Annotated in this window: 101 protein-coding genes, 2 tRNA genes, 1 other RNA gene and 1 riboswitch (1 of these 105 running past the window's edge); of the genes, 66 read left to right on the top strand and 38 right to left on the bottom strand. The window is 64.4% G+C overall.

Going from position 1 to position 114,170, the window contains the following annotated elements:
• Positions 1 to 1,025, top strand: partial view of an ATP-binding protein gene (locus tag BM031_RS08505; protein WP_177207688.1) — the 3' portion only. 3,175 nt of this gene lie to the left of the window's left edge; only the last 1,025 of its 4,200 coding nucleotides appear in the window; its start codon lies beyond the left edge, outside the window; it ends in the stop codon at positions 1,023 to 1,025.
• Positions 1,026 to 1,115: 90 nt separating this feature from the next.
• On the opposite strand, the gene BM031_RS08500 is transcribed toward BM031_RS08505, so the two are convergent.
• The 4 genes from BM031_RS08500 to BM031_RS08485 all read right to left on the bottom strand — a co-directional run bounded on the left by BM031_RS08500 (position 1,116) and on the right by BM031_RS08485 (position 5,030).
• The gene (locus BM031_RS08500; RefSeq protein WP_091873797.1) at positions 1,116 to 1,487 is read right to left on the bottom strand and encodes a hypothetical protein; all 372 of its coding nucleotides are present in this window, start codon (positions 1,485 to 1,487) and stop codon (positions 1,116 to 1,118) included.
• A 262-nt stretch (positions 1,488 to 1,749) separates the two neighbouring features.
• Positions 1,750 to 2,736: an NAD(P)H-hydrate dehydratase gene (locus BM031_RS08495; protein ID WP_091873794.1), complete on the bottom strand. Its 987-nt coding sequence runs from the start codon at positions 2,734 to 2,736 to the stop codon at positions 1,750 to 1,752.
• A gap of 8 nt (positions 2,737 to 2,744) precedes the next feature.
• Complete coding sequence (locus BM031_RS08490) at positions 2,745 to 3,506, bottom strand: histidine phosphatase family protein (protein ID WP_091873792.1); 762 nt, start codon at positions 3,504 to 3,506, stop codon at positions 2,745 to 2,747.
• Positions 3,507 to 3,629: 123 nt separating this feature from the next.
• On the bottom strand, positions 3,630 to 5,030 hold the full coding sequence (locus BM031_RS08485) for an L-cystine transporter (protein WP_091873790.1): 1,401 nt from the start codon (positions 5,028 to 5,030) through the stop codon (positions 3,630 to 3,632).
• Between the two features lie 284 nt (positions 5,031 to 5,314).
• Here BM031_RS08485 and BM031_RS08480 point away from each other — a divergent pair, with 284 nt between their 5' ends.
• On the top strand, positions 5,315 to 7,018 hold the full coding sequence (locus BM031_RS08480; RefSeq protein ID WP_091873787.1) for a methyl-accepting chemotaxis protein: 1,704 nt from the start codon (positions 5,315 to 5,317) through the stop codon (positions 7,016 to 7,018).
• A gap of 82 nt (positions 7,019 to 7,100) precedes the next feature.
• Here the strand turns inward: BM031_RS08480 and BM031_RS08475 are convergent, their stop codons facing one another.
• Positions 7,101 to 7,283: a hypothetical protein gene (locus tag BM031_RS08475; RefSeq protein ID WP_091873784.1), complete on the bottom strand. Its 183-nt coding sequence runs from the start codon at positions 7,281 to 7,283 to the stop codon at positions 7,101 to 7,103.
• 633 nt (positions 7,284 to 7,916) lie between these two features.
• Here BM031_RS08475 and BM031_RS08470 point away from each other — a divergent pair.
• From BM031_RS08470 to BM031_RS08455, 4 genes are all read left to right on the top strand, one after another.
• Positions 7,917 to 8,342 (top strand): hypothetical protein, encoded by a 426-nt coding sequence (locus BM031_RS08470; protein ID WP_091873782.1) that lies wholly within the window; start codon positions 7,917 to 7,919, stop codon positions 8,340 to 8,342.
• Positions 8,343 to 8,628: 286 nt separating this feature from the next.
• On the top strand, positions 8,629 to 9,912 hold the full coding sequence (locus BM031_RS08465) for a CmpA/NrtA family ABC transporter substrate-binding protein (protein ID WP_091873779.1): 1,284 nt from the start codon (positions 8,629 to 8,631) through the stop codon (positions 9,910 to 9,912).
• Positions 9,913 to 9,940: 28 nt separating this feature from the next.
• Complete coding sequence (gene ntrB / locus BM031_RS08460) at positions 9,941 to 10,849, top strand: nitrate ABC transporter permease (RefSeq protein WP_091873776.1); 909 nt, start codon at positions 9,941 to 9,943, stop codon at positions 10,847 to 10,849.
• Between the two features lie 12 nt (positions 10,850 to 10,861).
• Positions 10,862 to 11,674, top strand: coding sequence for an ABC transporter ATP-binding protein (locus BM031_RS08455; protein WP_091873774.1), 813 nt, complete (start codon positions 10,862 to 10,864; stop codon positions 11,672 to 11,674).
• A gap of 347 nt (positions 11,675 to 12,021) precedes the next feature.
• On the opposite strand, the gene BM031_RS08450 is transcribed toward BM031_RS08455, so the two are convergent.
• The 15 genes from BM031_RS08450 to BM031_RS08385 form a co-directional block, all read right to left on the bottom strand.
• Complete coding sequence (locus BM031_RS08450; RefSeq protein WP_091873771.1) at positions 12,022 to 12,300, bottom strand: PAAR domain-containing protein; 279 nt, start codon at positions 12,298 to 12,300, stop codon at positions 12,022 to 12,024.
• A 92-nt stretch (positions 12,301 to 12,392) separates the two neighbouring features.
• The gene (locus BM031_RS08445) at positions 12,393 to 12,827 is read right to left on the bottom strand and encodes a hypothetical protein (protein WP_091873768.1); all 435 of its coding nucleotides are present in this window, start codon (positions 12,825 to 12,827) and stop codon (positions 12,393 to 12,395) included.
• Positions 12,824 to 13,141, bottom strand: coding sequence for a hypothetical protein (locus tag BM031_RS24995; RefSeq protein WP_177207687.1), 318 nt, complete (start codon positions 13,139 to 13,141; stop codon positions 12,824 to 12,826). Before BM031_RS24995 ends, BM031_RS08445 begins: the two co-directional genes overlap by 4 nt.
• On the bottom strand, positions 13,138 to 13,374 hold the full coding sequence (locus BM031_RS08440; protein WP_091873766.1) for a hypothetical protein: 237 nt from the start codon (positions 13,372 to 13,374) through the stop codon (positions 13,138 to 13,140). The genes BM031_RS24995 and BM031_RS08440 overlap by 4 nt, the downstream gene beginning before the upstream one ends.
• A gap of 8 nt (positions 13,375 to 13,382) precedes the next feature.
• Positions 13,383 to 18,311: an RHS repeat-associated core domain-containing protein gene (locus tag BM031_RS08435; protein ID WP_177207686.1), complete on the bottom strand. Its 4,929-nt coding sequence runs from the start codon at positions 18,309 to 18,311 to the stop codon at positions 13,383 to 13,385.
• Between the two features lie 16 nt (positions 18,312 to 18,327).
• The gene (locus BM031_RS08430; protein WP_229408720.1) at positions 18,328 to 21,351 is read right to left on the bottom strand and encodes a type VI secretion system Vgr family protein; all 3,024 of its coding nucleotides are present in this window, start codon (positions 21,349 to 21,351) and stop codon (positions 18,328 to 18,330) included.
• A gap of 370 nt (positions 21,352 to 21,721) precedes the next feature.
• Positions 21,722 to 21,797, bottom strand: a tRNA-Lys gene (locus BM031_RS08425).
• A 62-nt stretch (positions 21,798 to 21,859) separates the two neighbouring features.
• Entirely contained in the window at positions 21,860 to 22,615 is a 756-nt protein-coding gene (ybgF, locus tag BM031_RS08420) for a tol-pal system protein YbgF (protein WP_091873763.1), read from the bottom strand.
• A 103-nt stretch (positions 22,616 to 22,718) separates the two neighbouring features.
• Positions 22,719 to 23,243, bottom strand: coding sequence for a peptidoglycan-associated lipoprotein Pal (pal, locus tag BM031_RS08415; RefSeq protein WP_091873761.1), 525 nt, complete (start codon positions 23,241 to 23,243; stop codon positions 22,719 to 22,721).
• A gap of 46 nt (positions 23,244 to 23,289) precedes the next feature.
• On the bottom strand, positions 23,290 to 24,555 hold the full coding sequence (gene tolB, locus BM031_RS08410) for a Tol-Pal system beta propeller repeat protein TolB (protein ID WP_091873758.1): 1,266 nt from the start codon (positions 24,553 to 24,555) through the stop codon (positions 23,290 to 23,292).
• A gap of 7 nt (positions 24,556 to 24,562) precedes the next feature.
• Positions 24,563 to 25,507, bottom strand: coding sequence for a cell envelope integrity protein TolA (gene tolA, locus BM031_RS08405; protein WP_091873755.1), 945 nt, complete (start codon positions 25,505 to 25,507; stop codon positions 24,563 to 24,565).
• A 31-nt stretch (positions 25,508 to 25,538) separates the two neighbouring features.
• Positions 25,539 to 25,970 carry a biopolymer transporter ExbD gene (locus BM031_RS08400; RefSeq protein ID WP_091873753.1) on the bottom strand — a complete coding sequence of 144 codons (432 nt, stop codon included), beginning with the start codon at positions 25,968 to 25,970 and terminating at the stop codon, positions 25,539 to 25,541.
• Positions 25,971 to 25,985: 15 nt separating this feature from the next.
• Complete coding sequence (gene tolQ, locus BM031_RS08395) at positions 25,986 to 26,669, bottom strand: protein TolQ (protein ID WP_091873750.1); 684 nt, start codon at positions 26,667 to 26,669, stop codon at positions 25,986 to 25,988.
• Positions 26,670 to 26,703: 34 nt separating this feature from the next.
• Positions 26,704 to 27,108 carry a tol-pal system-associated acyl-CoA thioesterase gene (ybgC, locus tag BM031_RS08390; protein ID WP_091873748.1) on the bottom strand — a complete coding sequence of 135 codons (405 nt, stop codon included), beginning with the start codon at positions 27,106 to 27,108 and terminating at the stop codon, positions 26,704 to 26,706.
• A 329-nt stretch (positions 27,109 to 27,437) separates the two neighbouring features.
• Positions 27,438 to 28,184 (bottom strand): SDR family oxidoreductase, encoded by a 747-nt coding sequence (locus tag BM031_RS08385; protein WP_091873983.1) that lies wholly within the window; start codon positions 28,182 to 28,184, stop codon positions 27,438 to 27,440.
• Between the two features lie 136 nt (positions 28,185 to 28,320).
• Positions 28,321 to 28,435: riboswitch (ZMP/ZTP riboswitch) on the top strand.
• A 108-nt stretch (positions 28,436 to 28,543) separates the two neighbouring features.
• On the opposite strand from BM031_RS08385, the gene glyA reads away from it, so the two are divergent.
• The 10 genes from glyA (at position 28,544) to BM031_RS08335 (ending at position 36,448) form a co-directional block, all read left to right on the top strand.
• Positions 28,544 to 29,791 (top strand): serine hydroxymethyltransferase, encoded by a 1,248-nt coding sequence (gene glyA, locus BM031_RS08380; protein WP_091873745.1) that lies wholly within the window; start codon positions 28,544 to 28,546, stop codon positions 29,789 to 29,791.
• A gap of 48 nt (positions 29,792 to 29,839) precedes the next feature.
• Positions 29,840 to 30,298, top strand: coding sequence for a transcriptional regulator NrdR (gene nrdR / locus BM031_RS08375; protein ID WP_091873742.1), 459 nt, complete (start codon positions 29,840 to 29,842; stop codon positions 30,296 to 30,298).
• Between the two features lie 119 nt (positions 30,299 to 30,417).
• Positions 30,418 to 30,936: a type IV pilus modification protein PilV gene (gene pilV, locus BM031_RS08370; protein WP_229408718.1), complete on the top strand. Its 519-nt coding sequence runs from the start codon at positions 30,418 to 30,420 to the stop codon at positions 30,934 to 30,936.
• Positions 30,937 to 30,950: 14 nt separating this feature from the next.
• Positions 30,951 to 31,856: a PilW family protein gene (locus BM031_RS08365; protein ID WP_229408711.1), complete on the top strand. Its 906-nt coding sequence runs from the start codon at positions 30,951 to 30,953 to the stop codon at positions 31,854 to 31,856.
• Between the two features lie 7 nt (positions 31,857 to 31,863).
• Positions 31,864 to 32,547, top strand: a complete 684-nt coding sequence (locus tag BM031_RS08360; RefSeq protein WP_229408709.1) for a pilus assembly PilX family protein — start codon at positions 31,864 to 31,866, stop codon at positions 32,545 to 32,547.
• Complete coding sequence (locus BM031_RS08355) at positions 32,544 to 32,993, top strand: type IV pilin protein (RefSeq protein WP_091873736.1); 450 nt, start codon at positions 32,544 to 32,546, stop codon at positions 32,991 to 32,993. Before BM031_RS08360 ends, BM031_RS08355 begins: the two co-directional genes overlap by 4 nt.
• A gap of 5 nt (positions 32,994 to 32,998) precedes the next feature.
• Positions 32,999 to 33,547 (top strand): GspH/FimT family pseudopilin, encoded by a 549-nt coding sequence (locus BM031_RS08350; protein ID WP_307186214.1) that lies wholly within the window; start codon positions 32,999 to 33,001, stop codon positions 33,545 to 33,547.
• Positions 33,548 to 33,611: 64 nt separating this feature from the next.
• Positions 33,612 to 34,676 (top strand): bifunctional diaminohydroxyphosphoribosylaminopyrimidine deaminase/5-amino-6-(5-phosphoribosylamino)uracil reductase RibD, encoded by a 1,065-nt coding sequence (gene ribD / locus BM031_RS08345; protein ID WP_091873731.1) that lies wholly within the window; start codon positions 33,612 to 33,614, stop codon positions 34,674 to 34,676.
• Positions 34,677 to 34,703: 27 nt separating this feature from the next.
• Positions 34,704 to 35,318, top strand: coding sequence for a riboflavin synthase (locus BM031_RS08340; protein ID WP_091873729.1), 615 nt, complete (start codon positions 34,704 to 34,706; stop codon positions 35,316 to 35,318).
• Between the two features lie 131 nt (positions 35,319 to 35,449).
• Positions 35,450 to 36,448, top strand: a complete 999-nt coding sequence (locus BM031_RS08335) for a DUF4268 domain-containing protein (protein WP_091873726.1) — start codon at positions 35,450 to 35,452, stop codon at positions 36,446 to 36,448.
• Positions 36,449 to 36,508: 60 nt separating this feature from the next.
• Here BM031_RS08335 and BM031_RS08330 read toward each other — a convergent pair whose 3' ends face one another.
• Together BM031_RS08330 and BM031_RS08325 are read right to left on the bottom strand one after the other, a co-directional pair.
• Positions 36,509 to 39,379: a M16 family metallopeptidase gene (locus BM031_RS08330; protein WP_091873723.1), complete on the bottom strand. Its 2,871-nt coding sequence runs from the start codon at positions 39,377 to 39,379 to the stop codon at positions 36,509 to 36,511.
• 181 nt (positions 39,380 to 39,560) lie between these two features.
• Entirely contained in the window at positions 39,561 to 42,233 is a 2,673-nt protein-coding gene (locus tag BM031_RS08325; protein WP_091873722.1) for a two-component system response regulator, read from the bottom strand.
• Between the two features lie 364 nt (positions 42,234 to 42,597).
• On the opposite strand from BM031_RS08325, the gene ribBA reads away from it, so the two are divergent.
• The 5 genes from ribBA to BM031_RS08300 all read left to right on the top strand — a co-directional run bounded on the left by ribBA (position 42,598) and on the right by BM031_RS08300 (position 47,596).
• Positions 42,598 to 43,710, top strand: a complete 1,113-nt coding sequence (gene ribBA, locus BM031_RS08320) for a bifunctional 3,4-dihydroxy-2-butanone-4-phosphate synthase/GTP cyclohydrolase II (RefSeq protein ID WP_091873719.1) — start codon at positions 42,598 to 42,600, stop codon at positions 43,708 to 43,710.
• A gap of 61 nt (positions 43,711 to 43,771) precedes the next feature.
• Positions 43,772 to 44,251: a 6,7-dimethyl-8-ribityllumazine synthase gene (ribH, locus tag BM031_RS08315; protein WP_091873717.1), complete on the top strand. Its 480-nt coding sequence runs from the start codon at positions 43,772 to 43,774 to the stop codon at positions 44,249 to 44,251.
• 12 nt (positions 44,252 to 44,263) lie between these two features.
• Positions 44,264 to 44,734, top strand: a complete 471-nt coding sequence (gene nusB, locus BM031_RS08310) for a transcription antitermination factor NusB (protein ID WP_091873714.1) — start codon at positions 44,264 to 44,266, stop codon at positions 44,732 to 44,734.
• A gap of 529 nt (positions 44,735 to 45,263) precedes the next feature.
• On the top strand, positions 45,264 to 46,001 hold the full coding sequence (locus BM031_RS08305) for a hypothetical protein (RefSeq protein ID WP_091873711.1): 738 nt from the start codon (positions 45,264 to 45,266) through the stop codon (positions 45,999 to 46,001).
• Positions 46,002 to 46,093: 92 nt separating this feature from the next.
• Entirely contained in the window at positions 46,094 to 47,596 is a 1,503-nt protein-coding gene (locus BM031_RS08300; RefSeq protein ID WP_091873708.1) for a sigma-54-dependent transcriptional regulator, read from the top strand.
• Positions 47,597 to 47,604: 8 nt separating this feature from the next.
• On the opposite strand, the gene BM031_RS08295 is transcribed toward BM031_RS08300, so the two are convergent.
• On the bottom strand, positions 47,605 to 47,967 hold the full coding sequence (locus BM031_RS08295) for a hypothetical protein (protein WP_091873704.1): 363 nt from the start codon (positions 47,965 to 47,967) through the stop codon (positions 47,605 to 47,607).
• 57 nt (positions 47,968 to 48,024) lie between these two features.
• Entirely contained in the window at positions 48,025 to 50,190 is a 2,166-nt protein-coding gene (locus BM031_RS08290; RefSeq protein WP_091873698.1) for a serine/threonine-protein kinase, read from the bottom strand.
• Positions 50,191 to 50,352: 162 nt separating this feature from the next.
• Between BM031_RS08290 and BM031_RS08285 the strand changes: the two genes are divergently transcribed.
• Positions 50,353 to 50,892: a hypothetical protein gene (locus BM031_RS08285; RefSeq protein WP_091873695.1), complete on the top strand. Its 540-nt coding sequence runs from the start codon at positions 50,353 to 50,355 to the stop codon at positions 50,890 to 50,892.
• Between the two features lie 344 nt (positions 50,893 to 51,236).
• Here BM031_RS08285 and BM031_RS08280 read toward each other — a convergent pair whose 3' ends face one another.
• Entirely contained in the window at positions 51,237 to 51,989 is a 753-nt protein-coding gene (locus BM031_RS08280; RefSeq protein WP_229408707.1) for a transglycosylase SLT domain-containing protein, read from the bottom strand.
• A 628-nt stretch (positions 51,990 to 52,617) separates the two neighbouring features.
• On the opposite strand from BM031_RS08280, the gene ubiD reads away from it, so the two are divergent.
• The 9 genes from ubiD (at position 52,618) to BM031_RS08230 (ending at position 64,128) form a co-directional block, all read left to right on the top strand.
• Positions 52,618 to 54,102, top strand: coding sequence for a 4-hydroxy-3-polyprenylbenzoate decarboxylase (gene ubiD, locus BM031_RS08275; protein ID WP_091873690.1), 1,485 nt, complete (start codon positions 52,618 to 52,620; stop codon positions 54,100 to 54,102).
• Between the two features lie 201 nt (positions 54,103 to 54,303).
• Positions 54,304 to 54,402, top strand: an RNA gene (gene ffs / locus BM031_RS08270) — signal recognition particle sRNA small type.
• Positions 54,403 to 54,576: 174 nt separating this feature from the next.
• Positions 54,577 to 56,031: a methyl-accepting chemotaxis protein gene (locus BM031_RS08265; protein WP_091873687.1), complete on the top strand. Its 1,455-nt coding sequence runs from the start codon at positions 54,577 to 54,579 to the stop codon at positions 56,029 to 56,031.
• A 62-nt stretch (positions 56,032 to 56,093) separates the two neighbouring features.
• Positions 56,094 to 58,244 (top strand): DNA polymerase III subunit gamma/tau, encoded by a 2,151-nt coding sequence (locus tag BM031_RS08260; RefSeq protein WP_091873683.1) that lies wholly within the window; start codon positions 56,094 to 56,096, stop codon positions 58,242 to 58,244.
• Positions 58,245 to 58,274: 30 nt separating this feature from the next.
• Entirely contained in the window at positions 58,275 to 58,601 is a 327-nt protein-coding gene (locus BM031_RS08255) for a YbaB/EbfC family nucleoid-associated protein (RefSeq protein WP_091873680.1), read from the top strand.
• Positions 58,602 to 58,619: 18 nt separating this feature from the next.
• Complete coding sequence (gene recR / locus BM031_RS08250) at positions 58,620 to 59,210, top strand: recombination mediator RecR (RefSeq protein ID WP_091873677.1); 591 nt, start codon at positions 58,620 to 58,622, stop codon at positions 59,208 to 59,210.
• A gap of 121 nt (positions 59,211 to 59,331) precedes the next feature.
• The gene (locus tag BM031_RS08245; RefSeq protein WP_091873674.1) at positions 59,332 to 60,471 is read left to right on the top strand and encodes a glycosyltransferase; all 1,140 of its coding nucleotides are present in this window, start codon (positions 59,332 to 59,334) and stop codon (positions 60,469 to 60,471) included.
• Positions 60,458 to 61,387, top strand: coding sequence for a DUF2334 domain-containing protein (locus tag BM031_RS08240; RefSeq protein WP_229408706.1), 930 nt, complete (start codon positions 60,458 to 60,460; stop codon positions 61,385 to 61,387). Before BM031_RS08245 ends, BM031_RS08240 begins: the two co-directional genes overlap by 14 nt.
• 350 nt (positions 61,388 to 61,737) lie before the next feature.
• Complete coding sequence (locus tag BM031_RS08230; RefSeq protein ID WP_091873669.1) at positions 61,738 to 64,128, top strand: penicillin acylase family protein; 2,391 nt, start codon at positions 61,738 to 61,740, stop codon at positions 64,126 to 64,128.
• 135 nt (positions 64,129 to 64,263) lie between these two features.
• Here the strand turns inward: BM031_RS08230 and BM031_RS08225 are convergent, their stop codons facing one another.
• From BM031_RS08225 to BM031_RS08210, 4 genes are all read right to left on the bottom strand, one after another.
• Positions 64,264 to 66,402 (bottom strand): putative bifunctional diguanylate cyclase/phosphodiesterase, encoded by a 2,139-nt coding sequence (locus BM031_RS08225; RefSeq protein ID WP_091873666.1) that lies wholly within the window; start codon positions 66,400 to 66,402, stop codon positions 64,264 to 64,266.
• 1 nt (position 66,403) lies between these two features.
• Positions 66,404 to 69,262 (bottom strand): response regulator, encoded by a 2,859-nt coding sequence (locus BM031_RS08220; protein WP_091873598.1) that lies wholly within the window; start codon positions 69,260 to 69,262, stop codon positions 66,404 to 66,406.
• A 459-nt stretch (positions 69,263 to 69,721) separates the two neighbouring features.
• Entirely contained in the window at positions 69,722 to 69,928 is a 207-nt protein-coding gene (locus BM031_RS08215; protein ID WP_091873595.1) for a YbdD/YjiX family protein, read from the bottom strand.
• A complete protein-coding gene (locus BM031_RS08210) occupies positions 69,928 to 71,994 on the bottom strand; it encodes a carbon starvation CstA family protein (protein ID WP_091873593.1) in 2,067 nt (688 codons plus the stop codon). The genes BM031_RS08215 and BM031_RS08210 overlap by 1 nt, the downstream gene beginning before the upstream one ends.
• A gap of 294 nt (positions 71,995 to 72,288) precedes the next feature.
• Here BM031_RS08210 and BM031_RS08205 point away from each other — a divergent pair, with 294 nt between their 5' ends.
• The 6 genes from BM031_RS08205 (at position 72,289) to BM031_RS08180 (ending at position 79,271) form a co-directional block, all read left to right on the top strand.
• A complete protein-coding gene (locus BM031_RS08205) occupies positions 72,289 to 73,653 on the top strand; it encodes a cache domain-containing protein (RefSeq protein WP_091873589.1) in 1,365 nt (454 codons plus the stop codon).
• A complete protein-coding gene (locus BM031_RS08200) occupies positions 73,650 to 74,285 on the top strand; it encodes a response regulator (RefSeq protein WP_091873586.1) in 636 nt (211 codons plus the stop codon). Before BM031_RS08205 ends, BM031_RS08200 begins: the two co-directional genes overlap by 4 nt.
• A 105-nt stretch (positions 74,286 to 74,390) precedes the next feature.
• Positions 74,391 to 75,563 (top strand): HDOD domain-containing protein, encoded by a 1,173-nt coding sequence (locus BM031_RS08195; protein ID WP_091873583.1) that lies wholly within the window; start codon positions 74,391 to 74,393, stop codon positions 75,561 to 75,563.
• Between the two features lies 1 nt (position 75,564).
• Entirely contained in the window at positions 75,565 to 77,616 is a 2,052-nt protein-coding gene (locus BM031_RS08190; RefSeq protein ID WP_091873581.1) for a putative bifunctional diguanylate cyclase/phosphodiesterase, read from the top strand.
• 161 nt (positions 77,617 to 77,777) lie between these two features.
• A tRNA-Ser gene (locus tag BM031_RS08185) sits at positions 77,778 to 77,867 on the top strand.
• 177 nt (positions 77,868 to 78,044) lie between these two features.
• Positions 78,045 to 79,271 (top strand): tyrosine-type recombinase/integrase, encoded by a 1,227-nt coding sequence (locus tag BM031_RS08180; RefSeq protein WP_091873578.1) that lies wholly within the window; start codon positions 78,045 to 78,047, stop codon positions 79,269 to 79,271.
• 60 nt (positions 79,272 to 79,331) lie between these two features.
• On the opposite strand, the gene BM031_RS08175 is transcribed toward BM031_RS08180, so the two are convergent.
• Positions 79,332 to 81,068 (bottom strand): class I SAM-dependent methyltransferase, encoded by a 1,737-nt coding sequence (locus BM031_RS08175; protein WP_177207685.1) that lies wholly within the window; start codon positions 81,066 to 81,068, stop codon positions 79,332 to 79,334.
• A 203-nt stretch (positions 81,069 to 81,271) separates the two neighbouring features.
• Here BM031_RS08175 and BM031_RS08170 point away from each other — a divergent pair, with 203 nt between their 5' ends.
• Together BM031_RS08170 and BM031_RS08165 are read left to right on the top strand one after the other, a co-directional pair.
• Positions 81,272 to 81,877 carry a type IV toxin-antitoxin system AbiEi family antitoxin domain-containing protein gene (locus BM031_RS08170; RefSeq protein ID WP_091873572.1) on the top strand — a complete coding sequence of 202 codons (606 nt, stop codon included), beginning with the start codon at positions 81,272 to 81,274 and terminating at the stop codon, positions 81,875 to 81,877.
• Positions 81,874 to 82,731: a nucleotidyl transferase AbiEii/AbiGii toxin family protein gene (locus BM031_RS08165; RefSeq protein ID WP_091873569.1), complete on the top strand. Its 858-nt coding sequence runs from the start codon at positions 81,874 to 81,876 to the stop codon at positions 82,729 to 82,731. Before BM031_RS08170 ends, BM031_RS08165 begins: the two co-directional genes overlap by 4 nt.
• Here the strand turns inward: BM031_RS08165 and BM031_RS08160 are convergent.
• The gene (locus BM031_RS08160) at positions 82,728 to 82,982 is read right to left on the bottom strand and encodes a helix-turn-helix transcriptional regulator (protein ID WP_091873567.1); all 255 of its coding nucleotides are present in this window, start codon (positions 82,980 to 82,982) and stop codon (positions 82,728 to 82,730) included. The genes BM031_RS08165 and BM031_RS08160 overlap by 4 nt on opposite strands.
• Before the next feature lie 505 nt (positions 82,983 to 83,487).
• On the opposite strand from BM031_RS08160, the gene BM031_RS08155 reads away from it, so the two are divergent.
• From BM031_RS08155 to BM031_RS08075, 17 genes are all read left to right on the top strand, one after another.
• Positions 83,488 to 84,147 (top strand): tyrosine-type recombinase/integrase, encoded by a 660-nt coding sequence (locus BM031_RS08155; RefSeq protein WP_091873564.1) that lies wholly within the window; start codon positions 83,488 to 83,490, stop codon positions 84,145 to 84,147.
• 90 nt (positions 84,148 to 84,237) lie between these two features.
• A complete protein-coding gene (locus BM031_RS08150) occupies positions 84,238 to 84,966 on the top strand; it encodes a hypothetical protein (RefSeq protein ID WP_091873560.1) in 729 nt (242 codons plus the stop codon).
• Positions 84,967 to 85,419: 453 nt separating this feature from the next.
• Entirely contained in the window at positions 85,420 to 86,025 is a 606-nt protein-coding gene (locus tag BM031_RS24990; RefSeq protein ID WP_143084534.1) for a hypothetical protein, read from the top strand.
• A gap of 313 nt (positions 86,026 to 86,338) precedes the next feature.
• Positions 86,339 to 86,536 (top strand): hypothetical protein, encoded by a 198-nt coding sequence (locus BM031_RS24985; RefSeq protein ID WP_143084533.1) that lies wholly within the window; start codon positions 86,339 to 86,341, stop codon positions 86,534 to 86,536.
• Positions 86,518 to 87,141 (top strand): toll/interleukin-1 receptor domain-containing protein, encoded by a 624-nt coding sequence (locus BM031_RS08140; RefSeq protein WP_091873555.1) that lies wholly within the window; start codon positions 86,518 to 86,520, stop codon positions 87,139 to 87,141. The genes BM031_RS24985 and BM031_RS08140 overlap by 19 nt, the downstream gene beginning before the upstream one ends.
• 196 nt (positions 87,142 to 87,337) lie before the next feature.
• Positions 87,338 to 87,703 (top strand): hypothetical protein, encoded by a 366-nt coding sequence (locus BM031_RS08135; protein ID WP_091873552.1) that lies wholly within the window; start codon positions 87,338 to 87,340, stop codon positions 87,701 to 87,703.
• A gap of 43 nt (positions 87,704 to 87,746) precedes the next feature.
• Entirely contained in the window at positions 87,747 to 88,013 is a 267-nt protein-coding gene (locus BM031_RS08130; RefSeq protein ID WP_091873550.1) for a hypothetical protein, read from the top strand.
• Between the two features lie 200 nt (positions 88,014 to 88,213).
• On the top strand, positions 88,214 to 88,462 hold the full coding sequence (locus tag BM031_RS24980) for a hypothetical protein (RefSeq protein ID WP_143084532.1): 249 nt from the start codon (positions 88,214 to 88,216) through the stop codon (positions 88,460 to 88,462).
• A 79-nt stretch (positions 88,463 to 88,541) separates the two neighbouring features.
• Positions 88,542 to 88,970, top strand: a complete 429-nt coding sequence (locus BM031_RS08120) for a hypothetical protein (protein ID WP_091873545.1) — start codon at positions 88,542 to 88,544, stop codon at positions 88,968 to 88,970.
• A 24-nt stretch (positions 88,971 to 88,994) separates the two neighbouring features.
• A complete protein-coding gene (locus BM031_RS08115) occupies positions 88,995 to 89,432 on the top strand; it encodes a hypothetical protein (RefSeq protein WP_091873542.1) in 438 nt (145 codons plus the stop codon).
• A gap of 987 nt (positions 89,433 to 90,419) precedes the next feature.
• Positions 90,420 to 90,713, top strand: coding sequence for a hypothetical protein (locus BM031_RS08100; protein WP_091873534.1), 294 nt, complete (start codon positions 90,420 to 90,422; stop codon positions 90,711 to 90,713).
• Positions 90,714 to 90,728: 15 nt separating this feature from the next.
• The gene (locus BM031_RS24975) at positions 90,729 to 91,142 is read left to right on the top strand and encodes a hypothetical protein (protein ID WP_143084531.1); all 414 of its coding nucleotides are present in this window, start codon (positions 90,729 to 90,731) and stop codon (positions 91,140 to 91,142) included.
• Positions 91,143 to 91,192: 50 nt separating this feature from the next.
• A complete protein-coding gene (locus BM031_RS08095; protein WP_091873531.1) occupies positions 91,193 to 91,435 on the top strand; it encodes a hypothetical protein in 243 nt (80 codons plus the stop codon).
• Between the two features lie 64 nt (positions 91,436 to 91,499).
• Positions 91,500 to 91,763, top strand: a complete 264-nt coding sequence (locus BM031_RS08090; RefSeq protein ID WP_143084530.1) for a hypothetical protein — start codon at positions 91,500 to 91,502, stop codon at positions 91,761 to 91,763.
• 60 nt (positions 91,764 to 91,823) lie between these two features.
• Positions 91,824 to 92,072, top strand: coding sequence for a hypothetical protein (locus BM031_RS08085; protein ID WP_177207684.1), 249 nt, complete (start codon positions 91,824 to 91,826; stop codon positions 92,070 to 92,072).
• Between the two features lie 94 nt (positions 92,073 to 92,166).
• Positions 92,167 to 92,649: a GNAT family protein gene (locus BM031_RS08080; protein WP_091873523.1), complete on the top strand. Its 483-nt coding sequence runs from the start codon at positions 92,167 to 92,169 to the stop codon at positions 92,647 to 92,649.
• A gap of 9 nt (positions 92,650 to 92,658) precedes the next feature.
• Complete coding sequence (locus tag BM031_RS08075; protein WP_143084529.1) at positions 92,659 to 93,012, top strand: hypothetical protein; 354 nt, start codon at positions 92,659 to 92,661, stop codon at positions 93,010 to 93,012.
• 234 nt (positions 93,013 to 93,246) lie between these two features.
• On the opposite strand, the gene BM031_RS08070 is transcribed toward BM031_RS08075, so the two are convergent.
• Positions 93,247 to 94,397, bottom strand: a protein-coding gene (locus BM031_RS08070) for an IS3 family transposase (protein ID WP_091873978.1) whose coding sequence is annotated in 2 segments (ribosomal slippage) — positions 93,247 to 94,157 and positions 94,157 to 94,397 — 1,152 coding nt in all. Because the reading frame shifts where the segments join, the coding sequence is not laid out codon by codon here.
• 9 nt (positions 94,398 to 94,406) lie between these two features.
• Here BM031_RS08070 and BM031_RS08065 point away from each other — a divergent pair.
• A complete protein-coding gene (locus BM031_RS08065) occupies positions 94,407 to 95,174 on the top strand; it encodes an alpha/beta fold hydrolase (protein WP_370660044.1) in 768 nt (255 codons plus the stop codon).
• A 188-nt stretch (positions 95,175 to 95,362) separates the two neighbouring features.
• Complete coding sequence (locus BM031_RS08060) at positions 95,363 to 96,805, top strand: HD domain-containing phosphohydrolase (protein ID WP_091873518.1); 1,443 nt, start codon at positions 95,363 to 95,365, stop codon at positions 96,803 to 96,805.
• Positions 96,806 to 96,932: 127 nt separating this feature from the next.
• Here the strand turns inward: BM031_RS08060 and BM031_RS08055 are convergent, their stop codons facing one another.
• The 3 genes from BM031_RS08055 to BM031_RS08045 are packed head-to-tail and all read right to left on the bottom strand — an operon-like array spanning position 96,933 to position 100,554.
• A complete protein-coding gene (locus BM031_RS08055) occupies positions 96,933 to 98,540 on the bottom strand; it encodes a CHASE2 domain-containing protein (protein WP_091873516.1) in 1,608 nt (535 codons plus the stop codon).
• A complete protein-coding gene (locus BM031_RS08050) occupies positions 98,513 to 100,171 on the bottom strand; it encodes a M48 family metalloprotease (protein ID WP_091873513.1) in 1,659 nt (552 codons plus the stop codon). Before BM031_RS08050 ends, BM031_RS08055 begins: the two co-directional genes overlap by 28 nt.
• Positions 100,168 to 100,554, bottom strand: a complete 387-nt coding sequence (locus BM031_RS08045) for a hypothetical protein (RefSeq protein ID WP_091873511.1) — start codon at positions 100,552 to 100,554, stop codon at positions 100,168 to 100,170. The genes BM031_RS08050 and BM031_RS08045 overlap by 4 nt, the downstream gene beginning before the upstream one ends.
• Positions 100,555 to 100,898: 344 nt before the next feature.
• On the opposite strand from BM031_RS08045, the gene BM031_RS08040 reads away from it, so the two are divergent.
• From BM031_RS08040 to BM031_RS08025, 4 genes are all read left to right on the top strand, one after another.
• Positions 100,899 to 102,053 (top strand): TRAP transporter substrate-binding protein, encoded by a 1,155-nt coding sequence (locus BM031_RS08040; RefSeq protein ID WP_091873508.1) that lies wholly within the window; start codon positions 100,899 to 100,901, stop codon positions 102,051 to 102,053.
• Positions 102,054 to 102,382: 329 nt separating this feature from the next.
• Positions 102,383 to 102,967 (top strand): TRAP transporter small permease subunit, encoded by a 585-nt coding sequence (locus tag BM031_RS08035; RefSeq protein WP_091873506.1) that lies wholly within the window; start codon positions 102,383 to 102,385, stop codon positions 102,965 to 102,967.
• Positions 102,964 to 104,889 carry a TRAP transporter large permease gene (locus tag BM031_RS08030; RefSeq protein ID WP_091873503.1) on the top strand — a complete coding sequence of 642 codons (1,926 nt, stop codon included), beginning with the start codon at positions 102,964 to 102,966 and terminating at the stop codon, positions 104,887 to 104,889. The genes BM031_RS08035 and BM031_RS08030 overlap by 4 nt, the downstream gene beginning before the upstream one ends.
• 428 nt (positions 104,890 to 105,317) lie before the next feature.
• A complete protein-coding gene (locus tag BM031_RS08025) occupies positions 105,318 to 105,965 on the top strand; it encodes a YitT family protein (RefSeq protein ID WP_091873500.1) in 648 nt (215 codons plus the stop codon).
• A gap of 3 nt (positions 105,966 to 105,968) precedes the next feature.
• On the opposite strand, the gene BM031_RS08020 is transcribed toward BM031_RS08025, so the two are convergent.
• On the bottom strand, positions 105,969 to 107,096 hold the full coding sequence (locus BM031_RS08020; RefSeq protein ID WP_091873497.1) for a serine hydrolase domain-containing protein: 1,128 nt from the start codon (positions 107,094 to 107,096) through the stop codon (positions 105,969 to 105,971).
• A 179-nt stretch (positions 107,097 to 107,275) separates the two neighbouring features.
• Between BM031_RS08020 and BM031_RS08015 the strand changes: the two genes are divergently transcribed.
• Positions 107,276 to 108,970 carry a sensor domain-containing diguanylate cyclase gene (locus BM031_RS08015; RefSeq protein ID WP_091873495.1) on the top strand — a complete coding sequence of 565 codons (1,695 nt, stop codon included), beginning with the start codon at positions 107,276 to 107,278 and terminating at the stop codon, positions 108,968 to 108,970.
• Positions 108,971 to 109,007: 37 nt separating this feature from the next.
• Complete coding sequence (locus tag BM031_RS08010) at positions 109,008 to 109,739, top strand: helix-turn-helix domain-containing protein (RefSeq protein WP_091873974.1); 732 nt, start codon at positions 109,008 to 109,010, stop codon at positions 109,737 to 109,739.
• Between the two features lie 80 nt (positions 109,740 to 109,819).
• Here the strand turns inward: BM031_RS08010 and BM031_RS08005 are convergent, their stop codons facing one another.
• The gene (locus tag BM031_RS08005; protein ID WP_091873492.1) at positions 109,820 to 111,148 is read right to left on the bottom strand and encodes an alpha-amylase family glycosyl hydrolase; all 1,329 of its coding nucleotides are present in this window, start codon (positions 111,146 to 111,148) and stop codon (positions 109,820 to 109,822) included.
• 207 nt (positions 111,149 to 111,355) lie between these two features.
• On the opposite strand from BM031_RS08005, the gene BM031_RS08000 reads away from it, so the two are divergent.
• Complete coding sequence (locus tag BM031_RS08000; protein WP_091873489.1) at positions 111,356 to 112,357, top strand: porin; 1,002 nt, start codon at positions 111,356 to 111,358, stop codon at positions 112,355 to 112,357.
• Positions 112,358 to 112,442: 85 nt separating this feature from the next.
• Positions 112,443 to 112,880, top strand: coding sequence for a hypothetical protein (locus tag BM031_RS07995; protein ID WP_091873486.1), 438 nt, complete (start codon positions 112,443 to 112,445; stop codon positions 112,878 to 112,880).
• On the opposite strand, the gene BM031_RS07990 is transcribed toward BM031_RS07995, so the two are convergent.
• The gene (locus BM031_RS07990; RefSeq protein ID WP_091873483.1) at positions 112,839 to 113,861 is read right to left on the bottom strand and encodes an SDR family oxidoreductase; all 1,023 of its coding nucleotides are present in this window, start codon (positions 113,859 to 113,861) and stop codon (positions 112,839 to 112,841) included. The two genes, BM031_RS07995 and BM031_RS07990, sit on opposite strands and share 42 nt — an antisense overlap.
• Between the last annotated feature and the right edge of the window lie 309 nt (positions 113,862 to 114,170).

Genomic DNA, 114,170 nt, shown 5'->3' with positions numbered 1-114,170 from the left:
CCGGGGCGCGCGACGTGCAGGGCATGATGCGGCGCCAGGTGGACCACATGGTGCACCTGGTCGACGACCTGCTCGACATGGCGCGGCTGTCGGAAGGCAAGCTGACGCTGCGCCTTGAGGCGGTGCTGCTGGGCGACGTGGTCCACGATGCGGTGGAGATGGCCATGCCGCTGGTGAGCGCGCGCGGGCACCGGCTGGCGCTGCGCCTGCCGGAGGCGCCGGTGGCGCTGCACGTCGACCGCCACCGCGTGTCGCAGGTGATCAGCAACCTGGTCAACAATGCGGCGAAATACACGCCCGCCGGCGGCGACATCGCCGTCGATGCCTGGCTGGAAGGCGGCGACATCGCGATCGCGGTCTCCGACACCGGCATCGGCATCGGTTCCAGCGCCTTGCTGCAGGTCTTCGACATGTACGCCCAGGGACAGGCCAGCGACAGCATGGGAGATGGCGGCCTGGGCGTCGGCCTGAACCTGGTGCAGCGCCTGGTGCAGCTGCACGGCGGCAGCGTCGTCGCTGAAAGCCCTGGCGAAGGCAGGGGCAGCCGCTTCACGGTCCGGCTGCCCTTGCCGACAGTGCCTGTCGCGCCCGCGCCGGTGGAATCGCCGGACCCGGTCGTTGGAACGGCGCGAGCCATGCAGCCCGCACCGCTGCACATCCTGGTGGTCGACGACAACGTCGACGCCGCGGAGATCCTCGCGACCCTGCTCGAGATCGGCGGACACCGGGTGCAGGTTGCGCACGACGGCGCCGGCGCCCTGCGCGCCGCCGCCGAATGCGCGCCAGATGTGGTCTTCCTCGACATCGGACTGCCGGACATGACGGGTTACGAGGCCGCGGGCTTGCTGCGCGGGATCGAGCACATGGCCGGGGCAACGCTGGTGGCGCTCACGGGCTGGGGAACGGAACAGGATCGCCAGCGCGCGCGCGCCGCGGGCTTCGACCACCACCTGACCAAGCCGGCGGAGTTCGACGTCGTCAACGCATTGCTTGCGAAAGTGGTCGCGCGCGACACCGGGGCCTGAACCGGCCACAAAAAGCAAAGCCAGCCCTGGGGGCTGGCATTTGCGGATGACGCCGATACGCAACAGGCCGGTTTCCCGGCCGCTGCCGGATTACTGGGTGGTCGGGGTGTTGGCTGCTGGCGGGGTGCCGCTGCCGCTGCCAGCCTGGCCTGCCGGCGGTGGGGTGGTGGCTGGATCCGTGGTTGGCGGCGTGGTCATGGTCGGATCGGTCGTGGTGCCGGTTGGCGGGGTGGTCATGGTCGGATCGGTCGTGGTGCCGGTCGCGCCCGTGCCCGTTGCGCCGGTGCCGGTATCACCCGTGGTGCCGGTGGTGCCCGAGGTGCTGCTTGGCGTGGTCGCCGACGTATCCGGAGTGGTGGTGGTTGCGTCCGCAGCAGGTTCGTTCTTGCGGCATGCGCCCAGCAGGGAGGCCAACACGGCAGCAGTCAGCAGGATTTTTGGTGCTTGAGTCAGTGCTTTCATTGTGTAACTCCTCGTTTACGTCTATCTTGTGCCGCCGGCTCCAGGGGTGAGGCCCGGGAGGCCGGACAGCGCCAGGGTTAGGTCCTCCGAGGGTCCGTGAACCCAGCAGTGGAACCATCAGGGAACCGACGCAATACGCGGCCCCGGTCAGTGCACGATCTGGTGAATGTAGACAGCCAGCTGGGCCGCCGGTTCGCCGGATCGTATCCTGTCGTACTTGTTTCCGCGCTACCGCCTGCGGAGTTGCCGGAGACCGGACACGCTACCCGTCCATTCCCCAGCCCACCGGTGTTGGCCGGATGGTTTCGGTGTCGCCGCCACGTATGCCGGCGACTTGTTCGAGCAGCGCGGGGATTTCCTGCGATATTTCCCGCGCCAGATAACCCAGTGTGCCCATGCGTTCGGCCAGGCGTTCCCCGGCGCGCGCATGCAGCGCCACGCCCCAGCAGGCGGCCTGGTCGAGCGGGGCGCCGCGCGCCGCCAGCCCGGCGATGATGCCGGCCAATACGTCCCCGGAACCGGAGATGGCCAGGCCCACATTGCCGCCTTCATGTTGATACAACGTTCCATCCGGCGTTGCGATGACAGTGCGCGCACCTTTTAATGCGATCACCGCATTCCACGCGCGAGCCGCCTCGACCGCCCTGGGGTCGGGCAGGGCGCAGATGTCTTGCTTGGCGATGCCGGTGAGGTGCGCCATCTCGCCCGCATGCGGGGTAAGGATGAGTGGGCGCTCGAAGCGCATCGGCTGCCCGGCCGGCCAGGCGGCGGGCGGATGCAGCAGCGCGCCCATGGCGCAGGCGTCGAGCACCACGCTGGTGCCGGCCTGCATGAAGCGCGGCAGCAGGGCATGGACCAGTTCGGCGGTGGCCGGCTCGTCGCACATGCCGGGACCGATGAGCACCGCATCGACGCGCTCGGCCAGCCGGTCGAGGCAGGCAAAAGCGGCCATGCTGAAGCCGTCGGTGGCGTGTTCGGCCAGGCCGATGACGCGCGCCTCGGGCATGGCCAGCGCCACCAGCTGGGCCACGCTCTGGCCGGTGGCGATGGTGAGCTTGCCGGCGCCGGCGCGCAGCGCGGCGGTGGCGGCCAGGATGACAGCGCCCGGCATCTCGGCCGAGCCGCCGACGACCAGCACGTGGCCGCGGATTTCCTTGTCGCCTTCGACGGCCGGCATCGCCACCGGCCAGCTGCGCAGCAGGGCGGTGTCGACGTCATGCACGGCATTGGCGTGGAAGGGCGTATCCATGGCGGGATTCAAGCCTTCGGTGCTGCAGGCAGGTCCTTGCTGGCGGTGACAGGGGTGCCGGTCGCTTCGAGCGGCGCCACGAAGTTGACCAGGCGCAGCGCCAGGTGGCCGCCCTTGCCCAGCAGGGGATCGAACTCGTAGGACGTGACCGAGCAGTTGGGCACGTCGCCGGCGCGGTCGAAGTCGAGGATGGACTTTTCGCTGAGGCGCTCAAACAGATAGCGGAAGCAATTGACCGTGACCTGGTGCGCGACGATCAGGACGCGTTCCTGGCAGAACTCGCGGTTCAGGGTGTCGATCACGCTGCGCAGGCGCAGGATGACATCGCACCAGCTTTCGCCGCCGGGTGGGCGGAAATAGAACTTGCCGACGTGCTGGCGCTGCTCGTACAGGTCCGGATACAGGTGGGCGATGCCGTGGGTGGTGAGGCGGTCGAGGATGCCGAATTCTTTTTCGCGCAGCCGCTCGTCGGACTCGACCACGAGCCGGCTGCGGTCGAGCCGCTGCATCATGATGCTGGCGGTGTCAGTGGCGCGGATGTAGGGCGAGTGCAGCACCACAGTGGGCTGCTGCTCCGGCGGCAGCGAGGCGAACCAGGAACCGAGTGCCTGGGCCTGGCGTTCGCCCAGCTCGGAAAGCGGCACGTCGACGTCGCGGTCGGCGATGTCGATGTGGTGGCCGGCGGCGGCTTCGGCAAGGTCACGCGCGACGTTGCCGGCGCTCTGCCCATGCCTGACCAGCCAGACTTCTTGAGGCCACTTTTGTTCCATCACCAGCCCGTCCCTGATATTGACATGACGTCATCATAGACGGATTCGACCGCCGCAACGCGCACGATTGCGGGGCTTCCGGACTCGCTTGCCGCGGCGTCGGAAGCGTCTTACAACGGGCGTTTACACGGCCTGGGTTTCGCTGTCCAGGTTCACTTCCGCGTCGCTCTGGAACACGCGCACATCGGTCTGTCCGAGGATGCGGCTGGTCACGGTGCCGGCGGTAATGGAGCCGCTGACATTCAGGGCCGTGCGCCCCATGTCGATCAAGGGTTCCACCGAAATCAGCAAGCCCGCCAGCGCCACCGGCAAGTCCATCGCCGACAGCACGATCAGCGCCGCGAAGGTGGCGCCGCCACCGACGCCGGCCACGCCGATCGAGCCAAACGCGACGATGGCCAGCAGCGGCAGCAGGAAGCTGGCGCTGTACGGGTCGATGCCGACGGTGGGCGCGATCATCACCGCCAGCATGGCCGGATAGATGCCGGCGCAGCCGTTCTGGCCGATGGTGGCGCCGAACGAAGCGGCGAAATTGGCGATGCCTTCCGGCGTGCCGAGGCGGGCGGTCTGGGTCGCCACGCTCATCGGGATCGAGCCGGCGCTGGTGCGCGAGGTGAAGGCGAAGGCCAGCACCGGGAAGATCTTGGCCACGAAACGCAGCGGGTTCAGGCCGCTGCCGGCCACCAGCAGCAGGTGCACGCAGAACATCAGCGCCAGCGCGCAGTAGGAGGCGGCCACGAAGCTGGCCAGGCTCAGGATGTCCTGCAGGCTCGAGCCGGCCACCATCTTGGTCATCAGCGCGAACACGCCGAACGGGGTCAGGCGCAGCACCAGGGTCACCATGCGCATCACGATCACGTGCGCCACGTGGACGAAGCCGCTGAAGGACTGGAACACTTCCGGCTTCTTGCCGGCGATGCCGGTGGCCGAGATGCCGATGAAGATCGCGAACACCACCACCGCGATGGTCGAGGTCTTGCGCGCGCCCGTCATGTCGAGGAAGGGATTGGCGGGAATGAAGGACAGCAGCATGGCGGGCAGCGAAATCTCCTTGGCTGCCGCCAGGTTGCCCTGCAGGTATTCGCCGCGCGCCACTTCGGCCGCCGACGAGGTCAGGCCTACCGCGCTCAGGCCGAACAGCTTGGCCATCAGGATGCCGATCGCCGCCGCCACGATGGTGGTGGCGATCAGGATGCCGATGGTGAGCGTGCTGATGGTGCCGAGCGAACTGGCGTTGCGCAGCTTGAGGATGGCCTGGACGATCGAGACCATGATCAGGGGAATGACGATCATCTGCAGCAATTTCACGTAGCCGCTGCCGACCACGTCCAGCCAGGCATTGGTGGCCGCGATCTCGGGGGAAGTCGCCCCATAGAAGGCCTGCAGCGCGGCGCCGAGCACGATCCCCAGGCCAAGGCCGGTGAACACGCGCTTGGTGAACGACACGTGGTGTGCCTGCAGGCGATAGAGCAGCACGCAGATGGCGAGGGCGACGAGCAGATTGATCAGGACGGGAAAGTTCATTGGAGCCTTATCAGGGCAGCTAGTGCGCTGCGGAAATCATCGCAGCATTCTATAGCCAAACCGCTAACGCTGCGCGCCGCGCGGGCATCCGCCGCTTGTTCAATATCTTATCGGGGCGACCACGACCGATGCCGGGTTGGCAAGACAGTGTGGCGAAGGGGCGACGAAGCGCTGGGAATATCTCTAAGCTGCTGGTCAATATGCGTGCTGGATGCGAAGCTATTTCTACAATTCAATATATAAACGAGACAACGGCCCGCCCTTCATCTTCTTTCGAGTCCACCATGTTTAAACATCTCACCATCAAGAGTCGCCTGGTCTTCGTCATCGCTTTCCTTGCCGCGGAACTGGTCGCCGGCGCCGTCATCGGCATCTACAACCTGGGCGCAGCCAACGCCGAACTGAAGAATTTGTATGACAACCGGCTCGTCGCGCTGGGCCAGCTCAGCCGCGTCATGCAGCTGATCACCACCAACCAGCTGCTCGTCGCCAAGGCCTCGCACGTCACCGACAGTGCCCAGCGCGTCGCCCTGGTGCAGGAAGTGGACACCAATATCGCTGCGGCCACCGCCACCTGGAAAGCCTACGAACAGACCGAGCTGACCGCCGAGGAAGCCGCGCTGGCCAAGCAGTTCGTGGAAGCGCGCAAGGCCTTCCTGGCCAAGGGCCTGCTGCCGGCACTGGCGGCGCTGCGCACCGGCGACAACGCGCTGGCCGCCCAGCTGGTCACGGGCGAGGCGTCGCGCCTGTTCCAGCCGGTGGGGGCGTCCGGCGCGCAGCTGGTGGAGTTGCAGACGCGGGTCGCGAAAGCCGACTATGAACGCTCGCAGGCCAACTATGAATTCGTGCGCCTGGTCTGCCTGGCGGGCCTGGCCTTCGGCCTGCTGATGGCGGCGGTGATCGGCTGGCTGCTGGTGCGCGCCATCGTGAACCCGATCGAAGCGGCCGTGAAGATCGCCCGCGCCGTCGCGGCCGGCGACCTGACCCAGAAGATCGAGGTCCGTACGCAGGATGAAACCGGGCGCCTGCTGCAGGCGCTGCAGGACATGAACGCCGCGCTGGTGGGCATCGTCACCCGGGTGCGCGGCGGCACCGACACCATCGCCACCGCCTCCGGCCAGATCGCCGCGGGCAACCTCGACCTGTCGGCGCGCACCGAGCAGCAGGCCGGCTCGCTGGAAGAAACCGCCTCGTCGATGGAAGAATTGACCTCGACCGTGCGCCAGAACGCCGACAACGCGCGCCAGGCCAATGTGCTGGCGGCATCGGCCCAGCAGGTGGCAGGCAAGGGTGGCGAAGTGGTGGAGCAGGTGGTGCGCACCATGGGCGCCATCAATACCTCGGCCACGCGCATCGTGGACATCATTTCCGTCATCGACGGCATCGCCTTCCAGACCAATATCCTGGCCCTGAACGCGGCGGTGGAAGCGGCCCGCGCGGGCGAGCAGGGCCGCGGTTTCGCGGTGGTGGCGGGCGAAGTGCGCAACCTGGCCCAGCGCAGCGCCGCGGCGGCCAAGGAAATCAAGGAACTGATCGACGACTCGGTGGACAACGTGCACCGCGGCTCGGAACTGGTGGACCAGGCCGGCGCCACGATGGCGGAGATCGTCCAGAGCGTGGGCCGGGTGACCGACATCATGGCCGAGATCACCGCCGCCAGCCAGGAGCAGACCGCCGGCATCGAACAGATCAACAGCGCAGTGACCCAGATGGACCAGGTGACGCAGCAGAACGCGGCGCTGGTGGAAGAAGCCTCGGCCGCGGCGCAGTCGCTGCAGCAGGAAGCGGCGTCGCTGGCGGAGGCGGTGGGGACGTTCAGGCTGGATGAAGCGGCGGCGGCGGCGGCACCGAAACGCGCGCCGGCATCGGCAGCGCGCCCGGCCAAGGCGCCGGTGCGGATCGCCCCGAAGGCCGCCGCCCCCGCGCCTGCGCGCAAGGCAGGCAAGTCACGGGCGAGCGAGACGACCGAGGGCTGGGAAGAGTTCTGAGTGATGCAGGGTGGACGGCTGCGCCGTCCAGCCAGTGCACGACGGGCTCGGGCCGCGTCGTGCACCAGCCGGCAATTCCTGTTTATTCCAGCGCGATGACCAGCGCTGCCAGGCCCAGGCACAATCCTACAGCCACGCCGACGCGCTGGCGCAGGCGGCGGCCGTTCGACACGATACCCTTTGCGAAGGTGCGCTTCGGCGCCGCCGGATTGCTGCGGTCGACCGTCGCTGGGTGGATGCTTGCGTGCGAGTGTTCGGTGTTCATGATGTCTTCCTTGTGCCGTCTCCGCCGGAGACAGGCGTTTAATAGATAAATGGCGCTGGATTGCTGGCAGCTTGGCCCGGCGGAAATCGCGTTGCCGCGCGCGCCGAGCTCAGGCAAGCAGGGCGGGGCTGGCAGGTTCCGGGGTGTGCAGGCGAGGGCTCGTGGACATGCGTTGCAAGCTCAGCTTAACTTCAGGATTCCGGTCCGTGCGACGCTCCCTTGCCGGGCAAGCTGCACTGATGTTATTTATTCTACATGTCCGGGTAACGAATTCAAGGCTGCACACAATTGGTTACCACCTCAAACAATTTCCCTCACACAACAATATCCTGCCGTAGCGCGCGAATGTCAAGCAATTGCGGTAGTGCGTAGGCAGGAACCAACACTCGTTCCGTTCTGCCCCCTCTGCGCGCGTTTTGGCAACGAGAAGGTTTGATCAAAATCATGATACAAAAGCAGCCATATGCATGTTGTTTTTGTATCATGTCGTCCGGGTCTGATTTTTGCCGGATCGAGACCGTTTCGTGATGTGGAGAAGGGATGCCTTGCAGGCGGCGAACGCTGCCCTAGACTGGTTGGATCACCCCTGGCGCGACCCGGGGTGCCCATCCCCCGTCTTGCGAAGGAACGATCATGCGTACCCTCCCACTGGCAGTCGCCGCCTCCCTATTGCTGCTGGCCGCCGATGCTGCCGCGCAGTCCCAGAAGTATCCGTCCACCAGCAACGACGCCATCTCGAGCGTGCAGGTGACCGCGCCATCGCGCACCACGCGCATCTACCAGGACGACCTCGACGCCGTCAAAGGCCAGTACGCCTTGTCGAATGGCTGGCGCCTGAAAGTGGAGGCTGCCGGCGGCGGCATCAGCGCCCGCATCGACCGCCAGCGTCCGATTCACCTGGTGGCGGTCACGCCCGACCGATATGTGTCGCGGGACGGCAAGGTTGACATGGAATTCAATCGCGGCGAGTACCGCGAGGACATGGTGATGAGTTATGTGCCGGACGACCCGCGCATTGCCGAGCGCATCGTCGTACGGGCAACCTTGGCCCAGCGCTGACACCGGCGCGCACTACAGAAGCTTTTCTCGTCCAGAATGACGCACTGCACAATCGCAGTGCGTCACCTGCGCCTTTGCATAGTGCACCGGCCTCGCTGCCGGCTGCCTCTCCACTCTCACAGCCCAGCTGGCACGATCATTGCATATTGACCAATAGCGCAATGGAGCGCCGCGTGCCCTGCCAACGCCGGTAGAGCCCACCCGAGACAACGACGTCTATCCAGCCATGACTCCCGTCATGGCCGGATATGCGTCATTTTTTTTGCCTGACTACATTGAGGATGCGATGAATCATCAACACCCCGAAGCGAAGAGCACCGTACCGATGGCGGCCGGCGAGCTGGATGTCACGCGCAGGAAACTCATCCATGGCGCAGGCCTGGCGGCCGGAGGCAGCCTGCTGGGGCTGGCCACCGGTGGGGCGTGGGCGGCAGGGTCGGACAAGCCGGAAAAAGAAGAGATCAAGATCGGCTTCATCCCGCTGACCGACTGCGCGTCGGTGGTGATGGCTTCGGTGCTGGGTCTGGACAAGAAGTACGGCGTCAAGTTTGTGCTGAGCAAGGAAGCCTCCTGGGCCGGCGTGCGCGACAAGCTGGCCAACGGCGACCTGGACGCCGCGCACGTGCTCTACGGCCTGCTGTATGGCGTGCAGATGGGCATTGGTGGCCAGAAGAAGGACATGGCGGTGCTGATGGGCCTGAACAACAATGGCCAGGCCATCACCCTGTCAAAACAGCTGTCCGACAAGGGCGCAGTCGACGGCGCCTCGCTGGCCAAGCTGATGCGCACGGAAAAGCGCGAATTCACCTTCGCCCAGACCTTCCCGACCGGCACCCACGCGATGTGGCTCTACTACTGGCTGGCCGCGCACGGCATCAACCCGATGAAGGACGCCAAGGTCATCACCGTGCCGCCGCCGCAGATGGTGGCGAACATGCGCGTGGGGAATATGGATGGCTTCTGCGTGGGCGAGCCCTGGGGCCACCGCGCGATCATGGACGGTGTCGGTATCACCGCCATCACCACCCAGGACATCTGGCGCGACCACCCGGAGAAGGTGCTGGGCAGCACGCTCGACTTCGCGCGCAAGCACCCGAATACCTGCCGCGCCATGATGGCCGCCATCCTCGAGGCCGGCAAATGGATCGATTCCTCGCTGGCCAACAAGAACAAGATGGCCGAGGTCATCGCCGCCAAGTCCTATGTGAACACCAGCAAGGACGCGATCGACCAGCGCATCATGGGCCGCTACCAGAACGGCCTGGGCAAGACTTGGGACGACGCCAACCACATGAAGTTCTACAACGACGGCCTGGTCAATTTCCCTTACCTGTCGGACGGCATGTGGTTCATGAGCCAGCACCGCCGCTGGGGCCTGCTCAAGGAAGACCCGGACTACCTGGCCGTGGCGAGCGCGGTCAACCAGGTCGCCCTGTACAAGGAAGCGGCGACCCTGAGCAAGACGCCAATCCCGAAAAGCCCGCTGCGCACGTCGAAGCTGATGGACGGCGCCGTGTGGGACGGCAAGAACCCGAAAGCCTATGCGGCCTCGTTCAAGATCAAGGCCTGATTTTCACCTCGTCACCCAAGGAGACGCCATGAGCGCCATGTTGAAAACCGAACGCCACGCGCCGCGCACCGCCGTCCTGGCGTTGGCCGCCGCCGTGCCCCTGGCCGCAGGGCGCGCCGCCAGCAAGCCGGCGCCGCCGGCCGCGCGCGGCACCCGTCCGTTTGCGGCGGCAGTGAAGCTGGTCTTGCCGCCGCTGGTGGGCATCGCCCTGGTGGTGCTGGTCTGGCAGCTCATCGCCGCCCGGAACACCGCCTTCCCGACCCCGTGGGCGACGCTGCAGGAAGCGCTGGTGCTGTTCGCCGACCCGTTCTACCGCAACAGCCCGAACGACCAGGGCATCGGCTGGAACGTGCTGGCTTCGCTGCAGCGGGTGGCGATCGGCTTCGGGCTGGCTGCGCTGGTGGGCATCCCGCTGGGCTTCATGATCGGCCGCGTGCGCTTTGTCGGCAGCATGTTCGGTCCGATCATCAGCCTGCTCAAACCGGTGTCGCCGCTGGCCTGGCTGCCGATCGGCCTGCTGGTGTTCAAGTCGGCCGACCCGGCCGCGATCTGGTCAATCTTCATCTGCTCGATCTGGCCGATGGTGATCAACACCGCCGTCGGCGTGCAGCGCGTGCCGCAGGACTACATGAACGTGGCGCGGGTGCTCAACCTGTCGGAGTGGAAGGTGCTCACCAAGATCCTGCTGCCCTCGGCGCTGCCCTACATTCTCACCGGCGTGCGCCTGGCCATCGGCACGGCCTGGCTGGTGATCGTGGCGGCTGAAATGCTGACCGGCGGCGTGGGCATCGGCTTCTGGGTGTGGGACGAATGGAACAACCTGAACGTCTCGCACATCATCATCGCCATCGTCATCATCGGCGTGGTCGGGCTGCTGCTGGAACAGGCGCTGGTGGCGCTGGCCCGTGCGCTGACCCATGAACAAGTAGCCAACTGAAAGGACACGAGCATGGACCAGCCACATCCGAAATTCATCGACATCACCGGCGTGGAGATGGCCTTCCATACCAAGAAAGGCATGTTCCAGGCGCTGCAGGGCATCGACCTGTCCGTGCGCAAGGGCGAGTTCATCACCCTGATCGGCCACTCCGGCTGCGGCAAGTCGACCCTGCTCAATCTGATCGCGGGGCTATTGAAACCGACCGAGGGCGTGCTGCTGTGCGCCAACCGCGAAATCGCCGGGCCATCGCCGGAGCGGGCGGTGGTGTTCCAGAATCACTCGCTACTGCCATGGCTGACCTGCTACGAGAACATCCACCTGGGCGTGGAGCGGGTGTTCGGCGGCGCTGAAACCCGCGCTCAGCTGCGCGAGCGGACCATGGATGCGCTGGCGCTGGTGGGGCTTACCAGCGCCGAGGGCAAGCGGCCGCATGAAATCTCGGGCGGGATGAAGCAGCGCGTGGGCATCGCGCGGGCGCTGGCGATGCAGCCAAAGGTGCTGTTGATGGACGAGCCGTTCGGCGCGCTCGATGCGCTGACGCGGGCGCATTTGCAGGATGAGCTGCTCAAGATCGTGGCGGCCACCAGGTCGACCGTGGTGATGGTGACGCACGATGTGGACGAGGCGGTGCTGCTGTCGGACCGGATCGTGATGCTGACCAACGGGCCGGCGGCGACTATCGGCGAGATCGTGGACGTGGGGCTGGAACGGCCGCGCGACCGGGTGACGCTGGCGCAGGATGCGCGCTATACGGAGCATCGCAAGGCGGTGCTGGAGTTCTTGTATCGGAAGCAGGCGCATCCGGTGGGGGAGGCGGCTTGAGCCTTTGCGACGCTGCCGATCATTCGAAGTCTTTCGAGGGCGACGGCTGCCCGGTCGTTGCCCGACAGGTGGCGGGATCATCGTGACACATCGCCGACAGGGCGAAACGGCAGCACAAAGCAAAAAGCCCACGAAACGGGCTGCGTGGGCTTTCTGTTGAAACTTGGCAGGCCGTGCGGGATTCGGACCTGCGCCCAACGGATTGAAAGTCGCTGGGTCGCAATGAGCATTCTTTATGAATCAGTGACTCGCAACGCTTGCCAGATGCGATAACCAGTCAGGTCAAAGAGGAGGAATGGGAGCCTATCGGGAGTCACGTCTCAAGTATTTCACATGGCGTTCCGGGCTCAACTAACCGTCGCAGGCACGCTGCCGATCAGCTTGCACCCGCATTCCGTCGTGCATCCTTCGACCGCAACGGGCACACCGTCCACTGTTAGTGTGTTGTGGGCGGTGATGATCTTGTTCACACCGTGCGGTTTGCCACCAGGGTAGGGCAGCGGACAATCAACTTGATCACCCAGTCGAGCGATTGCTCTTCCCCTAATTTTGTGGTTGCGCGAGCCGCTGGTAACTGTGCCGCCATGATCGGTTTTGTCTCGGACTGTGATGATTTTCAATGACATTTTCCTCTCCAGTGGAATCGGTGACCTGAATAAACCGGTGGGCCGCTTGCTGCAAAAACTAATGCCTATAACATCCTTTTTGTCGAGCGGCCTCACCGGGGTTTCATAAAAATGGCTACATCAAAGGAGCGTACTTCATAGCTCAAGTTAAGTTGCCCCCACTTGAAGCGCCACGTACGCGTCCCGATTCTTGTATTATTAGGTGGGGTTCCGACCTGCTTCTTTACGAAATTCGATAGTAGACGGTATTCATCTGTCATCGCCTTTTCACTTACGTCATCCCAACTTTTCATAGGACGGTCTAACCAGCGTAATAGTAGCCACTCAATCGTCTTGTCTCGCAACGAGATAAAAACACTAAACCGCATGCCGTCCGCCTCCGCTTCGACATAGTAGTACATGCCTCCAGCGTCTTCTCGTTTCTCAATTAGACCTTCTTCGGCGAGGAAGCTTAAGTCGTCATAATCAGACGCAACGGAGATATTTTTCCCGCCGAGATTGATTTTTCCTTCGTTGAAATTAATCATCGACCTGTCAACTCCATAAGTGGGCCTTTTTCCATACTCATCCGATCTTTTGCGGTGATGTAATACTGCGTTCCGCCACCGGGACCGTATTGATCATTGACCAGGGAAGCACTGATCAATTGACGATTTTCAGCGCGCACCCAGTCTTTGGCGGCAAGGCCGCCTTGGCATGTTGAGATGCGCCTTTTATCGGTCCGAACGCGGAGCGGCTGCTGGATTTCCTCCTTATTCAGCAGTAAATCCAATGCGCGCCTTGTGGCGCGTCTGCTAAATGATGCCACCGTCTTCAATGCCTTATTAATCGCCGGACTCAATATTTTCCACTAGCTGACTCTTCAACAGCATGCAATAGATAATCACAAGCATCATCTTCGTTATCGAAATAACGGATACCTGTTCTTATACCGCGCTCGGAGTAATACACAATCCATTTGCCGTTTTCGTAGTCAAGACAAAGTTTTTCATTAGGCAACCCGCCTTCTAGTGAATAGTAGGACCGCGATATGCCTTTATTAATTAAAATCGAACGCAATGTTTCTTTATTCATCTTTTGAGTTAAATAATTTTTGTTAAGATGCCAGCTTTTTCTAAATCTATTACTCGTCCCGGGAGCTCATATTGAATTCCATTTCCTTCATAGCCAAACCATGGGGCTGCTCCTCCAGCTTTTACTGTCAATGGTTCATTAACTTCATAAACACAGTGCGGTTTTAAATCAGTGCCTGGTTTTGGTGCTCTTGCACGATATGGTGTGCCTGTTGGTGATGTAAAAGTTCCATACGGACTACCATAGCGATCAATTTTTGAGCCTGGCAGAAGTGTAAAATCTGCTGGATCTTCTTTAAATCCTCTGTTCGGAGGCCATTCACGGTTTCCGTGCTCTTGGAAGTTTGATGTCTTTCTCGCTGCTTGGCTCTTGGCGATATTGCTAAGTACACGATGTTTAGTAGATGCTCTGTCGCCGCAGTTTTTATTACTTAATCCTAATGGATCAACCCAAGCTGTGGGATTAGGCGCATATCGGTAAAGGTTTGTTCCACCTCTTAGTCCAACAGGGTCCTGCGTCAAATACCGAGCAGTGTCCGGGTCATAATACCTATGATGGTTGTAATGCAGCCCCGTCTCTTCGTCAACGTACTGCCCCTGGAACCGAATCGGATTGCGCATCCCGGCCTTGCGCGCCGCCTCGCTGATCGCTTCCTTCGCTTGCCCCCATGCCTTGTACTGCGCCGACCACGCAACCTTGCCTTCATGGTCGGTCAATTCCTGCGGTGTACCTAGATGATCGCATTGATAGAAGGCGATCTCATCCTTACCGAACGGCTCGGCTTCGTGTTCGTACTCACCGTTCCACAGCGGATCAAGTGCGATATCGTACTTGCCGTCGTTGCCGGCCATAAGCGCCTTGACATCGGTGGTGGGCGCCAGTCGAAGCGCCTGGCTTCGGGTGGCCTGCACCAGCGGCACGAAGCTGTCGCGCTCATACACATAATGCACCGTCCGTTCGCCCGCCGCATGGCCCCGGTGCACGCTGCTCTCCAGCGCCAGCGTGTCGCCGTCCCAGCCGTACATGGTCCGGGCCGTCTCCCGAAAGCCAGCGCCTTCCATCGCCCCGCTGTGCTTGGCGATGCGCCGTCCCAGCGGATCGTAGGCAAAGGTGGCGACGCCATGCCAGGTCGTGGCACGGGTCATCCGGTTGAACGCATCCCATTCATACTTGGACTGAAGGCCGTCCTGGGTACGTTCCACGACGTTGCCGCGTTCGTCATAGCGGTAGCGGACGCCGGCATATTCCTTGAGAAGGTTGTCCAGCAGCTTGGGCAATGCGACACGGCGGATAAGGGGCTCCTGCTGCGCGGTATCGGGTGCCTGGATGTTGCCGGCCGGGTCGAAGGCGAAGGTTTCGTGGCCCAATGCACTGCTTGCCGCCAGCAGCCGCCCGACCGGGTCGTAGCGGTATTCGACGCGGCCACGCCGGTTGTCCTCCAAGCTCGTCAGCTGGCCGGATAGGTCGTAGCGGTAGCGCCGCAGGATCGCGGCTTGCATGCCGACCTGGAGGTCGGGACGGTATGGGTTGGGGACGAAAAGCCGGTCCTTCTGGCTGGCTTGTGCGATGGCGCCGAGTTGCTGTTCGATCAGGCGTCCAAGCGGATCGTACTTCATCGTTTGCTGCAGGCCGTTGGCCTGGGTGCGGCCGGTTTCCTGGTATAGCGCGTCGCGCTCGAACGAGACGAGGTCCTGCCCGTCGAGCAGCAGACCATGCACGTGGCCGGCGCCGTAGGTCAGCCAATCGATGCGGTGGCCGTCGGGGCGGGTAGTGCCGGTGCGCTGGTTGAGTTCGTCGTGGTAGTGGTGCCAGACCGCGGTACGCTTCTCTAGATGGAACGGGCCTTGGTAGTGCTGGTGCTCGCGCACCAGGTTACCGGCCGCGTCGTAGAACCATTGCAGCCTGGCGTGCTCGTTCTCCGCTTCGGCTAGTTGGCCGTTGGCGTTGTAGGCGAAGGTTTCGATCTGCTCCGCCTGACCGAGGAGTGCGGCGCGGCGTCGCACGAGTCGGCCCATGGGGTCGAAGTCGAGCCGCGTGCTTACGCCGGCTTCGACGGTTTCCGCCAGCACGCCGCTGGCTTCGTCGTAGCGGTATTCGGTGGCCTTGCCGTCGAAGCCCTTTTCCTGCAGGAGGCGCCCAACGGGGTCGTACTGGAAACGGTAGACGCTGTCGTTTTCGTTTTCCAGTGCGGACAAGCGGCCGAGCGCATCCCACCGGTACTGCAGGCTGTGTCCCAGCGCGTCGGTGCGCTTGGCGATTAGTCCGGCCGCGGTGTAGCGGTAGGCGGTGGTGCGCTGCAGTGCGTCGATGTGCGCCAGCAGCCGGCCTTCGGCGTCGTGGCGAAACTGCTCCTGGCTGCCGTCGGGGTGGATGACGGCTTCGAGCTGGCCGGGATGATTGCCGTGGGCCTCGCTGTGTGCTTGCGCCAGCGTTTCGCTACTTAACGACGTATAGCGGTAGCGGGTCACATTGCCTGCGGCGTCGATGCTCTTGACCAAGCGCTTGCGCTCGTCGTATTCCCACTGGCTGCTGTGCCCGGAACAGTCGGTGTAGCCGGCGAGCTGGCCGTCCGGGGTATAGGCGACTTTTTTAATACCGCCCTTGGCATCAAGGACTTCGATCGGCCGGCCAAGCTTGTCGTATGCGTACTGGGTCTTGTTGCCGAGCGGGTCGGTTTCCTCGACCAAGTGGCTCTGGGCATTGTAGTCACGCTTCCAGGTGCCGCCTTCGCCGTCGCGGATGCCGATGACGCGGTGCTGGCCGTCATACTCGAAGTGGACCTGGCTGCCGTCGGCGCGGGTGTGGGTGAGCAGGTTGCCGTGGTCGTCGTAACGGTGATGCTCGCTGCTGCCGTCGGCATGGATGTGGCGGACCACGTTCTTGGCGTCGTCGCGGAACAGCCATTCCTCGCCCCCGTCCGGATACACGACGCGGTAGGTATAGCCGGCGATGTCGTAGTAAAAGCGGGTCTCATGCCCGAGCGCATCTAGGACGTAGGTCAGGCGAATGTTCTTGTCCCATTCAAGCCGGGTGTCGTAGCTGCCATCGTCGGCCCACTCGCGAACCGCTTTGGCGTGGGCGCCACTATCGACGCTGGTGTCATAGGCGAGGTTCATGCCGCGCCCAGTGCGGTCGGTGTAGCGGGTGACGAGGTGGCGGTCGTACTGGTAATGCCAGGCGGCCGCATTCTCGTCCTGGGCGCGGACAAGGTCGCCGCGATCGTCGTAGTCGTAGGCGGCCAGCTGGCGCAACAGCTTGCCGTCCCGGATTTCCCATAGCGCCAGGATGCGGCCGCTATCAGGGTCGATCTGGGTGCCGGCATGAGCGACGATGGTTTCGCCCTGCTTGCTGACGATGTCGCTGAGCACCTCCTCGCCGGCGTAGGGACCAGTGGCGACGATGTGGTCGTAGCGCAGACCGAGGGCAGCGCCGTCGCGGGCATGCAGCGCGATCAGCCGGAAATGCTCCTTGCCCAGCTCGCCCGCCTTGGCGCGCACGGTGTCGACCAGCTCGTAGGTTTCGCGCCAGGGGCTGGATTCGCCTTCCGGCAGCGGCTTGCCGAAGTCGAGCGTGAGCAGGGTAGGGCTCAGGCGGGTGAGCGTGATCTGCTCGACCGGGTCGTGGTGCCGCTGGCCGATGCTAAGGTAGGGAAAGCGGTGGCTGCGGCCGTCGGCGGCATGATAGAGCAGGGCGGCGGGCTTGCCCTGGCCAACGACGTCGATGCGGGTGCTGTACGGGGTGAGCCAGCGTGCGCCGAGATTGCCGCGGTTATAGGCGACCAGCTGGCTGCGGTAGGTGCGGCTCCATGCGATGGGGAGCGGCGCTTCCAGCACAAAGTCGGTATGAGTGAAGGTTTCGGCGCCGGTAGCGAAGCTGATCGAGTGCGCGGTGCCGCCCTTTGCGGGACACAGCTTGCAGGCATTGGCGTCGCCCTTGGCCGGGCTTTGCTGCCTGCTGGAGCCCAGCTCGTGCTCGGGCTTGTTCTTCCTGTGGTCCGCGCCTTTGCTGGATGGGACCAGCGCAGGATAGCGCCGCTTGTGTTTGGTGACCGCGTCGCGCAGCCGCGCCAGTATCCACCGGATGCTCATCTGCTTCTGTTCGTCGGCCAGGGCGGCGAGCTTGCCGCGAAACGCCGGCTTGAAGTTGGTCAGGTGGCCGATGATGCCGGTCACGCCTGCTATGGCGCTCTCCGGCAGGTGGCGGGCTGCCGCCGCGACAGCGTAGTTCGCGCTCATCTTGTACTGCCGGCCGAGGGCGCCAATCATGCGGCGCCAGCTGCTTTGCGCTTTTGGGTCGTGCAGCTTGGTCTCCACTTCCGCCGGGGTGGCCACGTCGAACAGCGGTTCCTGGCCGATGCAGCGCTTGAGGGTCTTGACAAGATCGTCGGCGATGCCGTCGGCAGTATTGGCGCAGTCGTCCAGGATACCGGCCAGCTTGCCCATCGCGCTGTCGACAAAGGTGTCGATCTCGCCGGCCAGCCTGGCGTTGAGGTGCACGACCAGCACCTCGACCAGCGCGGCGCCGAGATCCTTGGCACCCAAAGCCAGCTTTTGCCGGACCAGGTGCAGGGCAGGTCGCAGGCTCATGCGCGCCGCATTGCCTGCTCCCGGGGCTATGCCGATCAGGTTGATGCCAAGGCTGACCCATAGCAGGAAATCGACTTCCTTGGCACCCTTGGCGAGGCCCTTCTGGATGATCGCCACGATATCCATGATGGCGTCGATCAGCGCCATGATGTTGCCGATCACCGGCAGGCTGCCGGCTACAGTGCTCAGGCGCTCCAACGACACGTAGTCATGGCTAATGTTGCGCAGCCATTTGTCGAAGGCGGCGGCGCCGGCGCCAACGTCCTGCTGGTCGATGGTGTCGAGCGGGGCGACTGCGACTTCCGGCGCGCGTTCGGCGGGCTTGGACGGGGCCTGCGTAGGTTCGGTCATGGTGCTTTTTATCTTTTTATATGACGGATTTTTTCGGGATCGAGGGCGGTACGTCAGCGCTGCGCGGCAGCGCTCCGGGCAAACCGACGATCGACGCGACGGCGGCGACAGGCTTGCCGGCACTTGACGCACCGGCCGTCGCGCCGTCCGGGAGCTTGGTCGCAACGCTGGCCAGGGCGGCCTGTCCGGCAGCAGCCAGTAATGCTTGCGCGCCGCCCTTGGGCAGAGACTGCACCGCACTTGCCGCTTGCTGCGCGGTTTGCGCAATCGCGCCGAGCTTGCCGGCTGCCCCATTGAGGCTGCCTGACGCAGCTTTGGCGCCGGCGAGCAATCCGGGATTCTGTGACGTCGGCGCCGGCACTGGCCGCCCAGGCGTTGCCGCAGCATCTGCGCCAGCCTCGGGCAGCGCCGTGGTCGGCCATTCGGTCCCCGGTCCGAGGTAGCTGGCTTCATCCCACGGATCGCGCGGGTCCTTGCCATAGCTAATTGTGGCCATTCCCATCGGCAGGCCGGCCACGCTGGCAAAGCCATCGGCGTCGAGTACTCCCTGGTGGGACCGGCCCTCGGCATCGACGACCGTGTATTCGCCTTGCTTGATCCCTTGGCGCTGAGCGCCTTCCAGATTCACATACCGGTGATACAGGTTGAGCTGCCCCGGCGCCAACTGCACGGGCTGCGGCAAGCTAGGGGTGCCTTCGCTCTTGGCGGGGGCGAAGCTGTGATGCGCCGCGTGTTGGACCCAGTTGCCGCTGGTGCCATGGACGATTCCCGATGCGTTCCAGCGGCTGAAGCTGGTGCCGCCGTTGATCACCACCTCTTCCTTTGCCGTGATCGTGATCCGGTTGGCGGTATGGGTGATGTTGAGCTTGGCCAGGATGTTGACGCTGTCCTTCAAGGCGGTGATGTCGATGTCGGCGCTGGCCGCCACCAGCTTCATGCCGGCCTTGTAGGCAAACATGCGGACCGCTTCCTTCACGCTGACGAGCAGGCTCTTGCCCGCGCTCAGGCTGGCATGGCCGCCGCTGGTCAAGGCGGTGTGCTCCACGCTCATCAGGTGGGTGGAACCCTGCGTGCTGGCTTCGATGCCGGCGGGACTGGCGAGGAGCACGTGGGGAGCCTGGAATTCCGGGAATTCGCCTTGCGCGGGTGTACCGCCCTGGCCTTTGATGGCATCGACCTGCGCCTGCAGCGCGGCGACAACCTGGTCCTGGTCGCCCGACTGGTGAGCCTGCGCCTGCTGCGCGACCTGCGACAGGCTGTCGTGCAACTCCTGGGCCTGCGTCATGCGCGCCAGCGTCTCCGTCACGTCGGTGATATGGGCGCGGGCGTTCGGCCGTGCTTCCGTACTGAGCAGCAGGCCCTGCTGGGCGCGGAGCGCGCCAATGCCGTCGGTGCGCAGCTCGAATCCCTGGCCGCGCGCATCCTTGCGCCCGGCATTGTCTTCGATGCGGCTGATATGGCCGAGGCTGAGCTGGCTGGCGAGGTGGTCGCTCTTGAGCTGCGCCTGGATCTGCCCCTGGGTGTCATCCAGCACCAGATGATTGCTGCGACCGCCGGGCGTGTTGCCGCCCCCAGTGCTCAGCTCCCGGCTTCGGAGCCCCGTCAGCGCCTGCTGTTCAGGCAGCTTCCACGGCGGCATATAGCTCTGGTTGTACACGGAGCCGGTCACGATCGGATGGTCGGGATTGCCGTCGAGCCATTGAACAATCACTTCCGATCCGACCCGCGGATGGCTGGTCAAACCCTTCTCGCCGCCGGCCCAGTTGCTGCTTACCCGTACCCAGCAGCTACCGCTTTCGTCCCGGTCCCAGTGAAACTTGACCTGGATGCGCCCGAACTGGTCGACGTTCAGGCTTCCCTGGCTTTCCTGGCCGACCACGGTTGCAGTTTGCAGGGCCAGCAGTCTGGTTTCTGTGCTGTTGAAGCCGCGTCCCGGGCGCCAGGGCACCTCCTTGCCTTGGCAGAGCAAGGAGTTCTTGTACTCGGCGACCGTGTCCTTGCCTTGCAGGTAATTGTTGCTGGCTTCGTGATGTACTTCCAGGATCAGGAATTCGCTGTCTTCGCTTTCGCTGAAATGGTCTAGTAGCTTGAACCATCTGCCTGCGGCGGCGCGCCGGTTGTTGCCTTGCGCTTCGTACAGTTTGCCGCGGGCTTCGATTTCTTCCATGCGCAATTGCACAAGTTGATCGGCGCCCGACTGGTGCTTGAAGCCGTAATGCCCCTCGTAGCTGTGAACCTCCAGCTGCGGAATATCGCCTTGCTGGTTGATGGTGATGGTATTCGCATGTACCGGGCGCGGATTCTTGAAGTCGAAGCCGCTCACCGCCGCTTGACCGGACGCCCACCGGCGCAGCGGGCTCCAGTGGGCGATTGCATCTTCTTCGGCCGCGCCGCCGGCGCCATGGAAGCGGATGCCGGGGGACGGCCCGTCGATCGGTGCCGAGATGCGCGTGTCGTCGCAGACCTTCAAAGTGTGACCTGCGTCGGTATGCTCGTACCAGTAGCTGTAGCCAGCCGCTTCCCAGCGCCGGCACAGGTAATTGTGGTCGGTCTCGTCCCACTGCGTGGCCATCGTGAACTGCGGCTGTTCGCCGGCGACTTTCCAATCCCACGCAGGCAGGCTGCCGTAGCCGGCGAAAATCGCCTCGGTCTGTTCGCCCAGGCTTTGCGCATGGAACAAGCGGTTGTTCCGGCGCAGGCGCGTGTACGCCAGCCATGGTTTCAGGACGGCTTCATAGAAGGCCACGCCGCCATCGGTCTTGACCAGCTTGAAGGAAGCGACATAACCGGTGAATGGCCGCAGGCTGCCGTCAGCCTGTACCAACGAAACGCACAGCAGCTTGCCGTGCATCGCCTCGAGCTCTAGCCAGGCGTCGTCGCTCAGGATTTCCACTTTGAATTCGAAGTCGCGCGACAGGTATTCCGTGCCTTCGAACCGGTTCACCATCAGCTTGGCTGGTGGGCCGTCATTCGCCGGGAACGACAAGCGCAATATGCGAGTGCTTTGGTGGGCTTCCAGCAATGCTTGCAGGTCAGTCATCGTTTTGCTCATCAGTTGAGCTGGGCACAGTTGAATTCGAGATCTTCGAAGTGGCTATGAACGCGCGTCTGGACGGGAGGCGAATCTCGTGACTGTAGTCATTAAATTGCGGTCAGTCAGTGACAAGGCTCAAGTTTTTGCGAGGTCATGCCCGGCAGCCGTTTCTGGGGTGATTTTGGGTCAGCTGGCTGATCCAGAATTGCAGCGTAGGACCTGCAGGAATGCGTGGCCGCAAGCCGGCGGCGGTGACGTGGCGATGGGCTAATGCGCGTCACACGAACGGCAAAGGAGGTGATGGAGCGTCTGCTGCGGACACAAAAAAAGGCGTCACGATTGCTCGTAACGCCTTCATTTGATACTGCAAATTCTTTGGTAGGCCGTGCGGGATTCGAACCTGCGACCAACGGATTAAAAGTCCGCTGCTCTACCAGCTGAGCTAACGACCCGAAGAAGCGAGATTATAGGATGCGGGAACTTTCCTGTCAATTCCCGCACACCAACCACATACTTACTTCAGCGACGCCAGGCGGTCCTTGGCGGTCTTGGCCGCGCTCGACTCCGGGTACTTGGAGACCAGCTGCTGCAGCGCCTTCTTGGCGTTCTTGCTGTCCTTGAGCAAAGCGTAGCTGCTGCCGATGTTGAGCATCGCGTCCGGCACCTTGTTGCTGCCGGCGTAAGTGGTGGTAACGATTTCCTGGGCCGCGATGGCCTTCTTGTAGTCGCCCAGTGCGAAGTGGGCGTTGCCCAGCCAGTATTGTGCGTTGGCGGCGTAGGCCGAATCCGGGAAGCGGCGCACGAAGTCCTGCAGCGCGGTGGCGGCGCCCTTGTAGTCGCCTGACTGGAACATGGCGGTGGCGGCTTCATACGAGGTTTTTTCAGCAGGCAGCACTTCGGCGACCTGGCCGTCGACGGTGGCCTGCTGCGGCTCGAGGCGCTTGATGCGCGAATCGAGGTCGGCGTAGAGCTGCTTCTGGCTGTTCTGGGCCTTGCTGATTTCGTTGGCCAGCACTTCGATCTGGCCGCGCAGGCGCGAGATCTCCTGCATGGTCTGCTCGTGCTGGTTCAGCAGGTCGAGCTGGGCGGTCTTGTCCGATTTGCTGTCGATGCGGGTGTTCAGCTCGCGGGCGATGGCGTCGACCTTGGCGCGCAGGTCGAGGATGGCCTTGCGTGCTTCGTCGTCGTCGAGCAGGCCGGCGGACGCTTGCAGCGGCATCCAGGCCGCCAGGAACAGGCAGGCAAGGCGGGACGTGGTCAATTTCATCATGTCTGGGATTCTTTCCGGTTGCAGAGTAAAACGGGGCGGATGCAGTCTGCACTGCCGTCCGCCCCGCTGTCAATCCTGAACGTCTGGCGACGTCTGGAACTTATTACTGATAAACGATGTCCGCGCGACGGTTTTCAGCCCATGCAGCTTCGTCGCTGCCGGTGGCTTTTGGCTTCTCTTCGCCCAGCGACACGGCTTCCAGCTGGTTGTCCGACACGCCCAGCGAGGTCATCGCGCGGCGCACGGCTTCAGCACGCTTCTGGCCCAGGGCCAGGTTGTACTCGGTGCCGCCGCGTTCGTCGGTGTTGCCCTGGATCAGGACCTTGCGGCCGGTGTTCTTGGTCAGGTAGCCCGAGTGCTTGGCGACGACCGGCTTGCCGTCTTCGCGCACGACGAAGCTGTCGTAGTCGAAGTAGACGCTGCGGTTGGCCAGTTCGCCGCGTGGATCGTTCAGCGGGTCGACGCTGCCGGTTTCGACAGGGCGGATTTCGCGGGTCGGCTCACCTTGTGCGACCGGGGTAGGGGTCTTTTCGACCACTGGGGTTTCGGTCAGTTTCGGGGTCGACGAGCAAGCGGTCAGCAGGACGGCGGCGGAAGCGATGAGGGCAACTTTCGGGAAGTGGCGCATGGTTTTTCTCCTTGTCTAATAAAAGGGTACTGCTTGTTTTACTTCTTTACTTCATGAAGGGACCCCAGCTGGGCTCCCGAATGTTTCCCGCTTTGGTGGTCAAGCGCTGCTTCACCCGTCCATCCACCGAGACCACGGCCAGCGAGACACGCCCGCCGCCCTTGGTCGCATACATGATGTACTTGCCGTTAGGCGAAAAACTCGGTTCGGTGGCCCCGTCGGCCAGGCGCAGTTCCTGGCCGCTGGCCAGGTCCATCGCGTAAAGGGAATAGCCGCCGCTGCGCTGGGAAATCCAGGCCAGGGTCTTGCCGTCGGACGACACGCGCGGGCTGATGTTGTAGTTGCCGTTGAAGGTCACGCGGGTCGGATTGCCGCCCGAGACGCTCATCTTGTAGACCTGCGGACCGCCGCTGCGGTCGCTGGTGAAGTAAATGGTCTGGCCGTCGGCCGAGAATTGCGGTTCGGTGTCGATCGACGGGCTGTTGGTCAGGCGGCGGTGGCCGGTGCCGTCTGAATTGACGGTGTATACCTCGGTATTGCCGTCCTTCGACAGCGCGACGGCCAGGGTGCGGCCGTCCGGCGACCACGAGGGCGCCGAGTTGTTGCCCTTCACATTCGAGATCACGTTGCGGCGGCCGGTCATCAGGTCTTGCAGGTAGACCACGGGTTTACGGTCTTCCATCGAGACGTAGGCCACCTTGGTGCCGTCCGGCGACCAGGCCGGCGAGATGATCGGTTCGCGGCCGCGGGCGGCGATGATTTCGTTCTCGCCGTCGGCGTCGGCCACGGCCAGCGTGTAGTTGCGCGCGGCGCGGTCTTCCTTGACGTAGGCGATGCGGGTCGAGAAGATGCCGCGGGTGCCGGTCAGCTTTTCATAGACATCGTCGGCGATGCGGTGGGCCTGCAGGCGGGTGTACTTGGGCTGGACTTCGCCGCCCATTTGCGAGATTTCCGCGTTCTTGACAGTGTCGTGCAATTTGTAGCGCACGGCGAAGCGGCCGTCCGGCTGCCTGGTGACGCTGCCGACCACCAGCGCATCGGCGCCGCGCGCCCTGAAGGCGGCCAGGTCGGGGCTGGCGCTGTCGCTGATCACCTGGCCGGCGTCGATGACCTTGAATACGCCGCTGCGTTCCAGGTCGGCGCGGATGATGGCCGATACCTGGTCGGGGGCGATCGATTCGTCGGCGAAGGCGGCGACCGCGACTGGGATCTGGTTGCTGCCGACACCGGCGATTTCAACCTTGATCTGGGCCTGGGCCGCGCTGCCTGCCAGCAGGGTGGCGCTGAACAGCAAGTAATGGATTTTTTTCATAAGCGAATCAGTCGTAGTCTTTCATCGAGAAATTGACGTCGAGCGTGCGTTCCACCGTGCCGTCCTTCTTTTTCGGTAGCGGCGATGCCTTTTTAATACCATTTTCCACTGCTCTGTCAAACTCAGGCACACCGCTGCTTTTCACCAGGCGCACCGACATGATTTCGCCGGTCGGGAGCTGGTCGACCTTGAACACGGCCTTCGGGTTGCCCGGCATCGTGGTGCTGCCGCCATAGGCGGTGGCGCTCTTGATGGCGGCAGTGATGGCGGCGACATAGCCGGCGTCGGCGCGCGGACCGGTCGATTTCTCGGCGGTGCCGCTGGTGCCCATGGCGCCAGTCATTTGCTTGAGGGCGTCGGCGCGAATCTTGGCCAGCTTGGCGTCTTCGGCCTTCGCGGCCTTGTCCTTGGCAGCCTTGTCGGCGGCGACCTTTTTCTCGGCCGCGAGCTTGTCGGCCTTCTTCTTGTCGTCGGCTTCCTTCTTGGCCAGTTCCTTGGCCTTCAGTTCGTCGTCTTTCTTTTTCTTCTCGGCGAGCTCTTTTTTCTTGGCTTCGTCGCGCTCGCGTTTTTCCACGATCTCGCGCTTGCGCTCTTCTTCCTTGAGCAGCTTTTCCTTGCGCTCTTTTTCGCGCTGCAGGTTGATGTCCGGCGCCTTTGGAACAGGGCGCTCCACCGGTGGCGGTTCGACCACGCGCTGCGGCGGCGTCGGGGCCGGTTCAGGCTCCGGTTCCGGGGCGGGCGGTGGCGGCAGTGGCGGGGCGGCGGCGGTTTGCACCGACATGTCCCACACTTCGGCTTCCACAGCCACCGGCTCGGTGTTGTTCCAGCTTACGCCAAACCACAGGAAGCCCAGCAACACGGCGTGCGCAGCCACTGCCAGCAAGAAAGCTGGCAGGCGGCTCGGTTCTGGCGGCACGCTGTAGGGCGCGCCACTGGCAGTGGCTGGCGTCATGGCTGGCATGGGGTCAATCTCACAGGGCGCGTCACTTGGTGGCCAGTCCCACCCGGTTGATGCCCATTTTCTTCGCTTCCGAAATCAGCTGGATCACATCGTCGTATTTGCTGTCGCGGTCGCCCGCAATCAAGACCGGGTAGTCCGGGTTTTCCTCGTGCAGGGCGCGCAGGCGCGCCAGCAGGGCGGTGCGGTCGGCCACGTCTTCCGAGGCGACCTTCTGCTTGCCGCCGACGCCGATCGACAGCTTGTTTTCGGGCTGGATCGAAATCTGGATATAGGTGTCCGGCGGCAGCGTCGACTTCTCGGCGCTCGGCAGGTTGACCACGCTCGGCGCTTCGTTGGCCGGCACCGCCATGAAGATGATGAGCAGCACCAGCATCACGTCGATGTAGGGCACGACGTTGATCTCGGCTTTGAAACTGCGTTTGCGTCCGCTGCGCAGGCTGCTGGAAAAGGCCATCTCGGTCTCCGTCGCTTAGCGCGCCTGGCGCTGCAGGATGTTCGAGAATTCCTCGACGAAGCTCTCGAAGCGGATCGCCAGGCGGTCGATGTCGTGGGTGAAGCGGTTGTACGCGACCACCGCGGGAATCGCGGCGAACAGGCCGATCGCGGTGGCGATCAGCGCTTCGGCGATGCCGGGAGCGACCACGGCCAGGGTGGCCTGCTGCACGTTGGCCAGGCCCAGGAAGGCGTTCATGATGCCCCACACGGTGCCCAGCAGGCCGATGTAGGGCGAGACCGAGCCGACCGAGGCCAGGAAGTTCAGGTGGATGTCGAGGGCGTCGAGTTCGCGCTGGAAGGCGGCGCGCATGGCGCGGCGGGCGCCGTCGAGGGTGGGCGCCATGTCGGCGGCATCGCGCGCGGCCTGCTTGCCCTTGATGAATTCGCCCATGCCGGCTTCGAAGATGCGGGCCAGGGGGCCGTTCTGTTCGCGCTGGCTGCTGGCGCTCTGGTGCAGGGTGTGCAGGTTGCCGCCAGCCCAGAAGCTGCGTTCGAACTGCTCGGTCTGGGCACGCGCATTGCGCAGGGCGAACACCTTGCGGAAGATATAGGTCCAGCTCGTCAACGACAGGATCAGCAGCAAGGCCATGATCAGCTTGACCAGGATGTGCGCATTGCTGATGAGGGTAATAAACGAAAGGTCGTGGGTGACGGTCATCGGTAGCTGTCTATTGTCTAATTATTCAGTTGCACTATGCGGCGCGCATTTTATCAGCAGCGTCCTCGGGGAGCGAACGTGGGCGCATCGTCGCGATATCGACGCAGCCGACCTTCACGCTGGCGCTGGTCAGCAGCAGCTCATCCTTCCACGCCTGCTGGGAGAATTGGACCGACGCGCGGCCGAGTTTTTCGACCGTGGTGCGAATGGTCAGCACGTCGTCGAGACGGGCCGGCGCGTGGTAATCGAGGGAAGCGCTCTTGACGACGAAGGCGGCGCCGTCGGCGTCGAGCAGTTCCTGCTGGCCCACGCCGGCCGCGCGCAGCCATTCGGTACGCGCACGTTCAAAGAATTTCAGGTAATTGGCGTAAAACACGATGCCACCGGCGTCGGTATCTTCGTAATAGACCCTGACTGTCCAGTCAAAAGCTGAAGGCATTTCCCCTGCCATTAAATGTAAATAGGAAACATTTTACGCGATTTTTACCGCCCTTATGTACGCTTGCGAACATAAGGGGCGGAAAAGGGCGGACGTGCCTCTCGACAAGGCACTACGATGTGGCCGTAGTAGACGTGAAACATGGCCGAAAGGCCAATAACTGTAACACTTTCTAACAATTGCCGAGCGTCCGATACAAATAGTCAACTTGGCTGTTGCGTAGGGTGGCCGGCTCTGCCGGCCGCGCGTTCAACAGGTTGCTGAATATGTACCGCCGTTCAGCACGCACTGGTTGAACGCGCGGACGGCGAAGCCGTCCACCCTACGATTCACGACCGTTTGATGGTAAACGGGCTGAAGCCCTGGCAGGTCGGCATCAGCTCGATACTGTTCACGTTGATGTGCGCCGGCAGCGTCGCGATCCAGTAGGCCGTGTTGGCGATATCTTCCGCCGTCAGCGGCACCGTGCCTTCGTATACCTTGGCTGCCGCGGCATCGTCGCCATGGAAGCGCACGTTCGAGAATTCCGTCCCGCCGCACAGCCCCGGCGCCAGGTTGGTGGCGCGCACCCCGGTGCCGACCAGGTCGGCGCGCAGGTTGAGCGTGAACTGCTCCACGAATGCCTTGGTGGCGCCGTACACATTGCCACCCGGGTAAGGGTAGTGGCCGGCCACCGAGCCCAGGTTGATCACCAGCCCGCTGCCGCGCGCCACCATGCCCGGCAGGACGGCGCGGGTCATCGTCACCAGGCCCTGGCAATTGGTGGCGATCATGGTGTCCCAATCGTCCAGCGGCACTTCGTGGGCCGGCAGGGTGTTCAGCGCCAGGCCGGCGTTATTGACCAGCACGTCGATGTCGCGCCAGCCTTCCGGCAGGCCGGCCAGGGCCGCGTCGATGGAGGCGCGGCTGGTGACGTCCAGCGTCACGGCAAGCGCGGAATCGCCCAGTTCCTTGGCGAGGTCGGCGATGCGGTCGGTGCGGCGGGCGGCGAGGATGGCCTTGTGGCCGTTGCGGACGAAGGTGCGCGCCATCGCGGCGCCGAAGCCGGCGGATGCGCCAGTGATGAAGACGATCATGGATGTGTCCTGGTGGCGGAGGAACTCAAAATTGTAGCCGAAATGACCATCCTCCTGCAGGGACGGCCAGGCTTGCAAGGAAGACAGCAGTTTCCTTGCCCTAAAAGGGGCAGATCACATACAATCTGGAGTCAATTACGTCTCACGTGACTGGCGAAACACCGTGCGCGCACTTTGTGCCTGCGCCCGGTAAAGGTGGGGTCCCACCGGGGAACGTGAGATGTCACTCGCCGTTCGCCTGGGCAGCCATCGACTGGTACGCGTTGTCTCGCGTGGCCGTGCTGCTGCCTTGTGCCCGCCGGCCCTGCCCGAATTCAACGCTGCCCGTTGCCTGGTATTTCTCTCGATTGGAGTTTTACATGTTTGCAAAAGATCACACGCTCGCCAATGTCGACCCGGAATTGTGGGATGCGATTCAGAAGGAAAACGTTCGCCAGCAAGACCACATCGAACTGATCGCATCCGAGAACTACACCTCGCCGGCCGTCATGGAAGCGCAGGGCTCGCAGCTGACCAACAAGTATGCTGAAGGCTATCCAGGCAAGCGCTACTACGGCGGCTGCGAATACGTCGACGTCGCCGAGCAGCTGGCGATCGACCGCCTCAAGCAACTGTTCGGCGCGGAAGCGGCCAACGTGCAGCCGAACTCCGGCTCGCAAGCGAACCAGGGCGTGTTCTTCGCCATGCTCAAACCCGGCGACACCATCATGGGCATGTCGCTGGCCGAAGGCGGCCACCTGACCCACGGCATGGCACTGAACATGTCGGGCAAATGGTTCAACGTCGTGTCCTATGGCCTGACCGAGCAGGAAGACATCGACTACGAGGCGATGGAACGCCTGGCCCGCGAACACAAGCCGAAGATGATCATCGCCGGCGCATCGGCGTTTGCACTGCGCATCGATTTCGAGCGCTTCGCCAAGATCGCCAAGGAAGTCGGCGCCTACTTCATGGTCGACATGGCCCACTACGCCGGCCTGATCGCCGCGGGCGAATACCCGAACCCGGTGCCGCACGCCGACTTCGTCACCTCGACCACCCACAAATCGCTGCGCGGCCCGCGCGGCGGCATCATCCTGATGAAGGCCGAGTTCGAGAAGCAGATCAATTCGGCGATCTTCCCGGGCATCCAGGGCGGTCCGCTGATGCACGTCATCGCCGGCAAGGCCGTGGCGTTTAAAGAAGCGCTGGCGCCGGAGTTCAAGGCCTACCAGCAGCAGGTCGTGAAAAACGCCGCGGCGCTGGCCAATACCCTCACCGAGCGCGGCCTGCGCATCGTGTCGGGCCGTACCGAATCGCACGTGATGCTGGTTGACCTGCGCGCGAAAAACCTGACCGGCAAGGAAGCGGAAGCCATCCTCGGCCTGGCGCACATGACCTGCAACAAGAACGGCATCCCGAACGATCCGCAGAAACCGTTCGTCACCTCGGGCATCCGCCTGGGCAGCCCGGCCTTCACCACCCGCGGCTTCAAGGAAGAAGACGCTGTCAAGGTCGGCCACCTGATCGCCGACGTGCTGGATAACCCGCACGACGCTGCCACCATCGAGCGCGTGAAGGCGGAAGTCAAGGTCCTGACCGACAAGTACCCGGTCTACGCCAAGTAAGCCAACCCGGGGCCGCGTTGTTGCGGCCCCATTCGAGCACCCGGCGCCATGAAATGTCCGTTCTGCCAGAATGAAGATACCCAGGTCCTCGACACGCGCGTGTCCGAGGAAGGGGACGCCATTCGCCGGCGCCGGCGCTGCTCGAAGTGCGACAAGCGTTTTACTACCTACGAACGCATCGAGCTGTCGATGCCGATCATCGTCAAGAAGAACGGCAGCCGCACCGAGTTCGCGTCCAGCAAACTGCGCGGCAGCCTGATGCTGGCCTTGCGCAAGCGCCCGGTCGCGGCCGAGGCGATCGACACCGCCGTCGCCACCATCGAAGAAAAGCTCCTCACCAGCGGCCGCCGCGAGGTCGACACCGGCTATGTGGGCGAGCTGGTGATGCAGGAACTTAAGCGCCTCGACAAGATCGCCTACATCCGCTTCGCCTCCGTCTACAAGAACTTCGAAGACCTGGCCGAGTTCCAGGAAGCGCTGGCCGAAGTCGGCCATCCGCGCAAGTAATCCGCACGTAATTTCCTCCCGTTAGCTCCCAGAACACGATTGCGCCAGCTCATGGCAGGCAGATGCGCGCCTGATAACTTCGCAGCTCGCTGTCTGAACGCTGTCGAAAGGAGTCCCCGGTGCGCGCGCGAATGCATGGCTTCACCCTGGTCGAAGTGCTGGTCGCCCTGTTCGTGCTGGCCGTCGGCGTGGTCGGCGCCGGAGCCACGCAGCTGACGGCAGAGCGCACGCGCCAGCAGTCGGCGCTGATCTCCGAAGCGGCCCAGCTGGCGGCCTCGCTGGCCGCGCGCATGCAGGTCAACCCCTCGGTGTCGCGGCTGCCCGATGCCAGCAACCCCTACCTTACCTTCAGCTACGACGCCGCCGGCGGCATGCCGTCCGCACCGGCGCTGTGCTTCGGCGGCACGTCCTGCACGCCGGCCCAGCTGGCCGAATTCGATCTGTACGAAATGCGCCAGGCGCTGCACGCGCAGTTCCCGCGCGGGCGCATCGAAGTGTGCCGCGACGGCTCGCCCTGGGACAGCGCGGTCCGGCGCTACCGCTGGAGCTGCGATGGCGCGGCCGGCGCGCTGCCGGTCGTGAAACTCGGCTGGCAGGGAGAAGGCGACGCGCCCGCCTATGTCGGGGTGCTCCAATGAGGCGGCAGCGCGGCATGACGATCGCCGAGCTGCTGGTCGCCATGACCATCGGCCTGGGCGTGCTGCTGGCGGCGGGCAGCCTGTTCATCTGGGCCAACCGGGCCTTTGCCGCGCAGGTCGAAACCGCCGCCATGGACGACGCCGGACGCTACGCCTTGGAAGTCATCGCGCGCGCCGTACGCCAATCGGCGTCGGTCGATTGGGAGCGCAACAGCGGCGGGCCCGATCCGGCCGCGCCGGCCCAGCTGGCCGGGCTGGACGCGCGCGGCGTGGACCGCACCGGCTTTGCCATCGACAATGCGCCCGCCAACGCCATCCACGGCAGCGACGTGCTGGCGGTGCGCTTTCCCGGCACCGGCATGCCGCCGTCCGGCGACGGCACCACGCTCGATTGCGCCGGCTTTACCGTCCACCGCGACGAAGAGGGCTGGAGCATTTTCTATGTCGCCCGCAACCCGCAGGGCGAGGTCGAACTGCGTTGCAAGTACCGCGGCACGGGCGCCTGGTCGGCCGACGCGGTGATCGGCGCGGTCGACGGCTTCCAGGTGCTGTACGGCCTGGACGCCGACACCGACGGCACGCCCGAGCGCTACGTCAACGCTTCCGCGCTGGCCGGGCTGGACGCCGGGCTGGCGCTGGCCGGCGCTACGGCGGCCGAACGCGACGCCGACCTGCGGCGCCGCACGCACTGGAAGAAGGTCGCCAGCGTGCGCGTGGCGCTGCTGCTGCACGGGCCGGCCAGCCGGCTGCAAACCGCGCAGGACGCCAGCTACGACCTGTTCGGGCGCGACTACGGCGACATGGCCGGCGAGGACGACGCCGGCACGCGCCTGGACGAAGCCGACCTGTCCGGCAGCGAGCTGCCGCGCTACCGCAAGGTGTTCGGCACCACCATCGCGCTGCCGGCGCGCAGCCACTGAGGCCGGCATGGCAGCTGCTCCCTATCGCCGCCAGCAGGCAGGCGTGGCCCTGCTGGCCGCGCTGGTGCTGATGCTGGCCGTGCTCATGACCGGGATCGCCGCTGCGCGCAGCGCCATCGGCGGCGCCAGGGCCGCCGGGCACGAACGCGACCGGATGCTCGCCTTGCATGGCGCCATGGCCGCGCTGGCCGACGCCGAGCACGACATCGAAGGCGGCGCCGACCCGGCGTCCGCGCGCGCCGCGGCGCTGGCCAGCGCCAGCCCGGCCGCGTTTGCCGACGGCTGCGCGGGCGGTGCGCCCTACGACGGCCTGTGTGTCCAGGCGCCCGGCTTCGGGGATATCGCCGCCGCGCTGGCCGACGACGAGGGGCCGGGTGTCGCGCTCGGCGCCTTCACCGGCGCGCAGGTACCGGCCGGGGAGGGCGCGCTGGCGGCGCAGGCGCCGCGCTACCTGATCGAGCTGATGCCGTCGCCGGCGGGCGCGCTGCTGTACCGCGTCACCGCGCTGGGCTTCGGCAGCGCGGGCACGACGCAGGTGGGTGTGCAGGCCTACTACCGCAAGCTGCTCCCGGCCGGGGCGGCGCCGGGCACGCCGGGCGGCCCGGGTGTGCGCGTCGGCTGGCGCGAGATCGGCAACTGGCATGACACCGTGGCGTCCAGCAGCGTGTCGGCCGGAACGGGGCGGCAATGACACCGCGCCGTGGATTCACCCTGGTCGAAGTGCTGGTGGTGCTGGCGATCATCTCGATCCTGGCAGCCATCGCCTACCCGGGCTACGCGGGCCATGTGACCCGGATCCGGCGCGTCGAAGCGCAGCTGGCGCTGGTCGATGCGATGCAGCGGCAGGAACAGTACCGCGCCCGCCACCACACCTATGTCGCCTTCTCGTCAAGCTCGACCGACGCCGACAGCCGCCAGTTCCGCTGGTGGCTGGGTTCCGAGGCCGGCGGCAGCGCCTACGAGCTCGACGGCCGCGCCTGCGAGGGCCAGGACATCAGCCAGTGCATCGAACTGCGCGCCCAGCCGGGCACCGCGAATGTCGACGCCGGCTTCAGCGACCCCGACTGCGGCGTGCTGAGCTTCGACAGCACCGGTGCGCAGGGCGCCAGCGGCAGGGCGCCGCGCTGCTGGCCATGAGGCGCATGCGCCACCACGGCGCCACCCTGGCCGAGCTGGTCGTGGTGCTCGGCATTGCGGCGGTGGCCTTGTCGGTGGCGGCGCCGGACCTGCACGCCCTGGTCAGCGCCCAGCAGCTCAGGACCGCATCGAGCGAGCTGCTGGGCGCCATCGCCCACACCCGGGCCCAGGCGATCGCGCGGGGCGAACGGGTCAAGCTGATGCCGGCCGAGCCGGGCCGGGCCGACTGGACCCGTGGCTGGACCGTATTCGTCGACCGCGATGGCGACCGCGTGCCCGGCCCCGGCGACGAGGTACTGGCCGTCCATGGCCCGCTGCCGGACGGCGTGCGGATCGACTTTTCCTTTACCCAGTCTGCACCGCCCCAGTACATCGCCTACAATGGCGCCGGGCGCAGCTGCAGCGACACCAGCAGCAATGCGTCCCGGCTCGGCACGCTGTCGCTGTTTCACGGCGCCGGTATCCGGCGTATTAAAATCAACATGCTCGGGCGCGTCCGGCTGTGCAATCCGGCGCGCGACGAGGGCTGCGACGGCGCCGAGGCGCCGCCCTAGGAACCAATAGCGGAAGCACACGGTGGCAAACGACAGGGTAACAATCCTTAACGATACCGACGGCATGGCGCTGGCCCTCGCATGGGCCGCAAAGGGCATGTACATCACCGCGCCGAACCCGCGCATCGGCTGCGTGATCGTGCGCGATGGCGTCGTGATCGGTGCCGGCCACACGCAGCCGGCCGGCCAGGACCACGCCGAGATCCAGGCGCTGCGCGATGCGCAGACGCGCGGCATCGACGTGCGCGGCGCCACCGCCTACGTCACGCTGGAACCCTGCAGCCATTATGGGCGAACGCCGCCGTGCTCCAACGCGCTGGTGCAGGCCGGCCTGGGGCGCGTGGTGGCGGCCATGACCGACCCCAATCCCCTGGTCGCCGGGCGCGGCCTGGCGCAGCTGGAGGCGGCCGGCATCGCGGTCAGTTCCGGCCTGCTGGCCGAGGCGGCGCGCGAACTCAATATCGGCTTTTTCTCGCGCATGCGGCGCGGCTTGCCGTGGGTGCGGCTGAAGCTCGCGGCCAGCCTTGACGGCGCCACGGCGCTGGAGAACGGCGAGAGCCAGTGGATCACGGGGCCGGACGCGCGCGCCGACGGCCACGCCTGGCGCGCCCGCGCCCAGGCCATCGTCACCGGCATCGGCACCGTCAAGGCCGACGACCCGCAACTGAACGTGCGCGGCATCGACACCCCGCTGCAACCGCGCCGCGTCATCGTCGACAGCCGGCTGGAGATTGCGCTCGATGCGCGCATCCTGCAGGGCGAACCATGCTGGATCGTCGCCGCCGCCGAGCATCCTGAAAAGGCGCAAGCCTTGCGCGCCGCCGGCCACGAGGTGATGGTGCTGCCGAATGCGCACGGCAAGGTCGACCTGCCGGCGCTGATGCGGGAACTCGGCCGGCGCGAAATCAACGAAGTGCACGTGGAAGCCGGCGCCAAGCTGAACGCGTCGATGCTGCGCGAAGGCTGCGTCGACGAATTGCTCGTCTACCTGGCGCCCAGCCTGGTCGGGCCGGGGCAGGGCATGTTCGCGCTGCCGCCGCTGGCCCGGCTCGCGGACAAGCGCCTGCTCCGCTTCCATGACGTGGCGCGGGTCGGCGACGACATCCGCATCCTCGCAAGACTCAATTGACACCGAACTCAATACTCAAGGAATAGCATGTTTACTGGAATCGTCGCCGCCGTCGGCAACATCACTTCGATCACCCCACTGGAGGGCGGCTCGTTCGCGGGCGTGCGCCTGGATATCGATGCCGGCCCGCTGCCGCTGGCCGACGTCGGCCTGGGCGACTCGATCGCCATCAACGGCGCCTGCATGACCGTGGTGGCCAAGACCGAGCGCTCGTTCGCGGTGGACGTGTCGCGCGAAAGCCTGAGCAAGACCGTGGGGCTCGATGCGACCGGGGAAGTGAACCTGGAGAAGGCGCTGACCCTGGCCGAACGCCTGGGCGGCCATTTGGTGTCCGGCCACGTGGATGGCCTGGGCGAGGTGCACCGCTTCGTGCCGGTGGGCGAATCCTTCGAGCTGGTGGTGGACGCGCCGCGCGAGCTGGCGAAGTTCCTGGCCTACAAGGGATCGATCGTCGTCAACGGCGTGTCGCTGACCGTGAACCGGGTCGAGGACCTGGACGGGGTGTGCCGCTTCTCGATCAACCTGATCCCGCACACGATCGAGGTGACGACGCTCAAGCACCTGAAGGCGGGATCGAAAGTGAACCTGGAGATCGACCTGATTGCGCGCTACGTCGAGCGCATGCTGTCGGCCAAGAACTGATTGCGCGCGCGTTCAAACTCCGACTGCGGGCCACCTCCGTTCCACCTGGCTCTAACGCCATCCGATGGTGCGAACTCCGTCACTGCGTCGGCCTCCACATGCAACACGATCTATAAACAATAAAGTACTACATGGATATCGCACTTGGAAAGCTCGAACATGTCAACGCGCGCACCGTATGGCAGTCGGAGGCGCGCGATTTTACGCCGTGGCTTGCACAGAATTTGGGCTTGCTAGGTGAGGCGCTCGGTTTGGATTTAGAGCTGGTGCAAATGGAGGCACCCGTCGGAAATTACGCTTGCGATATCGAAGCCAAGGAAAATGGCAGCGGACGGCGCGTCATCATTGAGAACCAGCTTGAGTCAACAGACCATACCCATCTGGGGCAACTGGTGACCTATGCGGCTGGGCTGGATGCCGCCGTCATTGTCTGGATTTCCACCGGCGTGAGGGAAGAGCACCGCGAAGCGATCGATTTCCTGAATCGACACAGTCGTGAAACAGTTGACTTCTTCGCTATCGCTCTTGAATTGGTACGAATCGGTAGCTCTCCGCCGGCCGTGGTCTTCCGCCTTGCCGCCTCTCCCAATGCATGGGCTAAGAACGCCGCGGCGCGACCTGAGGTATCAAGCCGCATGAACGCCTATCGCGCGTTCTTCCAGCCCTTGATGGACGAACTTCGTGACAAGCACTATTTTACAAACGCCCGTATCGCGCAGGCACAATCGTGGTACGCGTTCAGCAGTGGCGTTACTGGTTTTACCTACGGACTTGCATTTACAGCCAAGGGCGAATTGCGCGCTGAACTCTACATTGACGTCGAAGATGCGTCGCGCAACAAGGCCATATTTAGAATCCTTGATGAGCAACGCATCCAGATCGAGCAGCAGCTCGGAGAAGCTGCGGCGTGGGAACCTTTGCCGGAGCGGCGGGCAGTTCGTATTGGCTTGGTTAGACCTGGGACTACTATCGAATACGCTCAAGCAAATAGTGAGGTCGCGCATACTTGGGCAATACAGCGATTGCTGAAGCTGAAGGAAGTATTTGGCCCGAGATTGCGGCCCGCGCTCGCCGCGATTGCGACCGTCGCTGATGCTCCCGCAGGCCAGGATCGAACAACGTTCGACTAGCGACCAAATTTTCAAAGACGGTTTGAACGCGTGGGCGGGAGACCCGCCCACGCTACGACATCAACCCCCTGGAACAGCTGCTTTGGCGTTCGATGCCGCCACGGTCTGCGCCGCCTGCGCTTCCGGGTTCAACACCACCTGCACGTAGTTCTGCTCGTTGAAATAACGCCGCGCCGCGGTGCGGATATCGTCGGCGCTCAGGGCCTGCACCTGCTTTTCCACCGCCAGGATCGACGCCGGGTCGGTGCCTTCGCTCAGCGCCGTCTGCAGGTGCCCCAGCCAGTAACCGTTCTCGCGCAGCGAGCGGCGGTGGTTCTGGATCCAGTTGCTCTTGACTTTCTCCAGGTCGGCCGCTTCCGGCCCGTTGGCCTGCAGGCGGTGGATTTCCTCGAAGGTGGCGGCAATTACCTTGTCCACGTGCTCCGGCCCGGTCGGCAGGGTCACGCCGATCGAGTAGTTCCCGTAGGGGATCTTGCTCAGCACGCCTGACGCGCCGCCGCCATAAATCAGCGCCATCTTCTCGCGCAGCACGTCGATCAGGCGCAGGTTGACCACTTCCAGCAAGGCCGAGAGGCGCAGCTGCTCGGCTTCGGTGAATTCGGCCAGGCCGGTGAAGGTCAGCGAGATCGTGCTCTTCGGCTCCGAGCCGCTGCGCACTTCACGCTTGACCACGCCCGTGGCCGGGCGCAGGCCGACGTCGCGGAAGGCCACCGGCAGGTCCGGGGTCGGCAGGGTGCCGAGGTAGGTCGCCAGCAGCGGCTTGATGGCGGCCAGGTCGAAGCTGCCGACCAGCACGAAGGTCAGGTCCTTGGCGCTGGAGAAGCGCTGGCGGAAGATGTCGATGCTGCGGTCGAGGTCGATCTGTTCGTACTCTTCCGGGCGCAAGGTGCGCGGTGCGCGCGGGTGGTTGTTGTACAGGGCCGCCATCACGGCGTCGCCGAAGCGCGCCCCGGGCTGGGCGGCCTGGTTGCGGGCCTGTTCAGCCTGCTTGCCGACATAGGAGCGGAACAGGTCTTCGTCGCGGCGCACGCCGGTGAACTTCAGCCAGGTCAGCTGCAGCATGGTCTCCAGGTCGGTCGCGCCGGAGGCGCCCACCACCACGTCGGTGTAGTTGGCCAGGCCGACGTTCACCTGCGCGGCCTTGCCGGCCAGGATCTTGCGCATGTCGAGGGGCGTGAAGTCCTTCACGCCCATGCTGGCCACGATCGCGTTGGCGAAACGGGCATTGAGGATGTCCTGATCGCTGAACAGGCTCTGGCCGCCGAAGCGGGCGGCGCTCATCATCACCTGGTCGTTGCGGAAGTCGGTCGGCTTCAGGATCACCTTGATGCCGTTCGAGAGCAGCAGGTGGGTAAGGCCAAGCGCCTTGTCGTGCGACTCGTGCACGATCGTGCCCGGCTTGGCCGGGCGCTCCATCAGGCGGGCGGCCACGGCTTTCTCGTCGCGCGGCTGCAGTTCGGCGCGCTGGGCAGCGGCCACGGCGGCGAGCAGCGCCTCGCCCTTGGGCGTCTCGGGACGGGTCACGCCCGTGTACAGCACCAGCTTGCCCGAGTCCGCAGGAATGGTGCGGCGCGCGTAGGCGTTCATTTCGTCCAGGGTAATGCCCGGCACCAGTTCCTTGACGTATTTAAATTCGGTATCGATACCCGGAATGGTTTCCTGCTGCAGGAAGTTACGGATGTATTCAGCGGCGTAGGTGCCGGAATCGCTCTTGGCGCGCTCGTTCCAGGCCTGCTCGTAGTTGCGCATCAGGCTTTTCTTCACGCGTTCCAGTTCCGCCGCGCCAAAGCCGAAGCGGCGCGCGCGCTCGTTTTCCTCGACCAGGGCGGTCAGGGCGGCCTCTGCGCCGCGCGGGCCGAGGGCGGCCGACGCGTTGTACGAACGGTAACGCGGAGTCAGCTTGCCGAGCGAGCTGCTGGCGCCCATGAAGGGCGGTTCCGGCAGCTGCGACAGTTCCTGCAGGCGCTGGTTCAGCATGGCGGAGAACAGCGACTGCACCAGGTCGTCGCGGTAGGCGCGGATGGTGCCGGCTTCGACCACCGGCTGCACCGGGTAGCGCACCAGCACGCCGTTGCCGGTCGCTTCCTGGTCGGTGACGACCAGCGCCTCGGTTGCCTGGCGCGCCGGGATCTCGGCATAGGCGCGCGGGCGCACCGGCTTCGGGTTCTTGAGGTGGGCGAAATGCGCCTTCACCAGTTGTTCGGCGCGTTTCGGGTCGATGTCGCCCACCACCACCACCGCCATCAGGTCGGGACGGTACCAGTCGCGGTAGAAGCGCTGCAGCGCTTCCGGCTTGAAGTTCTTCAGCACCTCTTCCGTGCCGATCGGCAGGCGCTCGGCGTATTTCGAGCCGTTGAAGATCGCCGGCATGATCTGCTTGCTCATGCGGTCCGATGCACCTTTGCCAAGACGCAGCTCTTCGAGCACGATGCCGCGTTCCTTGTCGATCGCTTCCGCATCGAAGCTCAGGCCGTGGGCCCAGTCTTCCAGCACCTGGAAGGCCTTGGCCACGTGTTCCTGCTTGTCGGTCGGGATCGGCAGGATGTAGACGGTTTCGTCGAACGCGGTATACGCGTTCAGGTCGGCGCCAAAGCCGACGCCGATGGTCTGCAGGTAGGACACCAGCTCGTGCTTGCGGAAATTGGTCGAGCCGTTGAAGGCCATGTGCTCGACGAAGTGGGCCAGGCCGCGCTGGTCCTCGTCCTCGAGGATGGAGCCGGCCTTGACCACCAGGCGCAGCTCGAGCTTGCGTTCCGGGCGGGCGTTGCGCTGGATGTAATAGGTCAGGCCGTTGGCCAGCTTGCCGACCTTGACCTGCGGGCCGACCGGGATCGGCGCGTCCAGCGGCAGGGCGGCCGTTGCCACCTGCGCCAGCGATTGCGCGAGCAGTACTGCGGCCAGGCACAGGCCGCGTACGAAATTGTTACTCATGGTGATCCATTTCTGTGGACGAGCACGCATTCTACCGCGCGTGCCGGCCGAGGTCTGTTGCGTTTAGGAAGTCAGGCAACCGTAGGGTGGCCGGCTTCGCCGGCCGCGCGTTCAAATGTAATACGAACGAACGCGACCGATCATGTGCTGGCTGAACGCGCGGCCAGCAGAGCTGGCCACCCTACAATGCGACGCGTCCTTTTGCCAACAGAAGCGCCATCTCATGCGCCGGTACCGGCCGGCTGTACAGGTAGCCCTGCATGACGTCGCAGCCGATCAGCCCGAGAAAGTCGCGCTGGCCGATGGTTTCCACGCCTTCGGCCACCACCGACAGCGACAGGCCCTGGGCCAGCGCGATGGTGGCCTGGGCGATCGCCGCGCTGCGCTGCTCGGTGGTGATGTTGCGCACAAAAGTCTGGTCGATCTTCAGCTTGTCGAGCGGGAAGCGCGACAGGTAGCCGAGCGACGAGTAGCCGGTGCCGAAGTCGTCCAGCGACAGCGACACGCCCATGGCGCGCAGCTCGGCCATTTGCGCCTCGGCCGCGGCGCTGTCGCCCAGCATCACGCTTTCGGTCAGTTCCACTTCCAGGTAGCGCGGCGCCAAGCCGCTGTCGGCCAGCGCCTTGCGTACGATCGCGCTCACCGCGCCGGCCTTGAACTGGTTGGCCGAGACGTTGACGGCGACCCGCACCGGCGGCAGGCCGGCGTTTTGCCAGGCCTTGTTCTGGAAGCAAGCCCGGCGGATCACCCATTCGCCGATCGGATGGATCAGGCCGGTATCCTCGGCCAGCGGGATGAAATCGCCCGGCGGCACCGCGCCGATCTCTTCGCTGTGCCAGCGCAGCAGCGCTTCCATGCCGACCACGGCGCCGTCGATGCGCGAGACCTGCGGCTGGTAATGCAGGGCCAGCTCGTCGCGTTCGATGGCGCGGCGCAGGCGCGTTTCCAGCGCCAGCCAGCGCAGCGCCTGGGCGTTCATTTCGCCCTTGAAGAAGCGGAAGCCGTTGCGGCCGGATTTCTTCATGTCGGTCAGGGCGGCGTCGGCCGACTTGAGCAGGTCGCCCGGCGCATTGCCGTCGCGCGGGAAGATGCTGATGCCGACGCTGCCGGTCACCACCAGGTCGTGCCCGCCCACTTCGTGCGGCTGGGCGATGGCGTCGATCAGGCGGCGCGCGGCCAGGATGATGTCTTCGTTGTCGCGGCAAGAGGTCAGCAGCAGCACGAATTCGTCGCCGGACAGGCGCGCCAGCGTGTCGGTGGGGCCGGCGATTTCGCCGACCCGGCGCGCCACCTCGCGCAGCACTGCGTCGCCGGCGCCGTGGCCCAGGCTGTCGTTGATGCGCGACAGGCGGTCCACGTTGAACAGCAGCAGCGCGAGCTGGCCATCGCCCTGGCGCGCCGCCGCCATTGCCTGCTGCAGGCGGTCGTTGAACAGCGAACGATTCGGCAGCAGGGTGAGGGCGTCGTGGTTGGACAAGAAATCCAGCTGGTGGTGCGCGGCTTTCAGCGCCGACATGTCGGTGGACACCGACACGTAGGCGGTGAGGCGCCCGCCCTCGTCGCGCACCGCGCTGATGCTCAGGCGCTCCGGATAGACTTCGCCGTTCTTGCGGCGGTTCCAGATCTCGCCGCGCCACTGGCCGTCTTTTTCCAGGCAATGCCACATGTCGCGGTAGAAGGTGGCGTCGTGGCGGCCGGAGCGCAGCACGCGCGGGCTCAGGCCGATGACTTCCGATTCGCGGTAGCCGGTAATTTGCTCGAAGGCCGGGTTGACCGCGACGATATTGGCGTCGGCATCGGTCATCATGATGCCTTCCTGGGTGCTGTCGAAGACCTGGCGCGCCAGTTCCAGCCGGTGTTCGCTTTCGCGCAGCGCGGCGTCGGCGTCGGCCCGGGCCAGCGCCTCGAGCTGCAGCTGGGAAGCATGGCGCTGCACCACGTCGTACAGGTTCAGGTTTTCATAGGCGACCGCCAGCTGGGCGGCCAGCGCGGTGGCCCAGCGCTCTTCCTCGTCGGTGAAGGCGGGGGCGCCCGGGTGGCGCGCGCAGTACAGCCAGCCGTGCGGGTGCTGCAGGTCGTGCACCTGCAGGCCGAGGAAGCTGCCCAGACCTGGGTGGCGGGGCGGCAGATGGTCGAGCAGGGCGTCGCCCCCGGCCAGTCGCAGCGGCGCGCGGGCGCGCAGCAGCATGCCGGGCAGGCGCGCTTCGTCGCGCGCATAGGGCGCCAGCAGCGCCGGGTCGAGCGCCCAGGCGTCGAGGTGGCGCACACTGCGCTCGCCCCGGTCGATCAGGCAAACCGCGGCGCAGTCGGCGCGCAGGACGCGGCGCGCGGCATCGAGGAAGGACGCGGCCAGGGTCTCGACGCGGCGTTCGCCGATCAGGGCCAGGCACATGCGTTCCAGTTCGCCCAGGCGGGTGCACAGGTCGAAGGGCAGGGCGCGGTCGCATTCCTGCGCGGTCGGGCCGGGCTGGGGCGCGGCGCCCTCGGCGCCGCCCAGTTCGGCGTTGACCGCGTCCATGATCTGCTGGGCGTCGGCCGGTTTCGGCAGCACGGTGGCGACGCCGCAGCGCGCCGCCATGGCCTGGGTCTCGCGCTCGGCATACACGGCCGAGAAGAAGATGATGCGGGTGCTGCGCAGGTCGGGGTCGTGGCGCACCTGCTGCACCAGCTCGTAGCCGTCCATGACGGGCATCAGGATGTCGGTGATGATCAGGTCGGGCCGGTGGGTACGCGCCAGCGCCAGCGCCTGGGCGCCGTCTTCCGCTTCCAGCAGCAGGTGGCCGGTGAAACCGAGGAGGGCATTGAGGAAGGCACGGTTGCTCGGCCGATCGTCGACGATCAGGATCGTGGCCATCAGCACCGGCTTCCATGGAAGGGCGCAGGGTGGCTGCCAGGGTGGGGAACTACCGTCATGGCAACTCCGGAGAATAGCCAGGTGTCGCCGGGGAAAAGCCTCGGCGGCATCACCGGCCGCAATGTCTTCATCATAATCGAGTCAAGCGTGGGCACGCCGTACTGTTGCGTGCGGAAAGCTGAGCTTAACAATTCCGGGCGCATAGATATACGCGAATTGTTGCATGTTGCTATGAGGCAACGGCCATTGACGGATTGGCAGGGGCGTGCTGTGGAAGGATCCTGCGGCCTCAGTCGGTTGAAAGGCGGTAAATCCTTTAAAATAACGGATTACGCCAAAACCCCTCCCGTTTCAAGGAATTCGTATGTCTATCTCAAGCACCGAGGAAATCGTTGCCGAACTGCGCGCAGGGCGCATGGTCATTCTTGTCGACGAAGAAGATCGCGAGAACGAAGGCGACCTGGTGCTTGCCGCCGACTTCGTTACCCCGGAAGCGATCAACTTCATGATCCGCCACGCGCGCGGCCTGGTCTGCCTGACGCTCACCGAAGAGCGCTGCGACGAGCTGGCGCTGCCGATGATGACGTCCAAGAATGGCACCTCGTTCGGCACCAACTTCACGGTGTCGATCGAAGCGGCCGAGGGTGTGACCACCGGCATTTCGGCGGCCGACCGCGCGCGCACCATCCAGGTGGCCGTGAACAAGGGCACCACCCCGGACGACCTGGTGCAGCCGGGCCACATCTTCCCGCTGCGCGCCCAGAACGGCGGCGTGCTGATGCGCGCCGGCCATACCGAAGCCGGTTGCGACCTGACCGCGATGGCGGGCCTGACCCCGGCCTCGGTGATCTGCGAGATCATCAAGGAAGACGGCACCATGGCGCGCCTGCCGGACCTGATCGAATTCGCCAAGGAACATAATCTCAAGATCGGCACCATCGCCGACCTGATCCACTACCGCAGCCAGAACGAAAGCCTGGTCGAGCGCGTGGCCGAGCGTCAGTTGTCCACGCCTTACGGCGAGTTCAAGCTGGTCGCCTTCCGCGACAAGCCGAGCGGCGCGGCCCACCTGGCGCTGGTGCACGGCGCCCTGGCGCGCGAGCGGGAAGCGCTGGTGCGGGTGCACCAGCCGGTCTCGCTCCTCGACGTGCTGGGCAACTGCGCCTCGACCCACTCCTGGGACCTGGCTTCGGCCATGAAGGCGATCCAGGCCGGCGACAGTGGCGTGATCGTGCTGCTGAACTGCGGCGAGACGGCCGATCAGCTGTTCGCCCAGTTCGCCCCGCGCGACACCAGCCCAAGGAGCGCCCGCGCCGCCTCGATGGACCTGCGCACCTACGGCATCGGCGCCCAGATCCTGCGCGAACTCGGCGTGGGCAAGATGCAGCTGCTGGCCAACCCGCGCAAGATGCCGTCGATGACCGGTTTCGACCTCGAAGTCACGGGTTACCTGCCGCAGCCGGCCGCACAAGCTTGACGCGCTGCCTGTCGCGAATTCCCACTACTATATACACACACGAAAAAAGAAGAGGCCAGCCATGACGGTAGGAACATTTGAAAGCAATCTGGCGGGTGAAGGCCTGCGTATCGGTATCGTGCAGGCACGATTCAACGCCGACGTGGGCCACGGCCTGCTGTCGTCCTGCCTGGCCGAGCTCAAGCGCCTGGGCGTGGCCGACGAGGACATCCTCCACATCACGGTGCCGGGCGCGCTCGAAGTGCCGCTGGCGCTGCAGAAAATGGCTGAAACCCAGCAGTTCGACGCGCTGGTCGCACTGGGCGCGGTGATCCGCGGCGAGACCTACCACTTCGAGCTGGTGGCCAACGAATCGGGCGCCGGCATCACCCGCATCGGCCTGGACTACGGCATCCCGGTCGCCAACGCCATTCTCACCACCGAGAACGACGAGCAGGCCGAAGCCCGCATGGCCGAAAAGGGCCTGGACGCGGCGCGCGTGGCGGTCGAGATGTCGAACCTGCTGTTCGCGCTGGAAGAACTGCAGGCTGAAGAAGAATAAGGAAACAAGCACATGAACGACAAGACCACGCACGCCAACCCGAGCAAGAACCGCACGCCGCGCCACCGCGCACGCGAGTTCGCGCTGCAGGGCCTGTACCAATGGCTGCTGAACAATGAGCCGGCCCGCACTGTCGTGGCCAACATCCGCGGCGCCCACGGCTTCGAGAAGGCCGATGGCGAATTCTTCGGCGACCTGCTCAACGGCACCATCAGCACCTCGGTCGAGCTGCGCGAGACCATCGCGCCGCTGATCGACCGCAATGTGGCCGAGCTGTCGCCGATCGAGCACGCCGTGCTGCTGCTCGGCGCGTACGAGCTGAAGAACCACCCGGAAGTGCCGTACCGCGTCGTCATCAACGAAGCGGTCGAGCTGACCAAGTCCTTCGGCGGTATCGACGGCCACAAGTACGTCAACGGCGTACTGGACAAGCTGGCGTCCAGGCTGCGCCCGGACGAATTCGGCGCCGACGCGCGACGCTGATCGACAGCCGTTTTAGTCAAGACAAAAAGCCACCGCGGCGCTGCCGCGGTGGCTTTTTTTAATGCGTCATTCAAATGAGCGGTTAATTAAAATATATTATAAGTAATAATAATATTTATATGATTAAATTGGCCCGTTAAATTGTATTTTACACGTCATTTTACATGTAAAAAAATAGTGGCAATATTATGTTGACGGTATTTCCGAAAAGTCTCATATTACGTTCCGGGAACAAGCGGTAATGCATAAAGAATAGATTGATCCGGAGTGGGACCTTGAATAGCGGTGCTTGTAATGACTGACCTGGCAATACACCAAGCTGCATGCGCAGCGAATCACGCCCGGCGCGGGCCTGTGACCAGGGGAGCGGGAGGCGATACACTGCTCCCCGATGTGGAACACGCCGGCCAGTGCAGCCTTGGCATTATCCGGGACGTATTATGTAGAACATTGATGTCCTCGGTTTTATATTGCATGCGCCCAGGCGGGCGCCGCAATACAGTGTCGGCATTGAATAGCGAGGCTTATCATGCGTAAGGTAAATGAGCTGCCTTCGTCTTATGGCCTGATCTTCCGGGTCTCGTTCGGCCACGCGTTTTTCGCCGACGGTACACTGCGCGCCTTGCGCATCGTCCCGGTTCCCGCCTGCCACGACATGCTGCGCAGGGCAGGCTTGCTGCTGCGGGCCCAGGAAGACGGCATTGCGGCCTACGGCGACGCAAAAGCGGTGCAACGCCTGCGCCTCCATATTGCCGAGGCCGGCGCGTCGCTCCGGATGGGCTTCCAGGTCTTCCTGACCGATCCGCTGTTTTTCGAATACACGGCGCCGGCCTGGCCGAAGGGGAAATTGCTGTTCCTCGACACCAGCCGCGCGTTTCCCGACGCCGCAGGACGCCAGCGCCTGCATGCGACGTCCAGCGTTCCGGTATCGGCCTTCCTCGACCGCGACCACGCCGACCTCGCGCCCATCTTCGGCAAGCACGTGCTGGCGCCGGCGCCGGCCATGGCGCTCCAAGTCGTCGTCTCGTCCGCCTTGCTGGAGGCGAGCGAGCCGGGGCAGCGCCATTTCCATGCCCACTTCGACGCCGCCGGCGTGGCCCTTGCCGGCGACGGGGACTTCCAGCACTTCGGCGCCGCGAACATCGCCGACGACCGGCGCGCCCACGTCTTCCCATCGAAGCGCGCCATTGCCAAGCGCGAGGTAGGGCCGCTGCGTTTCCATCTCCGCGCGGCGGCGCGCCGGAAAGCCGATTCGCGCTCACCGTGATCCCGCCGGGTAAGGTCGCCGGTTGACCTGCAGGCAAAAGTGTAGAATCGCAAACGCATCGGTGCCACGCCACCGTGTCTTTGCCAGATTCTATGATTTATTCCGATTACACGCTGACCTCGCCCCTGTCCGACCTCGACCATGCCACGGCGCCCCTGCTGGCGGTCACCATCCTCTGGCATCCCGATCCGGCCCGCATCGGCGAACAATTTGTCGGCGGCACCGGCAGCGACACCATTGAACTGAACCGTTACGCGCCCCTGTTCATGCGGCCGGGCAGCGAAGGCCTGCCCTTGGGTCACGGCGGCATTTCTCGCCAGCCGCTGCGCCTGGTGCGCGACGCCCACGACACGCTCACCCTTGCGCTGCCCGCCAGTTCGATGGTGGTCGAGGTGGGCGGGCGCGTCGTCAAGGATGCGGTCCGGCTCACCGCGGCGCAGGTCGCCGAAGGCCAGGTCCTGACCCTGGGCCGGGCGGTGGTCCTGTGCCTGCACTGGATGGACCGCCTGCCGAAGCACAATCCGGTGCCGGGGTTGCATGGCGTGGGCAGCGCCAGCATCGGCGTGCGCGACCAGCTCCGCATGGTGGCCCCGAGCGGCTTACCGGTGCTGCTGCTGGGCGAAACCGGCACCGGCAAGGAAATCGCCGCGCGCGCCATCCATGCGCTGAGCAGCCGTGCCGCGGCGCCGCTGGTCACGGTCAACATGGCGGCCCTGGGCGAAGCGACGGCTGCGGCAGAACTGTTCGGGGTGGAGGCGGGAGCCCACGCCGGCGAACCGGCCGCGCGCGACGGGGTGTTCGCGCAAGCCGACCGGGCGACCCTGTTCCTTGACGAGATCGGCAACGCCCCCGCCGCCGTGCAGCCGATGCTGCTGCGCGTGCTCGAGGGCGGCGACTACCGGCCGGTCGGCGCGGCCCAGGACCGGCGTTCGTCGGCGCGCGTGGTTGCCGCCTCCGACCAGGACCTGGAGGCGGCAGTATTCAACCAGGCCCTGCTGCACCGGCTGGAAGGCTTCGTGATCCGGATGCCGCCGCTGCGCACCCGGCGCGAGGATATCGGCGTGCTGATCGTCGACTTGCTCGGGCAGCAGGAGGGCAATGCAGGGCTGCCGGCGGCGCTGGTGGCGGAACTGGCATGCTGGGACTGGCCGGGCAATGTGCGCCAGTTGTCGCATGTGCTGCAGCGCGCGGTGCTGATGCTGGGCGAAGGCGTCGTTCCGACCCTCGACGATCTGGTGCGCACGCAGCGGCAGCCGCCGGAGGAAGCGCCGGCTCCGCCGGCGCCGCGCGGCGAGGCCGCCGATGCCGCGCCGCGCCGCCGGCCGTCCGCCTTGTCCGACGGCGATGTGCTCGACGCCATGGCCGCGCATGACTGGAACATCCAGGCGGCCGCGCAGGCGCTGCGCATCTCGCGCCCGAGCCTTTACAAGCTGCTGGAAGACCATCCCGTCATCAGGCGTGCCGAAACCATCCCGGAAAACGACATCGCCCGCGCAATGGAGGCTTGCGGGGGCGATGTGGAGCGCTGCGCCGCGACCCTGAAAACGCCGGCGGAGGCCTTGCGGCGCCGCTGGCGTTTACTGCGTCCGGGCTAAGGCAGGCATCAGGTCGAGCCGACTTCGAGTTCGGGGTCAGGCAGGAAATAAAAGTTGCTGATGCCTTGGGCGTCGATGGTCGTGAACGAGAGCGAGAAGCCCCACAGGCCGTTTTCCTTGTCGATCGTGTACCGGGCGCCAGGTTCGATGTTGATCTGGTTGCCGCCTTTGAAGGGCGAGCGCTCGGTTTCCTTCTCGCGCGGCCCGGTCATCATGATGGCGTTGGTCAGGCAGTCCGGACCCTCGAAGGTGAAGCTGATCGTATCGTTCATGTTCGCCTGGATGCTGTCGGTGCCTTTCGGACGCGGCGCCCAGCTGGCTTGCGGATTGCCTGCATCGTAAATAACGCGGATTTCGTGGTTTTGTTGCATGTCTGCTTTCAGGTCAGTCGGTTGGGTGCCGGTGTGGCACGACAGGATCGGACTTGGTCAGTCCGGACGGTAACGCGCATCCCGCCGCAAGGCCACCAGGTCCGGTTCGGCATCGATGAACTTGACCGGATACCCGAGGCGGCGGGCGCTATTGATGGCAACGAGTGCGGCGTCCCGTTGACCCAACAATTCATAAGCCAGGCCTGCGCGGAACTGCACGTCGGCGCTGGTTGGCGCCAGGGCAATGGCGCGCGGCAGCAGCGTGGCGGCTTCGGCCTGCGCCCCGGTGCGCGCGGCGTACAGGCCCATGCGCGAGACCAGCAGCACATCGTCCGGGGCGCGGGCCAGGCGCGGCGCCAGCAGCTCGCGCGCCTTGTCGTAGGCGGCGCGCGCCTGCTTTTCGCGGCCCGGGATCCAGTTCAGGGTATCGGCCAGGTTGGCCCACAGCTGGTATTCGCCCGGCGCGCCGCGCGTCGGCGAGACTGCGTTCTCGAAGGCCGCCGCCGCCCCCACGTAATCCTGGCGCAGGAACAGCGCATTGCCGAGGTTCGTGTACAGCTTGGCGCTGGGACGGATCTGCAGGCCTTGCTGCAGCACTTGCAGCGCTTCGTCGTCGCGGTTCTGGCGCAGCAGCGCGGCATTCAGGTTGGCGTAGGCAATGACGGCATCCGGCTGCAGGGCGATGCTGCGCCGGAACAGGCGCTCGGCGGCCGGATAGTCCGCCTGTTCGTAGTACACGCTGCCCAGTTCGTCGGTGAAGACGCGCTCCTGCGGGAAGCGCGCGATGGCGTCCTCCAGCCTGGCGCGCGCCTCGTCGTAGCGGTGCATGCGGCGCAAGGTCACGCCCTGGCCATACAGCGCGAAGAAATTGGTGGGGTCCAGGCGTAAACCTTCGGCGTGCGCCAGCAGGGCGTCGTCGCGCTTGCCCTGGTTGTCCAGCACCCAGCCGCGCGCGATGTGGCTCAGCGCCAGCTGGTCGTTGAGCTGGGCGGCGCGCTGCGCACTGGCATTGGCGCGCTGCAGCCAGGTTTCGTCGCGCTTGTCGGTCTGGTAGCGCTGGATGTACATCAGCGACATGCCGGCGGCGGCCGCCGCGCTGTCCGGGCGGCGTTCCAGGATGCGGCGGAAATGCTGCTCGGCGCTGTCCAGGCTGCCCGGACGGTCGAACAGCTTCAGCGCCGCCAGGCCCTGTTCCATTTCGACCGACTCGGAGAAGGGCGCCAGCGACGGGCCGAGCGTCGCCAGGTAGGGGGCGGCGGCCCAGCCGGCGGCGCCCAGCAGGGCCACCGACAGCACGCCGGCCAGCACGCGCCGGGTGCGCGCCGGCATGGGCTTTCGGGCCGGCGGCGCCGGAGATACCAGGGGAGCCTCGAGCTGCGCGAGCCGCGCCAGCACCTCGGCCATGCCGGCCAGCCGCTGCGGCGCCTGGCGCGCGGTCATCGCGCGGATCAGGGCGATCAGCTGCGGGCTGGTGTCGAGGGGATAGCTCCAGCCGTCGGACGTGGTCTGCACCTGCGCCGCCGCCAGCGCCAGGCCGTCGAGGGCGGCGAAGGGCCGGGCGCCGCAGACCATCTCGTACAGGATCAGGCCCAGGGCGTAGACATCGACCTGCGGGGACAGCGGCGCGCCCAGCATGCGCTCGGGGGCCATGTAGGCGATGGTGCCTTGCAAGACCTCGGGCGCGATGGCCGCGGTGGCCAGCACGTCGAGCTGGTGGGCCAGGCCGAAATCGAGGATACGGATGGCGCCGCCGGGTTCGAGCATCAGGTTCGACGGCTTGAGGTCGCCATGCACCAGGCCGGACGCATGGGCGTCGCGCATGGCTTCGGCGACCTGGCGGGTCCATTCGAGGGCATCGGCGCGGGCGACAGGCCCCGCAGCCAGGACCTGCTTGAGGGTCTGGCCCGGCACCAGCTCCATGACGATCGACTGGGTGCAGCCGTCGTCTTCGATCGCATGCACCTTCACGAAGGCGGCATGGCGCAAGGAGGCGCCCAGGCGCGCCTCGCGCATCAGGTCGGCGCCGGCGCGCGCGGCGTCGGCGTGCTTGATGCATTTGATGGCGACGGGGCGGCACAATTTGCTGTCCCAGGCCTCATATACCCGGCCAAAGCCGCCTTCGCCGAGGCAGCCGCGTACGTCGTATTGGTCGGGGAGTGTTGGCGCGTCCGGCAGGGGCCCGGCCGGTGTGCAAATTTCGGAAATCTGGGTGAGGGAAGTCATTGTCCGGTGCTTGAGACAGATCAGGACACATTACAGTAAACGTTACGTCCATGCAATGGTGGGAGATTTCTCGACCGGGTTTGCAACGTGGCAGGGCGGCACAACGCTCGCCGCAAGAGCGACAATGCTACACTCCGCCCTTACATTGACGTTTGAACAGCCATGACCGATAAAAAACCGCCGTCCACCGGCAAGCCAGAGGCCAAGCCCGCCGGCCGCCCCGAAAATCCTTATCTCGATGGGGACTTCTATAACCGCGTACGCGACTACACCGAGCGCGATGCGACCTTTTCCAAGGAACTGAAGGCCATCGCCGACCGCGGCGCCGGCAAGCAAAGCACCGACGCGCGCTTTGCCCCATCGCTCGACCTGCTGCGCGGCGTGGTCAAGAAGGGGGTGTCGCTCAATGACATGCTCGAGCGCATCGTGCTTGGCAAGGAGTCGGCCTTGTGGGAAGCATGGCTGGCCACCTTCGGCATCGAATTGCGTGGCGTCAGCTACGACAAGGCAGGTCCGCGCAATGCCAGGCTGGCCCTGGACCTGAGCCTGAACGCCAAGGCCAATCCGCTGTTCTCGAACGAAGGCGTGCGCAACTGGCGCAGCCTCGTCGCGGAAGACTGCGCCCAGGTCCAGGTGGAAAAACCGACTGTGGAAACGGCAGCCAAGGCCTACGCGATCTTCTTCCTCGACGCGGCGGAATAGGGCCGCTTGCCGGGGTGCGAATCGCCGGCACCACTATATATATAGACAAAAGCCACCGTGGCACTGCCCGGTGGCTTTTTCATTGCTAGCAGGAGGTAAAAAAACACCGCTGCAGCGATAGTTCCAAAAATCCCCACCTTCGGGGTCAGGTCTGACATTTGGACACGAGCTCTACCGTAGTGTGCAGTTAATGCCGTAGGGCTGGTAAAACCGGGAACCGCAAACGCGAACACCTGTTTTATGGATGAGGCCGTGTCCAAATGTCAGACCTGACCCCGAAGTTGCCGAAGTTGGAGTAAAAAAACCACCGCTGCGGCGGTGGTTCTTGAGGGGCCGTGCGGGCTTTACAGCGTTGCCAGCGTCTCGGCTGCGTGGGCCTCGGCGTTGACTGGGGCAGCCGGCGTTTCCGCCGGGGTGATGGCAGGACCCTGCTTGACCACGACCGGCGCCGGCAGTGGGCGTGGGTTGGTGGTCGGGACGTTATGGCCGCGGGCGACCTGCTTCAGGCGCTTGTATTCGGCCAGCACCTTCGAGCCGTAGCCCGAGTCGCTTTCCATGTCCGCGGCGCCCACGTAGGTCTTCAGGCCGCCTTCGACGGAACCGGTACGCTTGACGTAATCCTTGAGGATCAGGGCGCCGACACGGATGTTGGCGGCCGGGTCCAGGGCTGCCTTCTGGCCGCCGACTTTCTCGAATTTGTCGTGGTGGACCTTGGCCATGACCTGCATCAAGCCCTTGGCGCCCATCGCGCTCTCGGCGAACGGGTTCAGGCCCGATTCGATTGCCATGACCGCCAGGATCAGCAGCGGGTCGAGCTTGACCTCGTGCGCCGTCATGTAGGCGGTCGAGACCAGCATGTTGGCGGCGTCGCTGGCAACACGGTAGCGCTTGCTCAGCCAGGAGGTGACCCATTGCTGTTGCTTGCTATTGGCAGCCAGCTGAGGAGTGGCTACGCTTTTCGATTCGGTCGCGGCCACTTCGGCCAGGACGACAGGCGCCGGCGCAGCAGGGGCGATGGCGACGATTTCAGGCTGGGGATCCAGCACGTCCGAGACACGCTTGGCGATGTCTTCGTTGGTGTAAAGCAGCGCGAGCATCGCGATTGCCGAGAGACCGAATACGGTCAGGGTATTACGTGCGGTATTTGCTACGCCGCGTACTGCTTTGCCCATGGACGACCAGGTAACTGGCTGGTTGGCCATGGATTGCACGAGCCTTGCGCTCGTGATGAAACGATGGATCATCGAATTCCCCTTTGTCGCGGCAAAAAGCGTCCCGTCACGGCGCTGTAAGAAAAATCGCGCTGTGTTCGGACTCGGTGCCGTGCATCAGAAATATCGTAGGTCGCCGCGTAGCGGCCGACTAACGCCGTCATTGCTTTGCTTCAGCTGGCTGCTATAAAACCCAGGCGGGTGGAACCAGTGGCTAAACAACTGTCTCGGGGGTTGGGCAGACGCCCAGTGAAAACACTCCTTAAAATGTCATATGGGGCCCCGACCCCGTGAATGCATGAGAACGGCTAAAATCATGTCGAAACGATTTGCCTGCCTCATCAAGTAGGTCGGATTGTAGGGGCTCCTTTATGCCAAGTCAACCCTAGCACGATCCGCTCTTATTACTTTTAGATCTGATGCCAAGCCGAAATTTTAGAAAGGCTTGTTAAATCAACTACTTGCCATGGTGCCTTGAACAAGCTTCTACTGACGAGATAACAATCAAAACTTGATGAAATATTCAGATTTACGCGATTTTATGGCCCAGCTCGAGAAAATGGGCGAGCTCAAGCATGTTGGGGTGCCGGTGTCGCCCCACCTCGAGATGACGGAGATCTGCGACCGCGTACTGCGCGCCGAAGGCCCGGCCCTGCTGTTCGAGAAACCCACCGGGCACACGATCCCGGTGCTGGGAAACCTGTTCGGCACCCCGCGCCGGGTGGCGCTGGGCATGGGGGCCGAGAGCGTGAGCGAGCTACGCAACATCGGCCACGTGCTGGCGCGCCTGAAGGAGCCCGAACCGCCCAAGGGTTTCAAGGATATCCTGGGCCTGGGTTCGCTCGTGAAGGCGGTCTGGGACATGGCGCCGAAAGAAGTGCGCGGCGCACCTTGCCAGGACATCGTCTGGGAAGGGCCTGACGTCGACCTGGCCCGCCTGCCGATCCAGCACTGCTGGCCGGGCGACATCGCGCCCCTCATCACCTGGGGCCTGGTGATCACCAAGGGGCCGCACAAGAAGCGCCAGAACCTGGGGATCTACCGCCAGCAGGTGCTGGGCCCGAACAAGCTGATCATGCGCTGGCTGGCGCACCGCGGCGGCGCGCTGGACTTCCGCGAGCACGCGCTGGCCAACCCCGGCAAGCCCTATCCGGTGGCGGTGGCGCTGGGCGCCGACCCGGCCACCATCCTGGGCGCCGTGACGCCGGTACCCGACAGCCTGTCGGAATACCAGTTCGCCGGCCTGCTGCGCGGCCAGCGCACCGTGCTTACCAAGGCCATCGGCAGCGAGCTGCGGGTGCCGGCATCCGCCGAGATCGTGCTGGAAGGGCATATCTACCCCGATGCGAACCACCCGTCCGGCTTCGAGCACGCGCTGGAAGGCCCGTACGGCGACCACACCGGTTACTACAATGAGCAGGACAGCTTCCCGGTGTTCACGGTGGACCGCATCACGATGCGGCGCGATCCCATCTACCACTCGACCTACACCGGCAAGCCGCCCGACGAACCGGCGGTGCTGGGCGTGGCGCTGAACGAAGTGTTCATCCCGCTGCTGCAAAAGCAGTTCAGCGAGATCACCGACTTCTACCTGCCGCCGGAAGGCTGCAGCTACCGCATGGCGGTGGTGCAAATGAAGAAGCAGTACGCCGGCCACGCCAAGCGCGTGATGTTCGGGGTGTGGAGCTTCCTGCGCCAGTTCATGTATACCAAGTTCATCGTGGTGGTGGACGAGGATGTGAACGTGCGCGACTGGAAGGAAGTCATCTGGGCGATCACGACCCGGGTCGACCCGACCCGCGATACGGTCATGGTCGACAACACGCCGATCGACTACCTCGATTTCGCCTCGCCGATCAGCGGGCTTGGGAGCAAGATGGGGATCGATGCGACCAACAAGTGGCCGGGAGAAACCAACCGGGAGTGGGGAACGCCGATCGAGATGACGCCGGAGGTGAAGGAGCGGATCGATGGGTTATGGGGAGAGTTGGGGATTTGAGGCGTTGCGCATCGATGCGCCGCCAATAATCGTTACCCTCAAAACGTCATTCCCGCGCAGGCGGGAATCCAGGTTCGTAGCGGTTCGATAGCTCACGCAAATTGGGTTCCCGCCTGCGCGGGAGAGACGTAGTGGCTGCGCAGGCGTATTCCGGCCAGCTGCCATTTCCCACATCGCCCGCCATACGGTATAATCACCCTCGGCGGGCCCCTGCGCATTGTGGCATGGTTTACCTGGTCAGGTCGGGAACGAAGCAGCCAAAGCCGTTCACCGCAAGTGCCGCAGATCAGGCTCGCCTCTTTCGATGTCGCTCCAACTGTACAAAGCCGCGTCAGCGGCTTTTTGCATTTTCGGCCCTGGTTTTACCCCAACCCCCCTGTCCCAGCTCTGCATCGGTAAATTAATCAGATTTCCGCACGGCAACTACGTTTTCTGTTTAAATGTGGATGTTTATAAAATTCATCAGGAGACAACGTGGAAAACCAGAGCGTCGATGGCGTACTGAAAGCAAGCTATCTGCAGGCAGATCGCATCATGTGCGGCATCCTGTGGGGCCTGTTTGCCATGGCGCTGGCGCTCTCCGGCATGCACGATACGCTGCAGTGGGCGCTGCTGGTCGGATTGCCGGCAGCCCTGGTGCCGACCCTGGCCGTGCTTGCGCAGGGCGGCAGCCGCATGTCGCGCATGATGGTGGCGGTGGCGATGATGGTGTTCTGCGCGCTGCACATCCACCAGGCCGCCGGCCGCGCCGAACTGCACTTCGGGATCTTCGTGCTGCTGGCCTTCCTGTTGTATTACCGCGACTGGACGGTGATCGTCGCCGCGGCCGTCACCATCGCCGTGCACCACCTGTCGTTCAATTACCTGCAGGAGCTCGGTTTCGGCGTCCGCTGCCTGAGCGAAGCCGGCCTTGCAGCGGTGCTGGTGCACGCGGCCTATGTAATAGCGGAAAGCGTCGTACTGTGCTTCCTGGCCCGGGTGCTGCGGCGCGAGGCGCTGCAGTCGGCCGAACTGCGGGTGAGCGTGGCGTCGATGGCCAACCAGGGCGGACAGATCGACCTGCGGGCCGATGTACTGCCGACGCGCAGCGCCAGCGGCCGCGCCCTGCGCGATGTGGTGCGCCTGCTCGAAGGCGCCATGGCCAGCGTCCAGCACAGCGTGCGCACCACCGGGGCGGCGTCGGTCGAGATCGCTGCCGGCAACGCCGAGCTGGCCGCCCGCACCACGGCCCAATCGGCGTCGATCCGCGCGACCGTCCAGTCCATGGCCGAGCTGACTGTCACCGTGCGTGAGAATGCCGACCGGGCTGTGGCCGCCAGCGAGCTGGCCGGGACCGCGGCCAGCGTGGCGGCGCAGGGTGGCGAGGTGGTGGGCCGCGCGGTGGCGCGAATGGCGGCGATCGACGCCTCGTCGCGCAAGATTTCCGACATCATCGCGGTCATCGACGGCATCGCCTTCCAGACCAATATCCTGGCGCTCAATGCCGCCGTGGAAGCAGCTCGCGCCGGCGAGCAGGGACGCGGGTTCGCCGTGGTGGCCAGCGAAGTGCGCAACCTTGCCCAGCGCTCGGCCACTGCGGCGCGCGAGATCAAGGCCCTGATCGGCGAATCGGTCCAGGAAGTCGCCGCCGGCAATGAGCTGGTGCGCCAGGCCGGGGCTACCATGGAACAGGTGGTGGGCAGCGTGCGCCAGGTGTCGCGCCTGATCGCCGGCATCAGCAGCGCCAGCCGCGAACAGGCCGGCGGCATCGCGGCCATCGGCGAGGCGATCAGGACGATGGACGCATCGACCCGCGACAATGCGCGCCTGGTCGAGCAGGCGGCCAGCTCGGCCGATTCGCTGGAACAGCAGACGCGCCGCCTGGCCGAGGTGGTGAGCGTGTTCCGGCTGGACGCTCGCGCGGGACGCCCGGCACTGGCGGCCGCCTGAAGTTGTTGCCAGGCACGCCTCGGTTTGTCCGCGCCGGGCCCCATCTGCGGTAAAATCCCGGCATGTCCTATCAAGTCCTCGCCCGCAAATACCGTCCCAAGAACTTCGACACACTGGTTGGCCAGGAGCACGTCGTCCGTGCCCTGACCCACGCGTTGAAAACGGGCCGCCTGCACCACGCCTACCTGTTCACCGGCACGCGCGGCGTCGGCAAGACCACGCTGTCGCGTATCCTGGCCAAGTCGCTCAACTGCGTGGGTCCGGACGGGCAGGGCGGGATCACGGCCGAGCCCTGCGGCGTATGCGAAGCCTGCCGCGCGATCGACGCCGGCCGCTTCGTCGACTACATTGAAATGGATGCCGCGTCCAACCGCGGCGTCGACGAGATGGCCCAGCTGCTGGAACAGGCGGTGTATGCGCCGAGCAATGCGCGCTTCAAGGTCTATATGATCGACGAGGTGCACATGCTCACCAACCACGCGTTCAACTCGATGCTGAAAACGCTCGAGGAACCGCCGCCGCACGTCAAGTTCATCCTGGCCACCACCGACCCGCAGAAGATCCCGGTCACGGTGCTGTCGCGCTGCCTGCAGTTCAACCTCAAGCAGATGCCACCCGGCCACATCGTGGGCCACCTCGAGAACATCCTCGGCCAGGAAGGCGTGAACTTCGAGCAGCCGGCGCTGCGCCTGCTGGCGCAAGGCGCCCACGGTTCGATGCGCGACGCGCTGTCGCTCACCGACCAGGCCATCGCCTATGCCGCCGGCGAAGTCACCCTGGCGGCGGTGCAGGGCATGCTGGGCGCGCTCGACCAGTCCTACCTGGTGCGCCTGCTGGACGCGCTGCTGGCACAGGACGGCGCCGACCTGATGGCGGTGGCCGACGAGATGGCCAGCCGCAGCCTGTCGTACAACGGCGCGCTGCAAGACCTCGGCACCCTGCTGCACCGCATCGCGCTGGCCCAGTCGGTGCCGGCCGCGGTGCCGCAAGACCTGCCGGAGCTGCCCGACATCCTGCGCCTGGCACAGGCGTTCGACGCCCAGGAAGTGCAGCTGTATTACCAGATCGCCGTGCATGGCCGCAACGAGATCGGCCTGGCGCCGGACGAATACGCGGGCTTCACCATGACCCTGCTGCGCATGCTGGCCTTCCGCCCGGGGCAGGGCGGGGCCGAAGCACCGGCCGCCGCCACGCCGAGCGCGGCGCCGGCGCCGGCAGCGCGCGCCGCCGCAGTGGCCGCGGCCAGCCATGCCGCGGTCGCGCCCGCGCGCCCGGCTGCCGCGCCGCAGGCAGCGCCACCGCCACGCCCGCCAGCGCCGCCAGCGCCAGCCGGCGGCCCCGCGCCGGCCATGACCTCGGCCCGCGCCGCCATCAACGCGGCGCTGGAAGCGGCGCGCGCGGCGTCCGGCCGCCCGGGCAGCGGCGCCAAGCGTCCGGCCGCCGAAGCGCCGCCGCCGAGTGCGCCCGCGCCTGCCGCCGCCGCACCGGCGCCGGCCGCCGCGCCCCCGTCGGCGCCCGGCCCGTCCGCGGCGATGCCGCAGGCGACCGGGCCCACCGGCACCCCGCCGTGGGAGCAGGGCGCGCCGCGCGACGCGGCCGCTCCGCAGCCGCCGCAGGCGCGCATGCAGGGCGCCCAGGCCGAGGATGACGTGCCGTCCTGGGTCACCGATTTTTCCGATGACACCGCCGTGGCTTCCGAGGCGCCGGCCGCCGTGACGGCGCCGGCGCCCGCGCAGCTGCGGGCCCCGGCCGCGCCGCCACATGCCTACGTCGTCACCCCGGTGCCGTCGATCGGCTGGGACGGCAACTGGCCGGCCCTGGCCGCCAGCCTGCCGCTGCGCGGCGTGTCCCAGCAGCTGGCCCTGCAGACCGAGCTGATCGAATGCGTCACCCATGACAACGCCGCCACCTTCCGCTTGCGGGTGCCGGTCGATACGCTGCGCGCCAGCGGCAACAGCGAGAAGCTGACCGCTGCGCTGCAAGAACATTTCCCGCAACTGCGGGTGGCGATCGATACCGAGATCGGCCCGACCTGGTACACCGCCGCCGCCGAGGCCAAGGCTGCGCGCGAAGAGCGCCAGCGCCAGGCCGAGGCGCTGGTGGCCGCCGAGCCGTTCGTGCAGACGATGGAACGCAGCTTCGGCGCCTTCGTCGTGCCCGGCTCGGTGAAGCCGGCGCCGCTGCCGGCCGCCCCCGACGCGCCCCTCAATTAACCCATCCGGAACTTTTTGGAGAAACCGACCATGATGAAAAACCAGCTCGCAGGCTTGATGAAACAGGCGCAAGCCATGCAGGACAACATGAAAAAGGCGCAGGAGCAGCTGGCCCTGATCGAAGTCGAAGGGCAGTCGGGCGCCGGCCTGGTCAAGGTCGTAATGACCTGCAAGAACGACGTCAAGCGCGTCACCATCGACCCGTCGCTGCTGGGCGACGACCGCGACATGCTGGAAGACCTGGTCGCCGCCGCGTTCAACGACGCCGTGCGCAAGGCCGAATCGACCTCCGCCGAGAAGATGAGTGGCCTGACCGCCGGCATGCCGATGCCGCCCGGCTTCAAGATGCCGTTCTGATCCAATAAAAAGGCTTTCATGTCCAGGTCGCTCGACTTCCTGACCGAGGCGCTGCGGCGCCTGCCCGGCATTGGTCCGAAGTCGGCGCAACGCATGGCCTTCCACCTGCTGCAGCATGATCGCGAAGGCGCGGCCATGCTGTCGCGCGCGCTCTACCAGGCGGTGGATACGGTGCACCACTGCGCCTTGTGCAATACCTTCTCCGATACCGAGGTGTGCGACCTGTGCAGCGACGAAGCGCGCGACCGCGCGCTGCTGTGCATCGTCGAGACGCCCGCCGACCAGATGATGATCGAGCAGACGCTCACCTATAAAGGCCTGTACTTCGTGCTGATGGGGCGGCTCTCGCCGCTCGACGGCATCGGTCCGCGCGACCTGCACCTGGACAAGCTGGTCACGCGCGCCACCGATGGCGTGGTCGCCGAGGTCGTGCTGGCCACCAATTTCACCAACGAGGGCGAAGCTACCGCCCACTACATCAGCGAGATGCTGAAAGCGCGCGGGCTCACGGTCAGCCGCCTGGCGCGCGGCGTGCCGGTTGGCGGCGAACTCGAATACGTGGATGCGGGCACGATCGCGCGCGCCATGCTGGATCGCCGCAGCGCATAATTCCTGCAAGACCAACTGGTAGCAGGAACCGCTCGACCGCCCTGCGTCACCCGCCCTGCCTGCGTGTGCGCAAACATGGCCGGCGGAGCGCTGCTATCTTGGCATTTTGCGCGAGCTCCACATGCATCTTGTCGACATCACGATGTTCTACGCCGCCGAAGGTGGCGGTGTCAGCACTTACCTGAACGCCAAGTCATGCTGGCTTGCGCGCTACGGATGGGCGCGGCATAGCGTCGTCAGTCCCAATGTCAGGGGCGGCGACGAAGGCGTGGCGCAGCTGGTGCCGCTGCCAGCCTTCGCCCTGCCGGGCATGCACGGCTACCGCATGCCGGTCTCGGTGGCGGCGGCGGCGCGGCGCCTGCGCGCCCTGCAGCCCGACCTGGTCGAAGCCGGCGACGCCGGCCACTGCGCCTGGGCCGCGCTGCGCCTGCGCCAGCGCCTCGGCGTCCCGGCCATCGCCTTTTATCATTCCGACCTGCCGCGCCTGGTGCAGAACCGTTTCGGCCCTGTCATCTCGCAGGGCAGCTGCACCTACCTGGCCCACCTGTACCGCCAGTTCGACATGGTGCTGGCGCCCAGCCGCCTGATGGTGCACCAGCTGGCCGACATGGGCGTGACCCACGCGCTGCACCAGCCGCTTGGCATCGACAGCGAGGCGTTCCATCCGGGGCGCCGGCGCGCCACCCTGCGCGCCGAACTCGGCCTGCCCGATCACACCCGGCTGCTGGTCTACGCCGGCCGCTTCACCGCCGACAAGAAACTGCCGCTGCTGGTCGAGGCCGTGCGCAGGCTGGGCGCACCGTATCACCTGCTGCTGGTCGGGGGAGGCGGCGCGCTGCCGCATCATCCGCAGCTGAGCTTCCTGCCCTTCCAGCGCGACCAGCGCGCGCTGGCGGGCATAGTGGCGAGCTGCGATGTGCTGGTGCATCCGGGCGATTGCGAAACCTTCGGCCTGATCGTGCTCGAGGCCATGGCCTGCGGCGTGCCGGTGGTGGGCACGGCGGCCGGCGGCGTGGCCGAGCTGGTGGACGACCAGGTCGGCATCCTGGCCCGGCCCAACGATGCCGCCAGCCTGGCCGGGGCGATCGAGGCCATCTACGGCCGCGACCTGGCGCGCCTGGGCACCAACGCGCGCCGCAAGGCGCAGGAACAATACGATTGGAGCCAGGTGTTCCCGCTGCTGATGCACCGCTACGGCAGCCTGCTTGCCGCGCGTCCCGGCCGGCGCCGCGCGGCGGAACACGCCTGTGCTGCCGACTGAGCCCGGCCCCGGGCCGGATGCCGGCGCCGGCGCGGCCCTGTGCGTGTCGATCCACGATGTGGCGCCGGCCACCTGGGACGCGTGCGCGCGCCTGGCGCAGGCCGTACGCGACGTGGCCGATATTCCCCTGACCTGGCTGGTGGTGCCGCAGTACCACCGCAGCGGCGGCGAGCCGGCGCGGATGGAGGCGGGCCTCGAGCGCGCGCTGGCGCGCGGCAACGAACTGGCCCTGCATGGCTACACCCACCTGGATAGCGCGCCGCGCGGACCGGGTTTGCGCGAGCGTTTCCTGCGCGGGACCTACAGCCAGGAAGGCGAGTTCGCGGCCCTGCCGGCCCAGGAAGCGGCGCGCCGTATCCAGCTCGGGCTCGACTGGTTCGCCGAGCGCGGCTGGCCGGTGCACGGTTTCGTGCCGCCGGCCTGGCTGCTGGGCGAAGGCGGCTGGGAGGCGCTGCGCGCCTTCGGCTTCGACTACACGACCACTTTCCGGCACTTTCACCTCTTGCATGGCGTTGCCGGCGCCAGCAGCGGGGGCGTTTGTCCCAGCGTTCTAGCCGACGCCGGCGGCGCAGGTTCGGTGCTCTCGCCTTCGCTGGTCTATGCCGCGCGCAACCGCAGCGGCCGGCTACTGTCGCCGCTGCTGGCGGATGTGCTGGCCGTGGCGCTCGCGCGCCAACCGCTCATCCGCCTGGGCCTGCATCCACCGGATCTGCGTCACCCGCGGCTGCTGCGCCACGCGCAGGCCACGGTCGAGCGGCTGCTCGCCACGCGCACGCCGCTGACCAAGGCCGCGTTCGCCAACCGGCTGCTTACCAGTATGGTCCCCAGTAACCGCCACCCCGCCAGCGACGCGAGCCAATGCCGCCGTAGTACGACGGACCACTGCCGATCTGGCGCAGCTCGTCGCGTGTGCTGAGCTGCAGCACGCATTCGCGCCAGGGATCGCTGTTCTGCGCGTAACCCAGGCGGTCACACGCCGGACCATAGATAGCAATGAGTTCGGCCATCTCCGCTTGCAGGCGTTCGGCGCGTTGCTGGGGCGTGGTGCATGCCGCCAGCGCAAGCGTGGCCGCCAATACAAGACACTTTGAAATTTGCATGATCTGCTCCTTTGCCCGCCTTCCTGGCGACTCGCTTTCAGTATAGGACGGCTATCGGTCATCCGTACCGGGTAAATCAATCGTGCTCGGCCCGGAAAGGCACGATCGTTCGCCCCGGCAAGCAATTTTCTGGCAAGATACGCGCAAAAAACAGGGGGAAGACAACATGCGACAGCGCCGATGGAAAACCTGGGCCCTGCGAGGGGTGGCCGGACTGGCCGCGTTCGTCCTGCTGGCGCTGGCCGCGAGCTACCTGTACCTGCGCGCCAGCCTGCCGCAGCTCGACGGCGAGCGCAGGGTTGCGGGACTGGACGGCGCCGTCACGGTCGAGCGCGACGCCGGCGGCGTGCCGCAGATCAGCGGCGCCAGCCGCGCCGACGTCGCCTATGCCACCGGCTTCGTCCACGCCCAGGAACGCTTCTTCCAGATGGACCTGCTGCGCCGCACCGCGGCCGGCGAGCTGGCCGAGCTGTTCGGCCCCGCGGCGCTGCCGCTGGATCGCTCGCGCCGCCTGCACCGCTTCCGCGCCCGCGCCCAGCTGGCGCTGGCCGGGCTGCCCGCCGCGGAACGCGCGCTGCTGGAACGCTATGTCTCGGGTGTCAATGACGGCCTGAATGCATTGCGCGCCAAGCCCTTCGAATACATCCTCACCGGCACCGCAGCGCGCCCGTGGAGCGCGGCCGATTCGCTGCTGGTGGTGTGGGCGATGTACATCGACCTGCAGAACAATGTGGAACCGCGCGAACTGGCGCGCGGCTGGCTGCGCGAGCACAGCACGCCCGAGCAGCTGGCCTTCCTGCTGCCGGAAGCGAGCAGCTGGGATGCGACGCTCGACGCCGGCGCGGCCCTGGCGCCGGCCCCCATGCCCGCGACTGCCCCTGCCTGGTGGGGAGCGGACAGCGCCAAACCGGTGCAGCTGGCCGGCGCCGACTTCGTCGACTCGGTCGGCAGCAACAATTACGCGCTCGCCGGCAGCCGCAGCGCCAGCGGCGCCGCCATCGTCGCCGACGACATGCACCTGGGCCTGCAGCTGCCGAATATCTGGTACCGCGTGGCGCTGCGCTTCCCCGACCCGGAAGGCGGCCCGCGCCGCATCGCCGGCGTCACGCTGCCTGGCGCGCCGCCGGTGGTCATCGTCGGCAGCAACGGGCAGGTGGCCTGGGCGTTCACCAACAGCTACGCCGACCTGGTCGACCTGGTGGTGCTCGGCACCGACCCGGCGCGCCCGGGGCAGGTGCGCACGCCGGCCGGTTGGGAAACGCCGGCCAGCCATGTCGAGCTGATTGCCGTGAAAGGCGCAAAGCCGGACCGCTTCGTGGTGCGCGAGACCTCGCTCGGTCCGATCCGCGACGCCGGCGCGCGCCAGTACGCGCTGCACTGGATCGCCCACGACCCGGCGGCGATCAACGTCAACCACCTCAAGCTCGAGACGGTGGCGAACGTCGAGGAAGCGCTGGCGGTGGCCGCCACCGACGGCATCCCCGCGCAGAACTTCGTGGCCGGCGACAGCGCCGGCAATATCGGCTGGACCATCGCCGGCCTGCTGCCGCAGCGGACCACGGCGCCGCTGGCCACCACCTTCCCGCTGGAGGACGGCGTGCCGACCTGGAGCGCGCTGCTGCCCCCAAGCCGCTACCCGCGCGTGGTCAATCCCGCCGACGGCCAGATCACCACCGCCAACAGCCGCCAGCTGATGGGCGAGGGCGCCGCGCTGATCGGCGACGGCGGCTTCGACCTGGGCGCGCGCAACCGCCAGCTGGCCGGGGGCCTGCGCGCGCTCGGACCCAGGACCGACGTGCGCCAGGCTTTCGACGTGGCGCTGGATGACCGCGCCCTGTTCACGGCGCGCTGGCGCGAGCGCGCGCTGGCGGCACTCGACGCGCCGGCGCTGGCCGGCCACCCGCAGCGCGCCGAGTTCCGCCGCCTGCTGGAAACCAGCTGGACCGGCCGCGCCAGCGTCGACTCAAGCGGCTACCGGCTCGCGCGCGGCTATATGTGGGCGCTGCACGACCTGTTCTACGGCAGCGCGGGCAAGGCGATGGCCGCGCTCAAGGTCAGGGCCGCGCCGGTGGCCGGCACCAGCCGCTGGCCGGACGTCGTCGCGCGCCTGCTCGACACCCGCCCGGCCGGCTGGCTGCCGCCCGGCTACGCCGACTGGCGCGCCGTGGAACTGGCGGCGGTCGACCGCGTGATCGCCGACCTGACCAAAGATGGCCAGCCGCTGGCGAAGGCCACCTGGGGCGCGCGCAACACGGCCGACATCGCGCATCCGATCAGCATGGCGGTGCCGGCATTGAAAACGGTGCTGGGCGCGCCGGCGGATCAGCTGCCCGGCGACGCCAACATGCCGCGCGTGGCGGGCCCGAAGTTCGGACAGTCGGAGCGCATGACGGTGTCGCCGGGGCGGGAAGAGGAGGGCCTCTACAACATGCCGGGTGGGCAGAGCGGGCATCCGCTGTCGCCGTTTTTCCTGTCGGGGCATGATGCATGGGCGAAGGGGAAGCCGACGCCGTTCTTGCCGGGGCCGGCGCGGTATACACTAAAGTTCGTACCGTAGGGCGGACGGCTATGCCGTCCGCGCGTTCGACCAGAATTTGAACAGTCGATGCATGGGTTCATAGCTTGATTGAACGCGCGGCCGGCGGAGCCGGCTACGCGCCCCGGGCCACCCTACGCAAGGCGCGGCGAGCGGTCATTTCGCCGGCAGGGCCAAGGGTTCCCGCAACATCCCCGCAATATCCTCGGCGCTCGACGGATGCCCCAGGAAGTAGCCCTGCACCATATCGCAGCCATACTGCTCGAGCAGCAGCAGCTGCTCGCCGGTCTCCACGCCTTCCGCCACCACCACCATCTTGAGCCCGTGCGCCATCGCGATGATGGCGCGCGTGATGGCCGCATTCTCGGAGTCCTGCGGCAGACCGTTGATGAAGCTGCGGTCGATCTTCAGCGCCCGCACGTCGAAACGCTTTAGATAATTCATCGACGAGTAACCAGTGCCGAAGTCGTCGATCGACAAATAGACACCGATGCCGCGCAGCTGTTCGAGTGTCACCAGGGTCGCGCGCGCATCGTCCATCAGCGTGCCTTCGGTGAGTTCGAGCTCCAGCAGGCGCGGCTCCAGCCCGGCGTCGAGCAGGGCCGAATGCACCATCTGCGACAGGTTCTCGTCCTTGAACTGCTTGGCCGACAGGTTCACCGCCATGCGCAGGTGGCGCTGGGCGTGGCGTTGCCAGACCCTGGCCTGGCGGCAGGCGGTGCGCAGCACCCATTCGCCGATCGGCACGATCAGGCCGGTTTCCTCGGCCAGCGGGATGAACTCGGTCGGCGACACCAGCCCGCGCTCCGGATGGCGCCAGCGCACCAGCGCCTCGACCCCGACGATTTCGGAGGTGCGCACGTCGCGCTGCGGCTGGTAGACCAGGTACAGCTCGTCGTTCTGCAAGGCCTTGCGCAGGCCGACTTCGAGCTTCACGTGGCTCATGATCTGCATCGTCAGCGAAGAGCTGTACAGCTTCGCATTGTTCTTGCCGCAGTTCTTGGCGTGGTACATCGCGGTATCGGCGAACTTGAGGAGCGAGCCGCAGTCGTCGCCGTCTTCCGGGAACAGCGAGATGCCGATGCTGGCCGTGACAAAGATCTCGTTGCCTTCGATCAGGAAGGGCCGGCGCATCGCTTCCTTCACGCGGTGCGCCACGTTGAGCGCGTGCTCGACCCGTTCCAGGTCGGGAATCAGGATGGTGAACTCGTCGCCGCCCAGGCGCGCCAGGTTGGTCGCGCGTTCATTGGCGCCATCGCCGCGCGACACCAGGTCGCTCGGGCGGGTGGTCTCGCGCAGCCGCTCCGACACCATTTTCAGCAGCTGGTCGCCGGCGTTATGGCCGAGCGTATCGTTGATGCGCTTGAAGGCGTCGAGGTCCATGAACAGCACCGCGAACTTCTTGTTGCCGATCTTCGAGCGCTGCAGCTCGCGCTCGAGCGTCTCCAGGAAGGCCTGGCGGTTCGGGATGCCGGTCAGGCTGTCGCAGTAGGCCAGGCGCCGGATCTGTTCTTCCGCGCGTTTGCGCTCGCTGATGTCGCGCACCAGTCCCAGCACCTGCGAGTCGCCGGTGGCCACCAGCCGCGCCTCGAAGTGCTGCACCTCGCCGCAGTGTTCGAGTTCGTATTCGACCGAGCGCACCTGCTGGGTCGACAGCACGGTGCGCATCTGCTCGAGCATGCGCGCGGCGATCTCGGGCGGCAGCATGTCGGAGATGTGCTTGCCGACGCAGGGCTGCTTCTGCGGCGCAGGCTTGCCGCGCCCGGGGCGCTCGTGGCCCGGCTCGTAGTCGAGGTAGAAGCCGTCGCGGTCGAGCCGGAAGAAGGTGTCGGGAATCGCGGCCAGCACCGCGCGGTTCTGGGCGTCGGCGATGCGCAGCCGGGCGATGGCGTCGCTGGCCCTCAGCACGTACAGCACGCGGTGGCCGAGGATCGGCCAGTTGATCGGCTTGGAGACGAAGTCGGTGGCGCCGGCCTCGTAGGCGCGCGTCACCGCTTCCAGGTCGTCGCCGCCGGTGACCATCACGATCGGCACGCTGGTGCCGTCGAAGGCATGGCCGCAGCCGGCACGGCGGATCGCCTCGCAGGCCGCGAAGCCGTCCATGCGCGGCATCTCGACGTCCATCAGGATCAGGTCGGGCGCGTGGCTGCTGGCCAGTTCGACCGCGGCCGCGCCGTCCGCCGCCTCGATTGCGTCCAGCCCGACCTGGGCCAGCATCTCGAGCATGAGCAGGCGCATCACCGGGTCGTCGTCCGCGACCAGCACCGTTCCGCGCTTCGGTAGAGAGGAGGACATGTCAGGTTTCCTTTTCAAGCATGGCGTGGAGCGAGTGGCGTACCGACTGGAATTCGTGCTCCATGTCGGTGAGGATGCGATCGGCGCCGTCCACCGAGTCGGCGCGACCGAGCTGTTCGAGTTCTTTGCACAAGGTCGCCAGGCGGGCGGCGCCGATGTTGGCGCTGGCCGACTTCAGGCTGTGGGCGACGCGCCGCACGCTGCCCGCGTCCATGCCGTCGACCGCCTCGCGCAGCGTGGCCAGGTGGCGCGGCGTGTCGCCGACATAGGCGTTGATCACCTTCTGCACCAGCGCGTCGCCGCCATCGCGGCTCAGCGCCCGGATGTTCTCGAGTGCGGCGCGGTTGACCGCTTCGCGCTGGATCACTTCGACCACGTCAGGCGGCAGGCGCGGCGCCACATCGGCGTGGTGGCTGCTGGCCGCCAGCGGCACCGCCACCCAGCGCCCGATGACGGCGGCCAGCTGCTGCTGGGTGAAGGGCTTGGACAGGTAGTCGTCCATGCCGGCGGCGAGGCAGGCTTCGCGGTCGCCCTGAAGGGCATTGGCCGTGATCGCGATCACCGGCAGGGTGCGCGCGCGGCCCTGCTCGCGCTCATGGCCGCGGATCGCGGCGGTGGCCGCGAAGCCGTCCATGACCGGCATCTGGCAGTCCATCAGCACCGCGTCGAAGCCGCCGCTGCGCACGGCCTGCAGCGCTTCCTGGCCGTTGCGCGCGCAGGTCGCCTCGATGCCGAGGCTCTCGAGCATGGCTTTCGCCACTTCGACGTTGACTGGATTGTCTTCGGCCAGCAGCACGCGGCGCGCGCGTGCCCGCGGGGCGGGACGGGCGGCGGCCACGCCAAGGGCCGTGCGCTGCCCCGCGACCGTGGCCTGGGCCGCGGGCGCAGGCTGCGCGGCAACCAGCGACGCGGGCGCGTGCAGGCGCGCGGCGCAGGCGGCCAGGCAGGCGTACAGGTCGGCCGCGCGGGCCGGCTTTACCAGCTGGTAGGCCACGCCGGCCGCGCGCCGCTGTACCGGATCGGCCGCCAGGCGTTCGGGGCTGACCAGCACCAGGTGGGTCACGCGCGCGGCCGCATCGGCCTTGATCGAGGCGGCCAGCGCCAGGCCGCTGGTGTGGGTCAGTTCCATGTCCAGCACTGCGGCGTCATAGGGCCGCCCGGCCTTGGCCGCGGTGGCCAGGCGCTCGTAGGCCGCCGCCGCGCTGGCCGCGCCGTCGGCGGTGGCGCGCCACGCTTGCAGCTGCTGGGCCAGGTCCTCGCGGGTCTCGTCCTGCTCGTCGACCACCAGCACCCGCAGGCCCTCCAGCGTGTGCTGGCGGTGGCCCGGCGCATCCGGGTCGACGCGGCGCTTGTCGAAGCTGACCGTGAACCAGAAGATCGAGCCGCGCGTGGGCGCGTTGTCGACGCCGATCGCGCCCTTCATGAGTTCCACCAGCTGCTTCGAGATCGCCAGTCCCAGGCCGGTGCCGCCATAGCGCCGCGTGGTGGAGTCGTCGGCCTGCGAGAAGGCCTCGAACAGGCGCGCGCGCGCTTCGCGCGAAATGCCGATGCCGGTGTCATGCACCTCGAAGCGCAGCATCACCGATTGGGTATCTTCGCCCGCCACGCGCACCCGCGCCAGGATGCGGCCCTGGTCGGTGAACTTGATGGCGTTGCCCAGCAAGTTGGCCATTATCTGGCGCAGCCGGTTCGGGTCGCCGCAGATGGCCACCGGGATGTCGTTGGCGATGTCGAAATCGAAGCCGATGCCCTTGGCCGCCGCCTGCGGGGTGTAGACGTTGTGGATGTCGTCGAGCAGGTCCCACAGGTTGAAGTTGATGTACTCGATGGTGAGCTTGCCGGCCTCGATCTTGGAGAAATCCAGGATGTCGTTGATGATCACCAGGAGGTGCTCGCCCGAGCGCTTGACCAGGGTGGTGTAGTTGCGCTGCGATTCGCTCAGGCTGGTCGCCAGCAGCATCTCGGTCATCCCCAGCACGCCGTTCATCGGGGTGCGGATCTCGTGGCTCATGGTGGCGAGAAAAGCGCTCTTGGCGCGGCTGGCCGCCTCGGCCGCGTTCTTGGCCTTTTCCAGCTGCTCGGTGCGCACGCCGACCTGGCGTTCGAGTTCGTCGCGGTGGTGCAGCAGGGCCGCGCCGCGGTCCTCGATCTGCGCCATCATGGTGTTGAAGCTGTCGATCAGCTGCCCCAGTTCGTCGGTGCGCTGGTGGGCGATGCGCAGGCTGTAGTTCTGGCTGGCGGAGACCTTCTGCGCGGCCTGGATCAGTTTCGTCACCGGTTCGGCGATGCTGCGCTTGAAGCGGCCCGCCATCGCCACCGACACCAGGAGCGAGGCCAGCATGGCCAGGCCCATCACGGCGAGCCCGGCGAGGATGTCGATCCAGGTACCCACCAGGTCGGTCTCGATCATGATCACACCCACCTGCAGCTCGCCGTCCATCACCGGCCGGTACAGGCGCATGCGGTGCGACAGCAGGCGCTGGCCCTCGAGGTTGGCGGCGGCCAGGGCCGCGTCGTCGGTGCCGTCCAGCGCGTCCGGCGTGGTCTCGCCGCCGAGCGGGTAGTGGGCAAAGGGCTGGCCGTGGCGGTCGTAGAGGACGGCCGACGAGATGTCGCGCTCGGCGCCCAGTGCGGCCAGGGCGGCGCGGGCGCGCTTGCGGTCGCGCAGCAGCAGGTCGTCGGTACTGGTGGCGCCGATGACCTGGGCGAAGGTGGCCAGCTGGGTCGCCTCGTCCTTGCGGTGGTTCAGTACCGAGGTGGCCGCGAAGGCCGCGAACACGAAGAGCAGCGCGGTCGCGGTCGAGAGCAGCGAGATGATGGTCAGCTTCTGGTTCAGACTGGAGCGCTCGAAGTTCGGCATGCTGATCCCGCAGGCTCGGCGGAGTAGACCTGCAACGGACGAAGCAGGACCCCCTTTGCGGAATGCAAATTCCCGCAAGAAAAAAATATACGTTCAAGGGGGAGGGGGGGCGTTGAGGGAGGTCAACATGATGCAAGCGGGGAAAGTTTTGTGTGGGGTACGTTAGCTCTCGTCGTGGACACGTAAAGATGAGTCGTCGTACGCGCCACTGGCGCCGACGACTCCCTGCGCAGGCCGGGACCCAATTTCTCCTGCATTCCACAAGCGCTTGCGTGCACCCGCCAACGTGACACGACGAACTTGGGTACCGGCCTTCGCCGGTACGACGGTTTTTAGGTTTGTGGTCACAAGGAGGCGAACGTGCAGCGGGCACAAAAGAGAAGGGGCGCCGCAGCGCCCCTCCATTCACTTCAACAGGTATCAAGCTTTAACAGCAAGTCCCCCGGTTCCCGCCATACTTTAACAGCAAGTCCCCCGGTTCCCGCCATACCGCGCCTCCTGCCGCTCGCGGAAGAACTCCTCGTACGTCATCGGCGTCACATCCGGATGCGTACGCTCCATGTGCGCCAGGTAGGTGTCGTACTCGGGCAGGCCGACCATCAGGCGCATGCTCTGCCCCAGGTACTTGCCTGCTTCCTTGCCTGCATCGAGCAGGGCGCCGAACATCACTGCACCTGTGGGGTGGGCATGGCGACGTAGGCGGTTTCCTTCGCCGTCGGGCCGTTGGTCTTGCGCGCGGCCAGCACGGTGCGCACGCCGTACACCAGCACCGCCAGCACCACGAACATGAAGAAGCCCGCCAGGGTCGCGTTGACGTAGTCGTTGAAGATCACGCGTTCCATCTGGTCGAGCGACTTGGCCGGGGCCAGCACCGTGCCGGCGTCGTGCGCGGCCTGGAACTTGTCGGCGTGGGCCAGGAAGCCGACTTTCGGGTTGGCGTCGAAGATCTTGAGCCAGCCGGCGCTCAGGGTGCAGGCCAGCAGCCACAGGGTCGGCAGGACCGTGATGTAGGCGTACTTCTCGCGCTTCATCTTGTACAGCACGCAGGTGCCCAGCATCAGTGCGATACCGGCCAGCATCTGGTTGGCGATGCCGAACAGTGGCCACAGGGTGTTGATGCCGCCCAGCGGGTCGACCACGCCCTGGTACAGGAAGTAGCCCCAGGCCGCCACGCACAGGCCGGTGGCAAGCAGGTTGGCCGGCAGCGACTCGGTGCGCTTCAGCGACGGAGCAAAGGCGCCCAGCAGATCCTGCAGCATGAAGCGGCCGGCGCGGGTGCCCGCGTCCACCGCGGTGAGGATGAACAGCGCTTCGAACAGGATCGCGAAGTGGTACCAGAAGGCCATCATGGCCTGGCCGCCGATCACGTTCGACAGGATGTGGGCCATGCCCACCGCCAGGGTCGGCGCGCCGCCGGCGCGCGAGATGATGGTGTGCTCGCCCACGTCTTTCGCCATCTGCTCCAGGGTTTCAGGCGTGATGACGAAGCCCATCTGCGACACGGCCGCCGCCGCCGACTGCGCGGTGGTGCCGAGGATCGCGGCCGGGCTGTTCATGGCGAAGTAGACGCCCGGGTCGATGGTGGACGCTGCCACCAGCGCCATGATGGCGACAAACGATTCCATCAGCATGCCGCCGTAGCCGATCAGGCGGGCGTGGGTTTCGTTCTCGATCATCTTGGGCGTGGTGCCCGAGGAGATCAGTGCGTGGAAGCCCGACACCGCGCCGCAGGCGATGGTGATGAACAGGAAGGGGAACAGGCTGCCCGACCACACCGGGCCGGTGCCGTCGATGAACTTGGTCACGGCCGGCATGCGCAGGTCGGGGGCGACGATCACGATGCCGATCGCCAGCGCCACGATGGTGCCGATCTTCAGGAAGGTCGACAGGTAGTCGCGCGGGGCCAGCAGCAGCCACACGGGAATGACGGAAGCGACGAAGCCGTAGCCGATCAGCATCCAGGTCAGTTCGGTGCCGGTGAAGGTGAACATCGGGCCCCAGGTTGGCGAATCGTGCACCCACTGGCCGCCGATAATGGCCAGCATCAGCAGCACGAAGCCGATGATGGAGATTTCGCCGATGCGGCCGACCCGCACGTAGCGCGAGTAGATGCCCATGAACAGCGCGATCGGGATCGTCGCCATCACGGTGAATGAACCCCACGGCGAGCCGGTGAGCGCCTTCACGACGATCAGGGCCAGCACCGCCAGGATGATCACCATGATCATGAAGGTGCCGAGCAGCGCGATCAGGCCAGGGACTTCGCCCATTTCGGATTTGATCAGGTCACCGAGCGAACGGCCGTCGCGGCGGGTGGACATGAACAGCACGATGAAGTCCTGGACGGCGCCGGCAAAGACGACGCCTGCCAGGATCCACATCATGCTCGGCAAATAGCCCATCTGGGCCGCCAGCACGGGACCGACCAGCGGGCCGGCGCCCGCGATGGCCGCGAAGTGGTGGCCGAACAGCACGAATTTATTGGTCGGGACGTAGTCCAGGCCATCGTTGTACTTGTAGGCCGGGGTCTGGCGCGTGGCGTCCAGGCCCAGGGCCTTGTACGCGATGAAGCGGCTGTAGAAGCGGTAGGCGATCAGGTAGACGCAGACTGCGGCGGCGACGATCCAGATCGCATTGATGGTTTCGCCGCGCTTGACCGCGATGAACCCGAGCGAAAAGGCGCCGAGGACCGCGACAGCGAGCCAGCCGAGCTTGCTCGACATTTGTTTCATGGTGCTCCTCCGAGGATGGATGAATTACTTTTATAACCGGCGTGAACGATGTCGACCGGCGGATTTTTGGACAGCGTACCGGCGAGTATGTTGCATGAATATCAGCACGACAAGCGCATGATTACGCAGTGCGTGCGTATTAGTACGTAGGGTGGCCGGCTTCGCCGGCCGCGCGTTCAACGGTCCTGTGGACAGACGTAACTATTCACGATTTGTTCGAACGCGCGGCCGGCCGAGCCGGCCACCCTACGATCGCTTAAAATGCATCTTCAAAGAAACTTTGGAACAAACAACATGCGTCTGAGGCAAAAGGTCATCGTGCTGGCGATCGCGCCGCTGATCGTGGCCTTGTGCGCGATCGCGCTGTTCGTGCGCCAGCAGGCCACCGAGCTGGCCCACCAGCAGCGCGCCACCATCCAGCGCGCCTACCTGGCCAGCAAGGAATCCGAGCTGCGCCACTACGTGGCCCTGGCCAGCCAGTCGATCGGCCACCTGGTGCGCTCCGGCCGGCGCGACCCCGCCACGCTGGCCGAAGCCCAGCGCATCCTGGCCTCGCTCAGTTTCGGCGACGACGGCTACTTCTTCGTCTACGACATGCAGGGCAAGAGCCTGATGCACCCGCGCCAGCCGGAGCTGGTCGGCACCGCCATGTGGGACTGGAAGGACGCCACCGGCACCCCCACCATCCAGCGCCTGATCGAGCGCGCCCGCGCCGGCGGCGGCTTCCACCGCTATACCTGGGCCAAGCCTTCATCGAAAACCCAGGCGCCCAAGCTGGGCTACGTGGTGCCGGTGGCCGACTGGGGCTGGGTGATGGGTACCGGCATCTACCTCGACGACGTCGAAGCCGCGCTGGCCCAGGTCGACGCCCAGCAGTCGCGCAATATCGAAGAAACCCTGCTGTGGATCGCCGGGCTGGCGATCCTGTCGTCGGTGGCGGTGGCCAGCGGCGGCCTGGTGCTGAACCTGCGCGAGCTGCGCGTGGCCGACGCCAAGCTCAAGGCACTGGCCCAGCGCGTGGTCGAATCGCAGGAAGAAGAGCGCGCGCGCCTGTCGCGCGACCTGCATGACGGTATCAGCCAGGCGCTGGTCTCGGTCAAGCTGCAGCTGGAAGCCGGCATCATCCGCCTGGCGGGCAGCGAAGCACAGCAGCAGGCCGCGCGCGCCGGACTGGATCGCACGGTGGAGCAGGTGAAGTCGGTGCTGGGCGAAGTGCGCCGCATCTCGCACGACCTGCGCCCGGCGCTGCTGGACGACCTGGGCCTGGCCCCGGCGCTCGATCACCTGGCCAGCGAATTCGGCCAGCATGCGGGCACGCCGGTGCGCTTCCGCCAGGAGGGCGGGATGGACGCGCTGCCCGAGATGGCCGGCACGGTGCTGTTCCGCATCGCCCAGGAGGCCCTGACCAACGCCGAACGCCACGCCGGCGCGCGGCACATCGAGATGAGTCTGGAGCGGCGCGGCCGCTGCCTCACGTTAAGCATCGTGGACGACGGCGGCGGTTTCGATGCCGACAGCATCGCGGTCCACCCGCAGCGCGGCATCGGCCTGCGCAACATGATGGAGCGGATGGAAGCCATTGGCGGGCGCCTGGCGATCGATTCCTCGCCGCTCGGCACCCGCGTGGTGGCCAGCATCGACCTGAAGGAACAGACATGAGCGACATCGAAGTACGGATCCTGCTGGTGGACGACCACCCCCTGGTGCGCGACGGCCTGCGCGCGAGGCTGGAAGCCGCGCCGCGCCTGCGCGTGGTGGGCGAGGCCGGCTCCAGCCAGGAAGCATTGGAGCAGGCCGGGGCCTGCCAGCCCGACCTGGTCCTGATGGACGTGAACATGAAGGGCGGCAGCGGCATCGAAGCCACCGCCCGCCTGACCCAGCGCTATCCCGGCATCGCGGTGCTGGTCCTGTCGATGCACGACAAGCCCGAATACGTGACCCAGGCGATCCAGGCCGGCGCGCGCGGCTATGTGCTCAAGGACGCGCCGGGCAAGGACATCGTGCTGGCGATCGACACCGTGATGGGTGGCGGCATCTACTACAGCGCCGCGCTGGCGCGCCAGCTGGCCGGCCCGCTGGCGACCGACAACCAGCTGACCGCGCGCGAACAGGAAGTACTGAAGCACATCGCGGCCGGCCAGTCGAACAAGCAGATCGCGCGCGACCTGGATTTATCGGTGCGCACGGTCGAGACACACCGCCTGAATATCAAGCGCAAACTGGGCATCGAAGGACAGGCGGAACTGATCCGTTTCGCCATCCAGCGCGCAGGAAACGACGAATATGCGTGATATTGCGTGAGTATGTATAGAAAGTATCCGTAGAGAAACAAAAGGTGTTGCTTTCTGATAATCGGTGCAATAAGATTGATCGAATATCACTGAGAGCCCACCACAATGGCCGAGCTGGACCCACACCCGTTACCGCTGGTAGCAATCGATCCGGTCGCCAATGGGCAGAACGAATGGGTTGCGCTGTGCCTGCGCGTCGACAACGGTCCCGGCCTAACGCAGCGCCTGCAGGCCCTGTTCGGCGCCCCCGACCTGCTGGCCGCCATCGCCCCGCTCGACGGCCTGCTGATGCTGGACGACCCGTTTGCGCTCACCCCGCCCGTGCTGGCCCTGATGCCGGCCAACCGCATCGGCTTCGTCGTTGCCGCCGCCGCGCTGGCGCAGGATGGGGCAGGGCGGCGCCTGGCCGAACTGCATGAATTTGGTTACCGCATCTGGCTGGACGGCGCGACGCCGGCCGGCGTGCCTGTGCCGCCCGCGCTGCGCACCATCGCGCGCGACTGCGCCCACGACGCCCTGCCGCACGGCCGGCTGGTCGCGCTGTTCGGCCCGCACCTGGCGCGCGGCGTCGACAGCGCCCAGCGGTTTTCGGCCTGCGAGATGGCCGGCTTCGACTGGTTCGGCGGCGACTATCCCTACGACCCGCTTCTCGCCCACGGCGACGCGCATGACGGCAACACCAAGCGCCGCATCCTGACCCTGCTTGGCCTGCTCTCGCGCGACGCCGATTCGCGCGAGATCGAACAGCAGCTCAAGCAGGACCCGGCGCTGTCCTTCCACCTGCTCAAGCTGGTCAATTCGGCGGCGTTTGCGGTGAGCATCCAGATCACCAGCTTCAACCAGGCCATCAGCCTGCTCGGCCGGCGCCAGTTGCAGCGCTGGCTGCAACTGCTGCTGTACGCGCGCCAGGGCGCCGACGGCCTGCCGAACCTGCTGCTGCCGCTGGCCGCGCGCCGCGGCGCGCAACTGGAGGCGCTGTGCAAGGCCAGGGGCGGCGACCGCGACGAAGGCGACCTGGCATTCATGGCCGGCGTGTTCTCGCTGCTCGACCGGCTGCTGCACATGCCGATGACCGAGATCGTCGCCGAACTGCACCTGCCGCAGCACGTGTCCGACGCGCTGCTCAGCCGCGCCGGCACCCTGGGCCGCTGGCTGCGCCTGACCGAAAACCACCCGTCGCGCGGCGACCTGCTGGAGGCGGGCATCGCGCCGGCCGACTGGTGGCACAGCCAGCTCAATGCCTATCACTGGGCGATCCAGGTGGGCCGCAATGTGTGACATGCACGAAGTAGCATCGGTGGACCGGGCGCTCGACTTCAATGGCGCCACCGCCGCCGTGTGCGACGCGGTCCTGCGCCTGCGCGGCGAGGCCCTGCACGACGCGCTCGGCCAGGCCGCGGCCGACCTGCTGGCCAGCCCGCGCGGCCGCTTCCTGCCCGGCGCCGGCGCCGGCGTCGGTTCGCCGATCGGCGCCAGCCCGGTGCTGCGCCAGGTGGTGGCCGGCGCCTCGGAGCAGTTCGGCATCTATGAGGTGGCGGGGCGCGCCCACTACGCGCCCGACGACGCCCGCCAGCTGGCCAGCCTGGCCCACCTGACGGCATCGCTCCTGCAGGTGCATTCGCTCGCGGTGCGCTCGACCCACGCCTACGCGGCGATGGAAGCCCAGCTCGCACACCAGTCGCAGATCCTCGACCAGATCCACGAATCGGTGCTGACGATGGACCAGATGGGCTATATCACCAGCTGGAACCGCGGCGCCGAGGAACTGTTCGGCTACAGCGCGCTGGAAGCGATCGGCCGCAACATCCTGTTCCTGTACGCCGACGAGGACGAAGGCTTCCACGACACCTTCGCGGAGCAGGGCGGGCGCATGATGGAAGTACGGCGCCGCAAAAAATCGGGCGACGTGTTCTGGGCCAGCCTGTCGCTGTCGCCGCTGCGCGACCTGGCCGAGCGCCCGATCGGCCTGATCGCCTACCTGACCGACATCACCGAGCGCAAGCAGGCCGAGGAACAGCTGCACCACCTGGCCTACTACGACGAACTGACCGGCATGCCGAACCGCACGCTGTTCGCGCGCCTGGTCGACCAGGCCCTGATGGTCGCCCAGCGCAACGAGGCGGCCGGCTGCGTGCTGTTCGTCGACCTGAACCGTTTCAAGCGCATCAACGACACCCTGGGCCGGCGCATCGGCGACGAGCTGCTGCGCCAGGTGGCCCAGCGCTTCCGCGACACGCTGCGCGACGAAGACGTGGTGGCGCGCCTGTCCGGCGACGAATTCGCGGTAGGCCTGTTCGACATCCGCCAGCACTTCGAGGCCACCACGGTGGCGCAGAAGCTGCAGGCCGCGCTGGACGCGCCCTTCATGATCGGCGGCCACGACCTGCGCGTGGGCGCCAGCATCGGCATCAGCGTGTATCCGCAGGACGGCAGCGATGCCGAGACCTTGCTGGGCCTGGCCGACATCGCGATGGAGCGGGCCAAGCAGGACGAATCGAACCCCGACCGCAGCGTGGCCTTCTACAGCCAGGACATGAACCAGGGCATGCAGGAACGCATGCGCATCGAGTCCGGCCTGCGCCAGGCGCTGGGCAATGGCGAATTGATCCTGTACTACCAGCCCAAGTTCGAGATCGGCAGCGACCGCATCGTCGGCGCCGAGGCGCTGGTGCGCTGGATGCATCCGACCCGCGGCCTGGTGCCGCCGAGCGAATTCATCCCACTGGCCGAAACCACGGGGCTGATCGTGCAGGTGGGCGAGTGGGTGCTGGAGCAGGCCTGCGCGCAGGCCGCGATCTGGCAGCGCGCCGGGCTGCCGCCATTCCGGCTGGCGGTGAACGTGTCGGCGCGCGAGTTCACGCCCGCGCTGCCGGTGCGCGTGGCCGAGACCCTGGCGCGCTACCAGCTCGATCCGTCCTGGCTGGAGCTGGAGATCACCGAGAGCACGCTGATGCACGACTTCGAGCGCGTGACGGCGATCATGGACCGGATCAACCAGCTGGGGGTGGCGCTGTCGCTGGACGATTTCGGGACCGGGTATTCGAGCCTGTCCTACCTGAAGCGCTTCCCGATCCATACGCTCAAGATCGACCGCTCGTTCACCTGCGGGATCCCGGACGATGCGAGCGATTGCGCGATTGCGGGGACCATCATCAGCATGGCGCAGCAGTTGGGGTTGAGGGTGATTGCGGAGGGTGTCGAAACCCTGGAGCAGCTGGCTTTCCTGCGCGAGGCGGGGTGCGATGAGGTGCAGGGCTACCTGTACAGCAAGCCGGTGCCGGCGCTGGACTTCGAGCGATGCTTGCGGGAGAACTGGTTGCTGGTGGCTTAGGAGCGTGTGCTCGACCCCGGCCACGAACAGCGGCCCGTCGTACGCGCCACTGGCGCCTACGACTACCGGCGAAGGCCGGTACCCAATTCCTTCGCACTGCCTGCGGCTTCACATGCGTCCTGTCCGGCGCTGGTGATTTATGTATAATGCCGGTTCCTCAAGGAAGCGTGGCCGAGTGGTTGAAGGCAGCAGTCTTGAAAACTGCCGACGGGGGAACCCGTTCGTGAGTTCGAATCTCACCGCTTCCGCCAAGCATACTGAACTGAAGCCCCACACGTTGGGGCTTTTTTTCGTCTCCTCATAGGAGAAATGTCAAAATCGGGGTCCACCGACGTCCACTAGAATCTACCTGCATCCCGCTCGTTCGAGTGGGTAGGGTGGTGGGTAGGTTTGAGAGTGAAAAATGTGGTCGAAAGGTGGGTACACCGATGAGCTACACGATCAACAAGCTTTCTGCGATCAAGGTGCGCGCCGTGACCCGGCCAGGTCTTTATGGCGATGGTGGCGGATTGTGGCTGCAGGTGTCCAGGAGCGGATCGAAGAGCTGGATCTTTCGCTACGATCTCGCCGGACGGCGCCGCGAGATGGGACTTGGCTCCTGCATCACCGTCGACCTGGCGCTCGCGCGTGAGAAGGCGCGCGAATGCCGCCTGCTTCTGCTGGATAAGCGCGACCCGCTGGAGGAACGGGATAGAGCCCGAACCGAGCATGCGCAGCGCCAGGCCAAGCGCGTGAGCTTCGACGAATGCGCTGCATCGTACATCGACGCGCACCGTGGCAGCTGGAAGAGCGCCAAACACGCGGCGCAGTGGGAGACCACGCTCGCCATGTATGCCAGCCCTGTCATCGGTGCGCTGCCGGTGGCCGATGTGGACACGGACCTGATCGTGAAGGTGCTCAGCCCCATCTGGAAGACGAAGACGGAGACCGCCACACGGCTGCGCGGGCGGATCGAGAGCATCCTAGACTGGGCGGCCACGCGCAAACTACGTCATGACGTAAATCCGGCGCGCTGGCGCGGGCACCTGGAGAACCTGCTCGCCAACCCGAACAAGATCGCGCCGGTGAAGAACCATCCCGCGCTGGCATGGCGTGAAGTGGGCAGCTTCATGTGGGACCTGCGGCAGCGCGAAGGGGTCTCTGCCCGCGCGATCGAGTTCGCGATCCTGACGGCGTGCCGGTCGGGTGAGGTGCGCGGCGCGACCTGGGATGAGATCGACCTTGAAGCGAAGCTGTGGAGAATCCCCGCCGAGCGCATGAAAGCAGGGAAGGAGCACCGCGTGCCGCTGTCCACCGGTGCGATAGCCCTCCTGCGTGCGCTGGAGCGTCATGGAGGCTTTGTTTTTCCGGGGCGTGACGCGAAGACGACGCTGTCCGACATGAGCCTGACGGCCGTCCTGCGACGAATGGGGCGAAGTGACATCACCGTCCATGGCTTCCGCTCGACTTTCCGCGACTGGTGCGCGGAGTGGGAGGGCAACTCGTTCCCGCGTGAGGTATGTGAACATGCACTGGCGCACAACCTGCCGGACAGGGTGGAGGCGGCATACAGGCGCGGAGACCTGCTCGACAAGCGTGTGATCCTGATGCAGGCATGGGCCGACTATTGCGCAAGCGACCAAACCGCGGCGTTAATCGCGAAAGAACGCAGGTGAGTGACTTTCGACACTATGGGAGATTACGTCATGACGTAATCAGCTGCGCCGCGTTGCCAATCAACTGTAGTCTGGGGTAAGTGCAAGCTGCTCCTTGATTGCGCCTGGTTCCCATGCGCGCAAACCCTGATCCTTTGCCAAGCGAATGCGCTGCACCTTCATCGCATCGATCAGGTCTGCCGGAGAAGCGGCAGTCTCCAGCATCGGCAGGGTTTGCTCGGCCTCGAGGAAGAAGCGGTGACGCGCCTCGCTTCCCGCCGACAGGAAGGCCTCTTCCCACCATTCGGTGATCCGATCGCTGGCGCGTTCCAGTCCGGTCTGGGTGACCAGGCGGTTCGACTTCTCGTTATTGATCCGCTTCGATGCCGGCATCAGGTTCCAGGCGTCACCGCAGGGCCATGCGGCGAAGGGGAAACAGTGGTCGATGTCGTAGTCATCCCGCAATCGCTGGCCAGACCAGACGCAGTAGACGGACTTACCTTGGGTGCGAATCCGTTCGACAGCGGCACGCGCTAGGCTGGTGTCATGCTCGGGGTCTGCCCAGACCAGCAACGAGTACGCAGTCTGGCCGAGTACCGGACCGAGTTGCCCGGCGTAGGACTCCATTAGGCGTACCCATTCCGCAACGAGGACGGGCTCGACCCAAACGTTATAGTGGCTGAGCGCATCCCAGATCTGGAGGGGAACATGGAACTCGCCGAAGCTCCACAGGAAAGGATCATCGATCCGCAGGCTTGATGGTGTCGATGTGCGGCGCTGGTGCCTGATGTGGAAGATGTTCTCGTCGCTCGCCGGCCAGCGCAGGTACTTGACCGGCATTTCGCGTATCAGCCTGGAGATCTCCCACAGGCTGCCGTGAAGGTGCCGCGCCGTGTTGTCGTAGAACGCCATCCCCGCACGGAGGTCCACCGGGCGAATAGGGCGCAAGGCAGTGAAATTGTTGGTCACGAAGCCCGGTGCGTTCCCGGCCCGGTTGGGCGGCATCTGGGGAAGCCCACCCTCGATGAGCGGCTTGTACATGCGTAGCCAAAAGAGCGCCACCAGGCCCATTGGCAGGACAACGGAGTCCGATTCGTGGCGGGCAGCTCCGGCCGCGGTATCGGCGATCCTGGCGAGGATACGTAGCAGCGCAATCTTGTAGGTCGATGACTTCCCGTCGGTGAGGATCAAGTGGCGTAGAAGCGGAAGTGCGCCTAAGCCATCATCGGGTAGGCCAAGAACCGCCGTCGTCCACGAAATGCCCGGCCGACCCAGCCTGTCTGGGCTATCGTCGGTGCGTACCAACCTGAGGCCGAACTGCTGGGCCATCGCCGCCAGCTCCGGCAGCGTCACCTCGTACATGGCGCGTTCGGTATCGGGTGGACCGATGCGAAGGCTGATGGCGATGCGTCCATTTGGCGACAGCAGCGTCGCCAGCTTTCGCAGGGCACGCTGGCGGGCAGCCGGTGGAACGTGCATCCAGACCGCAGAGAGCAGGATCAGATCGAAGGTGAGCCCCAGCCGGCGTACCTGGGCCAGGTCCGGCAGGCTGTCAGCCACCCAGTGAATGCGTGGCGAAGGATGGCGCTGGCGCGCCAGCGTACGCATCGATTCCGAGGGCTCAACGGCGACGACATCGTATCCTTTGGCCGCAAACCAGGCAGCGTCCCTTCCGGAACCGGCGCCGACGTCAAGAATCGTCGCGCCGGGCGGTGGCAGCAGATCCAGGAGGGCAGGGTGCACATGCTCGAAGGTCAGCGATTCGTACTGGGAGACAAGCTGCTCGGCGTTCTGATCGTAGTGAGGAATGGTCTGCATGACCTTCGGTATGTTTTGTCGACTCATCAATTGTATGCCGAAGCATGCTGCCGTAGAGCAATCAATCTGTTTGCAATCGCATGCAAATCCAATGGATTCGATGCCTTCAGTCTGCATCCGGTTTAGGCACTCCAGAATAGAAGATTTTGAACAACATGTCGGCAGATATGGATAAATGCCGATGTTTTGTGTAGACTGGCTTCATGAGTCAACAAGCTGAACGAATTCTTGAGCTTGCCCGGTCCAAAGGCATACTGCGTACACGAGACGTGGACAGTGCCGGTGCATCGCGCGCACTGCTGGCCTTGCTGACCGACGAAGGCCGGCTGCTCAAACTCGGCCGCGGCCTGTATACATTGCCCGACCGGTCTGGGTCCGAGTACGAGAGCTTTGCCGAGGTAACGACACGCAGCGGAAGCGGGGTGCTATGCCTGCTTTCCGCGCTGCGTTTTCATGACCTGACCACGCAGCAGTCATCCGACGTCTGGCTCGCGATACCGCACAAGGCTCGTGCTCCGCGTTTCGACTATCCACCGCTACGGGTGGTCCGCATGTCGGGACCGGCGATGACCGAGGGCGTCGACATTGCAGACCTTGCTGGCGCCCAGGTGCGCGTGTTCAGCGTGGCGAAGACGGTTGCTGACTGTTTCAAGTTCCGCAACAAGATTGGCCTCGATGTGGCGCTCGAAGCCCTGCGCGAAGCCTGGCACGGTAAGCGGGCGACAATGGACGAACTGTGGCGCTATGCGGAGATCTGCAGGGTAGCAAACGTCATGCGTCCGTATCTGGAAGCGGTGGGGGCGGCATGAAAGCAGCGAATCGTGCTGCATCGGTTCGCGCACTGCTTCTGAACCGCGCACGGGCCGACAGGACGGACTTCAACCTGATCCTGACGCGGTATTCGCTTGAGCGGCTGCTGTACCGTTTGAGCGTGTCGCCCTGGGCCGATCAGTTCCTGCTGAAAGGCGCGCTCCTTTTCGACCTGTGGTTCGACCAACCGCACCGGCCAACCCGGGACATCGACTTGCTTGGCTTCGGACCTTCCGAGCTTGACGACCTGATCGAGGTCTTTCAGCAGGTCTGTGCTCAGCCATCCGATGACGGGATGGTCTTCGACCAGGGCAGCGTGCAGGCGGCGCGGATTCGCAAGGAAGCCAACTATGAAGGCGTGCGAGTTACCCTGCTCGGCACACTGGACGGCGCGCGCTGTTCGGTGCAGATTGACGTTGGATACGGCGATGCCGTGACGCCTGCAGCAGAACTCGTGCAGTTTCCAGCGCTTTTGGACGATGTCGCGCCACCATCGTTGCGTGCCTATCCCGTGTACACCGTCATCGCCGAAAAGTACGAAGCGATCGTCAGCTTGGGTATGGCGAACACGCGCCTGAAGGACTACTTCGACCTGTGGTTCCTTGCGACCTATGCCGAGATCGATGAGGCTATTCTCCGTCAGGCGGTCCAGGCCACGTTTGCCCGCCGGAGAACTGAGGTGCCCCAGGCCGCGCCGCTCGGACTGTCTGACGCTTTTGCGGCGAGTCCAACCAAACAGCAGCAGTGGCGAGCATTTCTTTCGAAGAGCAAACTCATGGCGCCGGACTTAGCAGAAGTGATAGCGGAACTACGGCGTCTGTTGGGCTTACTCGACAGTGGGGCGGCAGGCTAGGAGTCGCAATCTCGGCGGCTAGCACGAATGCACTGCACCGCCCACTGCTCGACTTCGCTCTTGATCCATGCTGCCGATCGACCCTGGAGCTTTACTGGCCTTGGGAACGCGCCCTTCTTGATCGCGTCGTAGACACTGCTGCGCGACTTTCCGCAGATCGCTATCACCTCCTTCAACCTGATGAACCGAATGTCGGCACGATTGCTTGACGCGCGACGCTCGATAGCGGTGTCAATCGCTTGCTGATCCATGTATGCCTCCAGTTTAAATGGGGAGCTATTACCAAGGGGTCGTGGCCGCCAGTCTGATTCAATTCCCTCGTCGCTCGACCGATGCACACTTGGCGAGTTCAACTGGCGCAGATACTGAACGGCAGTTTGCCTTTGGTGAATGCTGAGGTATTGAGCAAATCGCGGTGTCGCCGCCGTTCGCAAGCGGATTGGACGAGCTGAAGACTGCATTTCAAGGATTGGTTCTTTGGCAGGATAGACTGGCGTCTTAAAACCTTAAGGTTACCTGCCAGTCAAACACGTGAAATGCAGGTCAAAACGACCATGAACTAAGTATGTGCCCAGCTCACTTAGTGAGTTTATGGAAACGCGAAGCTTGTAAGCGGAAAATCTTGAGTTGGCGGGTTGAAAAATCGCGCCGCGCACTTTTCCGAGAACGTCGCTTGCCATCTTGCTATGAAGCACGTCTCCGGGTAATCTGGCGTGATACTGCCTCTGAACAGATCACGAAGAAAGCCTAAAACGAATGGCGAAAGCACCCTATATCGAGGAAGGTCGGTTGCGGCATCTCCTCAAGGCGGCCGGGATATCGGGCGAGTCGCCCCTGCGGAACGTCGCGTTACTCACGACTGTGTACGGTACTGGCATGATGCTCACTGAGATCGCTCGAATGCCAGTTCGCGCATACTTGAACGGCGACGGGTCCGTGCGCGTGAAGTCCTGCGTTGACGCGGCCATCGCTTACAACGGCAAGGAGCGCCCGATCTACTGGTCGAATGCGAAGGTCACGAATGCGATGGACGCCTATCTGGCGTACCGCACCGACCAACGCCAAGGGACTACTCCTATGGCTACCGCATTCAGGGGCCTGGACCCTGACGGGCCCCTTTTCTCGACCGGGGAAGGCCAGCCGTACAAGCTGATCGAGCGTCGAACTCGCTCTGGCACCCCCAGCTACTCATGCGACTCGCTCAGCCAGCTCTTTCGCAAGCTGCACCTGCAGGCCGGTATCGAGGGCGCAAGCGCGATGTCGGGTCGCCGCACCTTTGCTGTGCGCTTGGCGAACAACGGCTTCGATCTTCGACACATCAACGAGCTGCTCGGCCATGAAACGCTGACGGCCACGAAGCGTCTCATCGACGCCGATCCCGTCCGCTTAGGCGCTATCGTTGCCAGGGTGATTTGATGCCGAAAAGAAACTCGTACGACAAGGCAAGCACGCAGCGCATTATGCGGCGTCAACATAGAGAAAACAAATAAATTCATTTATCTGATTATGGCGCCGCCCAAATTCACCACTTATCAAAAAATATCTATTCCCGCCAAATCCTTGCCGGTCGAGAAAATTTCGAATCTCCAAGCTGCTCGGATACTCGCGGCTTTCATTAATTATGCGAATGAGAAGGCATTCGTCGAGGAGCGTCTGCAAGAGATGTTCGATTACTTGAAGCCTTACTTCCCAAACGCGAATGTGCTCGACAGCTATCTCTTTGAACTAAGCGAGCAAGGCAGTATTTATTACGAAGAAATTGGCGAAGACGGCTTCAAACCACTTGTTCTTGCAGGATACACGAAGAAGACAGCTGAACACCTTCTCACTCATTTAGATGCGATAGCGACCACCTTTGCTGAAAAAGACGACAGTCGTGCGCTCTTAGAGGGGCGATTACAAGATATCCTGACATTTGATCCCGACCGTTTGATGAACGACATTCTTAGCGTTAATGCCCAGCTCAAAGATGCTCGAAAAGCTGCTGAAGAAAATAATCTTCTCAAGCCGTTACTTTCCCAAATCCAAACAATAGAAAAGCATCTTCGGGGTGTAAGCGCTGTGGCGGAACAATATGAGGAAGTCTACAAGAACATTATCCGCCCCGTTCAGCTTGAAGGGAAGCAAGGTGTAAAGGCTACCGTTAGGTGGGCAGTACTCAGCATTATTGTGTCTACTGCCATTTCCCTTGTGATAAGCAATTGGTCCGAGTTAGTAAAGGTATTCAAGCCATAACATGCGTCGCCAGGGGCAATTTTTCGAGTAACCTGCGTCTTCAGCCTGATTCAAATGTCAAGGAAAAGAACGCGTGACCTCACGCCAAGGTAAATATGACAAGTAAAAACGGGCCGACCCGACAGCATCGCGTTAGGTTGGCAAACGTAATGGAGCGGAAGGCCGTCTGCGAAGTGTCGTCAAGATGGCTACAGTTTCCTAAAACTGCAAAGACAGTCTACGACGCACCTCTCATGATCATTGATGTAATGACGCTGAACAGCGACGACCAGGAAAAGAAAATTTGCCAACTCGTGCTGTCAAAAGATGATTTGCTCCAGATCTTAAGTCGTATTGACGTGAAAGACTAGGCAGGGCATGCCGGAGCGGCGTTTCGCCTCCAAGACACTAATGAAGACAGCGCCCTGATGGCGCCCGATAGCTAGCCGGTCGCTGGCAAAAGGAACAAGCAACGTGAATGAGTCGCGAGATCAATCAACAGCGGTTGAAGAACAGTGGAAGCGCGGACTAAGAATCTCATGCAGCCGATTTATCCGGCAGGTCCTATGGCACCAGCCGGGTGTCTCTAGCGACTGGGTCGAAACGCTGACGGAGCAGCTTGCTAGTATTGCCGAGCAGCATGCCGGGTTTGCGGACGAGATGTTTGGCGACTGGAAAATTGTTAGCCGTGCCATTGACTACCTTGCTATGGTACACGATGGCCCTTGGCGAGGCGCTGACTGGTTTAAGGCATCCCTTGATGTTTTGATAGAACTGGCAGTCCCCAACACTGGATTAGACGCAGATACCGCTGCCTTTCTGCCAGACCTTCAACGTGGCATTGGCCAGTCTCTCCAGACGGTACCAGTCGACCGGAACGAAATGAAGTTATCCGACGAAGATGTTTCTCACGTCATGACACTTCGAGACGCTGGCGAACAATTTGGGCTTGTGTCTGACCTCTTTGACGTTTGTGAAAAGATTTCGCATGGTGAGCCTCTTGACGAATCAGATCGATGGATTTTGAGGTTGGCTTCGAATGCTGCTCCGTTCACGAGAGTCGTACGCAAGGGTAATTAACTGGAAAAGGGCATGGTTCGCAGGGCACATACAGTTTTCGCCGACTTTCAGGCGTTGGAACGCTTTAAGAAGATGAACAGCACTACGCGGTCAACAACATGGTCTCGTGATCGAGAAGATGAACTCCGAACCATGCTGCGATATGAACTGGGTCCCGATGCGGTAGCGCAGCTCTAGATGTGGGCACTGGTAACTCCAGAGATACCAGAAGATATGTGCATAGAACTTATCAATCGCGCGCTCGTGGAGATGGGCGACAGGGACGTGCCGCGAACTTTGCCTACTGATGGATTGTTGTTTTGAAAAGAGAACGATGAGCGAGAAGAACGTCTCGCCCAAGCCGCAGAACTGCCCGAAGTGTCACGCGCCTGCCGAGGTGAGGAATCCGCGTCTGCGCCGCTGGTTTGCCGTCTGCTCAAAGAGCAGTGAACTCGCGATTGGCCACCGTGTCATCGGTCACCCGATGTTCACTAAGCGCGACGCGATCATCGAATGGAACAAGCTCAGCTAGACCAAGGAAAAATTGTGTATTTCATCAGCCACAACAAGAAACAAAAGCCGCTGGCGAGACTCCTTGCAACGGCACTTGCCGCTAATGGCCAGAGTGTTTGGTATGACGAATGGAACCTCAAGCCTGGGGATTCATTAATCGGAGGAATAGAAAATGGTTTAGCAGAGGCTCGCGTTTTTGTGATCTTTTGGTCGTATGACGCGGCTGCATCTAACTGGGTGGGGACCGAAATGCGCGCATACTTGCGTCGCCGGGTTGATGATAATACCCTTCGTATCATTCCAATCATGGTCGATGATACGCCGCTCCCTGCGCTGCTCGCCGATTATCTTGGGTTCAAGGTGCGGAGCAAAAAAGCAATCGCCGAAGTCGCTGCACGTATTTCTGAATCGCAATCTGAAGCATCGATCGTTCGCCTCCTTAACGAACGTTTAGAAGAATTAACGATCGACACAGACGCCCGCAATGATCCGCTACCTTATAAGCGGTGCCCTAAATGCGGCGAAAACCAGTTTGACCGTAAGACTATTTCCCATCCCGATCGCGACGACGAATATTACGTTATTGGATGCAAAAAGTGCAACTGGAGTGAATGGACGCAATAGTTGTTGGGTGTCGCGTGCTGGTTGGTCGAGCGAACATGGAGCGCGGGTGCCGGGAAGCAGATGATCGTTCGCGAGCAAGCCTTGGCCATCGAGCCCAACTATGACGGAAGACACAGCAGTACCCATTGCCCCGCATGACGGGGCCGTGGCATTGAGAGGGTCGGCGCGGTGCCGGCTGAGTAGAGGGAAAAGCACAATGGCCACGGACGATAAAAAGGAATACAGGGATGTTCTAACGCTGCTCTCCCACATGGGCAGCGGACCTGCTGTAATTAACAAGCTGGATCAGTTGACCGTAAAAATGCAAGATCCACGGCTTTGCGAAACCCTGAAGAAGATGGCCCAGTTTTTCCGTGAACAGCCCGAATTAGCGCATGCCAAGAAGTTTCGACTGCTCGACTTCGCACGGAACTACAGCATGAATTCGGGTAGTCGCAAAGAGGCGTCCGATGGAATCTACCGTGTGCAACGCTACTGTGAACAACATGTTGCGTCCCAAGTGCCGCAATGGGAGTTGATCGCCAGGGCGGCCGGCTGGACTCCCCCTGGTACCGCTAGCTGACTGGAGCGGAAAAAAGATCGCTGAACCATAATCGAAACTTGCCATGACCATTATCATAATTCTTCTTGCCGCGGTTGCTGTCTTCTACTTCTTTCTGAGTCGAGGAAGGAAAGCGGTGCGAGCGTTCTTCTACACGCTTGCGCGAAACCGCGGCGAAGGCGTCGGCGATGCAAATCGCGGCGCGAGAATGATCGGGTTCCGTCGTGTCTCACAACACAACCTGGCTATGATCGATTACGCGAATGCTCATTTCAATGGGAGTCAGCTGAAGCTAATTGATGCTGCGCGACGGGACGGTTTTTTAGGGTGATACACGTCGGAAAACGACTTAGCGCCAAGCGGCGCCCCGTTCCGGCCGGTTTGCCGATGAGAGAGAGCAGGATGGGACAAGCGAAACAGCGCGGCAGTCGCGAAGAGCGTATTGGGCAAGCCGCGAGCAAAGGTGACGCAGTCGCTGATAGTGCGTATTTCGAAACCGTCTTCGTTAGCCACCGCGTTGAGGGAACGAACATGGCCGAGTACGACAGCGAGATCACCGACAAATTTCAGATGAAGGCGGGCACCTCCCGCGAAGTGCGAAATGCACGCATGCAAATTGGGCTACGCAATAGTGACGGGAAGATCTATCGTGAAGTGGGTATTACTGGGTTAAGCGAATTCCTCAGCATCGTGCAGCACCTGCAGGATATCGGCCTAGTCGATGAGCTCGCAGCCGCGTCGGGTCCGCGTGGCGGCTACGATGCAGTATTTTGCGCATGAGCTCTATCACAAACGAGAACGGAAAACTGCGCTCTGGTGGCGCCCGCAGCTGGCCGGTGCCGGTATAAGGAAGTAAGAAATGTTTGGGCTGTTCAAGAAAAGAGTGGAGATCAACCATGACCTGGTCGATAAAATTGCGCGCTTGCTACGGCTTCAAGTCATGTTGTGCCGCTTTCAGCCAGACTTTATTGCGGCGCTGGAAAAAGACATAGTGCGAGGCTACTTCATAGGTTTTTTCGACTGTTGTCTACAGCGTCGAGGTGTCGCGATACCCGACGATGAGTCATTTTTTCGACTGATGGTGCGAGGTCATGAAACGCTACTAGCGACCTATCTGGACGATATTCCGAAGTACACCTTCTCTTCGTTGCGTAGACACGATAGCCCAGATTTTCAAAAAGGAATGCAGATCGGCGGCGCCGAGTGCTTGTCGGTGTTAGATAAGGGGCATCAGCCGTTTGCTTTCCCTCAGTATGTGCATGAAGGGCGTGGCCCCTTAGCTGCCTAAACCTCGGAAAAACTAGGCATCTGTATGAACATCTACCAAATGTACGTTGAATTCGGTCGTAAGCCTGGCTTTTGGATTCACCGAACAACCTGGGGCAACACCATCGCGAAAGTTACTTTCGTTGGCCATCTAACCGGTCGTGCTCCCTACTATGGGAACCCTGAAGTGGTCGCGACTGTGTTCGACATTAACACCGGCTCTGTGAAAGACGAGCGCTTTGTGATCGACACCGCGGGTACTTACAAAACGTGGCGTTGGGTACAGCCGCCAGAATGGAGTGGCGAAGCGCCGTTCGATCCCAAGGCAGGGCGTATCATCTTGGACGTCCCGTTTGACCTGGACAAGAAGGTTTCTGCTCGCGGCGCTCGGTGGTCAGACGTACTCGGCGCTTGGTGGATAGCTGAGGAAGACCAGGCAGCGTTGAAGAAAATTTCTAACCTGGGCATTCGTGTCGCGGAGTAAAGGAAAAGACCCAGCAGCACCCGTAGCCCGCCACGAGCGGGCAGCGGCATTGAGAGGGTCGGCACGGTGCCGGACCCGCGATAAGGAACAACGATGGCAAACGCTGCTCCCGACCTGCGACGAAAGAAGAAATGGAAGAGCGTATTCGCGTGCTCTCGGATGAAATGAACGCCAACGACGAAGAGAACCGCGCCATGCAGGCCGAAATCGACGCTTTGTACGCGAAGATCGACGCGCTGGGCTGACTCCGAGGAAAACACAGTGGTTAAGAATCTTTTTATCGGTGTTCTGTTGCTGACCATCTTGGCTATGGGATCGGCCCTTATAAGGGTTGAGAATCAGCGATACGCATTATCTACTGGGATGTGTCCTGGTCCCGCGCCAGGCCTACCACCGGACCTGACTTGCATGTCTAAGGTCGAGACACGGACCGGATGGTGGTGGCATTTGTACTACGCATTAACGGACCAAACAAATGGCTAAGAATGCTACCAAGCTAAAAAACGCCCTCGGCATGTACACCGCGTTCCATGTACTGTTCGGGGTTTGGATGCCAACGTTCTGGTACATCTCATCGTGCCGTGAACAGTATCGCCAGTCATCTTTTGAGTTCTTGGATCTTCCGCCAGGAGCGATGATCTTGGGTGTACTCATCGTGGGCGGATGCTTCACTGCTACGATGGGTTTGATCTTTTCAGCGGACCTGTTCTCCCGCCGAGTCGAGGAATAAAGTATGCAGAAATTCGTGGCTAGCTTTCGGCTCGATAACCGATGCGACGACTATGAGCAAGCTGTCGACGCAATAGCTGTGAGCTTAGAAAAACACCTGCTAGAGCCGGTCCGGATCTCGATATGGGAGCATTTGACTACGCTCTACCATATAACCGACTCTGACGGCCCAAAAGTAGCGCGGCTGGTTGCCTGCCTCTTCAACGATGGCTCGCTTGTCTACGCTGGGCCAATGTAACCAATACGCCGAGGAAAACCATGCTCTTCAAGAAAGCAAATGGACAGGTAAGCGAAGTCGACGCTTGGAAGGCCTCGGTCGTGATCCTCGGTCCGTCAGACGGCGCCGAATCGATCCTGTCGCAGTTCACCAGTGCCGAGATCAGCAGCATGATGCAGTGGGCGCAAACGCAGCAATCGGCGAACGGGTCGATCAACCTGGTGAACTGGCCGGGGTGGAAAGACGCTTGCGGTCGCCTGCACCTCGACGCCGGCCGCGCTCGCGAAGTGGCCGCAGCCTTGCTTGCGCGCCTGGCCGCGTCATCAACCCTGTAACCCTCGGAAAAACAAGTGCTGACTTTTTATATCGATGAACCACTGCCAGAAGCCGAGTCCGCTGAAGCATTGGCTGCCCTCATTGCTCAAGGCCGTCGGATTGATCGCATGGAGTACAGACGCATTCCATGTGTCTTTCCAATCGAAGGCCAGGCAGTGAGCAACGAACGAATGCTCGACGTACTCAAAGGGCACGTGAAGAATGCCGGCGTTCCAATAGGACGACAAAGTATCTTGATCGTGCCGAAAAATGGTATTCGCTGGGGTGTCCTTTTACAGGAAGCCTTCTATTCGGTAACTGGCTTTTACCCAGTGGTCATCCAGCCGTGGCAGGTATCCTTGGATGATGGTCCTCGAACGATTACGCGTCGGGACTACCTGCACATGTTCGACATGCATGCTGTGTTAACCGGCACGACTGAGGAATAGGAAAACGGCGCTATTGCCACGCACCAGCCGGAAGCTGGAATAAGGTATGAATGATGCTCTCCCAGAAGACCTATGACGCGACCGCTATCGGTGCGATCGGTACGATGACTTACGGTGGAATGGTGGCGGTTGGCCAAGTTGATGATGACGCCGGCTACGAGCGCTTTGCCGCGTTCGTTCGCGATCTGGAAGCGATGGAGGGCCAGGGCCTCGTGCGGATCGAATCAAAGCATCTTGAGTCCATGACCGGCAACCGGCATGTAGACATGGTGCGGTTTACTCGGCTTAAGTAATAATGGAGAACTGCGCTTTGCGGCGCCCGCAGCTGGCCGGAAGCTAGTGTATGTGGAGATATCCATGGTAGAGAAATATGATCCAGACGCCCACCGTTCAGAAATTGAGGCCCGCGCACGCCTCATCTCGGTTGATGCGGGGTGGCTAACTATCCACGGTCCAAGCGACTACGAAATTAGCCTTGATCGCATCAACTCGGCAGAAAAAATTCTTCAATGGGTGATGCACCTGACCGAAAAGAGCTGGTTCACGAATGACATGTTGCGAGCGTTTATCGTCGCGGCACGTCGTGAGATTGGCCTTGACCAGGATACGCTGCCAGCGTAGGCCGGAAACTCGGCGCCGTGTGCGCCCCGTCCCGGCTGGTAGCCAAACCCAAAAAACACTGTGAAATTTCTTTCCCTACTGCTGCCTTTACTGGCCCTCATGTCGCCAGCTGCTACAGCAACGCAAAAGGACGTCGCGGCCGAGAAGAAGTGGCTCAAGTATTACAGCGAGCGTCTACCGGAGGCCAAGCTGATGCTCCGCGCGTGTGTGACGAAAGGATTTGACAGGATCCAGGGCGAAGAAAAGGTTAAGTGCGAAGCTGCGCGAGACGCTTGGCACTTCCAGCCCTACAAGCCAACGAAGAAATAAGCGGAAAAGGCCCAGCAGCACCGATTGCCCGCTACGAGCGGGCAGCGGCATTGAGAGGGTCGGCACGGTGTCGGCCCAGGAGTCAAAGGAACCTATGCCTAACCAAGTTGACATGGAAGCGGCTTTGAAAAGCTTCCAACAAGCGTACAGCAAGGGTTACATCGCGCCGACGCGCTGCAAGCTACGGCCAGACCTTTGGGTTTTGAGAGACGATGCGAACGGTGACTCTCGCCTTACCTTTACCCAAATCGATGACAAAGGAACCGTTCGCGCTCTCGTATCGCTGTTGCCTGCCGAGCCCTATGAAGGGAAGCCATGCTTTGCGCTCGCCTATGCCGTGGCAGAGAAGTTCCGGGGCATCGGACTGGCGCAAGAAATCGTCGAAAGCAGCATCGTCGAACTGCATAACGGTCTTAAGCAGCAGGTCCCGCAATTCTATATCGAGGTCGTGGTGGACAAGCTCAATACGGCTTCGAATCGCGTCGCAGCTAAAGTGATCAGCTCCAACCCGGTTGAGATTACAGATCAATTCTCTGGCGACCCGGCGCTGCAGTATTTCCGCCTGGTAGGCAAGTAACGGAAAAATATGGGACAAGCGAAACAGCGTGGGACGGTCGAAGAACGTGCTCGACAGGCCCGCGAAAAGCGTCGTGAAGGGCTGACACCGGTAGATGTTGATGAGCTACGCGCCACTCATGGAGTGCCAGCAGATGCGGAGTTCGTCGGCTTCGTGGTGTGGCTGAGAGAGCGTGACGAATTCCTCGTTCACCTGGATGACACGCCCGCGATGACGAAACGCGCGTATGGCCCTGTCGTGGACGCGGCGGTACGCTTTCCGACTTGGGATGACGCCGCGCCTCATGCAGCGGCCAGCAAGCATCCCGCGATCGTGGCAGCTGCGTTCGACATGGGCAAGCAGATCGCTGTCATTGGCGGGTAGGTCAAGGATCAAGGAAAACGTATGCTTGTACTTCTGACTGGGTTGCTCATTGTCCTGATACTAGCGTTCTTGGCCCTTTCGCCGCGATTGATTAAACACATCGTCAAATACGCATTCTGGGGCATCGTCAGCGTATTCGTACTTTGGAGAGTACTTGGAATGGTACTCGGAGCGGGGAAGGGGCGAAGTGGCATTCCCCCAGCATGACAGACACTTTGAATCGCCACGAGTTTCCTAGACACTCGCGAGCCGCTTGAAATACTGCTTTTCATACTCGACCGGCGATAAGTCATTGCTGAAGCTGTGCCGGCGCTTGGGATTGTAAAACATCTCGATGTAATCGAAGACATCCTGCTTTGCCTCTTCCCGAGTGCCGTAGGTCTTGCGTCGGATTCGTTCCCGTTTTAGGAGCTGGAAGAAACTCTCGGCCACGGCGTTATCATGACAGTTCCCACGTCGGCTCATGCTCTGCTGCAGGTTATGCTCGTCCAGGAAGTCGCGCCAGTCGTAGCTGCTGAATTGACTGCCCTGATCGGAATGCACCATCACCGTATTCTTGGGTTGTCGACGCCAGACGGCCATCAAAAGCGCATTCATCGCCAGCTCGCGATCAATTCGAGAACTCATCGACCAGCCGACCACCTGACGCGAAAACAGGTCCAGTACAACGGCCAGATAAAGCCAGCCTTCGTAAGTGCGAATGTACGTGATGTCCGTCACCCAGACCCGATTCGGTTCCTGCACGTCGAATTGGCGCTGAAGATGATTAGGAGCCACCAGCGAAGGGGCGCCGCCGCGTTTGTATTTCCGCTTGGCGTAACCGGTCTGCGAACGAATCCCGGCCGACCTCATAAGGCGGTGGACGCGATTGACGCCGCATTGCTCACCAAGCTCGCGCAGGTCGTCGCTGACTTTGCGGTAGCCGTACACGCTGCGGCTTTCCAGCCACGATTCCTTGATTGGAACCAGATGGCGCTTGTCTTCTTTGGTGCGACGGCTTTCAGGGTTCAGGCGCCAGGCATAGAAGCCGCTCGGATGCACCTCGAGCACTTTGCACAGCCGACGCACCGGGAACTGGTCCTGTAACTCAGCAATTAAGGTGTACCTCACCCGGACGTCTTGGCAAAGTACACCGCGGCCTTTTTCAATATGTCACGCTCCTCCGTGACTCGTTTGAGCTCGGCCTTCAGGCGCCGCATCTCGTCGGCTTGGGCATCGACGGCCTTGCGCTCCGCCTCAGGCACGCTGTAGCACTTCGTCCAAGTGTAGAGGCTATGAATGCTTATCCCGAGCCGCGCCGCTACTTCGCTCGCTGGATGACCGCCCTGCGCCACCTGCTTGACCGCTGCAATCTTGAATTCTTCTGTGTACCGCTTACCGCTCATATCTTCTCCTTGTGCCCGACATTATGGCTCAGGAGTGTCTACGATAGTCGTGGCGATTCACCCCACGCCATCGCGGCCCCCGTCCACGACAGCGCCAAACCCTCCGTCGTCATCGTGCACGGCGCCTTTGCCGATGGTTCCGACTGGGCCAAGGTGATTCCGCTGCTGCAGGCCAAGGGCATCAAGGTCACCGCCGTCCAGAACCCGCTTACCTCCCTGGCCGACGACGTTGCCGCAACGCGCCGCGCGATCGGCGCCCAGCCGGGCAAGGTCGTCCTGGTCGGCCACTCGTGGGGCGGCACCGTCATCACCGACGCCGGTCAGCACGACAAGGTCGCCAGCCTTGTCTACGTCGCCGCCTTCGCCCCCGACGCCGGCAAGTCCACCGCCGACACCGGCGAAGGCTACCCCGCGGCCCCCGGCACCAAGCGCTTCGCGGCCGACGCGGAAGGCTTCCTGAGCCTGCCCGAAGCCGCCATGCGCGAAGACTTCGCCCAGGATGTCCCGGCAGCGCAGGCCGCCGTGATGACCGCGACCCAGGGCCCGATCCAGGCCAAGGCGTTCGCCGAGAAGGTGAGCAATGCCGCCTGGGCCAGCAAGCCGTCCTGGTTCATCGTCAGCGCGCGCGACCGCATGATCGACCCGGGCCTGCTGCGCGCGATGGCGAAGAAGATCAACGCCAGGACGACCGAGCTGCAGGCCAGTCATGTGCCGCAGCAATCGCGTCCGGCCGAGGTGGCCAAGGTGATCCTGGACGCCGTCGCCGCGTCCAGGTAAGCGAGTGCCGCTCGCTGGCTACGCACGACGCCAGTGGCTGAGCGCCGGAACTGGGTACCGGCCTGCGCCGGTACGACGGTCTTGAGGCTGACGCCCAAGCCAGCTTGTATTTCCTGGCCAGATCAAGGCCACCCATTGCACCTGACGGCGGTATTGCCGCGCATGGCCTTCTCGACTACAGTGCGCAAATGCAGCCAGAACACAACGTCACTGTCGAGGAGGCCGTCCAGGTGCTGGCCATGGTGGGCGACCTGAGCATGGGCCAGCCTACCGACCAGTCGATCCGCTCGGCCCACCTGGCCGAGCGCCTGGCGCTCCTTGATGGAGCAGACGGGGGCGCCTGCGCCCATGTGCGGCTGGTGACGCTGCTGCGCTGGTCCGGCTGCACCGCCAACGCCAGCGGCTTCTCCACGCTACTGGGAGATGACGTGGGCGGGCGCGACGCCATGCTCACGCAGACGCTGCCGCCCCAAAACCGCCTGAGCTTTACCAGCGTCGCGCCGCTGGCGCGCATCCATTGCGAAGTGTCGGGCGCGATCGCACAGGCGATGGGCTTGCCGCCAGAGGTGGAAACCGGCTTGCGCCGCGTGTGGGAGCACTATGACGGCGGCGGCATGCCGGAGCGCGTGTCCGATCCGGACATCCCGCGCCTGGTCTACTACACGAATCTGGGGAGCGACCTCGAGATCCTGTCGCGGGCCCACGGCCTGGCCGAGGGCTTGCGGATGATCGCCGCGCGCGCCGATAGAAAATATCCGGCCGAGCTGGCCCACCTGCTGGCCGCGCAGGCCGAGGGCTGGCTGCAGGACATCGAAGCCTCGCCTTGTGCCGCCGTCCTTCCGGTGCTGGCCTATTACGTGCCGCTGACGATCGTCGCCGACATGATCGAGCTGAAGCTCCCCTGGCTGCTCGGCTACTCGCGCCGCGTGGCTGCGCTGGCCGAACGGGCCGCCGTGCTCGCCGGCCTGTCCGCGCTCCAGCAGCGTTGCCTCGGGCGCGCAGCGCTCATCCATGGGATCGGCCGCGCGGCCGTGCCGAACGCCGTGTGGCAGCGCGCCGGCAAGCTCGGGAGCGCTGACTGGGAGCGGATCCGCCTGGTGCCCTACTGGACCGCGCGCGCCGGGGCGCAGGTGCCGTCGCTGCGGGCCGAAGCCACACTGGCATCGCACGTGTACGAACGCCTGGATGGCAGCGGCTACCACCGCGACCTCGACGCCGGCACGCTCAACCTGCCGCAACGGATCCTGGGCGCTGCCGCCGCGTATGCCGCCCTGTGCATGCCGCGCCCATGGCGCGCCGCCTCCACGGCACGGGAAGCGGCGCGCCTGTTGACAGACGATGCAGCAGCGGGCCGCTTCGACGCCCAGGCCGTGAAGCTCGTGGTGGCCGCTGCCGACGGCACCGATGTCGAGGCAGTGGCGCCGACAGCGCAGCGCAGGAAGCTCCTGACCGAGCGCGAAGCTGCGGTGCTGCGCCGGATCAGCCTTGGCGAGAGCAACAAGGAAGTCGCGCGCGAGCTGCAAATCAGCCCGTCGACGGTGCGCACCCACGTCGAGAGCATTTTCCGCAAACTCGCGTGCTCGACCCGCACTGCTGCCACCCTGAAAGGCTTGACCCTCGGTCTGATCTAGGCCGCTGGCCAGGAATGTTGATTAACCTACAACTTCGGGATCAGGTCTGACATTTGGACACGAGCTCGGCCTTGGCTCTCACTGCATGCCGTTTTCCATGCGGCGCTTGTCCCGCCTGCCCGCCGGTTTACACGCTGGCGTCCTCATGCGATGACTTCGCAAGAATGTCCGCAGCTTCGCTGCGCGGCGCCTGGATCGCCTGCCCGAGGCCTCGCAGGTACTGCGTTGCCTGCGCACGCCATTCATCGGCCTTGTCGCCGAGTTGGAGAAAATCCATCCCAATGGGGAATAGTACAAACTCGATCCACACCAGGGGACCGAGTTTCAGCAGGAAGTAGCTGACCGGGACCAGGATGGCGATCGCCACGAAATACGCCACGCCCACCAGGGCCTGCGGTATCAGCCACAGCAGCAGGTGCTTGGCCCCCAGCGCCAGCTGGCCGCCTACAGCGCGCGGAAGCGCTTGACCGGGGAAGACGGCACCTGGTCGCCATGCCGACAGCCAGCCGGACGCCAGCGAGCGCAAGGCCGCGGGTATCTCGAACGCGTTTTTTGCCGCAATCAGTGCAGAAATGACGGCGACTGCGAACAGCGTGAAGCCGCTGGCGGCACCGAACCAGGGTTGTCCGAAGTCTCCGCCTGCCTTCGGCGCGCCTTCGAATGACAGCAAGTTATCCAGTGCCATCGCGTGCAGGAACGCACCCGCAATCCTGCCGTGATAGGGCGCCAGGATCACGTCCCCGTTACTTTGCAGGTGCGTGCCGTAAATGATGTACTTGTTGCGGATCGCCTCATCGAGCTGCTGGCTGTCCAGGCCATGCGTGCGCTTGAGTGTCCGCATCGGCAGCAATTGCTGGTAAGGACAGATCGGTGCGTCCGCCTTCCCGACCGGCAGCACACGCGTCCATTCCCATGATGCGGAACAGGCGGGACCGGGACCGCCGGGCCGCAGGTCGCTATTGAGCCATTCGAGGTTGCGCGGATCGCTCGCCGTGCCCCACACCAGGGCCATCGGTTCGGCCGCAACGTGTGGATCGAGGCGGTGCTCGACCTGGTAGAGCCGCGCTGCGGGCGAAGGGAAACGCTGGGCCGCCACGGGCGCAAGACCGCCCACGGACTGCGCCGGAATGTCCACATCGTATTCCCACACCGATTGATCGTAGCCGTCGATCCGCAGGTTCAGGTAAGCCGCCTCGATGCAGGGCGCCATGCGGCCGTCCAGCGTCACGCGGCGCGTCAGCATGGCGGCCTCGGTGCGGGAAGGCGCAAAGCCCGCGTTGCCGAAGGAGCCGACAAACACGGGCACGCCTGCCTGGCGCGCCTTGCAGGCGGCGTCGATGAATCCTGCCAGGTCGGGATCCTTGCGGTCGTCGAGGAAGACGATGTCGAAGAAGACCGCCTTCGGCCGGTACTTCAGGAGCTCGAGCAGGCGGCGCTCGTGGAAGCCGAGCGATACCGGCCACACCTCGCCATATTCGCGCAGGTCCTTGTCATCGATGAGCATGACCGTGACCTGGTCGCGGCCGGTCGTGGGGTAGCTGTCGGTCAGGACCGGTCCCCATATCCGGGTCGCCACGCGCTTGCCGGCTTCGGCAACCGGTAGCCATTGCGACAGCCAGGCACATGCCAGGCCCAGCGCCAGGTAAATGACGAACAGGCGCCAGAACTTCGCGCGGCGAGCGGAGGCGCCTGGGAGTGGGAGGGCGCTCAATTGACGGCGCTCGCCTTGGTGCATTCGTCGCGCATGTCGATGTAGGTGGTGTGGCAGTAGGTCACCAGTTCGGTGACGCGCTCGGGCTTGTTGGCGCGGTGGTACAGGCTGATCGTCTTGGGCAGGGTGCTGCGCGCCAGTTCGAACTTCTTGTCCGTGGTTGCCAGCAGCGCGATGGCGCGGTCGCGCTTGCCGCTCTTGAGGGCCAGGTTGATGCTGTCTTCATAGGGCTTGAAGCTCATCGCCGCCTCGCTTGCGATCAGGGCCTGCTCGAGCTCGTCTGCACGCAGGGCCAGTTGCGTGGCTGGATCCACCGGCGTCGAGGGTTTGGCCTTCTTGCCGCGCTTGGACGCCGGGGCAGGCGGAGGCGCAAGGCCGACCGCCATCTCCGGCGCGAGTTCACTGGTATAGCGCACCGCCCGCGCATAGCCGTAGAACAGTAGCCAGTTATTGCGGTTGACGTGGGCCAGGCCGATTCTGCGGGTGATCCGTTCGCCGAGCGCGATGGCCGCTTTCATGTCCTCTGGTTTCATGGTGGAGAACAGGTTCTCCAGCTCGAAGGCATTGTTGTACATCTCGAACAGTTCGACGTGACGCTTGTCCAGCGCCACCTTGCGATAATCGGTGGAGACGGGCGCCTGGGCATCCTCGTACCAATCGACCGGATAATACTTCGCCACATAGCCCGACAGCTTGTCCATGCGCGCCGCCGGATCCGGGTGGGTCGCCGTGAGCAGGCCCTGCAGTTGCTCGGCCAGCTGTCCGGTCACGCCGGTGATGGCCGCATCCAGCTTGCCGTCCTTGAGCGAGGTCTCGACATCGGCGCGCATCGCCGCCAGCCGGGCATCGTCGCGTTCCTTCTGGATCCGTTCCACGCTGGCGTTGAGCTCGAGGAAGCGCTTGACGCCTTCCTGGTACGAGTAGCCGGCCGCCCTGGTCACGTCGACGGCGAACGCGTCGGCATCTTCTTCCTGGCCGCGCTTCCACGCAGGGTGCAGCATGCCATCCATGATCTCGACCATGTACTGCATTTTTTTCAGGTTGTTCATGGCGCGTTCGGGCAAGACCACCGTCCCATTGAGCTTCTGGTCGAGCGCCGTCTTGATCGCCATGCCTTGCGCGTAGTAGCGCTGCAGCCATTTTCCGGCATTCGCAAAGAAATCGCTGCCATGGTGGCCCAGTGCGATATGCCCCAGTTCGTGGGCGAGCAGGGCCGCGAGGGTATCTTCCTGGCCGAGCTTGTAGCTGGCCGCATTCAGGTTCTCGAACCAGCGATAGCCGATGAAGATATTGCCGTCCGCGGTCGTCACTGCGGCAAGGTCGTCGGTGGCGGACAAGTAGACCTTGCCGGGCAGGTCAGGGATGCCCGAGGCTGCTTTCAGCTTGTCAAGCACGCCGTTTGCATAGCGTTCCAGGCCCTCCGCGGCGACCAGGCCGTAGCCGCTTGCACGCTGGTTGAGCAGGTCTCGCTCGGCGCCGATGGCCTGGGTCGATGGCTTGTAGGGCACGCCACGCAGCTTGTCGATGACCGGTTTGTCCTTGCCGGAAAACAGCTTGCTGAAGAAGTTGCCCCCGCCTGTCTCCTGCGCGCTTGCATGGCCGGCCAGGACCAGGGCGACTGCCAGCGCCGCCGCGCGCGTGCTGCGCTTGCTCATTTCGTGCAGCCCCGGTTTCCTCCGCGGATGACGCCCGCAGGCACTGGCGCCGCGCTCTGGGCCAGGCAGCCGGCGCTGATCGCACGCAAGACGATCACCTGCGCGGCTTTCACCCAGAAGTGGTCGCCGGCGATCTGGACTTTCAGAAAGCGGTCTTCGTTTGCCGTCTCGAACACATCCAGCGGCAGCTTGACGGCTGCCTTGTCGAATTCCCTGAGCTTGCTGTCGTTGGTCGCCCGTTCGTAGACGGCAAGCCGGGGACTGCTCACGCCGGTAACCTGGATGATGGCCCCGTTTTCCTGGGCGGCCGCGCCGGGCGGCGCCGATGCCAGTACAACGCAGGCGAGCAGCAGGGCTGCCCCGGATCGTAGTGCGTGCTTCATGCTGACTCCTTGTGGCGAGCGGGTCCAATGTCGATTAGCAATAGTTTATTGAACATTGCGATGAATGCAACAAGTATCATATGCATGGGCGTCCGAAACGCCAGATTACCTACCGTGGGTAGGCAGGCGGGCGTCCGGGGCGGCGTGATGTTGACAGGAAAATAAAACTCTCGGATTCTCCGTAAGCCCGATGTAAGAAATCCGTAAGGAAACTAGAACATCCTCCAGCACGTAGTGACAGCCAATCCACCCCAAGGAGAAGTTCAGGCAAGCCGTATTGTTCGTGTATCGATTCAGTCCATGTATTTCAGTCCATGTATATATAACTAGACGGAGACAGACAGATGACGCAGCGTGACGACGATTCGAAGCAAGCAGCCCCAACCCGCCGCAAGTTCCTGGGCACCGCAGCCGGCACCGCCGGCGCCGCCGCACTGGCGGTCCCCATGATCGCCACCGCCCAGACCCCGAAGCAGATGCGCTTCCAGAGCACCTGGCCGAGCAAGGACATCTTCCACGAGTACGCCCTCGACTTCGCCAAGAAGGTCAATGACATGACCGGCGGCGAACTCAAGATCGAGGTGCTGCCGGCCGGCGCCGTCGTTCCCGCCTTCGGCCTGCTCGACGCGGTCTCCAAGGGCACGCTCGACGGCGGCCACGGGGTGATGGGCTACAACTACGGCAAGCAGAGCGCGATCGCGCTGTGGACCTCGGGCCCGGCCTACGGGATGGACGCCAACATGGTGCTGGCATGGCACAAGTACGGCGGCGGCAAGGAGCTGCTGGCCGAGCTCTACAACGGCATCGGCGCCAACGTCGTCTCCTTCCTCACCGGGCCCATGCCCACCCAGCCGCTCGGCTGGTTCAAGAAAGCCATCAGCAAGAAGGAAGACCTGAAGGGCATGAAGTTCCGCACCAACGGCCTGGCGATCGACCTGTTCACGGCCATGGGCGCGGCGGTCAATGCGCTGCCGGGCGGCGAGATCGTGCCGGCGATGGACCGCGGCCTGCTGGACGGCGCCGAATTCAACAACGCCAGCTCCGACCGCCTGCTCGGCTTCCCGGACGTTTCAAAAATCTGCATGCTGCAAAGCTTCCACCAGAGCTCGGAGCAGTTCGAGATCACCTTCAACAAGACCAAATACAACGCGCTGCCGGCCAAGATGAAATCGATCATCGAGAACGCGGTGGAGGCGGCATCGTCCGACATGTCCTGGAAGGCGGTCGACCGCTATTCCAAGGACTACCGCGACATGCAGGCCAAGGATGGCGTGAAGTTCTACAAGACGCCGGACGCGGTGCTGCAGGCGCAGCTGGCGGTGTGGGACGAGGTGGTGGCCAAGAAAGGCGCCGACAACCCGCTGTTCAAGAAAGTGGAAGCGTCGATGCGCGCCTTCGCCGAACGCGCGATGAAGTGGGACATGGACACCAACAACCCGCGCCGCATGGCCTACAACCACTACTTCGGCCGCAAGGCGCCAGCGCCCAAGAAGGCGTAAGCAGCGTTCTGTCTGGCTGGACCGGATAGCCCGCGGACGGTCGCTTCACACGCCAGTCCTGCTGCCATGGCACGTCGTCCCCGCGCGGGCCGGGACCCAAGTTCGTTGAACAGCCGATTCCATCTTCGGTTGGCGCGACGCACACAAAATTGGGTTCCCGCCTTCGCGGGAAGTCGTAGGCGCCAGTGGCGCGTACGACGGGCAGGCGGAGCGGGACTCGTCGTGTGGCCTGACCATCCGCACGCGCGATTCAGTCAAGCAGACTCCAATGCAAGTCATGCGCTATCCGCACAAAGAGATAGCAGTGTTCCGCCAGCAGGAGCAGCTCAATGCAGAGTATTTTGTTTTTCGTCGACCGGATCAGCAGCCTGGTCGGCCAGGCTTTTTCGTGGCTGATCGTCGCGCTTACTTTCCTCATCACCTGGGAAGTCTTCGCGCGCTACGCCCTGAACACCCCCAATCCCTGGGCTTTCGACCTGATGATCATGATGTACGGCGCCGCCTTCATGATGGCCGGCGCCTACACGCTGGCCAAGAACGGCCACGTGCGCGGCGACGTGCTGTACAGCTTCTTCCCGCCGCGCCTGCAGGCCGGCCTGGACCTGCTGCTCTATATCGTGTTCTTCATCCCCGGCGTGGTGGCCCTGGTGTGGGCCGGCTATACCTACGCCGCCGAATCGCTCGCCATCCGCGAGCATTCCACCCTCACCGCCAACGGCCCGCCGCTGTACCCATTCAAGATGGTGATTCCCTTCGCCGGCATCCTGCTGCTGCTGCAGGGTTGCGTGGAGATCGTGCGCTGCGTGGTCTGCCTGCGCAATGGCGCATGGCCCGCGCGCGAACCGGACGTGGAGGAAGTCGATGTCGACAAACTCAAGGCCATGGTGCAGTCGGACGAGGTGCGTGCGAAATGAGAAAAGAAATCTGGTTCGGCCTGTCCATCCTCATCGCGATCGTCGTCGCCCTGTTCGCGCTGATGCCGGCGCCCGCCGACATGAGCAACGGGCACCTGGGCCTGTTGATGCTGGCGCTGGTGGTGGTGGCCATCATGCTCGGCTTCCCGACCGCCTTTACGCTCATGGGCATGGGCATGATGTTCGCGTGGTTCGCCTTCCACAGCAGTGACCCTTCACAAGCCACCCAGCTCACGCTCGACCTGATGGTGCAGCGCGCCTATTCGGTCATGGCCAACGACGTGCTGATCTCGATCCCGCTGTTCATCTTCATGGGCTACCTGGTCGAACGCGCCAACCTGATCGAGCGGCTGTTCAAGAGCCTGCACATTGCCATGGCGCGTGTGCCCGGCTCGCTGGCGGTGGCCACCATCGTCACCTGCGCCATCTTCGCCACCGCCACCGGCATCGTCGGCGCGGTGGTCACGCTGATGGGCCTGCTGGCGTTGCCGGCCATGCTCAAGGCCGGCTACAGCACCCAGCTGTCGGCCGGCGCCATCACGGCCGGCGGCTGCCTGGGCATCCTGATCCCGCCGTCGGTGCTGCTGATCGTGTATGGGGCGACGGCCGGGGTGTCGGTGGTCAAGCTGTATGCGGGCGCCTTGTTCCCGGGGATCATGCTCGCTCTGCTCTATTTGGCTTACGTTATTCTCATCGCCAAGCTCAAGCCCTCGATGGCGCCGCCGCTGGCGGCCGAGGAGCGGGTGGTGGCGCTGCCAGCCTTTGCCCAGGCGATTCCCGGCGCCTACAACAAGACCGCGGTGCCGGGCCTGGTGCGCGCCATCAAGGGGCCGCGCGCGGCCAATGTCCCGAGCCGCACGCTGGTATCGCACCTGTTCGTGGCGCTGCTGCCGGCGCTGGCCTTCGTGGCCGTCATGGGCCTGGCCTACCGGATGGCCACCGCGCCGGAAGCCGCGCCCACCGAACTGGTCGAGATGAGCGCGCAGCAGGATGTCGATTCCGCCGCCGGCGACGCCGGCGGGCTGCAGGAGCCGCCCGCGGAGGGCGACCTGGCCGAGCCACCGGTGGAAGGCGAGGCGGCGCCCGCCGCGGCTCCGGCGCCGGTTGCAGTGGCCACCGAACCGTCCACACTTGCCGTGCCGGTCGCGCCGAGCGATCCGGTGGCCAAGCCGGCGTCGCGCTCCTACTGGATCGTGCTGGCGATCGGCGTCGTGGCGCTGGGCGTGTTCTACCTGTACTTCAGCTTCGCGCGGCTCGAGATCTTCAAGATGCTGCTCGGTTCGCTGTTCCCGCTGGCGATCATGATCCTGGCAGTGCTGGGCAGTATCGTGTTCGGGCTGGCGACGCCGACCGAGGCGGCGGCGATGGGGGCGTTCGGCGGGCTGATCCTGGCGATTGCGTACCGCAGGTTCAACTTCAACCTGCTGCGCGAATCGGCCCACCTCACGGCCAAGACCACGGCCATGGTGTGCTGGCTGTTCGTCGGGTCGAGCATCTTCTCGGCCGCATTCGCGCTGCTGGGCGGGCAGGAGATCATCAACGCGTGGGTGCTGGGCATGGACCTCACGCCCGTGCAGTTCATGATCCTGGCGCAGGTGGTGATCTTCCTGCTCGGCTGGCCGCTGGAGTGGACCGAGATCATCGTGATCTTCATGCCGATCTTCGTGCCGCTGCTGGCGCATTTCAATATCGACCCGCTGTTCTTCGGGCTGCTGGTGGCCATGAATTTGCAGACGGCCTTCCTGTCGCCGCCGGTGGCGATGTCGGCGTTTTACCTGAAAGGCGTGTCGCCGCCCCACGTGACCTTGAACCAGATCTTCCTGGGCATGCTGCCGTTCATGGGGATCCAGATCCTGGGGATTATCCTGCTGTATATGTTCCCGGCGATTGGACTGTGGCTGCCGGAGGTGTTGTACAAGTAAGCCAGATACACGTCGTTCCGGCGCAGGCCGGAACCCAAGTCCGTTGCGCAACCAATTAATCAATCGTTGGCGATAACGCACGCAAGATTGGGTTCCGGCCTTTGCCGGAAGTCGTAGGCGCCAGTGGCGCCTACGACGGGCGGAAGGAGGTGGTGTTCCGTTGGTGTGCCAGCACCAGTCCATCAAGCACAGCCGACACCTGAGTTATACAAATTTCGTATAACCGACATGCACACACACGCACTTACATTGCGCTGCAACATGCGTAATAATGCGTGCCTGTTCCCTGCTATACCACCCACGTTCCCGTCAGTTGTGACCCTGAGAACCACGAGGAAAATGACGCATCCACGCCTGCTCGGCCCACTGTCTTCCCGGCGCACCATGTGCGCCGCGTCTTCATCCGTCCGTGCCACGGAGGCAGGGCGATGATGCATGGCGCCTTGCAGCCGCAAACCGTACAGGGGAACCGCCAGGTGTCCGTCAAGCCGCATTCCTTCCTGGACGATACCTACGGCATCGCCGTCGGCGTCCTGTTTGTCGTCATGGGTGTCCTGCTACTGCAGGCGGCCGGCCTGATCACGGGCGGCGTGGCCGGCATCTCGCTGCTGGCCTCCTACACCACCGGGCACTCGGTCGGCCTGCTGTTCATGCTGATCAACCTGCCGTTCTTCCTGTTCGGCTACCTGTTCATGGGCTGGCGCTTCACGGCGAAGTCCCTGGTCGGCAGCGTCCTGATCATGACCTTGCTGAAGCTGATCCCGAATGGCCTCGTCATCGGCCACGTGGACCCGATGGTGGCGGCCCTCGGCGGCGGCACCTTCTGCGGCATGGGCATCCTGGCGCTGGCGCGGCATGGCGCCGGCGTGGGCGGCACCGGTATCGTCACCTTGTGGCTGCAGAAGAAGTACGGCATCAACGCCGGCCGCACCCAGGTGCTGATCGACGCGGTGATCCTGCTGGCGGCGCTGGCGATCGTCGAGCCGGTGCTGGTGGGCTGGTCGTCGCTGAGCGCGATCGCCATGAGCAGCATGGTCATGGCCTGGCACCGTCCCGGACGCTATTTCGGTAACTGAGCCCTAGGGCTGGTACCACCCGTACTCCCACTGCCACGGCATGTCCGTGTCCCCCAGCACGCGCCGCGCCAGTTCGGGATAGATCCGTTCGGCGCGCACGTCGTTGGCCAGCATGACCACGCAGCGCTGGCCGCGCTCCAGGCACAGCACCATGTTGCCGGTACTGTCGTTGTGGCCCCCCTTGAACCACGCCGGCCCGCTGCGGTCGCGGAAAGTGACCACGCCCAGGCCAGCGGCCAGCGACTGCGGCCAGGCCACCTGGCCGGGCAACAGCGTCGGGAACTGGTTGTTCGAGGTAATCGGCAGCTGGGCCTTGACCATCATCGCGCGCGACGCCGCGCTCAGTTCTTCTCCACGCATCACGCCTGCCCACAGGCGCGCCTGGTCGTCGATGGTGGTGTCCATCGACCCGGCCGCGCTGGTCCGGCTACGCTCGTCGTGCGGCACGAATTTGCCCTCTTGTGTGTAGCCATCGGCGAGGTTGGCGGCGAAGTCGGGCCGCCATTGCATGCTGGTGTTGCGCATGCCGAAGCGGTCGAACACGCGGCGCTGCATTTCCTTGCCCGTATCCAGGCCCAGCCCACGTTCGACGATCAGCTGCAGGATGTAGAAGCCTTCGCCCGAATAGCCGTAGCGCGCGCCCGGGTCGTAGTGGAAGCGCAGCTTGCGGTCCGGTTCCAGCCAGCGGAAGTTGGCAAAGCCCGTCGAATGGGTGAGCAGGATGCGCGGCGTCAGCTTGCGCCAGCGTTCGTCGCCCGCCAGGTCGGCGTAGTCGTCCGGCTTGGTGTAGGCGGGCAGCGGCTGGGGCAGCAGGGTGGCGACGGAGGCGTCGAGGTCGAGCTTTCCTTCATCCACCAGCTGCAGCAGCATGTACGCGAAAGCCGCCTTGGTCAGCGAGGCGCCGTACATCACCGTGTGTGGCGTCAGGGGCAGGCCGCGTTCGACGTTGCGCTGGCCGTAGGCCTTCACGCTGACCACCTGCCCGCGCGCGATCACCGCCAGGCCCAGGCCCTGCACGTTTTCACGCGCCATCAAGCGGCTTACTTCGTCGTCAGGAAGGACGGTGACCGGGGGCGGCGCGGCCGCACATCCGGCGAGCAGGGTGGCGAACAGGCAGGCGGCTGGTTTCATCGATGACTCCGGTCGGGTGGATATGCGCCTCAATGGTATACCGCCGCGACCCCGCCATCGTCGCGTTGCAAACACCATGAAATTTGCCTGATACGCAACGAATGATGCCTATTTGTATTTAGCTATGGGCAGGAAGGTCGTTACAATGTGCGACTATTTTATAAAGTGATGAGCAGTTCATGAACAGCTTCCCCGGCAAACTGCGGCTCTCTACCCTGGTGACCCTGGCCGTCTGTGCGACGGTTGCGCTGACTGTCGCCCTGCAGATGGCGCTGGTGAACCATTTCGCGGTGCGCCAGGCGCGCGAGGAAGCGCAGCTGCGCCTGCAGCAGCTGTCGTGGCAGATGCGCGATTCGCTCAACCGCGTCATCGAAAAGGCGCTGGGCGACACCCGCCTGCTGGCCGAACTGCCGCAGATCCGCCATGCGCGCGACACCAGGGAAGCGCGCACCGTGCTCGAAAGCCTGCAGCGCACCTTCCCCGACTACGCCTGGATCGGCATCGCCGACCTCGATGGCAAGGTCACTGCGTCGACCGGCAGCATGCTGGAAGGCGCCAACGTCGCCAAGCGCCCGTGGTTCACCGCGGGCATGCGCGGCGTGCACGCCTCGGACTACCACCCCGCCGTCCTGCTCGAGAAAATCCTGCCGCGCAGGCCCGACCCGTGGCGCTTCGTCGATGCGTCCGGCCCGATCGTCGACCTGGCCGGCAACCCGACCGGCGTGCTGGGCCTGCACCTGAGCTGGGAATGGGCGCGTGTCCATGCGCGCAAGCTGCTCACGCCGGCGCTGCGCGAATACGGCGCCGAGATCATCGTGATCCGCGACGACGGCACCGTGATGCTCGGCCCCCAGTCCCTGGTCGAGAGCAGGGTCGACACCACCAGCCTGCGCCTGGCGCAAAAGGGCATGACCGGCTCGCTGCGCGAAGTCTGGCCCGACGGGCGCGCCTACCTCACCGGCTACAGCCAGACCGGCGACATGCTCGACGCCAGCTCGCTGCGCTGGACGGTGCTGGTGCGCCAGACCGAAGACCGCGCGATGGAGGGCACGGTCGACCTGAAGCACCGCATGCTGGCCTGGAGCGCGCTGCTCGCGCTGCTGCTGGCCGGCGCCGCGGCGCTGGCGGCGCGCCGGCTCACGCGCCCGATAGCCGAACTGCGCGAAGCGATCGAACGCGTGACGGCCGCCACCAACGCCGGCCAGGAACCGCCGCCGATCCCGCAGGTGGACGGCTTCCTGGAAACGCAGATCCTGTCGGCCACCATGCGCGACCTGGTGCGCAGCGAGACCGCGCACCGCCACGCATTGCTGGCGCTGAACGAAGGCCTGGAAGCGGCCGTGGCCGAACGCACCGCGGAGCTGCAGGCGCTGCTGCTGCGCGACGTGCTCACCGGTCTGCCGAACCGGCGCGCGCTGCTCGAAGCGCTGCCCGAGGCGATGAACCGCGCGCGCCGCGTCGGCCGTCCGTGCGCGCTGCTGTTCCTCGACATGGACGGCTTCAAGGCCGTCAACGACAGCCATGGCCACGAAGAGGGCGACGAGCTGCTGCGCCAGTTCGGCGCCCGCCTGCTGCAGGGCGTGCGCAAGACCGACATGGTGGCGCGCCTGGCCGGCGACGAGTTCGTGGTGGTACTGGAGATGCTGACCGACGCCGCCCACGCCGAAGAGACCGCGCGCAAGCTGCTCGGGGTGCTCAATGAACCCTTCCTGCTGCACCGCGCCAGCGTGCGGGGCGGAGCCAGCATCGGCATCGCACTGCACCGCCCGGAAGACCTGCCCGATGTCGACGCCTGGCTGGCGCGCGCCGACCACGCGATGTACGCGGTCAAGCGCACCGGCAAGAACGGCGTGGCGCTGGCCGCCGCGCTCTAGCTTGCCCACGGGGCAGGGCGGCTGCTACCATCGCCGCATGTCCGAGATCTCCCAACTCATCGCCACGCTCAAGCGCGAGCTCAAACAGCAAGGCAAGACCTACCGCGACGTCGCCGAGGCGCTCGACCTGTCCGAACCGAGCGTCAAGCGCCTGTTCGCCACCGAGCAGTTCACGCTCGACCGCCTGGTCGAGATCTGCGGCCTGCTGGGCCTCACGCTGGCCGAACTGGCCCAGGAAGCCGGCCAGGGCCACCAGCGCCTGCGCACCTTGAGCCCGGCGCAGGAACGCGAACTGGTGTCCGACCTGCGCCTGCTGCTGGTGGCGGTGTGCGCGCTGAACCACTGGACCATGGCCGAGATGCTGCAGGCCTACCGGCTCACCGAGGCCGAATGCGTGCAGCAGTTGCTGCGCTTGGACAGGCTTGAGTTGATCACGCTTCTGCCCGGGAACCGGATCCGCCTGAACGTTGCGCGCGATTTCGACTGGCTGCCGGGTGGGCCGATCCGTTCCTATTTCCGGGAGCAGGGGATGCCGGAATTTATCGACAGCGCGTTCGGGCAGCCGGGCGACGCGCTGGACTTCGTGCACGGGATGCTGACCGAGAGTGCGCGTGCGAAGCTGCAGGGAGAATTGCGGCAGCTGCGCGCGCGCTTTGCGCAGCTTCACGAGGAAAGCCTGGCCGCGCCGCTGCCTCAACGGCGCGGGACGGGGTTGTTGCTGGCGTTGAGGGAGTGGGAGCCGATGGGGTTTGCGGGATTGCGGCGGTAACCACAGTCGCTAATCTCACCCCGTCGTAGGCGCCAGTGGCGCGTACGACGGTCTTGCGGTTGGCAACAGAACAGAGGTCCTCATTTCGCCGGCGCCGTCACCCCATACGCCCACGCCCCGAGCGACTCCTGCTTCCCGCCGGCCAGCGCAAAGCGCTGCTCCACCCCCGTCAAATTCACCCGCACCGTCACCGCATTGCCCTCCTTCTCGCGCCGGAACGCGAACACCTTGTCGTTGCCCGTTTCCAGCACCTTCAGCGGCCCGCCATACTGCCCATTCCACAGCGCCGGGTTGTCGTGCTTGAGCTTGAGCAGCCAGGTATAGAAGTCCGCGTTCGGATATCCCTTCCACGCGATCGGGTCCTTTTCAAAGAATTCGATCCGCTTGTCCAGCCCCGCCTCCTGTCCGCCGTAAATCAGGGGCATGCCTGGCAGCGTCGCCGCCAGTACCGCCATGGCCTTGAAGGCCTGGCCGTAGTGTTCCTTGTCGCTGCCGTGCCAGGAGTTCTCGTCGTGGTTGCTGGTGAAGCGCATGCGGTAGGCGTGGTCGGGATAGGCCACCGGCGGCTTCTCGAACAGCGTGCGCAGGGTGCGGGCGTCGGCCTTGCCCTTGGCGATGTCCTTGAAGACTGTCACCGTGTCCCAGCCATAGGTCATGTCGAAGGCGCGCGTGTGGAGCTCGGGCTGCCAGGCTTCGGCCAGCATGAATACCGGCTTGATCTTCTCCAGCTCGACCCGCGCCCCTTCCCAGAACGCGGTGGGCACCTTGGCCGCCACGTCGCAGCGGAAGCCGTCGATGCCGGTTTCTCGCACCCAGAAGGCCATGGCCTCGGTCATGCCTTTCCACAGGGCCGGCTGCTTCCAGTCCAGGCCTGTCACGTCGGTCCAGTATTCCGGCTCGGCGCCTTCGGTATAGGTGACCGGGAAGATCTCGCCCTTGGCGTCCTTCAGGTACCAGTCCTTGTGCTGGACGGTCCACGGGTTGTCAAACGCGGTGTGGTTGGCGACCCAGTCGAGGATGACGCGCATGCCCAGGCCCTGCGCCTGCTTCACCAGGCGCTTGAAGTCGTCCATGCTGCCGAATTCCGGGTTCACGGCAGTGTAGTCGCGCACCGCGTAGTAACTGCCGAGCGTGCCCTTGCGGTTCTTGACGCCGATCGGCTGCACCGGCATCAGCCACAGGATGTCCACGCCCATCTTGCGCAGCCGCGGGAGGTGGGCCGCGAAGGCATTGAAGGTCCCTTCCTTCGTGTACTGGCGAATATTCACTTCATAGATATTCGCATTTTTCGACCACGCAACATGCGCCATCGGTGCAGCGGCGCCCTGCTGGGCAAGCGCGGGCAGGGGAGCGAAAGCGGCGCAGAACGCCAGGGCAAGGGTGGATAGCGAGCGTGCAGCCGGATTCATCAGGTCTCCTGGTTATTGTGAAAGCCTCTTGTGCCCGCTCATTCTACGGTGTAGAACCTTAGGTATGCGGTAAAGTTCGGCCAGAGGGCCAGGCTTCACCGGCCGCAATGCCCTCATTTTTGGCAGCAGCTGCTGTTTTATGTGAAGTAATAGACAGATCAGCTCGCCGGAAAAGCGAACACTTGGCATCAGAGAGGGAATGACGCCATGAAGATGTCCATCGTCGCATGTGCTGTGCTCGGAGCGAGTGCGGCTTGCGCCTCGGCACAGAATACCGGGGCTCCGAGCAGGAGCGCCAATGCCGGGGTGGCCAAGGAAACGCGTTGCACCAGTGGGTGCGCAACGCCGTCAGGTGAAGCCGGCGGCAAGGCTGCGCACGCGGGCGCGGCAGGCAGCCGCGTCGGCGACGGTCCGGCGATTTTCACGCTGGAAACCAGCCACGAAGCCGACCTGCGCCGCGCCCACGAGCACGAGGCGCTCACCGTGGGCCGCCAGTACAGCCTGGAATTCCTGGCGCTTACCGATGTCGGCGACCCGTTCCACGGCGGCCTGGCCGGCAGTGGCAGCGGCGCCGCCGGCGCCCGCCGCACGGACGACAGCGTCACCTACCAGAGCCAGTACAACGGCTTCAGCGCCGGTTCGTCCTGGGGCAAGGGCGACGTCGATGGCTCGCCGTCCGGACGCGCCTGGGGCATGACGGTCGGCTTCAATGCCGGCCCGATCAATATCCGCGCCGCCCACCAGAACCGCAACGTCGCCAAGATCACCCGCTACGACCAGGTCGGGATCAGCATGGCGGCCAAGAATTCCATCATCGCCGCCAACATGCGCTTCGGCTGGGGCACGGCCTACGCTGCCTACAGCGCCAGCCGCGGCTGGGGCAGCTCGCCGCTGTTCAATCCGGACAACCCCTACGGCGCCGGCATCACCACCATCGCCTCGACCGACAGCCGCGACGTGCTGGCCGGGGTAGCGGTGCCGCTGAGCCGCTGCACCACGCTGCTGGCTTCCTACATCCGCAAGAACGACCGCGACCCGGCCAACCGAGACGCGCGCCAGATGGCCATCGGCGCCACCTATTCGGTCTCGCGCAGCATGGATTTCTACGCCGCGTATTCGAATATCCGGCACCTGAGCGGCATCCAGAACGCCAGCGTGAAGACCGGCGGCGGTAGCGCGATCAACATCGGGATGCGGCGCGCGTTCTGAGACGCGGGCCCCGTCCGTGCGGGGCGACGCGATGTTGCAAAAAACGGTAGCCTGTTCCTATGGCAAACACGTTTAGGAGAGCAACATGACAGGCGCAAGCACACTTGATCCCGATAACTTCCCAGAGGGCCCGGACCGCAGTCTCGGCAAGGGCCATGGCATCGATGCACTCGGTCCCAGCGACATTTCCGATACCGGCAGCGACGTCGTCGGCGGTCCTGGTTTTTCCGATGCGATTGATCCGGAACAAACCCTCGACTTCGACCGCGGCACCACTTCCGACCTCGAAGCCAGCCACGCCGGCGGCACCGCCGGGCCAGACGTCGGCGACGCCAATTTCTCGGGCGACAGCGACATGGGCGGCACTGGCGAACGCGCCGCCGCCGGGCGCGACACTGTCTCGCGGGACGGCGCCGATATCGACACCGACCAGATCGTGTCCATCCCCGATCTGCCACTGACCGAGGAGGACACGGACTTCCTATCGAGTCAGCCGCCGGGACAGGGTGAAGGCCGCAAATAAGGCGCCGCCGCCCACCAGGGCGGTCATCAACGGGGACGCGCGCAGGCTCGTCTTCGTGTAGATGCTGGTCTCATGCACGTTCTGCGGCATGCCCTGGCGCTGGCGCAGTTCGCTCGACGGGTCCGGTTTGTACAGGGCGTCGCGGCGGTTCGGCGCAGTGGGCACATCCGACTTCTGCTGCTTGAACATGGTGGCGTTCATGTAGCGGTCAAACATGCGCGGCATCAGCTTCGAGCCGGCCGCGATCATCTTCGAGGCGCCGCCCGCATAGGCTTCGCGCTTCGGGTTCTCCGCACAATACAAGATGGCGTCGGCCACGACTTCCGGCGCATAGACCGGCGGCGGCAGGGCCGGTTCCCGCTCCATGTAGTTTTTCGCGTGCACCGCGAACATCGTATCGATCGCCGCCGGCTTGACCAGGGTCACCTGCAGCGGCGCCCCTTCTTTCTCAAGTTCCATCCGCAGCGCATCCGTAAACCCCTTTACCGCATGCTTGGACGAGGCGTACATGCCCTGCATCGGGATCGAGCGCTCGGACACTTCGCTGCCCACGTTGATGATGGCGCCGCCACCCCGGTGCTTCATGCGCCGCACCGCTTCCAGCGAACCGTTCACGGTGCCCCAGAAATTGGTCTGGAACAGGCGCTGATGGTCTTCCGGCGCGATTTCTTCCAGGCGGCCGAAGATCGAGATGCCGGCGTTGTTGACCCAGGTGTCGATGCGGCCGAAGCGGTCGATCGCTTGTGCGCCGATGCGCTCGACGTCATCGATCTCTCCGACGTCGGCCGCCACGGTCTCGACCTGCACGCCGCGAGCGCGCAATTCGTCCGCCAGTTCGGCGAGGGCGTCCTTGCTGCGTGCGGCCAGCACCAGGCGCGCACCGCGTGCGGCAGCCATGCGGGCAGTGGTCAGCCCGATGCCACTGGTGGCGCCTGTGATGACCATGACCTGGTCGTGGAGTCTGCGGAGTCTGATTGCCATGTCGTGATCCTTTCCAGTTGGTAGAAGAGGACTGCCCGCGGCGTCCGGCTGCAGGGCAGGCCAGGTTAATGAACGAACACTATCCTAGCCCGGGTGGGGAAATGGCGGTTTTCGGTTGGGAAGGAAGAGTTTGCAGGCCACGGTAGCAGTTGTGGCCTGCGAAAGTAGAGCCGTCGTCCCGGCGCAGGCCGGGACCCAATTTCTTAGGCGCTGTCACCCTTTGCTATGGATGGGTTTGATTGCCAGGCGCAGCAATCCCTCGGCAGACGTGACGCGCCCGCCATCGAGCGCCCTGCGCCAGCCCAGGTA

It is taken from the genome of Massilia yuzhufengensis (assembly GCF_900112225.1).
In the GTDB taxonomy this organism is placed as follows: domain Bacteria; phylum Pseudomonadota; class Gammaproteobacteria; order Burkholderiales; family Burkholderiaceae_D; genus Telluria; species Telluria yuzhufengensis.
This window is presented reverse-complemented; position numbering and strand designations above follow the sequence as displayed.

Excerpts from the sequence above, each read along its gene's own strand:
- BM031_RS08115 (WP_091873542.1), top strand. The coding sequence starts at position 88,995 with ATGAACATCTACCAAATGTACGTTGAATTCGGTCGTAAGCCTGGCTTT.
- BM031_RS08150 (WP_091873560.1), top strand. The coding sequence starts at position 84,238 with ATGGCGCCGCCCAAATTCACCACTTATCAAAAAATATCTATTCCCGCC.
- BM031_RS08155 (WP_091873564.1), top strand. The coding sequence starts at position 83,488 with ATGGCGAAAGCACCCTATATCGAGGAAGGTCGGTTGCGGCATCTCCTC.
- BM031_RS08140 (WP_091873555.1), top strand. The coding sequence starts at position 86,518 with ATGGAACAAGCTCAGCTAGACCAAGGAAAAATTGTGTATTTCATCAGC.
- BM031_RS08440 (WP_091873766.1), bottom strand. The coding sequence starts at position 13,374 with ATGAATAAAGAAACATTGCGTTCGATTTTAATTAATAAAGGCATATCG.
- tolQ (WP_091873750.1), bottom strand. The coding sequence starts at position 26,669 with ATGACCGTCACCCACGACCTTTCGTTTATTACCCTCATCAGCAATGCG.
- BM031_RS08445 (WP_091873768.1), bottom strand. The coding sequence starts at position 12,827 with ATGATTAATTTCAACGAAGGAAAAATCAATCTCGGCGGGAAAAATATC.
- BM031_RS08290 (WP_091873698.1), bottom strand. The coding sequence starts at position 50,190 with ATGACTTCCCTCACCCAGATTTCCGAAATTTGCACACCGGCCGGGCCC.
- BM031_RS08475 (WP_091873784.1), bottom strand. The coding sequence starts at position 7,283 with ATGAACACCGAACACTCGCACGCAAGCATCCACCCAGCGACGGTCGAC.
- BM031_RS08260 (WP_091873683.1), top strand. The coding sequence starts at position 56,094 with ATGTCCTATCAAGTCCTCGCCCGCAAATACCGTCCCAAGAACTTCGAC.
- BM031_RS08215 (WP_091873595.1), bottom strand. The coding sequence starts at position 69,928 with ATGTTCGGCGCCCTGCTCGATGCAGGCAAGGAAGCAGGCAAGTACCTG.
- BM031_RS24980 (WP_143084532.1), top strand. The coding sequence starts at position 88,214 with ATGGCCGAGTACGACAGCGAGATCACCGACAAATTTCAGATGAAGGCG.
- BM031_RS08305 (WP_091873711.1), top strand. The coding sequence starts at position 45,264 with ATGCGTAAGGTAAATGAGCTGCCTTCGTCTTATGGCCTGATCTTCCGG.
- BM031_RS08455 (WP_091873774.1), top strand. The coding sequence starts at position 10,862 with ATGGACCAGCCACATCCGAAATTCATCGACATCACCGGCGTGGAGATG.
- BM031_RS08020 (WP_091873497.1), bottom strand. The coding sequence starts at position 107,096 with ATGAAACCAGCCGCCTGCCTGTTCGCCACCCTGCTCGCCGGATGTGCG.
- BM031_RS08055 (WP_091873516.1), bottom strand. The coding sequence starts at position 98,540 with ATGCACCAAGGCGAGCGCCGTCAATTGAGCGCCCTCCCACTCCCAGGC.
- BM031_RS08175 (WP_177207685.1), bottom strand. The coding sequence starts at position 81,068 with ATGCAGACCATTCCTCACTACGATCAGAACGCCGAGCAGCTTGTCTCC.
- BM031_RS08050 (WP_091873513.1), bottom strand. The coding sequence starts at position 100,171 with ATGAGCAAGCGCAGCACGCGCGCGGCGGCGCTGGCAGTCGCCCTGGTC.
- BM031_RS08430 (WP_229408720.1), bottom strand. The coding sequence starts at position 21,351 with ATGACTGACCTGCAAGCATTGCTGGAAGCCCACCAAAGCACTCGCATA.
- ybgC (WP_091873748.1), bottom strand. The coding sequence starts at position 27,108 with ATGCCTTCAGCTTTTGACTGGACAGTCAGGGTCTATTACGAAGATACC.
- BM031_RS24985 (WP_143084533.1), top strand. The coding sequence starts at position 86,339 with ATGAGCGAGAAGAACGTCTCGCCCAAGCCGCAGAACTGCCCGAAGTGT.
- BM031_RS08365 (WP_229408711.1), top strand. The coding sequence starts at position 30,951 with ATGACGATCGCCGAGCTGCTGGTCGCCATGACCATCGGCCTGGGCGTG.
- BM031_RS08095 (WP_091873531.1), top strand. The coding sequence starts at position 91,193 with ATGATGCTCTCCCAGAAGACCTATGACGCGACCGCTATCGGTGCGATC.
- BM031_RS08000 (WP_091873489.1), top strand. The coding sequence starts at position 111,356 with ATGAAGATGTCCATCGTCGCATGTGCTGTGCTCGGAGCGAGTGCGGCT.
- BM031_RS08035 (WP_091873506.1), top strand. The coding sequence starts at position 102,383 with ATGCAGAGTATTTTGTTTTTCGTCGACCGGATCAGCAGCCTGGTCGGC.
- BM031_RS08220 (WP_091873598.1), bottom strand. The coding sequence starts at position 69,262 with ATGCCGAACTTCGAGCGCTCCAGTCTGAACCAGAAGCTGACCATCATC.
- BM031_RS08335 (WP_091873726.1), top strand. The coding sequence starts at position 35,450 with ATGGATATCGCACTTGGAAAGCTCGAACATGTCAACGCGCGCACCGTA.
- BM031_RS08325 (WP_091873722.1), bottom strand. The coding sequence starts at position 42,233 with ATGGCCACGATCCTGATCGTCGACGATCGGCCGAGCAACCGTGCCTTC.
- BM031_RS08350 (WP_307186214.1), top strand. The coding sequence starts at position 32,999 with ATGCGCCACCACGGCGCCACCCTGGCCGAGCTGGTCGTGGTGCTCGGC.
- BM031_RS08080 (WP_091873523.1), top strand. The coding sequence starts at position 92,167 with ATGCCTAACCAAGTTGACATGGAAGCGGCTTTGAAAAGCTTCCAACAA.
- BM031_RS08480 (WP_091873787.1), top strand. The coding sequence starts at position 5,315 with ATGTTTAAACATCTCACCATCAAGAGTCGCCTGGTCTTCGTCATCGCT.
- nusB (WP_091873714.1), top strand. The coding sequence starts at position 44,264 with ATGAACGACAAGACCACGCACGCCAACCCGAGCAAGAACCGCACGCCG.
- ybgF (WP_091873763.1), bottom strand. The coding sequence starts at position 22,615 with ATGATGAAATTGACCACGTCCCGCCTTGCCTGCCTGTTCCTGGCGGCC.
- BM031_RS08360 (WP_229408709.1), top strand. The coding sequence starts at position 31,864 with ATGGCAGCTGCTCCCTATCGCCGCCAGCAGGCAGGCGTGGCCCTGCTG.
- BM031_RS08135 (WP_091873552.1), top strand. The coding sequence starts at position 87,338 with ATGGCCACGGACGATAAAAAGGAATACAGGGATGTTCTAACGCTGCTC.
- BM031_RS08470 (WP_091873782.1), top strand. The coding sequence starts at position 7,917 with ATGCGTACCCTCCCACTGGCAGTCGCCGCCTCCCTATTGCTGCTGGCC.
- pal (WP_091873761.1), bottom strand. The coding sequence starts at position 23,243 with ATGCGCCACTTCCCGAAAGTTGCCCTCATCGCTTCCGCCGCCGTCCTG.
- BM031_RS08355 (WP_091873736.1), top strand. The coding sequence starts at position 32,544 with ATGACACCGCGCCGTGGATTCACCCTGGTCGAAGTGCTGGTGGTGCTG.
- BM031_RS08170 (WP_091873572.1), top strand. The coding sequence starts at position 81,272 with ATGAGTCAACAAGCTGAACGAATTCTTGAGCTTGCCCGGTCCAAAGGC.
- BM031_RS08200 (WP_091873586.1), top strand. The coding sequence starts at position 73,650 with ATGAGCGACATCGAAGTACGGATCCTGCTGGTGGACGACCACCCCCTG.
- BM031_RS08160 (WP_091873567.1), bottom strand. The coding sequence starts at position 82,982 with ATGGATCAGCAAGCGATTGACACCGCTATCGAGCGTCGCGCGTCAAGC.
- ribBA (WP_091873719.1), top strand. The coding sequence starts at position 42,598 with ATGTCTATCTCAAGCACCGAGGAAATCGTTGCCGAACTGCGCGCAGGG.
- BM031_RS08120 (WP_091873545.1), top strand. The coding sequence starts at position 88,542 with ATGTTTGGGCTGTTCAAGAAAAGAGTGGAGATCAACCATGACCTGGTC.
- BM031_RS08330 (WP_091873723.1), bottom strand. The coding sequence starts at position 39,379 with ATGAGTAACAATTTCGTACGCGGCCTGTGCCTGGCCGCAGTACTGCTC.
- recR (WP_091873677.1), top strand. The coding sequence starts at position 58,620 with ATGTCCAGGTCGCTCGACTTCCTGACCGAGGCGCTGCGGCGCCTGCCC.
- BM031_RS08245 (WP_091873674.1), top strand. The coding sequence starts at position 59,332 with ATGCATCTTGTCGACATCACGATGTTCTACGCCGCCGAAGGTGGCGGT.
- BM031_RS08280 (WP_229408707.1), bottom strand. The coding sequence starts at position 51,989 with ATGCTCGCGCTGCTTTACACCAACGAAGACATCGCCAAGCGTGTCTCG.
- BM031_RS08500 (WP_091873797.1), bottom strand. The coding sequence starts at position 1,487 with ATGAAAGCACTGACTCAAGCACCAAAAATCCTGCTGACTGCTGCCGTG.
- BM031_RS08300 (WP_091873708.1), top strand. The coding sequence starts at position 46,094 with ATGATTTATTCCGATTACACGCTGACCTCGCCCCTGTCCGACCTCGAC.
- ribH (WP_091873717.1), top strand. The coding sequence starts at position 43,772 with ATGACGGTAGGAACATTTGAAAGCAATCTGGCGGGTGAAGGCCTGCGT.
- BM031_RS08485 (WP_091873790.1), bottom strand. The coding sequence starts at position 5,030 with ATGAACTTTCCCGTCCTGATCAATCTGCTCGTCGCCCTCGCCATCTGC.
- tolA (WP_091873755.1), bottom strand. The coding sequence starts at position 25,507 with ATGACGCCAGCCACTGCCAGTGGCGCGCCCTACAGCGTGCCGCCAGAA.
- ubiD (WP_091873690.1), top strand. The coding sequence starts at position 52,618 with ATGAAATATTCAGATTTACGCGATTTTATGGCCCAGCTCGAGAAAATG.
- ribD (WP_091873731.1), top strand. The coding sequence starts at position 33,612 with ATGGCGCTGGCCCTCGCATGGGCCGCAAAGGGCATGTACATCACCGCG.
- BM031_RS08285 (WP_091873695.1), top strand. The coding sequence starts at position 50,353 with ATGACCGATAAAAAACCGCCGTCCACCGGCAAGCCAGAGGCCAAGCCC.
- BM031_RS08100 (WP_091873534.1), top strand. The coding sequence starts at position 90,420 with ATGCTCTTCAAGAAAGCAAATGGACAGGTAAGCGAAGTCGACGCTTGG.
- BM031_RS08005 (WP_091873492.1), bottom strand. The coding sequence starts at position 111,148 with ATGAATCCGGCTGCACGCTCGCTATCCACCCTTGCCCTGGCGTTCTGC.
- BM031_RS08385 (WP_091873983.1), bottom strand. The coding sequence starts at position 28,184 with ATGATCGTCTTCATCACTGGCGCATCCGCCGGCTTCGGCGCCGCGATG.
- BM031_RS08255 (WP_091873680.1), top strand. The coding sequence starts at position 58,275 with ATGATGAAAAACCAGCTCGCAGGCTTGATGAAACAGGCGCAAGCCATG.
- BM031_RS08295 (WP_091873704.1), bottom strand. The coding sequence starts at position 47,967 with ATGCAACAAAACCACGAAATCCGCGTTATTTACGATGCAGGCAATCCG.
- BM031_RS08010 (WP_091873974.1), top strand. The coding sequence starts at position 109,008 with ATGTCCGAGATCTCCCAACTCATCGCCACGCTCAAGCGCGAGCTCAAA.
- BM031_RS08190 (WP_091873581.1), top strand. The coding sequence starts at position 75,565 with ATGCACGAAGTAGCATCGGTGGACCGGGCGCTCGACTTCAATGGCGCC.
- BM031_RS08060 (WP_091873518.1), top strand. The coding sequence starts at position 95,363 with ATGCAGCCAGAACACAACGTCACTGTCGAGGAGGCCGTCCAGGTGCTG.
- BM031_RS08180 (WP_091873578.1), top strand. The coding sequence starts at position 78,045 with ATGAGCTACACGATCAACAAGCTTTCTGCGATCAAGGTGCGCGCCGTG.
- BM031_RS08130 (WP_091873550.1), top strand. The coding sequence starts at position 87,747 with ATGACCATTATCATAATTCTTCTTGCCGCGGTTGCTGTCTTCTACTTC.
- BM031_RS08495 (WP_091873794.1), bottom strand. The coding sequence starts at position 2,736 with ATGGATACGCCCTTCCACGCCAATGCCGTGCATGACGTCGACACCGCC.
- BM031_RS08465 (WP_091873779.1), top strand. The coding sequence starts at position 8,629 with ATGAATCATCAACACCCCGAAGCGAAGAGCACCGTACCGATGGCGGCC.
- BM031_RS08230 (WP_091873669.1), top strand. The coding sequence starts at position 61,738 with ATGCGACAGCGCCGATGGAAAACCTGGGCCCTGCGAGGGGTGGCCGGA.
- BM031_RS08075 (WP_143084529.1), top strand. The coding sequence starts at position 92,659 with ATGGGACAAGCGAAACAGCGTGGGACGGTCGAAGAACGTGCTCGACAG.
- BM031_RS08090 (WP_143084530.1), top strand. The coding sequence starts at position 91,500 with ATGGTAGAGAAATATGATCCAGACGCCCACCGTTCAGAAATTGAGGCC.
- BM031_RS08025 (WP_091873500.1), top strand. The coding sequence starts at position 105,318 with ATGATGCATGGCGCCTTGCAGCCGCAAACCGTACAGGGGAACCGCCAG.
- ntrB (WP_091873776.1), top strand. The coding sequence starts at position 9,941 with ATGAGCGCCATGTTGAAAACCGAACGCCACGCGCCGCGCACCGCCGTC.
- BM031_RS08195 (WP_091873583.1), top strand. The coding sequence starts at position 74,391 with ATGGCCGAGCTGGACCCACACCCGTTACCGCTGGTAGCAATCGATCCG.
- BM031_RS08040 (WP_091873508.1), top strand. The coding sequence starts at position 100,899 with ATGACGCAGCGTGACGACGATTCGAAGCAAGCAGCCCCAACCCGCCGC.
- BM031_RS08400 (WP_091873753.1), bottom strand. The coding sequence starts at position 25,970 with ATGGCCTTTTCCAGCAGCCTGCGCAGCGGACGCAAACGCAGTTTCAAA.
- BM031_RS08450 (WP_091873771.1), bottom strand. The coding sequence starts at position 12,300 with ATGTCATTGAAAATCATCACAGTCCGAGACAAAACCGATCATGGCGGC.
- BM031_RS08205 (WP_091873589.1), top strand. The coding sequence starts at position 72,289 with ATGCGTCTGAGGCAAAAGGTCATCGTGCTGGCGATCGCGCCGCTGATC.
- BM031_RS08165 (WP_091873569.1), top strand. The coding sequence starts at position 81,874 with ATGAAAGCAGCGAATCGTGCTGCATCGGTTCGCGCACTGCTTCTGAAC.
- BM031_RS08030 (WP_091873503.1), top strand. The coding sequence starts at position 102,964 with ATGAGAAAAGAAATCTGGTTCGGCCTGTCCATCCTCATCGCGATCGTC.
- BM031_RS08340 (WP_091873729.1), top strand. The coding sequence starts at position 34,704 with ATGTTTACTGGAATCGTCGCCGCCGTCGGCAACATCACTTCGATCACC.
- nrdR (WP_091873742.1), top strand. The coding sequence starts at position 29,840 with ATGAAATGTCCGTTCTGCCAGAATGAAGATACCCAGGTCCTCGACACG.
- BM031_RS08210 (WP_091873593.1), bottom strand. The coding sequence starts at position 71,994 with ATGAAACAAATGTCGAGCAAGCTCGGCTGGCTCGCTGTCGCGGTCCTC.
- BM031_RS08490 (WP_091873792.1), bottom strand. The coding sequence starts at position 3,506 with ATGGAACAAAAGTGGCCTCAAGAAGTCTGGCTGGTCAGGCATGGGCAG.
- BM031_RS07990 (WP_091873483.1), bottom strand. The coding sequence starts at position 113,861 with ATGGCAATCAGACTCCGCAGACTCCACGACCAGGTCATGGTCATCACA.
- BM031_RS08225 (WP_091873666.1), bottom strand. The coding sequence starts at position 66,402 with ATGTCCTCCTCTCTACCGAAGCGCGGAACGGTGCTGGTCGCGGACGAC.
- tolB (WP_091873758.1), bottom strand. The coding sequence starts at position 24,555 with ATGAAAAAAATCCATTACTTGCTGTTCAGCGCCACCCTGCTGGCAGGC.
- BM031_RS08045 (WP_091873511.1), bottom strand. The coding sequence starts at position 100,554 with ATGAAGCACGCACTACGATCCGGGGCAGCCCTGCTGCTCGCCTGCGTT.
- BM031_RS07995 (WP_091873486.1), top strand. The coding sequence starts at position 112,443 with ATGACAGGCGCAAGCACACTTGATCCCGATAACTTCCCAGAGGGCCCG.
- BM031_RS08435 (WP_177207686.1), bottom strand. The coding sequence starts at position 18,311 with ATGACCGAACCTACGCAGGCCCCGTCCAAGCCCGCCGAACGCGCGCCG.
- BM031_RS08015 (WP_091873495.1), top strand. The coding sequence starts at position 107,276 with ATGAACAGCTTCCCCGGCAAACTGCGGCTCTCTACCCTGGTGACCCTG.
- glyA (WP_091873745.1), top strand. The coding sequence starts at position 28,544 with ATGTTTGCAAAAGATCACACGCTCGCCAATGTCGACCCGGAATTGTGG.